Origin of the sequence: Neisseria basseii, from assembly GCF_962707005.1 — a bacterium.
Taxonomy (GTDB): domain Bacteria; phylum Pseudomonadota; class Gammaproteobacteria; order Burkholderiales; family Neisseriaceae; genus Neisseria; species Neisseria bergeri.
Genome location: NZ_CAUIXH010000009.1, coordinates 1 through 82448 on the forward strand (window position 1 = coordinate 1; position 82448 = coordinate 82448).

The 82448-nt window shown below is 53.8% G+C and carries 75 protein-coding genes, 1 other RNA gene and 4 pseudogenes; 46 read left to right on the top strand and 34 right to left on the bottom strand.

The window, feature by feature from the left end:
- Positions 1-293 precede the first annotated feature (293 nt).
- From Q9I99_RS06095 to rnpB, 3 genes are all read left to right on the top strand, one after another.
- Entirely contained in the window at positions 294-1187 is an 894-nt protein-coding gene (locus Q9I99_RS06095) for a patatin-like phospholipase family protein (RefSeq protein ID WP_013449648.1), read from the top strand.
- Positions 1188-1289: 102 nt separating this feature from the next.
- Positions 1290-2393, top strand: coding sequence for a peptide chain release factor 2 (gene prfB / locus Q9I99_RS06100; RefSeq protein ID WP_096108780.1), 1104 nt, complete (start codon positions 1290-1292; stop codon positions 2391-2393).
- Positions 2394-2471: 78 nt separating this feature from the next.
- An RNA gene (rnpB, locus tag Q9I99_RS06105) (RNase P RNA component class A) lies at positions 2472-2831 on the top strand.
- A 306-nt stretch (positions 2832-3137) separates the two neighbouring features.
- Here the strand turns inward: rnpB and Q9I99_RS06110 are convergent.
- From Q9I99_RS06110 to Q9I99_RS06120, 3 genes are all read right to left on the bottom strand, one after another.
- Positions 3138-4595 carry an MFS transporter gene (locus tag Q9I99_RS06110; protein WP_301667241.1) on the bottom strand — a complete coding sequence of 486 codons (1458 nt, stop codon included), beginning with the start codon at positions 4593-4595 and terminating at the stop codon, positions 3138-3140.
- 947 nt (positions 4596-5542) lie between these two features.
- Complete coding sequence (locus Q9I99_RS06115; RefSeq protein ID WP_301667240.1) at positions 5543-9712, bottom strand: translocation/assembly module TamB domain-containing protein; 4170 nt, start codon at positions 9710-9712, stop codon at positions 5543-5545.
- Between the two features lie 54 nt (positions 9713-9766).
- A complete protein-coding gene (locus Q9I99_RS06120) occupies positions 9767-11614 on the bottom strand; it encodes an autotransporter assembly complex protein TamA (RefSeq protein ID WP_301667239.1) in 1848 nt (615 codons plus the stop codon).
- A 411-nt stretch (positions 11615-12025) separates the two neighbouring features.
- Here Q9I99_RS06120 and sstT point away from each other — a divergent pair, with 411 nt between their 5' ends.
- The 3 genes from sstT (at position 12026) to Q9I99_RS06135 (ending at position 15069) form a co-directional block, all read left to right on the top strand.
- Positions 12026-13255 carry a serine/threonine transporter SstT gene (gene sstT / locus Q9I99_RS06125; RefSeq protein ID WP_301667238.1) on the top strand — a complete coding sequence of 410 codons (1230 nt, stop codon included), beginning with the start codon at positions 12026-12028 and terminating at the stop codon, positions 13253-13255.
- A gap of 150 nt (positions 13256-13405) precedes the next feature.
- The gene (locus tag Q9I99_RS06130; RefSeq protein WP_301667247.1) at positions 13406-14866 is read left to right on the top strand and encodes a transferrin-binding protein-like solute binding protein; all 1461 of its coding nucleotides are present in this window, start codon (positions 13406-13408) and stop codon (positions 14864-14866) included.
- Between the two features lie 5 nt (positions 14867-14871).
- Entirely contained in the window at positions 14872-15069 is a 198-nt protein-coding gene (locus Q9I99_RS06135; RefSeq protein WP_301667237.1) for a hypothetical protein, read from the top strand.
- 301 nt (positions 15070-15370) lie between these two features.
- Here the strand turns inward: Q9I99_RS06135 and Q9I99_RS06140 are convergent, their stop codons facing one another.
- From Q9I99_RS06140 to Q9I99_RS06155, 4 genes and pseudogenes are all read right to left on the bottom strand, one after another.
- Complete coding sequence (locus tag Q9I99_RS06140) at positions 15371-15586, bottom strand: hypothetical protein (protein ID WP_002233267.1); 216 nt, start codon at positions 15584-15586, stop codon at positions 15371-15373.
- Positions 15579-15794: pseudogene (locus tag Q9I99_RS06145) on the bottom strand (DUF4177 domain-containing protein). Before Q9I99_RS06145 ends, Q9I99_RS06140 begins: the two are co-directional and overlap by 8 nt.
- Positions 15795-15864: 70 nt before the next feature.
- A complete protein-coding gene (gene argG / locus Q9I99_RS06150) occupies positions 15865-17208 on the bottom strand; it encodes an argininosuccinate synthase (RefSeq protein ID WP_301667236.1) in 1344 nt (447 codons plus the stop codon).
- A 159-nt stretch (positions 17209-17367) separates the two neighbouring features.
- Positions 17368-17754 (bottom strand): hypothetical protein, encoded by a 387-nt coding sequence (locus Q9I99_RS06155; protein ID WP_301667235.1) that lies wholly within the window; start codon positions 17752-17754, stop codon positions 17368-17370.
- A gap of 89 nt (positions 17755-17843) precedes the next feature.
- Here Q9I99_RS06155 and Q9I99_RS06160 point away from each other — a divergent pair, with 89 nt between their 5' ends.
- From Q9I99_RS06160 to Q9I99_RS06260, 21 genes are all read left to right on the top strand, one after another.
- Positions 17844-18656 carry a competence/damage-inducible protein A gene (locus Q9I99_RS06160; protein WP_301667234.1) on the top strand — a complete coding sequence of 271 codons (813 nt, stop codon included), beginning with the start codon at positions 17844-17846 and terminating at the stop codon, positions 18654-18656.
- A 39-nt stretch (positions 18657-18695) separates the two neighbouring features.
- Entirely contained in the window at positions 18696-19682 is a 987-nt protein-coding gene (locus Q9I99_RS06165) for a S49 family peptidase (RefSeq protein WP_301667233.1), read from the top strand.
- 379 nt (positions 19683-20061) lie between these two features.
- Positions 20062-20418 (top strand): NADH-quinone oxidoreductase subunit A, encoded by a 357-nt coding sequence (locus tag Q9I99_RS06170; RefSeq protein ID WP_002215607.1) that lies wholly within the window; start codon positions 20062-20064, stop codon positions 20416-20418.
- Entirely contained in the window at positions 20409-20891 is a 483-nt protein-coding gene (locus tag Q9I99_RS06175) for a NuoB/complex I 20 kDa subunit family protein (protein ID WP_002215610.1), read from the top strand. Before Q9I99_RS06170 ends, Q9I99_RS06175 begins: the two co-directional genes overlap by 10 nt.
- A 12-nt stretch (positions 20892-20903) precedes the next feature.
- The gene (locus tag Q9I99_RS06180) at positions 20904-21497 is read left to right on the top strand and encodes an NADH-quinone oxidoreductase subunit C (RefSeq protein ID WP_301667232.1); all 594 of its coding nucleotides are present in this window, start codon (positions 20904-20906) and stop codon (positions 21495-21497) included.
- Positions 21487-22743 (top strand): NADH dehydrogenase (quinone) subunit D, encoded by a 1257-nt coding sequence (nuoD, locus tag Q9I99_RS06185; protein ID WP_070497252.1) that lies wholly within the window; start codon positions 21487-21489, stop codon positions 22741-22743. The genes Q9I99_RS06180 and nuoD overlap by 11 nt, the downstream gene beginning before the upstream one ends.
- Positions 22743-23216 (top strand): NADH-quinone oxidoreductase subunit NuoE, encoded by a 474-nt coding sequence (gene nuoE, locus Q9I99_RS06190; RefSeq protein ID WP_003750572.1) that lies wholly within the window; start codon positions 22743-22745, stop codon positions 23214-23216. Before nuoD ends, nuoE begins: the two co-directional genes overlap by 1 nt.
- A 97-nt stretch (positions 23217-23313) precedes the next feature.
- Positions 23314-23889, top strand: a complete 576-nt coding sequence (locus Q9I99_RS06195) for an excalibur calcium-binding domain-containing protein (RefSeq protein WP_301667231.1) — start codon at positions 23314-23316, stop codon at positions 23887-23889.
- Positions 23890-23950: 61 nt separating this feature from the next.
- A complete protein-coding gene (locus Q9I99_RS06200) occupies positions 23951-24073 on the top strand; it encodes a hypothetical protein (protein WP_003708125.1) in 123 nt (40 codons plus the stop codon).
- Positions 24049-25344, top strand: coding sequence for an NADH-quinone oxidoreductase subunit NuoF (gene nuoF / locus Q9I99_RS06205; RefSeq protein ID WP_014573730.1), 1296 nt, complete (start codon positions 24049-24051; stop codon positions 25342-25344). Before Q9I99_RS06200 ends, nuoF begins: the two co-directional genes overlap by 25 nt.
- Positions 25345-25402: 58 nt before the next feature.
- Complete coding sequence (gene nuoG / locus Q9I99_RS06210) at positions 25403-27664, top strand: NADH-quinone oxidoreductase subunit NuoG (RefSeq protein ID WP_301667230.1); 2262 nt, start codon at positions 25403-25405, stop codon at positions 27662-27664.
- 2 nt (positions 27665-27666) lie between these two features.
- The gene (nuoH, locus tag Q9I99_RS06215) at positions 27667-28743 is read left to right on the top strand and encodes an NADH-quinone oxidoreductase subunit NuoH (protein ID WP_002216340.1); all 1077 of its coding nucleotides are present in this window, start codon (positions 27667-27669) and stop codon (positions 28741-28743) included.
- A gap of 80 nt (positions 28744-28823) precedes the next feature.
- A complete protein-coding gene (gene nuoI / locus Q9I99_RS06220; protein WP_003747878.1) occupies positions 28824-29303 on the top strand; it encodes an NADH-quinone oxidoreductase subunit NuoI in 480 nt (159 codons plus the stop codon).
- Between the two features lie 11 nt (positions 29304-29314).
- Positions 29315-29986: an NADH-quinone oxidoreductase subunit J gene (locus Q9I99_RS06225; protein ID WP_003750564.1), complete on the top strand. Its 672-nt coding sequence runs from the start codon at positions 29315-29317 to the stop codon at positions 29984-29986.
- Positions 29983-30288: an NADH-quinone oxidoreductase subunit NuoK gene (gene nuoK / locus Q9I99_RS06230; RefSeq protein WP_002215628.1), complete on the top strand. Its 306-nt coding sequence runs from the start codon at positions 29983-29985 to the stop codon at positions 30286-30288. The genes Q9I99_RS06225 and nuoK overlap by 4 nt, the downstream gene beginning before the upstream one ends.
- 36 nt (positions 30289-30324) lie before the next feature.
- Positions 30325-30900 carry a protein adenylyltransferase Fic gene (fic, locus tag Q9I99_RS06235; RefSeq protein ID WP_002215631.1) on the top strand — a complete coding sequence of 192 codons (576 nt, stop codon included), beginning with the start codon at positions 30325-30327 and terminating at the stop codon, positions 30898-30900.
- 123 nt (positions 30901-31023) lie between these two features.
- Positions 31024-31365: a hypothetical protein gene (locus Q9I99_RS06240; RefSeq protein ID WP_002215633.1), complete on the top strand. Its 342-nt coding sequence runs from the start codon at positions 31024-31026 to the stop codon at positions 31363-31365.
- A 48-nt stretch (positions 31366-31413) separates the two neighbouring features.
- A complete protein-coding gene (nuoL, locus tag Q9I99_RS06245) occupies positions 31414-33438 on the top strand; it encodes an NADH-quinone oxidoreductase subunit L (RefSeq protein WP_301667225.1) in 2025 nt (674 codons plus the stop codon).
- A gap of 95 nt (positions 33439-33533) precedes the next feature.
- Positions 33534-35030, top strand: a complete 1497-nt coding sequence (locus Q9I99_RS06250; RefSeq protein ID WP_301667224.1) for an NADH-quinone oxidoreductase subunit M — start codon at positions 33534-33536, stop codon at positions 35028-35030.
- A gap of 9 nt (positions 35031-35039) precedes the next feature.
- Positions 35040-36482: an NADH-quinone oxidoreductase subunit NuoN gene (gene nuoN, locus Q9I99_RS06255; protein WP_301667223.1), complete on the top strand. Its 1443-nt coding sequence runs from the start codon at positions 35040-35042 to the stop codon at positions 36480-36482.
- Between the two features lie 115 nt (positions 36483-36597).
- Positions 36598-36897 (top strand): DUF2818 family protein, encoded by a 300-nt coding sequence (locus Q9I99_RS06260; protein ID WP_003676976.1) that lies wholly within the window; start codon positions 36598-36600, stop codon positions 36895-36897.
- Positions 36898-36949: 52 nt separating this feature from the next.
- Here the strand turns inward: Q9I99_RS06260 and Q9I99_RS06265 are convergent, their stop codons facing one another.
- The 10 genes from Q9I99_RS06265 to Q9I99_RS06310 form a co-directional block, all read right to left on the bottom strand.
- A complete protein-coding gene (locus Q9I99_RS06265) occupies positions 36950-37846 on the bottom strand; it encodes a polyprenyl synthetase family protein (RefSeq protein ID WP_301667222.1) in 897 nt (298 codons plus the stop codon).
- Positions 37830-38138: an exodeoxyribonuclease VII small subunit gene (locus Q9I99_RS06270; RefSeq protein ID WP_003676973.1), complete on the bottom strand. Its 309-nt coding sequence runs from the start codon at positions 38136-38138 to the stop codon at positions 37830-37832. The genes Q9I99_RS06265 and Q9I99_RS06270 overlap by 17 nt, the downstream gene beginning before the upstream one ends.
- Positions 38139-38165: 27 nt before the next feature.
- The gene (rsgA, locus tag Q9I99_RS06275) at positions 38166-39032 is read right to left on the bottom strand and encodes a ribosome small subunit-dependent GTPase A (RefSeq protein WP_373325192.1); all 867 of its coding nucleotides are present in this window, start codon (positions 39030-39032) and stop codon (positions 38166-38168) included.
- Between the two features lie 63 nt (positions 39033-39095).
- Positions 39096-40952 carry an ABC transporter ATP-binding protein gene (locus Q9I99_RS06280; protein WP_301667244.1) on the bottom strand — a complete coding sequence of 619 codons (1857 nt, stop codon included), beginning with the start codon at positions 40950-40952 and terminating at the stop codon, positions 39096-39098.
- Positions 40953-40977: 25 nt separating this feature from the next.
- Positions 40978-41115 carry a hypothetical protein gene (locus Q9I99_RS06285; RefSeq protein ID WP_101115934.1) on the bottom strand — a complete coding sequence of 46 codons (138 nt, stop codon included), beginning with the start codon at positions 41113-41115 and terminating at the stop codon, positions 40978-40980.
- Entirely contained in the window at positions 41115-41699 is a 585-nt protein-coding gene (ruvA, locus tag Q9I99_RS06290) for a Holliday junction branch migration protein RuvA (protein WP_301667221.1), read from the bottom strand. Before ruvA ends, Q9I99_RS06285 begins: the two co-directional genes overlap by 1 nt.
- An 81-nt stretch (positions 41700-41780) precedes the next feature.
- Positions 41781-42107 (bottom strand): PepSY domain-containing protein, encoded by a 327-nt coding sequence (locus Q9I99_RS06295; protein ID WP_301667220.1) that lies wholly within the window; start codon positions 42105-42107, stop codon positions 41781-41783.
- A 61-nt stretch (positions 42108-42168) separates the two neighbouring features.
- Positions 42169-42888: a septal ring lytic transglycosylase RlpA family protein gene (locus Q9I99_RS06300; protein WP_301667219.1), complete on the bottom strand. Its 720-nt coding sequence runs from the start codon at positions 42886-42888 to the stop codon at positions 42169-42171.
- A gap of 127 nt (positions 42889-43015) precedes the next feature.
- Entirely contained in the window at positions 43016-43480 is a 465-nt protein-coding gene (trmL, locus tag Q9I99_RS06305; RefSeq protein ID WP_301667218.1) for a tRNA (uridine(34)/cytosine(34)/5-carboxymethylaminomethyluridine(34)-2'-O)-methyltransferase TrmL, read from the bottom strand.
- A 64-nt stretch (positions 43481-43544) separates the two neighbouring features.
- Positions 43545-44270 carry a ComFC family protein gene (locus Q9I99_RS06310; protein WP_301667217.1) on the bottom strand — a complete coding sequence of 242 codons (726 nt, stop codon included), beginning with the start codon at positions 44268-44270 and terminating at the stop codon, positions 43545-43547.
- Here Q9I99_RS06310 and bioH point away from each other — a divergent pair.
- The 4 genes from bioH to Q9I99_RS06330 all read left to right on the top strand — a co-directional run bounded on the left by bioH (position 44269) and on the right by Q9I99_RS06330 (position 47886).
- The gene (gene bioH, locus Q9I99_RS06315; protein WP_301667216.1) at positions 44269-45012 is read left to right on the top strand and encodes a pimeloyl-ACP methyl ester esterase BioH; all 744 of its coding nucleotides are present in this window, start codon (positions 44269-44271) and stop codon (positions 45010-45012) included. The genes Q9I99_RS06310 and bioH overlap by 2 nt on opposite strands.
- A gap of 1 nt (position 45013) precedes the next feature.
- Positions 45014-45847 carry a class I SAM-dependent methyltransferase gene (locus Q9I99_RS06320; RefSeq protein ID WP_301667215.1) on the top strand — a complete coding sequence of 278 codons (834 nt, stop codon included), beginning with the start codon at positions 45014-45016 and terminating at the stop codon, positions 45845-45847.
- Positions 45844-46269 (top strand): hypothetical protein, encoded by a 426-nt coding sequence (locus Q9I99_RS06325; RefSeq protein WP_301667214.1) that lies wholly within the window; start codon positions 45844-45846, stop codon positions 46267-46269. The genes Q9I99_RS06320 and Q9I99_RS06325 overlap by 4 nt, the downstream gene beginning before the upstream one ends.
- Before the next feature lie 114 nt (positions 46270-46383).
- On the top strand, positions 46384-47886 hold the full coding sequence (locus Q9I99_RS06330) for a gliding motility protein (RefSeq protein WP_301667213.1): 1503 nt from the start codon (positions 46384-46386) through the stop codon (positions 47884-47886).
- Between the two features lie 36 nt (positions 47887-47922).
- Here Q9I99_RS06330 and recQ read toward each other — a convergent pair whose 3' ends face one another.
- From recQ to murJ, 4 genes are all read right to left on the bottom strand, one after another.
- Positions 47923-50223, bottom strand: coding sequence for a DNA helicase RecQ (recQ, locus tag Q9I99_RS06335; protein WP_301667212.1), 2301 nt, complete (start codon positions 50221-50223; stop codon positions 47923-47925).
- A gap of 64 nt (positions 50224-50287) precedes the next feature.
- The gene (gene trpC, locus Q9I99_RS06340; RefSeq protein ID WP_301667211.1) at positions 50288-51070 is read right to left on the bottom strand and encodes an indole-3-glycerol phosphate synthase TrpC; all 783 of its coding nucleotides are present in this window, start codon (positions 51068-51070) and stop codon (positions 50288-50290) included.
- A 50-nt stretch (positions 51071-51120) separates the two neighbouring features.
- On the bottom strand, positions 51121-52077 hold the full coding sequence (locus Q9I99_RS06345) for a YheT family hydrolase (RefSeq protein ID WP_301667210.1): 957 nt from the start codon (positions 52075-52077) through the stop codon (positions 51121-51123).
- Positions 52078-52207: 130 nt separating this feature from the next.
- Positions 52208-53746 (bottom strand): murein biosynthesis integral membrane protein MurJ, encoded by a 1539-nt coding sequence (gene murJ / locus Q9I99_RS06350; protein WP_301667243.1) that lies wholly within the window; start codon positions 53744-53746, stop codon positions 52208-52210.
- 203 nt (positions 53747-53949) lie between these two features.
- Between murJ and Q9I99_RS06355 the strand changes: the two genes are divergently transcribed.
- The gene (locus tag Q9I99_RS06355; protein ID WP_301667209.1) at positions 53950-54642 is read left to right on the top strand and encodes a thiol:disulfide interchange protein DsbA/DsbL; all 693 of its coding nucleotides are present in this window, start codon (positions 53950-53952) and stop codon (positions 54640-54642) included.
- A gap of 80 nt (positions 54643-54722) precedes the next feature.
- On the opposite strand, the gene amgK is transcribed toward Q9I99_RS06355, so the two are convergent.
- Entirely contained in the window at positions 54723-55727 is a 1005-nt protein-coding gene (gene amgK, locus Q9I99_RS06360; RefSeq protein WP_301667208.1) for an N-acetylmuramate/N-acetylglucosamine kinase AmgK, read from the bottom strand.
- 69 nt (positions 55728-55796) lie between these two features.
- On the opposite strand from amgK, the gene Q9I99_RS06365 reads away from it, so the two are divergent.
- From Q9I99_RS06365 to Q9I99_RS06375, 3 genes are all read left to right on the top strand, one after another.
- Positions 55797-58202 carry an LPS-assembly protein LptD gene (locus tag Q9I99_RS06365; protein WP_301667207.1) on the top strand — a complete coding sequence of 802 codons (2406 nt, stop codon included), beginning with the start codon at positions 55797-55799 and terminating at the stop codon, positions 58200-58202.
- A gap of 101 nt (positions 58203-58303) precedes the next feature.
- Complete coding sequence (locus tag Q9I99_RS06370; RefSeq protein WP_301667206.1) at positions 58304-59299, top strand: peptidylprolyl isomerase; 996 nt, start codon at positions 58304-58306, stop codon at positions 59297-59299.
- Positions 59300-60040: 741 nt separating this feature from the next.
- On the top strand, positions 60041-60253 hold the full coding sequence (locus Q9I99_RS06375; RefSeq protein ID WP_301667571.1) for a YadA C-terminal domain-containing protein: 213 nt from the start codon (positions 60041-60043) through the stop codon (positions 60251-60253).
- Between the two features lie 829 nt (positions 60254-61082).
- On the opposite strand, the gene Q9I99_RS06380 is transcribed toward Q9I99_RS06375, so the two are convergent.
- Positions 61083-62963 (bottom strand): ribonuclease catalytic domain-containing protein, encoded by a 1881-nt coding sequence (locus tag Q9I99_RS06380; RefSeq protein WP_301667572.1) that lies wholly within the window; start codon positions 62961-62963, stop codon positions 61083-61085.
- 307 nt (positions 62964-63270) lie between these two features.
- Here Q9I99_RS06380 and Q9I99_RS06385 point away from each other — a divergent pair, with 307 nt between their 5' ends.
- The 4 genes and pseudogenes from Q9I99_RS06385 to Q9I99_RS11560 form a co-directional block, all read left to right on the top strand.
- On the top strand, positions 63271-63903 hold the full coding sequence (locus tag Q9I99_RS06385) for an LOG family protein (RefSeq protein ID WP_301667573.1): 633 nt from the start codon (positions 63271-63273) through the stop codon (positions 63901-63903).
- Between the two features lie 71 nt (positions 63904-63974).
- On the top strand, positions 63975-65345 hold the full coding sequence (gene purB / locus Q9I99_RS06390) for an adenylosuccinate lyase (protein ID WP_301667574.1): 1371 nt from the start codon (positions 63975-63977) through the stop codon (positions 65343-65345).
- Between the two features lie 80 nt (positions 65346-65425).
- A pseudogene (locus Q9I99_RS06395) lies at positions 65426-67282 on the top strand (acyltransferase family protein); the annotation flags it as partial.
- 521 nt (positions 67283-67803) lie between these two features.
- Positions 67804-67926: pseudogene (locus tag Q9I99_RS11560) on the top strand (IS5/IS1182 family transposase); the annotation flags it as partial.
- A 42-nt stretch (positions 67927-67968) separates the two neighbouring features.
- On the opposite strand, the gene Q9I99_RS06400 reads toward Q9I99_RS11560, so the two are convergent.
- Both Q9I99_RS06400 and dinG read right to left on the bottom strand, forming a co-directional pair.
- Positions 67969-68583 (bottom strand): tellurite resistance TerB family protein, encoded by a 615-nt coding sequence (locus tag Q9I99_RS06400; RefSeq protein WP_301667575.1) that lies wholly within the window; start codon positions 68581-68583, stop codon positions 67969-67971.
- A gap of 35 nt (positions 68584-68618) precedes the next feature.
- Positions 68619-70769: an ATP-dependent DNA helicase DinG gene (gene dinG / locus Q9I99_RS06405; RefSeq protein ID WP_301667577.1), complete on the bottom strand. Its 2151-nt coding sequence runs from the start codon at positions 70767-70769 to the stop codon at positions 68619-68621.
- 122 nt (positions 70770-70891) lie between these two features.
- Here dinG and Q9I99_RS06410 point away from each other — a divergent pair, with 122 nt between their 5' ends.
- A complete protein-coding gene (locus Q9I99_RS06410) occupies positions 70892-71095 on the top strand; it encodes a hypothetical protein (protein WP_162818993.1) in 204 nt (67 codons plus the stop codon).
- 83 nt (positions 71096-71178) lie between these two features.
- Here Q9I99_RS06410 and Q9I99_RS06415 read toward each other — a convergent pair.
- From Q9I99_RS06415 to Q9I99_RS06435, 5 genes and pseudogenes are all read right to left on the bottom strand, one after another.
- A pseudogene (locus tag Q9I99_RS06415) lies at positions 71179-71349 on the bottom strand (IS5/IS1182 family transposase); the annotation flags it as partial.
- A 135-nt stretch (positions 71350-71484) separates the two neighbouring features.
- Complete coding sequence (locus Q9I99_RS06420) at positions 71485-72216, bottom strand: hypothetical protein (protein ID WP_301667579.1); 732 nt, start codon at positions 72214-72216, stop codon at positions 71485-71487.
- Between the two features lie 24 nt (positions 72217-72240).
- Entirely contained in the window at positions 72241-72636 is a 396-nt protein-coding gene (locus Q9I99_RS06425) for a hypothetical protein (protein WP_301667581.1), read from the bottom strand.
- A 13-nt stretch (positions 72637-72649) separates the two neighbouring features.
- On the bottom strand, positions 72650-73240 hold the full coding sequence (locus Q9I99_RS06430) for a hypothetical protein (protein ID WP_301667582.1): 591 nt from the start codon (positions 73238-73240) through the stop codon (positions 72650-72652).
- A gap of 14 nt (positions 73241-73254) precedes the next feature.
- Entirely contained in the window at positions 73255-74169 is a 915-nt protein-coding gene (locus Q9I99_RS06435; RefSeq protein ID WP_301667583.1) for a lysozyme inhibitor LprI family protein, read from the bottom strand.
- A gap of 121 nt (positions 74170-74290) precedes the next feature.
- Between Q9I99_RS06435 and Q9I99_RS06440 the strand changes: the two genes are divergently transcribed.
- The 3 genes from Q9I99_RS06440 (at position 74291) to Q9I99_RS06450 (ending at position 75505) form a co-directional block, all read left to right on the top strand.
- Entirely contained in the window at positions 74291-74695 is a 405-nt protein-coding gene (locus tag Q9I99_RS06440; RefSeq protein ID WP_196428296.1) for a helix-turn-helix domain-containing protein, read from the top strand.
- Between the two features lie 110 nt (positions 74696-74805).
- Positions 74806-75219, top strand: a complete 414-nt coding sequence (locus Q9I99_RS06445) for a DUF2750 domain-containing protein (protein ID WP_301667584.1) — start codon at positions 74806-74808, stop codon at positions 75217-75219.
- 73 nt (positions 75220-75292) lie between these two features.
- Positions 75293-75505, top strand: a complete 213-nt coding sequence (locus tag Q9I99_RS06450) for a hypothetical protein (protein ID WP_025458308.1) — start codon at positions 75293-75295, stop codon at positions 75503-75505.
- Positions 75506-75620: 115 nt separating this feature from the next.
- Here the strand turns inward: Q9I99_RS06450 and Q9I99_RS06455 are convergent, their stop codons facing one another.
- Positions 75621-76922 carry an FAD-binding domain-containing protein gene (locus Q9I99_RS06455; protein WP_301667585.1) on the bottom strand — a complete coding sequence of 434 codons (1302 nt, stop codon included), beginning with the start codon at positions 76920-76922 and terminating at the stop codon, positions 75621-75623.
- Positions 76912-77823: a LysR family transcriptional regulator gene (locus tag Q9I99_RS06460; RefSeq protein ID WP_301667586.1), complete on the bottom strand. Its 912-nt coding sequence runs from the start codon at positions 77821-77823 to the stop codon at positions 76912-76914. The genes Q9I99_RS06455 and Q9I99_RS06460 overlap by 11 nt, the downstream gene beginning before the upstream one ends.
- 107 nt (positions 77824-77930) lie before the next feature.
- Between Q9I99_RS06460 and Q9I99_RS06465 the strand changes: the two genes are divergently transcribed.
- Both Q9I99_RS06465 and Q9I99_RS06470 read left to right on the top strand, forming a co-directional pair.
- Positions 77931-78329 carry a DoxX family protein gene (locus tag Q9I99_RS06465; RefSeq protein ID WP_301667587.1) on the top strand — a complete coding sequence of 133 codons (399 nt, stop codon included), beginning with the start codon at positions 77931-77933 and terminating at the stop codon, positions 78327-78329.
- 50 nt (positions 78330-78379) lie between these two features.
- Positions 78380-78985: a nitroreductase family protein gene (locus tag Q9I99_RS06470; protein ID WP_301667589.1), complete on the top strand. Its 606-nt coding sequence runs from the start codon at positions 78380-78382 to the stop codon at positions 78983-78985.
- 54 nt (positions 78986-79039) lie between these two features.
- Here Q9I99_RS06470 and Q9I99_RS06475 read toward each other — a convergent pair whose 3' ends face one another.
- Together Q9I99_RS06475 and ffh are read right to left on the bottom strand one after the other, a co-directional pair.
- Entirely contained in the window at positions 79040-79495 is a 456-nt protein-coding gene (locus Q9I99_RS06475; protein WP_301667590.1) for a four-helix bundle copper-binding protein, read from the bottom strand.
- A gap of 257 nt (positions 79496-79752) precedes the next feature.
- Entirely contained in the window at positions 79753-81123 is a 1371-nt protein-coding gene (ffh, locus tag Q9I99_RS06480) for a signal recognition particle protein (RefSeq protein ID WP_301667591.1), read from the bottom strand.
- A 219-nt stretch (positions 81124-81342) separates the two neighbouring features.
- Between ffh and Q9I99_RS06485 the strand changes: the two genes are divergently transcribed.
- Entirely contained in the window at positions 81343-82149 is an 807-nt protein-coding gene (locus tag Q9I99_RS06485) for a cytochrome C assembly family protein (RefSeq protein ID WP_002221447.1), read from the top strand.
- Positions 82150-82448 lie beyond the last annotated feature (299 nt).

Consider the following 82448-nt stretch of genomic DNA (forward strand, 5'->3'; position numbering starts at 1 on the left):
TTGAACTCTGGCTGTCTAGTAATGTGGAAAATTATCCAGAAAGTGAAGGCATATTTCCTTTGCCATCTCAGTATTTATAGGGGCAACGGCCTATGTCGCTGGAAAATGAAACTATTGATGGTGGCTTCGATCATTCATATGACCCCAACAATTACAATTTCCGTAAAGGAAAAAAAGGAAATATTAATTTTGATGATAACTTAACAAAGCCCCTTTCGCTTGGTTGTCAAAGGTGGTTGTTAAGAAAAGCAATCCCCCTTTGACGGGATGCGATATATAAAGGAATGGAAAATATGGTAACGTTTTCAAAAATCAGACCACTTTTGGCAATCGCCGCCGCCGCGTTGCTTGCCGCCTGCGGTACGGCGGGAAACAATGCCGCCCGCAAGCCGGTGCAAACCGCCAAACCCGCCGCAGTGGTCGGTTTGGCACTCGGTGGCGGAGCATCTAAAGGATTTGCCCATATAGGAATTATTAAGGTTTTGAAAGAAAACGGTATTCCTGTAAAAGTAGTAACCGGCACATCGGCAGGTTCGATAGTCGGCAGCCTTTTTGCATCGGGTATGTCGCCCGACCGCCTTGAATTGGAAGCCGAGATTTTAGGTAAAACGGATTTAGTCGATTTAACCTTGTCCACCAGTGGTTTTATCAAAGGCGAAAAGCTGCAAAATTACATCAACCGAAAAGTCGGCGGCAGGCAGATTCAGCAGTTTCCCATCAAATTTGCCGCCGTTGCCACTGATTTTGAAACCGGCAAGGCCGTCGCTTTCAATCAGGGGAATGTCGGACAGGCGGTTCGTGCTTCCGCAGCAATTCCCAATGTGTTCCAGCCAGTCATCATCGACAGGCACAAATATGTTGACGGCGGTCTGTCGCAGCCCGTCCCTGTCAGTTCGGCCAGGCGGCAGGGGGCGAATTTCGTGATTGCTGTCGATATTTCCGCACGTCCGAGCAAAAATGTCGGTCAAGGTTTCTTCTCTTATCTCGATCAGACGCTGAACGTAATGAGCGTTTCCGCGTTGCAAAATGAGTTGGGGCAGGCGGATGTGGTTATCAAACCGCAGGTTTTGGATTTGGGTGCAGTCGGCGGTTTCGATCAGAAAAAACGCGCCATCCGGTTGGGCGAGGAGGCCGCACGTGCCGCATTGCCTGAAATCAAACGCAAACTGGCGGCATACCGTTATTGACGCTATGCCGTCTGAACGTGTTTCCGGAAGGCTTTATCCATAGAAAAAAATACCCGAATCCCGTACAATACGCCCCTAAAATTTTGAAAGAACAAAAGAATCATGGAAGCCGAAGTAATCAACCAGCTCAACAACACCCTGAACGATTTGGAAAAGCGCAGCGAAGACATCCGAGTTTATATGGATTATCAGGGTAAGAAAGACCGATTGGAAGAAGTTGTCGGCCTTTCTGAAGACCCTGAGCTGTGGAACGACCCGAAACGCGCCCAAGAAATCGGCAAAGAGCGCAAAATCCTCGAAGGCATCGTATTGACGCTCGACAACATCGCGTCGGGCATCGAAGACAACCGCATGCTGATTGAAATGACCGTCGAAGAAAACGACGAAGAAGGTTTTGCCGCCGTGCAGGAAGACGTGTCGGGACTGGAAAAACAGATGGCGGATTTGGAGTTCAAACGGATGTTCAACCAGCCCGCCGACCCGAACAACTGCTTTATCGACATCACTGCAGGCGCGGGCGGTACGGAAGCGGAAGACTGGGCGGGTATGCTGTTCCGTATGTACAGCCGCTACGCCGAGCGCAAAGGCTTCAAAATCGAAATCCTTGAGGAAGACGACGGCGAAATCGCAGGCATCAACCGCGCCACTATCCGAGTGGAAGGCGAATACGCTTATGGTTTGCTGCGTACCGAAACCGGCGTTCACCGCTTGGTGCGCTATTCGCCGTTTGACTCGAACAACAAACGCCATACCTCGTTTGCCTCCGTGTTCGTTTACCCTGAAATCGACGATTCCATCGAAATCGAAATCAACCCCGCCGATTTGCGCATCGACACCTACCGTGCATCGGGCGCGGGCGGTCAGCACATCAATAAAACCGACTCCGCCGTGCGCATTACCCACGAGCCGACAGGGATTGTGGTGCAATGTCAAAACGACCGTTCGCAACACGCCAACAAAGCTGCTGCGATGGAAATGTTGAAATCCAAACTGTACGAATTGGAAATGCGCAAACGCAACGAAGAGAAACAGGCGTTGGAAGAAGGCAAGTCCGATGTGGGTTGGGGCAGCCAAATCCGTTCGTACGTCTTGGACTCCTCACGCATTAAAGACTTGCGCACAGGCTACGAAGTCGGCAACACCAAAGCCGTATTGGACGGCGATTTGGACGGCTTTATCGAAGCCAGCCTGAAACAGGGTGTGTAGTTTAGGCTGTATGCCGTCTGAAGCCTGTGCCGCTTCAGACGGCATTTTTGCGTTTCGTGTTATAATCCGCGCCGCACACGGGACGGGCAGACAGTCGCCGCGTATCGCGTAAGGCATACGGGGAGGAAAGTCCGGGCTCCGCAGGGTAGAATGCCGGTTAACGGCCGGGCGCGGTAACGCGACGGAAAGTGGAACAGAAAGCAAAACCGCCGATGGCTGCTTTGGCAGCACAGGCAAGGGTGAAAAGGTGCGGTAAGGGCGCACCGCGCATTTGGTAACAATATGCGGCAGGCCAAACCCCATTCGGAGCAAGACCAAACAGAACGCAATGACGCTGCCCGCCGAGCGTTCGGGTAGGTTGCTTGAGCATACCGGCAACGGTATGCCTAGAGGAATGACTGTCCAAGACAGAACCCGGCTTACCGCCTGTCCGGTGTGCATCCGACACGCAAATGCCGTCTGAAACCTGAAATACGGTTCAGACGGCATTTTTATTTAGGCTGTGTTTTTATATTTCGTTGATGCAACACTCATTTAGTCGGACAAAATGCCTTTTACTCAATAGAACCGGTTTCCGCCCAAGCGGAAATAAGCGGTTTTTTCTTGCAAACAGACGGAATCAGACGGGTATTCAAATGACAATCGGCAGGCTGCCTTCCGGTTGGATGGAAACGGCTTAGTTTCATTATGCGGAAAAAATGCCGCCTGAAGGGTTCAGACGGCATCGGTGCGTCGGGGCGGGGCTTAGTCTGTGCCTTCGAGCATTTTGTTCAATTTGGGGACGAGCAGGAGCAGCAGGAAGCCTGTGGCTGCGCCGATGTAGAACAGCAGCCGGTAAAAGCCGATTTCGTCGCCCGCCTGATAGCCTTTTTCAAACAATACGCCGCCCAAAGTGAAGCCTAATGAAAAGGCAAGGAAATTAAGGGCGACCATTTGGGTTTTGAATAAAGGCGGTGCGATTTTGGTGGAAATGGACAGCGCAATCGGGGAAATCATCAGTTCGCCTATCGTGATGGCGAGGACAATCAGTGCGAAAACCGCAATAGGCATCGGCGTGCCGGAGGAAATAAAGGGGACGAATCCCAAAAACGACGCGCCGGTAACAAATACCGCCATAGCGAATTTCAGCGGGGTTTTGGGCTGTTTGCGCCCCATTTTTGTCCACATTGCCGCCATTATTCCGGAAAACAGGATGACCCACAGGCTTTGCATAGAGTCTTTCCAGGCGACGGGTACGGTAAACGAACCGATGGTGCGGTTGACGGTTTCGTCGAAATAGACGGTTGCTACGGTGTAAATCTGAAACCAGACGGCCCAAAACATACAGATGGTCAGGAAAAGCGGGATGTAGGCGATGATGTGCCGTTTGTTGTCGGAACTGACGCGGGGGTTGGTCAGCAGGCGGGCGAAATAGGCGATGACGGCAAGGATGACGGTAGATAAGAGGATGCCGGAGAAATTGTCGAGGTTGACAAGCCCGGTTTTGATGGCGGTTGCAAGTGCGGCGATGAGGGTGATGCCGACGGCGGCCGCAGTTTTGCCCTGTCCTTTTGAAAGCGGATGGGGGACGGTGGGGTGGGGCAGGTTTTTACGTCCCAAGGAATAACGCCACAAGCCGAATGCCATACCGACCGCCGCCGCGCCGAAACCATAATGGAAACCGATGTTTTCCTGCAGCAGGCCGGTCAGCAGCGGGCCTAAGAAGCCGCCGATATTGATGGCGATGTAGAAAATGGAAAATCCCGCATCGCGCAGCGGGCGCATTTCGTCTTGTTCGTATAATGCGCCCACCATAGAACTGGCCGTGGATTTCACGCCGCCGCTGCCCAATGCGATGAATATCAGCCCAATTAAAAGGCCGTACAGACCCGGTGCTGCGGCAAGGACGATGTGTCCGAGCATCACGACGATGCCCGAGAGGAAGAGGGTTTTTTCCGCACCCCATACGCGGTCGGCAAACCACGCGCCCAAAATGGTGGACAGGTACACGCTGCCGCTGTATGCGCCGACAATGCCGCCGGCGAGGGTTTTGTCTATGCCCAAGCCACCTTTGTCAGCGGTGTAATAGAGGTAAATCAGCAGGATGCCCTGCATTCCATAAAATGAAAAACGTTCCCACAATTCGATATGGAAGAGGGTGGAAAGCTGGAAGGGATGGCCGAAGAATGTTTTTTCTCCGGTGCGGGCGGGATGCCGGGACATAAAGGTTCTCCTAAAAGATTTTCTCTCAATGCCGTCTGAAACGGATGCGGACGGCGGCGGTGTTTTTTGTATGAAAATCGGTTTTTAACCGATATTTTCATTCTTTGTCAAACGATGCGCTGCCGTTTTTGCGGACGGATGTTTTATATTTGTTTTGATTCAACGGATTGTATTTTAGAGTACGTGTTCCGATACGGCGCGGGTAAAGCCTTTTCAGTCAAGCGGCTTATCCGATAGGGCGGTTTTTACTTAGATAGAAAATCACTTCCTTATATATCCGCCACGCCGAAGGGCGCATTATAGTGGATTAACAAAAACCAGTACGGCGTTGCCTCGCCTTAGCTCAAAGAGAATGATTCTCTAAGGTGCTGAAGCACCGAGTGAATCGGTTCCGTACTATCTGTACTGTCTGCGGCTTCGTCGCCGTGTCCTGATTTTTGTTAATCCGCTATAAAGACCGTCGGGCATCTGCAGCCGTCATTCCCGCGCAGGCGGGAATCTAGACCTTAGAACAACAGCAATATTCAAAGATTATCTGAAAGTCCGAGATTCTAGATTCCCGCTTTCGCGGGAATGACGAAAAGTGGCGGGAATGACGAAAGGTTGCGGGAATGACGGTTCGGGCATTCCTTAAATTACCCGTGTATCGCTGTAAATCTTAGAGATGGCGGAATATAGCGGATTAACAAAAACCGGTACAGCGTTGCCTCGCCTTAGCTCAAAGAGAACGATTCTCTAAGGTGCTGAAGCACCAAGTGAATCGGTTCCGTACTATTTGTACTGTCTGCGGCTTCGTCGCCTTGTCCTGATTTTTGTTAATTCACTATATCGATTCTGTTCCCTTGCAGGCGGACGGCGGCGGAAAAGCAGGTTTTCAAATGTCCGGTTTGGCGGCGCGCCTTTCAGACGGCACGGCGGCGGACAGTGCCGCGCCGTCTGAAAACCGTTTATTTCCCTTTGCCGTTTCCGGCGGAGTCTTTTTTGTCCGAACCGAAGAGGCGGTCGAAACGTATGGTGTATGTCAGCTCGCCGCCCGACGAAAGGCTGCCGATACGGGCAACCGCCTGTATGGCGCGGGTCAGCCGGTAAATCAGTTTGACGGACTGTTCCGCGCTGGAAATGCCGTATTCGTAGCCGATGTAGAGTTTGCCGGTCAGTTGTTTGCCGACGGTCAGCACCTGTTCGGCGGGGTTGAGTTCGCCGGTTTGCGCGTTGCGGCTGCGCTTGCTGGTAAAGCCCAAATCATCCACCAGCCCGATGCGGTCGTTGATTTGTCCGGCAAGCAGCGCGCCTGCGGCTGCGGACAGGGCGGCATTGTCGCCGCTGCTGCCGCTGCCGGCGCGGTTGAGGATGAGCCAAGAGAGCTTGTCTTTTTCACTCATCGGTTCGTTTGCCGTCAGTGTAATGCGCGGGCTGTTGAGGCTGCCCAATATTTCCACGCCCGCACCGACGGGGGAAAGGCGGCGTTCGGCGCGGATGTTGAGGTTGGGGTCGTTGAGCGGGCCGACAAAGGAGACCGTGCCTTTGGTAATGTCCAAATCCTGCCCGTATGCCTTGTAACGCCCTTTGATGACGCGGACCGTGCCCACGCCCCGCACGCTTCCGCCTGGTTGCGCGGTCAGGGTCAGTTTGCCGCCTATGGTAACGTCCGCGCCGTAGCCGGCGAAGCGGATGCTGTCATTGAGGTCTAAAGTCAGGTTCATATTGACGGGGAGCGGTGCCGCCGCCTCTTTCTTGACTTCGCCCAATACGACGACATCGTCGCCAACGGACGGCATTGAGGATTTTTGCGAACCGAACAGCCCCTGATCCGTTTTAATCATCCCAGTAACGGATATGCCTTTTTGCGGCGAATAGCGCAGGCGGGTGTTGCCGGAAACCGTCAGGCGGCGGTTAGGGCGGGACAGGATGCGGTATTTGTCGAACACCGCGCCGATATCGACATCGGGTCCGCTGTTTTCCATACCGACCGTGCCGGAGAGTTCCGCCGTTCCTTCGTGCCGGAATTTCAGGCTGTCGATTACCCATTTTCTGCCCGCGATATGCGAACGCAGCGAGCCGTTGTCCAAGATGATGCCTTGGGTTTGGTTGCGGTAATAGAGTTTGTCGCCGTTGATGCTGCCGCCCAAGTGCGGGTCGGCGATGCTGCCGCCGAGGGTTACGGCGGCATTCAGGCTGCCTTTGACAGTTTGTCCGACCGGTAGGAAGTTGCGGAATACTTCGGCATCGGCAACGGTCAGGTTGAGCCTGCCGCCCAAAGGCGCGGTATCGAAAGAGCGGCTTTGCCCGACGGTGATGTTGCCGTTGATTTTCCCGTAGTTGCTGCTACCGTTGACAGCGGCGTTGACGGACGGAGAGCCGACCCGTCCGCCGATATGCGCGTCGGTGTTCAGGCTGCCGGTGATATTTTGTACGGTAGCGGGCAGAAAGTGCTTCAATGCGCCCAAGTCGGGAAGGGAGGCGGTAATCCTGCCGCCGAGCGGTGCATTTGCCATATTGCCGCCGAAGGCGTTGCCGATGCCCAAATCGGCGTTAATCCGTCCGAAACGCGCGCCGCCGTCAAGCAGGATTCCGATGCGGTCGTTTTGAAAGCGCGTTTTCAGGGAAAATGCGTTCAAACCTAAAGCCTGCCCGCCGGGCAATACGGCATCGCCGCTTTGTCGGTTGATATTGAGGTAGCCGCGCGCGTTGCGCCCGTAGGCGACATCCCAGTCGCCGTTTAAAACCAGATTGTGTTCGACGGGCGGTTTGAAGAAATTGTGCAACTCGGCGATGTGCAGTCCGCGTGCGCCGCCTTTTGCCGATATGCCGGTTTTTTTATCCCAGGAAAAGTGTTGCAGGTTGAGGCTGCCGCCCATTGCCTGCCAATTTGCCGCACTTGCCGCCACGCGTTCCGCACCGGCTTCGAGCGTCATACGGTTTTGCAGCTTGAGGTTGAACGCGCCGCCGATGTCGAAAACACTAATACTGCCTTTCCATAGGGTAAGTGCCTTGTTGATACCGCCTGAAGCGTCCAAATCGAATTTGAACGGTTTGCCGTTCAGCGTCATGGCAGCGTGTGTGCGGATGCGGTGTTGCGCGCCCGTGCCGTCCAGCGTCAGGCCGGCGGTATCGACGATCACCGCCCCGCCCGACAGCGAAAGGCGGCTGCCTTTGATGTCGGCGCGTATCGGGCGGCTTGTGTCGGGCGAGCCTCTGAGGGTGAAATCGAGCGAACGGATGTCTGCCGCCTTGCCGATATGCAGGTTGCGCGCCGTGCCGGAAAGGTCAGTTTCAAAGGTTCGGATGCCGCCGTCCAAATCGCCGGAAAGATGGCCGTGTATGTTTAACAAGCCTTCCAGTCCGAAACCGAAGCGGGATAAATCGGGGGCGGTGATATTGAGGTTGAGCCGGTCGCCTTTTTTACCGAAGCTGCCGTCTGTTTTGATGATGTTCTGTCCCAGCCGCAAATCGACGGCGGCGCGCGGAAGGTGGCGGGACTCGTAAATAATGTCGGCATGACCGTTAAGCGGTACACCGTTGAGTATGCTGGGGGAAAAACGCATTTTGCCTGCAAAATGCTCTTTTGCCAGTTCGCCTGCAAGGTTTATTGAGCCGTTGATATTGCCTGACGGAAGTTGCGGATCGATGCGCGAAGGGTCGAATGCGCGGGAACGGATGTCCAGCTTGAGCAGGCGGTCTTTAAACAGTTCGAGATAGCCTTGCGCGGTCAGGCTGCCTTGCCCGGCGGCGATGTTGACGGTGTCGAACACCAGTTTCCGCTGTCCGTTTGCGGGGTCGCTTGCGATGGCGAGGCTGCCGTCCGTGCGCGTCGTGCCGGTGCCGAGTTGCCAGGAGATTTTGGGCGAGGCGGTCGTGCCGCCGATGCCGATGCTGCCGTCCAACCTGCCTTTGAACGCGGTTTGCAGTACGTCTTCCGCACCGACGGAGTTGATGCCTATATTTAAATCGAGGATGTCTTTTTCAGTATCGATTTTGCCCGACAGCCTGATGCCGCCCCGTCCGAGCAGGGCGGCGGACGTATCGCCGATATGCACCGTGCCGTCCTGCCTGATGACAAAGCCGCCTACAACCTGACGGACGGGGATGCCGTTGCGGTCGGCAAAGCCGACTTTGGTGTTTTCCAAATCGAGCGAGCCTTCCAGCGCGATGCCGTCTGAAAACGACGGGATGGCGGTCAGGTCGAAATTCAGCCCGGCATCGGGCAGGGAAGGCACGAAGGCGGCCGGGTTGATGTTGAACCCTTTAACCAGCACTTCTTCCAATGTTTTATCCAATGATTCGGCAAACGGGTGGATGACGGATTTTCCCGAGAGGCGGATATTGCCGCCGTCGATCGTCAGTTCGGCGCGTACATCTTTCAGGCTGCCTTGCAGCCGCGCCGTACTGTGTATGGTTTTGCCTTCGAGTCCGCCTTTGGTGTAAATGGCGGTATCGAGGGCAAACGGTTTTTTCAAGCCGACCGAGGCCGCCCCCGACGAACTGCTCCACGGCGTGTCGGCAGCCTTCAGGTCGAGGCGGTGTCCTTTGATGTCATAACGGTATGAAGCATCCAGCCGTTCGAGATAGACGGTTTGTTTGTCAAAGGCTTTGCCTGCGCTGATTTTGCCCGTCTCGAAGCGGTCGAGATAGACGGCGGCAGGCAGGTCTATGCTGTCGGGAAGGCTGAGTGGCGGGCGTTCTTCTTTAGGCGGAGTCGGTTTGGTAACGATGGCGATGTCGCCGGCGGAAATTTCGGTAATGTGCAGGCTGCGGCGCATCAGTTCGGACGGTTTCCACGCGAAGCGGAAGCGGCTGATTTTAAGGTCTGCCCCCTCGGTTTCTATTGACCAGTTGTCGCCGTCGAAGCCGTCGAGCAGCGTGCCTTTGAGGTTTTGGGAGGAAATGTTTACGCCGAACCAGGACGGGATTTGGTACAGCCCGAAACGCAAACCGGATTCCGTACCGGCGAGCCAGCCGAGGAAACATACTGCCAAAATCAGGACAGACAGCAGTGCCGCCGACAGCTTCAGCAGCGGGCGGCGTTTTTTTGCCGGCGGGGCAGGGCGGTGTTCAGACGGCATTTTGCGCGTGCCGTTTTCGGTCGGATCGGTATCTGTCGGTGCGGTATCGGTCATAATGTCTGTTTCAAAATAGTTTGCTGCAATGCCGTCTGAAGCGGCCGTATCGGTTTAGAAACGCGTTCCCAGGCTGATGTGCCAGCGGATTTTCTTGTCGCTGTGCCCGTAGGCGATGTCGAAGGAAAACGGCGCGAGCGGGCTGAACCAGCGTACGCCCAGTCCCGAACCGTGTTTCAGCTCCATACGTTTGAAATTGGCAGCGGCATCGCCCATATCGTGGAACACCGCGCCGGACAGGGTGCGCGTAAACGGCAGTTGGTATTCCAGGCTGCCCACCAGGAGGGCGCGTTCGGGCAGGACCGATCTGTTCGGGCCGGCAAGCCCGATGCTGTCGAGTTCGTAACCGCGCACGGAAGACGCGCCGCCGCTGCGGAACATCAGCCCTGAAGGAACGTCGGCATTGTCGCGGGCAATGGTGTAACCCGCTTGTCCGCGTATGATGAACGTGCCGAGTTTTTTGTTTTCGGGCGTGAAGAAATAACCTGCGCGGGCGGAAGCGCGGATCAGCGCGGTGGAGGACAGGAATGTGCCCAAAGTCGTCCCGATTTTGCCGTCGAGGTAATGGCCGTTTTCGGGGTGCAGCACGTTGTTGAGAAACTGGCGTTTCCAAGAGGCGGTCAGCATCGTGGCGTGGCTGTTGCCCAAATCGACATCCGAGCCGGGGATTTTCCGGCCTTCTGCGAGAAACTCCGCCCCCAGCCTGGCATCAATGCCCGCGCGGTCGCGCACATACCAGATGCCGCCGGAGAAGGCGCGTTTTTCGAGGTTTTGGGTGGTCGAACGGTTGTAGGAGACGTTGCTTGTCCAGTAGTTGCCCCGATAGTTGCGCGGCTGGCTGATGCCGGCGGCAAGCGTGGTTTCGTATTTGTCCATATCCCAGACGACCGAGCCGATATAGCCTTTGTTGAAGAGGTTGTAATAGTCGTAGGCGATTTTTCCGCCCAAACCGTATTCCGAATCGAGGCGGATGCCGGTTTCGAGTTTGTGGCGTTTGACTTCGGTTACGCTGACTTTGACGGGGACGCGGCCGTCTTGGAGGCGGTCGAAGTCGGCCTGTACGGACGCGCCGGAATAATGCCCGTTTTGTTCGAGCGCCTGTTGGAAGTCGAGCAGCAGGTCGAGGTCGTATGGCGTGCCCGGTCGGAAGCGCGCCAGGCCGGAGACGATTTGTTCGGGGTAACGCTGTGTGCCGGTAATTTCAAAGTCGCCGAAGGCGATGGGGCGGCCGCTGTCCACGACGACGTTCAAATCGGCGGTGGCGGTATCGGGGTTGACGGCCGCCCGGGTGTTGCCGAGCTTGGCAAGCGGGTAGACTTTGCGCGTTACCGCGCCGAGGACGGAAGTTTTGCTGTTTTCCCAACTGTCCTGATCGAAATCGCTGCCTACCGGCTGCTGCCAGTTTTCCATCGCGTTGCGGTAGTATTCGGCGAGGTTGCCGTCTGAAAGGATGTCGCCGAGGATGGCGACGCCGACGTTGGCGATTTTGGTGCGCGGGCCCGGTGTGATGTGCACCGTATAAGCCCCGTCTTTTTCCGTCAGGCTGACTTTGCTGCTGAAATAGCCTTTGCTGCGGAGCATCGTTTTAACGTTGTCCGGCGCTTCTTCGGCGAGGAAGCCCGTCTGTTCTTTGTCCAACACTTCTTCCTGCTGCTGCGTGATGAGCGGCAGGTGTTCTTCTATCATATCTTTAATTTCACTGTCTTGCGTGTCGATGCGGACGGGGAATTTGGGTTTTAATTTGACTGATTCGGTGTCGGGGCTTTTGTTTTTGAACAATGCGAAACCCGCCGCCTTGTTTTCGGAAAGGTCGGCGGCAGGCACGTATGCGTGCGGAAAGAAAAATAAAGCCGGCAGGAGCAGGGCGGTCGGTTTGATCATCATGGTACGGGTGTCGTGCATCGGTTTGGGCGGCTTTCGATTCTAACACTGTTCGGACGGGGTTTCGAACGGCCGTTTTCGTGTTGTTCGGACGGGGCGGGACGCTTCAGACGGCATACCGCCGCCGGTATTTCGGCGGTTGCGGCCCGCCGGGAATGTATCTGCTTGTTTTAAGGTATTTTGTTTCCAATCCGCATATGGAAAACAGGCTGCGTTTCGGGATAGTGCCGGAAAATAAACGGGATTAAATAAATTTATTTTTGTCCAACAAATCAAGCCGTCGCGCCGAATGATAAAACAACGCCTGTCCGGCACCGCATAGGGCAAATCAATACACCTCAAAACACGGCTGAAAAATAAAAAAAACACAGAGAATGAGTTTTCTTTTAAAATACAACATTTTTTAACATATCACAACATATAGGAAGAATTATGGCGTTCGGCAAATCCTTATTTCATGCGATCGGCCGCGTCAGCCTGGTCAGGCAGATTGCCGCCGGTTTGACGTTGGGCATCGTAATCGGTTCGGTTTCCCCGCAACTGGGCTTGGCGGCAGGCTTGTTCGGCAGCCTGTTTGTCGGCGCGCTTAAAGCGGTCGCGCCGGTTTTGGTATTTATTTTGGTGGCGGCCACAATCGCGCAGCACCAAAAAGGCAACAAGGCGCATATCAGGCCAATTATCGTCCTTTACCTCATCGGTACGTTTTCCGCAGCCCTGACTGCCGTCATCGCCGGTATGGTTTTCCCGACGCACATTGTTTTGGCGGGCGCGGGCGATGTGTCCGCCGCGCCGCCTTCCGGCATTGTGGAAGTGTTGAAATCGCTGCTGATGAACCTGGTCGCCAACCCGATTAACGCGATTGCCAATGCCAACTATATCGGCATTCTGGCTTGGGCTTTGGTTTTGGGCGCGGCGTTGCGGAATCACGGTTCGGACGTTACGCGGCAGGTCATCGCCGATTTGGCGGAAGCGGTTTCCACCGTCGTGAAATGGATTATCCGTTTTGCCCCTTTGGGCATTTTCGGGCTGGTGTCGTCCACAATCGCGGAGACGGGTTTCGGCGCGCTGGCGGGTTACGCGAAGCTGCTTGCAGTGCTGTTGGGCTGTATGGCGTTTATCGCGCTGGCGGTCAATCCCGCCATCGTGTGGTGGAAAATCCGCCGCAACCCTTATCCGCTGGTGTTCACCTGCCTGCGCGAAAGCGGCGTGTATGCCTTCTTTACCCGTTCTTCCGCCGCCAATATCCCCGTGAATATGGCTTTGGCGAAAAAACTGGGGCTGCACGAAGACACTTATTCGATTTCCATCCCGTTGGGGGCGACCGTCAATATGGGCGGCGCGGCGATTACGATTACCGTTTTGGCTATGGCGGCGGCGCACACCCAAGGCATACAGGTTGATTTTGCCACCGCGCTGCTGTTGAGCCTGGTGGCGACGGTCAGCGCGTGCGGCGCGTCCGGCGTGGCGGGCGGTTCGCTGCTGCTGATTCCGTTGGCGTGCAGCCTGTTCGGCATCAGCAACGATGTCGCCATGCAGGTGGTTGCCGTCGGCTTCATCATCGGCGTGATTCAGGATTCGGCAGAAACGGCGTTGAATTCTTCAACCGATGTTTTGTTTACTGCCGCCGCCGATTTGGGCCGACAGAGAAACCGGGCGGAATAAACCAAGCTATGCCGTCTGAAGCCCGTTTGGCGTTCAGACGGCATATTTTTACAATTTTATGGGCATATGGCGGAAACAATACCGGCTGCCTTGAATATGTTTCAACACACAGGGCGATACATAAAGCGTCGCCCTATGAAGGAGATGATGATGTTTAAACGCAGTGTGATTGCAATGGCTTGTATTTTTGCCCTTTCAGCCTGTGGGGGCGGCGGTGGCGGATCGCCCGATGTCAAGTCGGCGGACACGCCGTCAAAACCGGCCGCCCCCGTTGTTGCTGAAGATGCCGGGGAAGAGGTGCTGCCGAAAGAAAAGAAAGATGAGGAGGCAGCGAGCGGTGCGCCGCAAGCCGATACTCAGGACGCAACCGCCGGAGAAGGCAGCCAAGATATGGCGGCAGTTTCGGCAGAAAATACAGGCAATGGCGGTGCGGCAACAACGGACAACCCCAAAAATGAAGACGCGGGGGCGCAAAATGATATGCCGCAGAATGCCGCCGATACAGATAGTTTGACACCGAATCACACCACAGCACCGAATATGCCCGCCGGGGATATGGGAAACCAAGCACCGGATAACGGGGAATCGGTGCAACCGGAAAACAAACCGGATATGGCAAATGCGGCGGACGGAATGCAGGAGGACGATCCGTCGGTAGGGGAAAATGTCGGCAATACGGCAGATCAAGCTGAAAACAATCAAGTCGGCGGCTCTCAAAATCCTGCCTCTTCAACCAATCCTAACGCCACGAATGGCGGTGGCGATTTTGGAAGGACGAACGTGGGCAATTCTGTTGTGATTGACGGACCGTCACAAAATATAACGTTGACCCACTGTAAAGGCGATTCTTGTAATGGTGATAATTTATTGGATGAAGAAGCACCGTCAAAATCAGAATTTGAAAAATTAAGTGAATCTGAACGAATGGAGAAATACAAGAAAGATGGAAAAGATAAATTTGTCGGTTTGGTTGCTACAACAGTCAAAATGGAAGGAACTAACAAATATATCATCTTCTATACGGACAAACCCCCTACCCGTTCTGCACGGTCGAGGAGGTCGCTTCCTGCCGAGATGCCGCTGATTCCCGTCAATCAGGCCGATACGCTGATTGTCGATGGGGAAGCGGTCAGCCTGACGGGGCATTCCGGCAATATCTTCGCGCCCGAAGGGAATTACCGGTATCTGACTTACGGGGCGGAAAAATTGCCCGGAGGATCGTATGCCCTCCGTGTGCAAGGCGAACCGGCAAAAGGCGAAATGCTTGCGGGCGCGGCCGTGTACAACGGCGAAGTGCTGCATTTCCATATGGAAAACGGCCGTCCGTACCCGTCTAGGGGCAGGTTTGCCGCAAAAGTCGATTTCGGCAGCAAATCTGTGGACGGCATTATCGACAGCGGCGATGATTTGCATATGGGTACGCAAAAATTCAAAGCCGTCATCGATGGAAACGGCTTTAAGGGGACTTGGACGGAAAATGGCGGCGGGGATGTTTCCGGAAGGTTTTACGGCCCGGCCGGCGAGGAAGTGGCGGGAAAATACAGCTATCGCCCGACAGATGCGGAAAAGGGCGGATTCGGCGTGTTTGCCGGCAAAAAAGAGCAGGATTGATGCTGATGCCGTCTGAAGCGCAGGTATTCATTACGGCGGGACGACGCGTTCAAATCATCAAACAAGCCCCCGAAAAAGGCGGCATCCCAAAATCCGGCACTGGAATTGCCGCGTGTATCGGCGGCATTCCGCAGCCTGCCGGGGAAACCGTCGGCAGCAGCCGGAATGCCGGGTATTTCCGCTCGCCTTTTCCGATCTGTTGAAATATGAAAATAAAGCACAGGCCGTCTGAATGTTCAGACGGCCTGTTTTTTCAACGGCTGTGTTTCAACACTCCGCCGGTTCCAACCGGCAGCAGCAGGGCGATAATGCCTTGAACCCCCGCTCTTCGGGGCGGCAGGGTTCGGGCCGGTTTGGGGAAAGGCATCGCCTTTCTGAATCGGGGCGGTACAACGGGGTGTGCCTTATGTGCTGAAAGGGCTTACGGAAACGGTATGCCGTCTGAAACAGTGGCGTTCAGACGGCATTGTGATGTTTGGGGCGCGGGTCCGGTTCAAATCCGCATCAGTTGATAAACCCGTCGTCTTTCATTTTCTTTTCGGAAAAATACTGGCCGCATACCAGCAGGGCGGCGAGGATGATGACAAACAGCCCCGCCATAGTCAGTGTGATTTTGAAGAACAATTCCGCTTCGAGAAAAGAAAACCAGAGTTGCACAATCAGCAGCAGCACCCAGCCGGCAAACAGTCCGAGACAGGCATAAACGCCGAGCTTAAACACGGTCCCGCTCCAAAATGACGACGTAGGCTTCGCGTTTGAAAAACAGCAGCATACGGCGCAAATCTTTTTCCATCGTTACGACCCGTCAGCCTTCGGGGGTTTGTTTGTTGAGGAACGCGCTGAAATTGACGGGGTTGACCTTTGCCGCGCCGAAAAACAGGCTGGACAACAGGCTTTCCTGATAAATGACGACTTTGTATTCTTTCATAGGATTCCTTTAACTAAGGGATTGCCTTTTCAGACAATCCCTTAAATTGCAGCGATGAATGCGGCGAAACTTATTGCTTATTGCCCAACTGCGGCAATACCGAGCCTTCGCCCAGCGAGAGCAAACCGCTTTGCGAGTAAATACCCAGTTTGGCACGGGTGTCGGTAATGTCGAGGTTGCGCATCGTGAGCTGTCCGATGCGGTCGAGCGGGGTAAACGCCGCACCTTCGACTTTTTCCATGCTCAGGCGTTCCGGTTGGTAGGTCAGATTGGGCGATTCGGTATTCAGAATCGAGTAGTCGTTACCGCGCCGCAATTCGAGGGTAACTTCGCCGGTAACGGCTTTGGCGACCCAGCGTTGGGCGGTTTCGCGCAACATCAAGGCTTGGCTGTCGAACCAGCGGCCTTGGTAGAGCAGGCGGCCGAGGCGCAGGCCGTTGATGCGGTATTGTTCGATAGTGTCTTCGTTGTGGATGCCGGTTACCAAGCGTTCGTAGGCGATGTGGAACAACGCCATGCCCGGGGCTTCGTAGATGCCGCGCGATTTGGCTTCGATGATGCGGTTTTCGATTTGGTCGCTCATGCCCAAGCCGTGGCGGCCGCCGATGCGGTTGGCTTCGAGGAAGAGTTCGACGGGGTCGGCGTATTCTTTGCCGTTCAATGCAACGGGCACGCCTTCTTCAAAGCGCACGATGACTTCTTCGGGTTCGATTTCGACGTTTTCGTCCCAAAAGGCAACGCCCATAATGGGTTTGACGATTTTGATGCCCGAGTTCAAAAATTCCAAGTCTTTGGCTTCGTGGGTCGCGCCGAGCATATTGGAATCGGTGGAATAGGCTTTTTCAACCGACATTTTGTAGTTGAAGCCGTTGGCAATCAGAAATTCGCTCATTTCGTGGCGGCCGCCGAGTTCGTCGATAAATTGCTGATCGAGCCAGGGTTTGTAGATTTTCAGCGCGGGATTGGTGAGCAAACCGTAGCGGTAGAAACGCTCGATGTCGTTGCCTTTGTAGGTGCTGCCGTCGCCCCAAATATTCACATCGTCTTCTTTCATGGCGGAAACGAGCATGGTGCCGGTTACGGCGCGGCCCAAAGGCGTGGTGTTGAAGTAGGCGATGCCGCCGGTGGAAACGTGGAACGCGCCACATTGGATGGCGGCGATGCCTTCGTGTGCCAACTGCGCGCGGCAGTCGATTAAGCGGGCGTTTTCCGCACCATATTCCATTGCTTTTTTGGGAATGGCATTGTAGTCGTCTTCGTCGGGCTGGCCGAGGTTGGCAGTGTAGGCATAAGGCAGCGCGCCTTTGAGTTTCATCCACAACAGCGCGGCGGAGGTATCGAGGCCGCCGGAGAAGGCGATGCCGACTTTTTGACCGATGGGGAGGTGTTGCAGGATAGTATTGTTTTGACTCATGTGGAATCCTTCGGACTAAAAATAAAAGCAGAACGAGGCAAACCGCTCTGCACATGATTTGAACTTATTATCTTATAAATAGATGAGATAATCTAGTTTGATGCCGTCTGAAAAAGCATTCAGGTTTTCAGATGGCATTTGTCCGCAATTATTGAGACGCTATCCGTAGCTGAATACAATGAAGCATGCTGCCCAAACCGAAGCAGCTGCCAAAGGCCACAACAAGTAGCCTTTTTGCCCAGTCAAACGCCACATTTCATCTGCATTGGTTGCAACAAAAAACAACCACAAAAAACCAAGTAAAATATCCGTAAAGACTGCCAGTGAAAAAATCATACGGTTTGCAGGTAAGGAGCTGAATGCGCTCAGAACAACCCATTGTATAAAAAATGTGGAAAGCGTAGCATATTTGGCGCGAAAATTGACTGCACGTTTGTCTTGATGAATTTTACGGCGAATAATCAAATACTGAACAATCAGCACAAACGCACACACAAAAAGGCTGATAATGAACATGAAAAACGCCACAATGCCGATTGCAAACATGAGTCTCTCCTATCCGTTGCACCTAATAAGCAATATTGGAACAGTAATCATGGGAAATCATGAATAGCCTTTAGGCAGAAGGAAAGATTATGAAAGACCGACAGCATTTATTCAACCTCATCATCATCGGCGACGAAATCCTGCACGGCAGCCGCCAAGACAAGCATTTCGCCTTTTTCAAATCCCTGCTCGAATCCAAAGGGCTGAAGCTCAATCAGGTGCAATACCTGCCCGACGAACCCGATTTGCTGGTCAGGCAACTGCGCCGCAGCTTTTCAGACGGCATACCGACGTTTGTTACCGGCGGCATCGGCGCCACGCCCGACGACCACACGCGCCAAGCCGCAGCGGCTGCTTTGGATTTGCCCCTCGTCCGCCATCCTGAAGCCGCCAAGTTTATCGAAGGCGTAACCCTGAAACGCGGCGAGCCGCTTGATTCGCCGGAACACGCCCAACGCCTGAAAATGGCGGACTTTCCCGCAGGCGCGGAAATTATCCCCAACCCGTTCAACAACATCGCCGGATTTTCCATCCGCGAGCATTATTTCTTCCCCGGTTTCCCCGTGATGGCGCACCCGATGGCCGAATGGGTTTTGAATACTTATTACGCCGACCGCTTCAACCAAACCGAACGCGGCAGCCGCAGCGTGTATGTGTTCGAGCAGCCCGAATCGCGCATTACGCCGCTTATGGAGCATATCGAGCAAACTTATCCCGGTGTGCGTTCGTACAGCCTGCCCAGCGTCGGTTGGACGCATTCAGACGGCACGCAGGTCAAACCGCACATTGAGTTCGGCATCAAAGCCGAAGGAGAAGCCGTCAACCTTTTGGACGCGGCGTGGGCGGAAGTGTTGCACAGCTTGGACGGATTGGGAGCAGAGCTGAAAAATCGGGTAAACTGAAAACCGTTTGCCCAAATCGGACGATATTTAAGGAAAACCATGCAATACCGAATCAGAAGAGAAAACGAAGCACCCGAAGCAAAAAATGCGGGGGAAACCTTATGGGAGCGCGACATCATGCGCGAAGTGCTGCTGTCCGCCTATCGGGACAGGCGAAGGGAGCGGATGTGGAAAAACATCTGGCGCGCCGTCAGCACCCTGATTCTGGTTGCCCTGATTGCAGGCATTTTCCAAAAAGACGAAGCCGCATTGCAGTTGACGGGCAATACGCCGCATACCGCAGTCGTCAACCTGTACGGCGAAATCGGCAACGGTGTAGAAGACCAGGTCAAAAAACTCAAAGACGGTATGGAGGCCGCCTACAAAAACCCGCAGGCAAAAGCCATCGTCATCCGCGCCAACAGCCCCGGCGGTTCGCCCGTCGTGTCCAACACCGCTTTTGAAGAAATACGCCGTCTGAAGGCGCAGCACCCCGGCATCCCCGTTTATCTCGTGGCGGAGGATATGTGCGCGTCCGGCTGCTACTACATCGCGGCGGCGGCGGACAAAATCTATGCCGACCCGTCCAGCATCGTCGGCAGCATCGGCGTTATCGGCAGCAGTTTCGACGCGACCGGCCTGATGGAAAAAATCGGCGTAAAACGCAGGGTTAAAATTGCGGGCAGCAACAAAGGCATGGGCGATCCGTTTTCTCCCGAAACGCCCGAACAGTCGAAAATCTGGGAAGAAATGCTGACCGGCATACACGGCGAGTTCATCAAAGCCGTCAAAACCGGACGCGGCGGCCGCCTTAAATTCCGACAATATCCCGACGTGTTCAGCGGTCGGGTGTACACAGGCGCGGACGCGCAGAAAGTCGGGCTAGTGGACGGACTCGGCAATATTTACAGCGTGGCGCGAGACGTGGTCAAAGCCCCCGATGTGGTGGATTACACTCCGAAGGACGATTTCGGCAGAATCTTGGGCAGACGCTTCGGCGCAGAACTCAAAGCAAGCGTTTCGGAAGCCCTGCAATCCCTCCAATAACGCTTTCCGCCGGATATAGTGGTTTAAATTTAAACCACTATACCGATGCCGTCTGAAAGGTTTTCAGACGGCATTTTTTTGCATGGTAGGGTGATATTTGTGAAACGGTAATATGAAAACAGAACGCTTGTCGCGCGGTTTGTACCGTGCCGGTCTGTACGAAGGCAGCAATAAAGATAGAAACGTTTTGTTTTTATAGGATTGGCGCGAAACAGACGGTCCGGCGTTCTTGAAATCAAATAAGAATCGTTATCATAACATGATTGTATTTATTGGGTTTTTTTGGGCGTTTTGCCGATATTTACCTTTTAATGGTTTTTGAAATTCGCTAAAATACGAAATTATTGTAGAAATTTTGTTAACGGATTTGGGTGTAACCATGTTGTCCGCTTACTTTCCCGTCTTTGTCTTTATCCTCGTCGGCCTCGCGGCCGGCGTGCTGTTTATCCTGCTCGGCACGATTTTAGGCCCGAAACGCCACTACGCCGAAAAAGACGCGCCTTACGAATGCGGTTTCGAAGCCTTTGAAAACGCAAGGATGAAGTTCGACGTGCGCTATTACCTCGTCGCCATCCTCTTTATCCTGTTTGATTTGGAGGTTGCGTTCATGTTGCCGTGGGCGGTTGTGTTCAAAGATTTGGGCGCGTACGGCTTCTGGTCTATGCTGGTGTTTATCGTCGTTCTGACGGTAGGCTTTATTTACGAATGGAAAAAAGGTGCGCTGGAATGGGAATAGAAGGCGTTTTGAAAAAAGGTTTCATCACCACCAGCGCGGATACGGTGCTGAACTATATGCGTACCGGTTCGTTGTGGCCGGTTACTTTCGGCTTGGCCTGCTGCGCCGTGGAAATGATGCACGCGGGTATGGCGCGTTACGACCTTGACCGTTTCGGTATCATTTTCCGTCCGTCCCCCCGTCAGGCCGACCTGATGATTGTGGCAGGTACGCTGACCAATAAAATGGCGCCTGCCCTGCGCCGCGTATACGACCAGCTCGCCGAGCCGCGCTGGGTATTGTCTATGGGCTCGTGTGCCAACGGCGGCGGCTATTATCACTATTCTTATTCCGTTGTGCGCGGTGCCGACCGTGTCGTGCCGGTAGACGTTTATGTGCCGGGTTGTCCGCCGACTGCGGAAGCCCTGATTTACGGTCTGATTCAGCTCCAACAAAAAATCAAGCGCACTTCCACCATCGCGCGTGACGAGTAAGGGGAGGACGATATGGCAAGCATTCAAAACTTATACGAAACCGTCAGCCGCGTTTTAGGCGATCGGGCAGGCAAAGTCATTTCAGCTTTGGGAGAGATTACCGTCGAGTGTCTGCCCGAACACTATATTTCAGTCATGACCGCATTGCGCGACCATGAAGAGCTGCATTTCGAGCTTCTGGTCGATTTGTGCGGTGTCGATTACAGCACTTACAAAAACGAAGTATGGCAGGGCAAACGCTTTGCCGTCGTCAGCCAGCTGCTTTCCGTTAAAAACAATCAACGCATCCGCGTGCGCGTCTGGGTTTCAGACGACGATTTCCCTGTGGTCGAATCCGTAGTCGATATTTACAACAGCGCGGATTGGTACGAGCGCGAAGCCTTCGATATGTACGGCATCATGTTCAACAATCACCCGGACTTGCGCCGCATCCTGACCGATTACGGCTTTGTCGGACATCCGTTCCGCAAAGACTTCCCGATTTCCGGCTATGTGGAAATGCGTTACGACGAAGAACAAAAACGCGTGATTTACCAACCTGTTACCATTGAGCCGCGCGAAATCACGCCGCGTATCGTCCGTGAGGAGAACTACGGTGGCCAATAAATTAAGAAACTACACCATCAACTTCGGCCCGCAACACCCTGCGGCGCACGGCGTATTGCGTATGATTTTGGAGTTGGAGGGCGAAACCATCGTCCGTGCCGACCCGCATATCGGCCTTCTGCACCGAGGTACTGAAAAACTGGCTGAAACCAAAACCTATCTGCAAGCCCTGCCCTATATGGACCGCTTGGACTACGTTTCCATGATGGTCAATGAGCAGGCGTATTGTTTGGCAGTAGAAAAACTTGCCGGTATCGATGTGCCTATCCGCGCCCAATACATCCGCGTCATGTTTGCCGAAGTAACGCGCATCCTCAATCACTTGATGGGCATCGGTTCGCACGCCTTCGATATTGGCGCGATGACCGCCATCCTTTACGCCTTCCGCGACCGCGAAGAGCTGATGGACTTGTACGAAGCCGTTTCCGGCGCGCGTATGCACGCCGCCTACTTCCGCCCCGGCGGCGTTTACCGCGATCTGCCCGACTTCATGCCCAAATACGAGAGCAGCAAATTCCGCAACGCCAAAGTATTGAAGCAGCTCAACGAATCCCGCGAAGGCACCATGCTCGACTTCATCGACGCCTTTTGCGAACGCTTCCCCAAAAACATCGACACACTCGAAACCCTCCTGACCGACAACCGTATTTGGAAACAGCGTACCGTCGGCATCGGCGTCGTCTCCCCCGAACGCGCCATGCAAAAAGGCTTTACCGGCGTTATGTTGCGCGGTTCGGGCGTAGAATGGGACGTACGTAAGAAACAACCGTATGAAGTGTACGACCAAATGGATTTCGACATCCCTGTCGGTGTGAATGGCGACTGCTACGACCGTTACCTCTGCCGTATGGAAGAAATGCGTCAATCCGTGCGCATCATCAAACAATGCGTTGACTGGCTGCGCGTCAATCCGGGCCCGGTCATTACCACAAACCACAAATTTGCTCCGCCCAAACGTACCGAAATGAAAACAGGTATGGAAGACCTGATTCACCATTTCAAACTCTTTACCGAGGGTATGCACGTTCCTGAGGGCGAGACCTACACCGCTGTCGAACACCCGAAAGGCGAGTTCGGCGTTTACATCATTTCAGACGGCGCAAACAAACCCTACCGCCTGAAAATCCGCGCACCCGGCTTCGCCCACCTGCAAGGCATGGACGAAATGGCAAAAGGCCACATGCTCGCCGATGTCGTTGCCATCATCGGTACGCAGGACATCGTATTCGGGGAGGTTGACCGATAATGTTATCCGCAGAATCCTTAAAACAAATTGATATCGAGTTGGCAAAATATCCTGCCGACCAACGCCGTTCCGCCATTATGGGCGCATTGCGTATTGCCCAGACTGAAAAAGGCTGGCTCGCTCCCGAGACCATCGCTTTTGTCGCAGACTATATCGGCATCTCGCCTGCGCAAGCCTACGAAGTCGCTACTTTCTACAATATGTACGACCTCGAGCCTGTCGGCAAATACAAACTGACCGTCTGCACCAACCTGCCCTGCGCCCTGCGCGGCGGCATGGATACCGGCGAATATCTGAAGAAAAAACTCGGTATCGGCTACGGCGAAACCACGCCCGACGGCAAATTTACCCTTGTCGAAGGCGAATGCATGGGCGCGTGCGGCGATGCCCCCGTTATGCTGGTCAACAACCACAGCATGTGCAGCTTTATGACTGAAGAGGCGATTGAGAAGAAATTAGCAGAATTAGAATAGATTATCCGGATGCAGCCGGGTTTGTAATCAAATTGCAACGGTTATTCCAAAATTCTAAATTGTGATTTTAAAAAGTAACAATAAAAAGGAGTGGTTGATGAGGGGGGTAATTGTCAAGTGGGATGACGAAAAAGGTTATGGTTTTATACGGATAGATGGCGGTAACAAAGAAATTTTCTGCCATATTTCCGACTTTTCCCCAAGGAACCCGCGTCCTGAGATTAACGAGGCGGTCGGTTTTGAAGTGGTTTCAGACGGCAAGGGAAGATTTTCTGCAAAACAGATACGCTATCTGAATCGGGAGCGTGCAGTTTCTCCCGGATACCGCAAGAAACATCGAAAAGACAAGGAATCTCCCACTTCGATTGTTCGGGTTGTGCTGTTTTTGTTGGTCGGTTTGCTGCTTGTTTCGGTAATCGGCTATAAGGCGTATCAATATGCGTCAGAGAAGCTGACTCCGAAACAGGAAAATACGCCGGTTAAAACGCAAGTATTGCCCGAAATAAAACGGCAGCAGCCCGACAGCAGCCCATACCGTTGCGACGGCAGGCAATATTGCTCACAAATGACTTCGTGCGAAGAAGCCAAATGGTTTGTGAGGAACTGTTCCGATACCAAGATGGACGGCGATGGCGACGGCATTCCGTGTGAAGACAAATGCGGCGGATGGTAATTTTGATTGATGACGGGAAGAACAAACGCAGGTTTGGTTCAGATTAAACGAAGACAGGAAAATGCCGTCTGAAAACAGACAAACCGTTTCAGACGGCATCAGGAACATTGAGACGGCAGGCAGCCGCAACCGATACGAAAACAAACAGGCACACCAAAAATGGCTATTTACCAATCAGGCGTGATTTTTGACCAAGTGGATACCGCCAATCCCGATTGCTGGACATTGGACGAATACGTCAAACGTGGCGGTTATACCGCCCTGCGTAAAATCCTGTCCGAAAACATCTCGCAAACCGATGTGATTGACGAAGTCAAAACCTCCGGCTTGCGCGGGCGTGGCGGTGCGGGATTCCCGACCGGTTTGAAATGGAGCTTTATGCCCCGTTCCTTCCCGGGCGAAAAATATGTGGTTTGTAACACCGACGAAGGCGAGCCCGGTACATTTAAAGACCGCGACATCATCATGTTCAATCCTCATGCCCTGATTGAAGGCATGATTATTGCCGGTTACGCGATGGGTGCGAAAGCCGGCTACAACTATATCCACGGCGAAATTTTTGAAGGCTACCAACGTTTTGAAGCCGCTTTGGAGCAGGCGCGTGCCGCAGGCTTTTTGGGTAAAAATATTTTGGGTTCGGATTTTGAATTTGAACTCTTCGCCCACCACGGCTACGGCGCATATATTTGCGGCGAAGAAACCGCATTGCTCGAATCGTTGGAAGGCAAAAAAGGCCAGCCGCGCTTTAAGCCGCCATTCCCTGCTTCGTTCGGTCTGTACGGCAAACCGACTACCATCAACAATACTGAAACGTTCTCCTCCGTTCCATTCATTATCCGTGACGGCGGACAGGCATTTGCCGATAAAGGTATTCCGAATGCAGGCGGTACCAAATTATTCTGTATTTCTGGCCATGTCGAGCGTCCGGGCAACTATGAAGTGCCATTGGGTACGCCGTTTGCCGAAGTCTTGAAAATGGCGGGCGGTATGCGTGGCGGTAAAAAACTCAAAGCCGTTATTCCCGGCGGTTCGTCCGCGCCAGTTTTGCCTGCCGATATCATGATGCAGACCAATATGGACTATGACTCGATTTCCAAAGCCGGCTCCATGCTCGGTTCCGGCGCGATTATCGTGATGGACGAAGACGTATGCATGGTGAAAGCCCTCGAACGCTTAAGCTACTTCTACTACGACGAATCCTGCGGTCAATGTACGCCTTGTCGAGAAGGTACGGGCTGGCTCTACCGCATCGTCCACCGCATCGTAGAAGGCAAAGGCAAAATGGAAGATTTGGATTTGCTGGATTCCGTCGGCAACCAAATGGCAGGCCGCACCATCTGCGCCCTTGCCGATGCCGCCGTTTTCCCTGTTCGCAGCTTTACCAAGCATTTCCGTGATGAGTTTGTGCATTACATCGAACACGGCGGGCCGATGAAGCCGAATAAGTGGTGCTAAGTTTTCAGACGGCATCCAAAAGAATGATTTATCAAATACCCGTAACTAGGAACGAACCATGTTACAAATCGAAATCGACGGCAAACAGGTATCTGTGGAGCAGGGCGCGACGGTGATTGAAGCCGCGCACAAGCTCGGTACTTATATCCCGCATTTCTGTTACCACAAAAAACTTTCCATCGCCGCCAACTGCCGTATGTGTCTGGTGGACGTGGAAAAAGCCCCCAAACCTCTGCCAGCCTGTGCCACGCCGGTTACAGACGGCATGATTGTGCGTACGCATTCGGCAAAAGCCCGAGAGGCGCAAGAAGGCGTGATGGAGTTCCTGCTCATCAACCATCCGCTTGATTGTCCGACCTGCGACCAGGGCGGCGAATGCCAGTTGCAGGATTTGGCGATGGGCTACGGCAAAACCGCCAGCCGTTATACTGAAGAAAAACGTTCCGTCGTCGGCAAAGATATGGGGCCTTTGGTTTCCGCCGAGGAAATGAGCCGCTGCATCCACTGCACCCGCTGCGTGCGATTCACCGAAGAAATCGCCGGTCTGCAGGAAATTGCGATGGCGAATCGCGGCGAACACTCCGAGATCATGCCTTTTATCGGTAAAGCAGTGGAAACCGAATTGTCGGGCAACGTCATCGATTTGTGTCCTGTCGGCGCATTGACCAGCAAACCGTTCCGTTTCAACGCGCGTACTTGGGAGCTGAACCGCCGCAAATCCGTTTCCGCCCACGACGCTTTGGGCAGCAATTTGATTGTGCAAACCAAAGACCATACCGTCCGCCGCGTGCTGCCGTTGGAAAACGAAGCCATCAACGAATGCTGGCTGTCCGACCGCGACCGTTTCGCCTACGAAGGCCTGTATCACGAAAGCCGTCTGAAAAACCCGAAAATCAAACAGGGCGGCGAGTGGATGGACGTGGATTGGAAAACCGCGTTGGAATATGTCCGCAGCGCGCTTGAATGTATCGCCAAAGACGGCAACCAAAACCAAGTCGGCATTTGGGCGAACCCGATGAATACGGTTGAAGAGCTGTATCTGGCGAAAAAACTCGCCGACGGCTTGGGCGTTAAAAACTTTGCAACCCGTTTGCGCCAACAAGACAAACGTCTTTCAGACGGCCTTAAAGGTGCGCAATGGTTGGGACAAAGTATTGAATCTTTGGCTGACAACGATGCCGTATTGGTAGTCGGCGCGAATTTGCGCAAAGAACAGCCGCTCCTGACCGCCCGCCTGCGCCGCGCCGCCAAAGACCGTATGGCATTGAGCGTATTGGCCGGCAGCAAGGAAGAGTTGTTGATGCCGCTTCTCTCTCAAGAAGCCGCACATCCCGACGAGTGGGCAGGTCGTCTGAAAAACCTGTCTGCCAATGCGGAACACGCCGTTACCGCCAGCCTGAAAAATGCTGAAAAAGCAGCGGTGATTTTGGGTGCGGAAGTGCAAAACCATCCTGATTACGCCGCGATTTATGCCGCCGCGCAAGAGCTGGCAGACGCGACCGGCGCGGTGCTGGGCATTCTGCCGCAGGCTGCCAACAGCGTCGGTGCGGATGTCTTGGGCGTGAACTCGGGCGAGAGCGTTGCCGAAATGGCAAACGCGCCGAAACAGGCGGTCTTGTTGCTCAACGTCGAGCCTGAAATCGATACGGTTGACGGTGCAAAAGCCGTGGCCGCGTTGAAACAGGCGAAAAGCGTGATGGCGTTTACACCGTTTGTCAGCAAAACGCTGCTGGATGTGTGCGACGTATTGCTGCCGATTGCGCCGTTTACCGAAACATCGGGCAGCTTCATCAATATGGAAGGCCGTCTGCAATCCTTTCACGGCGTGGTACAAGGCTTCGGCGACTCGCGTCCGCTGTGGAAAGTGTTGCGCGTATTGGGCAACCTGTTTGACCTGCAAGGTTTTGAATACCACGATACCGCCGCGATTCTGAAAGACGCGCTGGACGCGGAAAGCCTGCCGTCCAAACTGGACAACCGCGTGTCTTCGACTCAAAAAGATTTTCAGACGGCATCAAGCCGCCTCGTGCGCGTGGGCGGAGTGGGCATCTATCACACCGATGCCATCGTGCGCCGTTCCGCGCCGCTGCAAGAAACCGGCCATGCCGCCGTGCCTGCCGCGCGCGTGAATCCGAACACTTTGGCGCGCTTAGGCCTGCAAGACGGGCAAACCGCCGTCGCCAAACAAAACGGGGCAGGCGTGTCCGTGGTGGTCAAAGCCGATGCCGGTTTGCCTGAAAACGTGGTGCATCTGCCGCTGCATACCGAAAATGCCGCGCTGGGTGCGTTGATGGACACTATTGAACTGGCGGGAGCTTAATCATGCAAGAATGGTTCCAAAACCTCTTTGCCGCAACGCTCGGTCTGGGCGATTTGGGTATCACCGTAGGTTTGGTGGTATCCGTCATCGTCAAAATCGTGATTATCCTGATTCCGCTGATTCTGACCGTTGCCTACCTGACATATTTCGAACGTAAAGTCATCGGCTTTATGCAGCTTCGCGTCGGCCCGAACGTAACCGGCCCGTGGGGCCTGATTCAGCCGTTTGCTGACGTGTTCAAACTCTTGTTTAAAGAAGTTACCCGTCCGAAGCTGTCAAACAAAGCCCTGTTCTATATCGGCCCGATTATGTCGCTTGCACCGTCTTTTGCAGCATGGGCAGTGATTCCGTTCAACGAAGAATGGGTGCTGACCAATATCAATATCGGCCTTTTGTACATCCTGATGATTACCTCGCTGTCGGTTTACGGCGTGATCATCGCGGGCTGGGCTTCCAACTCCAAATATTCGTTCTTGGGCGCAATGCGTGCTTCCGCACAAAGCATTTCCTACGAAATCGCCATGAGTGCCGCGCTGGTGTGCGTCGTGATGGTATCGGGCAGCATGAACTTCTCCGACATCGTTGCCGCGCAGGCAAAAGGCATCGCGGGCGGCTCCGTGTTCTCTTGGAACTGGCTGCCGCTCTTCCCCATCTTTATCGTCTATCTGATTTCCGCCGTTGCCGAAACCAACCGCGCGCCGTTTGACGTGGCAGAGGGTGAGTCTGAAATCGTTGCCGGTCACCACGTTGAATATTCCGGCTTCGCATTCGCGCTGTTCTTCCTTGCCGAATACATTTTCATGATACTGATTGCCGCGCTGACATCGCTGATGTTCCTCGGCGGCTGGTTGTCTCCGTTCCCGCAAAGCTGGGGCTTTATCGGTACGCCTTCCGCATTCTGGATGTTCGTGAAAATGGCGGCTGTGCTGTACTGGTATCTGTGGATACGCGCAACCTTCCCGCGCTACCGTTACGACCAAATCATGCGTTTGGGCTGGAAAGTGCTGATTCCGATCGGCTTCGCCTACATCGTGATTTTGGGCGTGTGGATGATTTCGCCGCTGAATTTGTGGAAATAAGTTTCAGACGGCATCTTGAGGCCGTCTGAACAGAGTGATTTTGAATACCTAACGAAATCCCTGTTGTGAGGGAACAGAATATGGCTAACTTAGTAAAAACTTTCCTGCTGGGCGAATTGGTGAAAGGCATGGGCGTAACGCTCAAAAACTTCTTCGCCCGCAAAGACACGATTTACTTCCCTGAAGAAAAAACGCCGCAATCCGTGCGTTTCCGCGGTCTGCACGCGCAGCGGCGGTATCCGAACGGCGAGGAACGCTGCATCGCGTGTAAATTGTGCGAGGCAGTTTGTCCGGCAATGGCGATTAACATCGAATCGGAAGAACGCGAAGACGGCACCCGCCGCACTAAGCGTTACGACATCGACCTGACCAAGTGCATCTTCTGCGGTTTCTGCGAAGAGGCCTGCCCGACCGATGCGATTGTGGAAACCCATATTTTTGAATACCACGGCGAGAAAAAAGGCGACTTGCACATGACCAAGCCGATTCTTTTGGCCATTGGCGACAAATACGAACCCGAAATCGCCAAACGCAAAGCCGCTGACGCGCCGTATCGTTAAGGAGCAGACGAATGACTTTTTCCGCGATTCTGTTCTATATCCTTGCCGCCATCGTTTTGTACGGTGCGGTTCGTACCGTCACCGCCAAAAACCCCGTGCATGCCGCTTTGCATCTGGTGCTGACCTTCTGCGTGAGCGCGATGCTTTGGATGCTGATGCAGGCTGAGTTTTTGGGCGTGACGCTGGTGGTGGTTTACGTCGGCGCCGTGATGGTGTTGTTCCTGTTCGTCGTGATGATGTTGAATATTGACATTGAAGAAATGCGTGCCGGTTTCTGGCGGCACGCGCCGGTTGCCGGTGTGGTCGGCACATTGTTGGCGGTTGCCCTGATTCTGATTTTGGTCAACCCGAAAACCGACCTGGCCGCATTTGGTCTGATGAAAGACATTCCGGCCGATTACAACAATATCCGCGATTTGGGCAGCCGTATTTATACCGACTACCTGTTGCCGTTTGAATTGGCGGCGGTATTGCTGCTGTTGGGTATGGTGGCGGCGATTGCGCTGGTTCACCGTAAAACCACCAATCCGAAACGCATGGATCCTGCCGACCAAGTTAAAGTACGTGCCGACCAGGGCCGTATGCGTCTGGTGAAAATGGAAGCGGTCAAACCGCAAGTCGAATCTGCCGAAGAAAGCGAAGTTTCAGACGGCCTCAAGCCGGAAGGGGAGGGCAAAGCATGATTACCTTGACGCATTATCTGGTATTGGGTGCGCTCCTGTTCGGTATCAGCGCAATGGGTATCTTCATGAACCGCAAAAACGTGCTGGTATTGCTGATGTCCATCGAGCTGATGCTCTTGGCGGTGAACTTCAACTTTATCGCCTTCTCGCAGCATCTGGGCGATACCGCCGGACAAATTTTCGTATTCTTCGTATTGACCGTTGCCGCTGCCGAATCTGCCATCGGTTTGGCGATTATGGTGCTGGTGTACCGCAACCGACAAACGATTAATGTTGCCGATTTGGACGAGTTGAAAGGGTAATAAAGGTAGGTTTGGTCGAGGCCCGACAAGGCGCCGATGCCGTCTGAAAACCCGATAGGAAAAACGATGAAATCCATAGACGAACAAAGCCTGCATAATGCCCGCCGCCTGTTTGAAAGCGGCGACATCGACCGTATCGAAGTCGGTACCACCGCGGGCCTGCAACAGATTCACCGTTACCTGTTCGGCGGCTTATATGATTTTGCGGGTCAAATCAGGGAAGACAACATTTCCAAAGGCGGTTTTCGTTTTGCCAACGCCATGTATTTAAAAGAGGCTTTGGTTAAAATCGAGCAGATGCCCGAGCGGACTTTTGAAGAAATCATCGCCAAATATGTTGAAATGAACATTGCCCATCCGTTTTTGGAGGGTAATGGCAGAAGTACCCGCATCTGGCTGGATTTGGTGCTGAAAAAAAACCTGAAAAAAGTCGTGAACTGGCAAAATGTAAGTAAAACCCTGTATTTGCAGGCGATGGAACGCAGCCCCGTCAACGATTTAGAACTGCGCTTTCTGTTAAAGGACAACCTGACTGACGATGTGGACAACCGTGAAATCATCTTTAAAGGTATCGAGCAGTCGTATTATTACGAAGGGTATGAAAAAGGCTGAGGGTCGTCTGAAAAGCGATTTCAGACTGTTTCAGACGACCTGATTCGGTAGGTGATCAGACGGGAGCGGATGAGAAAAGAAATTCTGGGTAAGAATAATCCGGTCTGAAATATTGGAAGAAGAATGATGGATAAAAATCAGTTAGAACAAGAATTTCATAAAGCCATGTTAAATATTTATCAGGAGGCTTTGAATTTGCCGCAACCTTACAAGGCGACACGATTTTTACAAATTGTAAATGAATTTGGTGGTAAAGAGGCGGCGGATAAATTATTGAGTACGGGGGAAAAGAAGACTCAGACCGGTTTTACAGAGCTGATTCTGAGTGGTGGCGGAGTCCACGCCTTGAAATACAGTATGGAATATCTGGTGTTACAAAAGCCGTGGTGTGATTTATTTACTGAAGAGCAATTAGCTGTGGCACGCAAACGATTGGAGCGTGTTGGATTTGTTTTTCCGAAGTAATTTTGTACGAAACAAACATAGATTTTTAAATCAATCGGATTCAATCAAATGAACGACATGACTTTATATCTCATCATTGCCCTTGTACCTTTGGCAGGCTCGCTGATTGCGGGTTTGTTCGGCAATAAAATCGGACGTGCCGGCGCGCATACGGTTACGATACTCGGTGTGGCGGTGTCCGCCGTGTTGTCGGCTTATGTGCTGTGGGGCTTTATCGACGGCAGCCGCGCCAAGTTTGACGAGAATGTCTATACCTGGCTGACAATGGGCGGTTTGGATTTTTCCGTCGGCTTCTTGGTCGATACGATGACGGCGATGATGATGGTCGTGGTAACGGGCGTGTCGTTGATGGTGCATATCTACACCATCGGTTATATGCACGATGAAAAAGTCGGCTACCAACGCTTCTTCAGCTATATTTCTTTGTTTACTTTCAGTATGTTGATGCTGATTATGAGCAACAACTTCATCCAGCTCTTCTTCGGCTGGGAAGCGGTGGGCTTGGTATCGTATCTCTTGATCGGTTTCTATTTCAAACGTCCGAGCGCGACATTTGCCAACCTGAAAGCCTTTTTGATCAACCGTGTCGGCGACTTCGGCTTTTTGCTCGGTATCGGCTTGGTGCTTGCCTATTTCGGCGGCAGCCTGCGCTATCAAGATGTATTCGCTTATCTGCCTAATGTTCAGACGGCCACCATTCAATTGTTCCCCGGTGTGGAATGGTCTTTGATTACTGTAACCTGTTTGCTCCTGTTTGTCGGTGCGATGGGTAAATCGGCACAATTCCCGCTGCACGTCTGGCTGCCTGATTCGATGGAAGGCCCGACCCCGATTTCCGCATTGATTCACGCCGCAACCATGGTTACGGCGGGTTTGTTTATGGTGTCGCGTATGTCGCCGATTTACGAAATGAGCAGCACCGCGCTGTCGGTCATTATGGTGATCGGCGCGATTACCGCCCTGTTTATGGGTTTCTTGGGCGTGATTCAAAACGATATCAAGCGCGTGGTTGCGTATTCCACCCTGTCGCAACTGGGCTATATGACCGTGGCTTTGGGCGCGTCCGCCTATTCCGTGGCGATGTTCCATGTCATGACCCACGCCTTCTTTAAAGCCTTGCTGTTCTTGGCGGCAGGCAGCGCGATTATCGGTATGCACCACGACCAAGATATGCGCCATATGGGCAACCTGAAAAAATATATGCCGGTTACTTGGCTGACTATGCTGATCGGTAACTTGTCGCTGATCGGTACGCCGTTCTTCTCCGGCTTCTATTCTAAAGATTCGATTATCGAAGCAGCGAAATACAGCACCCTGCCGGGCAGCGGCTTTGCTTATTTTGCCGTCCTTGCCAGTGTGTTTGTTACCGCGTTTTACGCGTTCCGCCAATACTTTATGGTGTTCCACGGCGAAGAGAAATGGCGCAGCCTGCCTGAGCATCATGACGATCATCATGGCGAAGAACATCACGGCTTGGGCAAAAACGACAATCCGCACGAAAGCCCGCTGGTTGTTACCCTGCCTTTGATTTTGCTTGCCATTCCGTCCGTCATCATCGGCTACGTTGCCATCGAGCCTATGCTTTACGGCGATTTCTTCAAAGACGTGATTTTCGTCAATGCCGACGCGCATCCGACCATGCACATCATGAAAGAAGAGTTCCACGGCGCATTGGCGATGGTGTCGCACAGCTTGACATCGCCTGTTTTGTATTTGGCGGCTGCCGGTGTTGCCGCCGCGTGGCTTTTGTACGTCAAATTGCCGCACCTGCCCGCCAAAATCGCGCAGGCGTTCCGTCCGGTTTACGTTTTGTTTGAAAACAAATACTACCTCGATGCCCTGTATTTCAACGTTTTCGCCAAAGGCACGCGCGCATTGGGTACCTTCTTCTGGAAAGTCGGCGATACCGCCATTATCGATAACGGCATCGTCAACGGCTCTGCCAAACTGGTTGGCGCGATTGCCGCGCAAGTGCGTAAAGCCCAAACTGGCTTTATCTACACCTACGCCGCCGCTATGGTATTCGGCGTATTGGTACTGCTCGGCATGACCTTTTGGGGATTGTTCCGATAAGAATAAGGTTTCAGACGGCCTTAAACCTTCAGGCCGTCTGAAACGAAGAAATATTCACATAAACACATTTTTATTTTAACCACAGGTTAACCACTATGTTTTCCAACTACCTACTCAGCTTGGCAATATGGATACCCATCGCCGCAGGTGTGCTGGTTTTGGCGACCGGTAAGGACAGCCGTGCGCCGCTGGCGCGTGTGCTTGCATTCATGGGTGCGCTTGCCGGTTTCTTGGTAACGCTGCCCCTGTTTACCGGTTTTGACCGTTTGAGCGGTGGCTATCAGTTTACCGAGTTCCACGAGTGGATTCCGCTTCTGAAAATCAACTACGCATTGGGCGTGGACGGTATTTCAGTGCTCTTTATCATCTTGAATGCGTTTATTACGCTGTTGGTGGTATTGGCCGGTTGGGAAGTCATTCAGAAACGTCCGGCGCAGTATATGGCGGCATTCCTGATGATGTCGGGTTTGATTAACGGCGCGTTTGCCGCGCAGGATGCGATTCTGTTTTATGTGTTCTTCGAGGGTATGCTGATTCCGCTGTACCTGATTATCGGTGTATGGGGTGGTCCGCGCCGCGTCTATGCGTCGGTCAAGCTCTTCCTCTATACGCTGATGGGTTCGCTTTTGATGCTGGTTGCCATGGTTTACCTGTACTATCAGACAGGTAGCTTCTCTATTGTCGATTTCCAAAACATCAAACAGATTCCGTTGGGCGTGCAACAGCTTTTGTTTGCGGCATTCTTCCTGTCATTTGCCGTAAAAGTGCCGATGTTCCCCGTACACACTTGGCTGCCTGATGCCCACGTTGAAGCGCCGACCGGTGGTTCAATGGTGTTGGCGGCAATTACGCTGAAACTGGGCGCATACGGATTTTTGCGCTTCATCCTGCCGATTGTGCCGGACGCGGCACGCTATTTTGCCCCCGTAATCATCGTATTGAGCCTGATTGCCGTGATTTACATCGGTATGGTGGCTCTGGTGCAGACCGATATGAAGAAACTGGTGGCGTATTCGTCCATCAGCCATATGGGTTTTGTAACGCTTGGGATGTTCTTGTTTATTGACGGGCAGTTGGACGACTGGGCATTGAAAGGTGCAATCATTCAAATGATTTCCCACGGTTTTGTGTCTGCCGCGATGTTTATGTGTATCGGCGTGATGTACGACCGCCTGCATACCCGCAATATTGCCGATTATGGCGGCGTGGTCAATGTGATGCCCAAGTTTGCGGCGTTTATGATGTTGTTCGGTATGGCCAATGCCGGTCTGCCTGCGACTTCCGGCTTCGTGGGCGAGTTTATGGTGATTATGGGCGCGGTTAAAGTGAATTTCTGGGTAGGCGCGTTGGCCGCCATGACCTTGATTTACGGTGCGTCTTATACCCTGTGGATGTACAAACGCGTTATTTTTGGTGCGATCCACAATCCGCACGTTGCCGAAATGAAAGACATCAATTGCCGCGAATTTGCGATTTTGGCGATTTTGGCGGTTGCTGTTTTGGGCATGGGTCTGTATCCGCAAGCGTTTATCGAAGTGGTGCATCAAGCGGCAAACGATTTGATTGCCCATGTGGCACAAAGCAAGATTTGAGGTGTGTAAATGAACTGGTCTGATTTGAATTTAATGCCTGCCATGCCCGAAATCGTGCTGCTTGCGCTATTGGGTGTCGTATTGCTGGCAGACTTGTGGATTTGCGATAAAAACCGTTATCTGACCCATCTGATGAGTTTGGGAACAGTCATCATTGTGGCCGTTACCCAATTGGCGGTATGGGAACAGGGCAGTGTCGATGCCTTTCACGGTATGTATATTGCAGACGGCATGTCCCGTTTGGCAAAACTGGTGCTGTATGCGCTGACGTTTGGTCTGTTTATTTACAGTAAACCGTACAACCAAGACCGCCAAATCTTTAAAGGCGAGTTTTACACCCTGTCGCTGTTTGCCCTGTTGGGCATGAGCGTCATGGTCAGCGCGGCACATTTCCTGACGGCGTATATCGGTTTGGAATTGTTGTCTTTGTCGCTGTACGCCATGATTGCCCTGCGCCGCGATTCCGGCCGCTCTGCCGAGGCTGCGCTGAAATACTTCGTATTGGGCGCGTTGGCCTCCGGTTTGCTGCTCTATGGTATTTCCATGGTTTACGGCGCCACCGGTTCCCTTGATTTTGCTTCCGTTTTGGCTTCTGCTTTCAATGAGCAGGCCAATGAGTGGTTGTTGAAATTGGGTATGGTGTTTATTGTGGTCGCCATTGCATTTAAATTGGGTGCGGTTCCATTCCATATGTGGGTACCCGATGTGTACGATGGCGCGCCAACCTCTGTTACCGCCTTTGTGGGTACGGCTCCGAAAATTGCCGCCGTTGTCTTTGCGTTCCGTATCCTTGTTACCGGTATGGGTACCATACATTCAGACTGGGCGCCGATGTTGGCCATTCTTGCCGTTGCATCTTTGGTAGTCGGTAACCTTGCCGCCATCATGCAAACCAATATCAAACGTATGCTTGCCTACTCCACCGTATCGCACATGGGCTTTATCTTGTTGGCGTTTATGGCAGGCGCAGTCGGCTTTACGGCAGGCCTGTATTACGCCATTACCTATGCTGTGATGGCGGCAGTCAGCTTCGGTGTTTTGATGGTATTGTCCACCAAAGACATTGAGTGTGAAAACATTAAAGACCTAGCGGGTCTTAACCAACGCCATGCATGGTTTGCCTTCCTGATGCTGCTGTCTATGTTCTCCATGGCGGGTATTCCACCGCTGATGGGTTTTTACGCCAAATTCGGCGTGATTATGGCACTCTTGAAACAAGGCCATGTTTGGTTGTCTGTATTTGCCGTCATCATGTCGCTGATTGGTGCGTTCTACTACCTGCGCGTGGTCAAAGTCATCTACTTCGATGCGCCTGACCATGACCAGCTGGTCGGCAGCAACTATGCCGCCAAATTTGTCTTGACGGTCAATGCCTTCCTGCTACTCCTGTGGGGTATCATGCCGCAAACCGTTATCGACTGGTGCGCCAAGGCACTGGAAAATACGCTGTAATATTCAGTATCATCACGGCAGCCGTATCAGAGGTTGCCGTTTTATTTAAGGTTGCCGCCGTATTTCAGACGGCATGGGAAACGGCTATGCCGTCTGAAAGCGGAGAAAGAAGATTATGACCGCATCTATGTACACACTCTTGCTGCTTGCCTTAATTTTTGCCAATGCTCCGTTTCTTACGGTCAGGCTGTTCGGTATTGTTCCGCTCAAGCGCAAACATTTCGGACATCACCTGATCGAGCTGGCGGCAGGTTTCGCACTGACCGCCATTCTTGCTTATATTCTTGAATCCCGTGCAGGATCGGTACACGATCAGGGTTGGGAGTTTTACGCCACAGTCGTCTGCCTGTACCTGATTTTTGCGTTTCCATGTTTTGTGTGGCGGTATTTCTGGCATACGCGCAACAGGGAATAGGGTAACAATAATGCCGTCTGAAGTCTTGTTCAGACGGCATATCCGAGTCTGCTCAGTATTTGCGCGCAATCGTAAATTCGGCAAGCTGTCTGAGCCGTAATGCCTTATTGCCGAAGGGTTCGAGCAGCGAGACTGCTTCGTCGGTCAGTTGGTACGCGTATGCCCGCGCACCGTCCAAGCCCATCAGTTTTACATAAGTCGGCTTGTCGTTGTCTGCGTCTTTGCCCGCCGTCTTGCCCAAAGTCACCGTGTCTGCCTCGCAGTCCAACACATCGTCGATGACTTGGAACGCCAGCCCCAGTTTTGCCGCATAATCATCCAATACCGCCAGACTGTTTTCAGACAGATTCGGGCAAGACATCGCCCCCAATAAAACCGCGGCACGAATCAACGCCCCTGTTTTCAGGCTGTGCATCTGTTCCAAATCGGTTTGGGCCATCTGCTTGCCGACATTAGCCAAATCGATAGCCTGACCGCCCGCCATGCCCCTGCTTCCGCCTGCTTTTGCCAAAACCGACAACATCGCCAGCTGCCGCGAAGCAGGCAGGCCGGACGGACGCGCCAATACATCGAAGGCTTGGGTCTGTAAAGCATCACCGGTCAGAAGGGCGGTTGCTTCTCCATACTTCACATGGCAGGTCGGTTTGCCCCGGCGCAGGCTGTCGTTGTCCATTGCCGGCATATCGTCGTGAACCAACGAATAGGCATGGATCATTTCGATTGCCGCCATTGCCTGTTCTACTGCTTCATGCACGGCTTCGCCTAATTCCGAAGCTGCCAGAACCAGCATCGGCCGCAGACGTTTGCCCCCGTCCAAAGCCGCATAACGCATGGCTTCGTGCAGTGTGTGCGGTATTTCCCCCTCAGACGGCAAAAACCGTTCAAGCAGCAGCTCTGTTTGCGCCTGCGCCCTCTGTTGCCACGTTTTCAAATCATTCGTCGGATTCAAGGTTTAACTCCTTTAGCCCGTCTGTGTCTAAAACCTGTAGCTTTTGTTCGACTTGGGCCAACTTGGTTTGGCAGTATCTGACCAGTTCGTTGCCTTCCTGATATGCCGCCAATGCATCCTCCAAAGGCATTTCCCCCTGCATGGACTGGGTCAGTGATTCAAGGCGCGACAGTGCTTCTTCAAACGATTTCGGGGTAATTTTCTTCATGGTGTCGGGAGTTTCTGTAAAAACGGAATTGTAGCATTTCTGAAAACCGGATGCCGTCTGAAACAGCAGGATTTCAGACGGCATGGTTTTTGTCCTGCAAACGGCAAGAGGTTATTGGAGCAGATCGTCGGTAATACGTTGCAGGAAGGTCAGCCGTTCGGTGCGAATTTTACCGGTTTGCGCGGCGGCTTTGACGGCGCAGCCGGGTTCGGCGCGGTGGGTGCAGTTGTGGAAGCGGCATTGCCCGACGAGATGGCTCAGGTCGGGGAAGTATTGCAGCAGGTCGGCGGCTTCGAGGTGGTGCAGGCCGAATTCTTGCAAACCCGGGGAGTCGATTAATTGGGTTTCTTCGTTTAAATCGTAAAGCTGGGCGTGGGTAGTGGTGTGTTTGCCGGAATCGAGCGCGGTGGAAATGTCGCCAGTGCGGGCGGTTTGGTTGCCCAAGAGGGCGTTGGTCAGGGTGGATTTACCCATGCCGCTTTGTCCGAGCAGAATGTTGCTATGCCCTTGCAGGACGGGGCGCAGGATGTCGGCGTTTTCCAGCGCGCGGGTTTCGATGACGAGATAACCGAGCGTTTCGTAGAATTTGAGTTTTTCACGCCAGAGGGCGGTTTCAGGCAGGTCGGCTTTGTTCAGGATGATGACGGCTTGGATGCCCGCGGCTTCGGCGGCCAGGAGGGCGCGTTGCAACAAGGCTTCGCTAGGCGAGGGAACGGCGGCGGTAACGATAAGGAGCTGGCTAACGTTGGCGGCGATAAGTTTGGTTTTCCAAGCGTCTTGGCGGTAGAGCAGGCTTTCGCGCGGCAGGTAGTCTTCGATGACGGCCTGTTCGGCGTTAATGTTTTGGATATGCACGCGGTCGCCGCAGGCGAAATCGACCCGCTTTTTGCGCGTGCTGGCTTCGTAGGTTTTGCCGTCTGGCGTACGCACGATGTAGCGGCGGCCGTAGCTGGTGATGATTTGGGCGGTATCGGTCATGGTTTTGATGGGTAGGGGAACGGGAATGCCGTCTGAAAACGGCGGTTTCCAGACAATAAGGTTTCAGTCATGCTGCCACTCGACATGCTCACTCAAGAAACCTCCGCTTTGGTGTGCCCAAAGTTTGGCGTACAGGCCTTGTTTTTCGAGCAACTCGGTGTGGCTGCCTTCTTCGATGATGCGGCCTTTGTCCAAGACGATGAGCCTGTCCATCGCGGCGATAGTGGAGAGGCGGTGGGCGATGGCGATGACGGTTTTGCCGTCCATCATTTTGTCAAGACTTTCTTGGATGGCGGCTTCGACTTCGGAGTCGAGCGCGCTGGTGGCTTCATCGAGCAGCAGAATCGGCGCATCTTTGAGCATGACGCGGGCGATGGCGATACGCTGGCGTTGGCCGCCGGAGAGTTTCACGCCGCGTTCGCCGACGTGCGCATCATAGCCGCGCCGCCCTTTGGCGTCGGAAAGGTTGGGGATGAAATCAGCGGCTTCGGCGCGTTCGGCGGCGGAAATCATTTCGGCATCAGTTGCATCGGGGCGGCCGTAAACGATGTTGTCGCGCACGGAACGGTGCAGCAGCGAGGTGTCTTGCGTGACCAAACCGATTTGGGCGCGCAGGCTTTCTTGGGTTACACTGTCCACGGTTTGTCCGTCGATCGAAATCGTGCCGCTTTGCGGTTCGTAGAAGCGCAGGAGCAGGTTGACGATGGTGGATTTGCCCGCGCCGCTGCGTCCGATCAAGCCGACTTTTTCGCCTGGGCGGATGGTCAGGTTGAAGCCATTGAGCAGCGGTTTACCTGCTTCGTAGCAAAAATCGACGTGTTCGAACTTGATTTCGCCTTGCGACACTTTCAACGGCAGGGCGTTCGGCTTGTCGAGGATGGTGTGCGGTTTGGACAGGGTTGCCATGCCGTCGCCGACGGTGCCGATGTTTTCAAACAATCGGGCGGATTCCCACATGATGTATTGCGACAAACCGTTGACGCGCAACGCCATCGCGGTGGCAGTAGCAACCGCGCCGACACCGACTTGCCCGTGATACCAAAGCCAGATGCCCAGAGCGGTCGTACCGGCGGTCAGCGAGCTGTTGACGATGAAGCTGCAGGTGTGCAGAAGCGTCGCCAAACGCATTTGGGCGTGTACCGTCACCATAAATTCTTCCATCGACTGCCTGGCGTAGGCCGCTTCGCGCGCGCCGTGGGAGAAGAGTTTGACGGTGGTGATGTTGGAATAGGCATCGGTAATGCGGCCGGTCATTAGCGAGCGCGCATCCGCCTGACGCGCGGCGGTTTTGCCGAGCTTGGGAATCAGGAAACGCATAATCAGGGCGAATCCAATCATCCAGCCGATAAAGGGCAGCAGCAGCCAGCCGTCGAACGAAATCAGAATCACGCCGGACGTGATGAAATACACCAGCACATACACGACCATGTCGGCAACCGTCATCACCACGTCGCGTAGTGCCAGTGCGGTCTGCATGACTTTGGCGGACACGCGTCCTGCAAATTCGTCCTGATAGAAGCCGAGGCTCTGTCCCAGCATCAGGCGATGGAAGTTCCAGCGCAGGCGCATGGGGAACACGCCTTGTAGGGTTTGCAGGCGCACGTTGGACGCGAGGAAGGTCCAGAGGGCGAAAAACACCATCATCGCCGCCATCGCCGCCAAAGCCCAGCCTTTTTCGGCAAACAGGGTCGCGGGCGTGTATTTGCCGAGCCAGTCCACGACTTTGCCCATAAATTGAAACAGCAGGGCTTCCATGATGCCGATGCCTGCGGTAAATGCCGCCAAAACGGCAATCCATTTGCGCAAACCCCTGATGTTGCTCCAGATAAACCGCCACAGTCCTTTTTCAGGCGTTTTCGGGGCGGCTTCGGGATAGGGGTCGATTCGGGATTCGAACCAAGAAAATATTTTGCTCAACATTGTTTTCGATTTCGGTAAAACAGTTTCAGACGGCATCAAACACAATGCCGTCTGAAAGGAAGGACAATAACGCCATTTTACGGGAAAAGCCGTCGGGAAGACAGCGCGGGGCGGAAACGCAGGGTTTCGGCAGGGCAAACGCCGCGCCGCCTTCAGACGGCATTATTTCAGCAGGTTTTTTAAGGCAAGGCGCACGCCTTCGCCCACATCCGTCCCCTTCGGAATGCCTTTGACCGCCGCTTTTGCCTCGCGTTCGCTGTAACCCAGCGCAAGCAGCGTGCTGACGATGTCTTCCGTTTCGTCGGCGGCGGGTGCGGCGGCAAACAGCCCGTCCGTTACCGTATGCGCGACCAGCTTGCCGCGCAGTTCCAAGACCATGCGTTCGGCGGTTTTTTTGCCGATTCCCGGGGCGGAGGAGAGGCGTTTCACGTCTTCTTCGGCCACCGCCCGCGCCAGCTCGTCTGCCGTCATCGCCGACAAAATGCCCAAAGCCGTTTTCGCGCCGATGCCACCGACTTTAATCAGTTGGCGGAAGGTCTTGCGTTCTTCCGCAGTGGCAAAACCGAAGAGCAGGTGTGCGTCTTCCCGAATGATAAGCTGGGTAAACAGTTGTACGCTTTCACCCACGGGCGGCAGGTTGTAGAAGGTCTGCATGGATACGTCGGCCTCATAGCCGACACCGTTGACATCGATGACGATTTGCGGAGGGTTTTTTTCAACCAGTTTGCCGGTCAGTCTGCTGATCATGTGTGCCGAATCCTGAAGTGTCGGGTGCAAAATGCCGTCTGAAACCGGTTCGGGCTTCAGACGGCACGGATTGTATCAAATTCAGTCGTCGCGGCGGGAGGAAATCACGCGACCGGTACGGGCATCGACAACGACTTTGTATTCCTGTCCGTTTTTGACGATTTCGACATCATAGTGCGGACGGCCGTCGTCGTGTTCGAGATCGATGTCGGTGATTTTGCCGCCGACACGCGCCCAAGCTGCTTTTTCGGCTTGGGCGCGGCTGATGATTTTGTCTTGTTTGTCGTGTTGGTGTGCGGCGTGTCCGTGGTCGTCATCGCCGTGTCCGTCGTGGTGGGCGAGTGCGGTGGCGGAAATGCCCAGCAGTGCGGTTGCGGCGGCGGTCAAGAGAAGGTGTTTGAAGTCCATATTCTGCCTTTGTAAATCGGGGGTTGGAAAATGGGGATATTAATAAGGTATCAAATAACCGTCAACCGGCGGTCAGTACCGCCCGAACCATACCGCGCGCCTGAGCTTCGGCCTCGGCGGCGCGTTCCTGCGAGGCAAACGGACCCATTTTGACGACGTATTCGTAACGGCGTTTTTCAACCGAGAGGTTCGTACCCGATGATGAAGCGGCGAAGTTTTGGGCGGCTTGGTTCAGATAGGCTTGTGCTTCGTGTTCCGTACCGAAGGATTTCAAGTCGATAAAGATGTCTTTGTTTTCGGCAACCGGTGCGGATTGGCCCGGGACGATTTGTTCGATTTTGACGTGCGCCGTCCCTTGGCTGACAAAGCCCAATTTTTGCGCGGCGGCTTTGGATACGTCGATGATGCGGTTGCCGTGGAAGGGGCCGCGGTCGTTGACGCGGACGATGACGCTTTTGCCGTTTTTGGTGTTGGTTACGCGCACATAGCTGGGGATGGGCAGGGTTTTGTGGGCGGCGGTAAAGGCGTTCATATCGTAGCGGTCCCCGCCGGAAGTTTTGCGCCCGTGAAACCTGCCGCCGTACCATGAGGCGTTGCCGGTTTGCGTGAATTCGGCAACTTGGTTTTTCGGCGTGTAGCGTTTTCCGGCGACTTTGTAGCTGCGGTTGGCGGAGGCGTGCAGTTTTTCTGCCTTGACCACTGCGTCGGCGGATGCCGTCTGAAAGGAATGTGTGCCGAATGCGGCGGTGAGGAGGAAAAGGGTTTTTCGGGTTAAAGTCAAAACGTGTTCCGTTCTTGAGTTGAAGACGAATGGGCATTATGCCCTACGGACGCATTCCGAACCGCCGCACAGTGCGGATGGCAGTTCGGAATGTGTCTGGATAGGTTTTCAGACGGTAAGGTTGTCGTCATACGCCGCCTGCGTAACCGTGTTGCCGCCACGCTTCAAAGAGAATCACGGCGACGGTGTTGGAAAGGTTCATACTCCGGCTGCCGGGCTGCATCGGCAGGCGGATTTTTTGCGCGGCGGGCAGGCTGTCGAGGATGTCGGCAGGCAGTCCGCGCGTTTCCGGCCCGAACAGTAAAACGTCGCCTTTTTGAAACGCGGTTTCATCGGGGCGCGCCGTGCCTTTGGTGGTCAGGGCGAAAATGCGCCTGCCTGCGAGTGCCTTGAGGCAGTCGTCGAAGTTTTCGTGCACCGTCAGGCTGGCGAACTCGTGGTAGTCGAGCCCGGCGCGTTTCATTTTGGCGGAATCCAATGGGAAGCCGAGCGGCTTGATCAGGTGCAAATCCGCGCCGGTATTGGCGCACAGGCGGATGATGTTGCCCGTGTTCGGGGGGATTTCCGGTTGGTATAAAACGATGGTAAACATAAATATCAATCACTTATAGGCGCGTAACCTTGCCACAAGGCGGATGGGGTGTCAAAAAATTTAGTTATTTTTTCATTGGCGTGCGTGCCAGCGTCCAGCAGCAGATTCGGTTCGCGCCCGATTTTTTCAGCGTCTTTGCCAGCTCGCCCAGCGTCGCGCCGGTGGTAAAGACATCGTCGATTAACAAAATATTACAGTTTTTCGGCGGCGGTGTGCAGATTTCAAAGGCGTTTTTGATGTTTCGCCGCCGTTCGCCGCCTTTGAGCGTGCTTTGCGGCGGGCGGTGGTGTCGGAATACGGTGTGCCGCGGTAGTGTGCGCCAACCGTAGCGTTGCGCCAACAACCCGACGATGCTCTCGCTTTGGTTGAACCCGCGTTGCAGCAGCCGCTCCTTGCTTAGCGGAACGGGCAGGACGAAATCGAAACATTCGTCTGAAAGCCGGTCGGGCGGATTCTGCATCATCAGGTCTGCCAGCGGCTGCACCATGCCCAAATCAGCCAAGTGCTTCAGCGCGCGTATCATATTGCTGACGGGCGGTTCGTAATGCAGCGATGCCCACATCCGGTCGAATGCGGGCGGTTTTTTCTGGCACGCGCCGCATACCGCGCCGCCTTGAACGTGTCTGAAACACAGGGGGCAGCTGTTTGCCGCGTCGGTGCGGTATGCCGCCAAATCCGCCGCGCAGCCGGCGCAGATGCCGTCTGAAACGTCTGATGAATCGTGGCATAATACGCAGTGTCTGACTGCGGTCGCGTCTGCGATGCGCCGCCAACAAGAGAGAAAATCCATGCCTGATGCCGTCAAAAAAGTTTACCTGATACACGGTTGGGGGGCGAACCGCCATGTGTTCGACGACCTGATGCCCCGTCTGCCTGCGGAATGGGCGGTGTGCGCGCCCGATTTGCCCGGACACGGCGACGCGCCCTTTGTGCAACCCTTCGATATTGAGGCAGCCGCCGACGCTGTTGCCGCACAAATCGATACGCCCGCCGACATTCTCGGCTGGTCGCTCGGCGGATTGGTTGCGCTGTATCTGGCGGCCCGCCATCCTGACAAAGTCCGTTCGCTCTGCCTGACGGCGAGTTTCGCTCGACTGACGGCTGACGAAGACTATCCCGAAGGGCTTGCCGCGCCTGCATTGGGCAAAATGGTCGGCGCGTTTCGAACGGATTATGCCAAACATATCAAACAGTTTCTACAACTCCAGCTTCTGCACACGCCTGATGCCGCCGAAATCATCGGCAGAATCCTGCCCGATTTGGCGCGCTGCGGCACACCCTCTGCCTTACAGGAAGCTTTGGACGCGGCGGAAAGGGCGGATGCGCGGCATTTGTTGGACAAGATAGATGTTCCGGTACTGCTGGTGTTCGGCGGCAAAGACGCGATTACGCCGCCGCGCATGGGTGAATATCTGCACCGCCGTTTGAAGGGCAGCAGGCTGGTTGTGATGGAAAAGGCGGCGCATGCGCCGTTTTTGAGCCACGCGGAAGCGTTTGCCGCGCTGTACCGCGACTTTGTCGAAGGGGTTTGACATGAATCCGAAGGACAAATGCTGGCAGGTTCACCGCCATCTTGCCGAACATGCCGACCAACGGCTGACACTCGTCCGCAATGCGCCCAAGCATATCCTGCTTGCCGGGGCGGATGCGGACATCAGCCGCAGCCTGCTGGTGAAACGCTATCCGCAGGCGGTATTTGAAGAGTACGATTCCCGTACGGATTTTTTGGCGGCGGCGGCTGCCGCCCGCAAAGGCGGTTTTTGGCAAAGGTTTACGGGTAAGGGCGTGGTGCAACACTGCCAATCCCCGACCGCGCCGCTGCCCGAAGCGTGTGCCGATATGTTGTGGTCGAATCTCGGACTGTTGGCGGCGGAACAAATCCTTCCTGTGCTGCACAACTGGGCGCGCGCGCTGAAGACGGACGGGCTGCTTTTTTTCACCTGCTTCGGGCGGGATACCTTGGCGGAACTGAAATGCCGTCTGAAAGAAAACGGTATTGAGAACCGCAGCGTGATGTTTCCCGATATGCACGACTTGGGCGATATGCTTGCTGAAAACGGCTTTTACGACCCCGTTACCGATACGGCGAAGCTGGTGTTGGATTACAAAAAGGCGGAAACGTTTTGGGCGGATATGGACACGCTGGGCATCTGGCGGGCGATGGCGTGGAACGATGAAAACGCCGCGCGTTCGTGTGTCGGGACAATATTTGAACGGGAAGGCGGTTTGAGTATTACGCTGGAAACAGTGTACGGACACGCCGTGAAAAAACTGATGCTGCCGCAAGGGGAGAACGTGGTGCAGTTTTTTCCGAAGAATGGCTTAACTAATCCATCAGTAAAAGAAGGGATAAGGATAAATAAATGAATGAGTTAAATGGAAGGACTTTATCAGTAAAGGGGCTTTTCTTCATATATGACGAAACGGATCTTGATATTGATGTCCAACGTCCCGATGAAATACAGTTTGATTTGGAAGGGATCCCTGTTTTATTTAAGTGTAATGGCAGCGAACCGAATCTGTCTTATGAAATCAACAAGGAAGCTGAAAACGTATCTTTAGGTAGTTATGGAGAGCTTAAAATATTCGATTTAACCGATTTTGATTTTTTTGGTTTCCTTAAAGATGAAGACCTATTGGAAATGAGAAAACTATATCTTGATGATGATGAAATCGGGTTTCGGCTAATTTTTTCCCAATCAGTGTTGAATATGATTAATTGGGGAGATGAATTTTTTTTGTTTAAAAACTTACCCGAATTTTTAATAAATGAAAATCTCCATGAATAAAAATTTAGGGGCTGTACTAGATAAGATGATGTGCAGATGCCGTCTGAAGCCGTCTGAAGCCGTTTCCAAGTTTCAGACGGCATCTGTCTGTGAAAACCGATAGAAATAAAGGAAATGCCGATGTATGCCGATGCCGGAGACGTATATTGCGTCTATAACATCAGACTGAAGCAGTACACTGCCTGCCAGGTTACCCGAGTTGAAGAACGCGGTGGCAAAAAAACACATGCGACCCTGCTGGCTTTGGACTGGCAGGGCAACAAACCGCTTGGGGCAGCGGAGTTGGCGGATTTGAAACCGCTTTACAAAGACTTTATGTATTGGGAACGCGGTCTGCACATGTATAAGGCAAGTGCCGTCGTGCCAACGGGATATGTACGGGTTGGGAATACCGCGCCGCTGTGCGGCGAAGACACGCAGCGGTATGCCTCTTTTTGGGGCGACGGCTACGACGTGTACCGTCAGTTGAGATGGCAGCAGATACCCGAAAAACAGAGAAAGGCATTCAAAAAAGCCGCCAAAAGCAAAAAGACCGTGATGTTTGCCGGACGGGAATACGGCATATCCAAACAGAATTTGAGCGATGTTTGGGACGATTTTGAAGACGCGATGGAACTGAAGGCGTTTCCCTGCCTGTCTTCGCTGTTTCTGACCAAATGGCATAAAAATCTATATGAATATCTGGAGGAATATCCGTTTATCACCCGATTGTGTCTGGAAAACCACGGTCAGACCGTGCTGGATTTCAGCAATACGCGCATAACCGACCTTTCTGTCGATATGACCGGCGTGGAATCGCTTTATCTGAACGAAGGCTTGGACAGCCTGAACCTAAAAGGCGAAATCAAGGAAAACTGCAAGGTCTGTACCGCCGAAAAGGGCGCGGGTCTGATTTTAGAAGTGGGCAAAAGCGTTCCCAAAGTGCGGGGTTTGGAAAACCTGACCGCCGTCAACGTTATGGGCATTGCCGATTTCGATATGCAAAACCTGTCGGAAACGTATCCCAAGCTCAAAACCATACGGCTGTGGGGCAAACCGGGCAATATCGCCAATTTTTCCGCCGTATCGGGATTTGAGGATTTGGAAGTGTTCACTACCGTAGATTTGTTCGGTTTCGGCGCGGACGACATCCCGCATCCCGACCGGCTGCCGAAGCTGCACAGGCTGTGGATGAGCAGCCTGCCCGAAGAGGCGGCGAAGGCAGTGAAGAAACTTTATAAGAAACGGAAGGAAGACGGGCTGGACCTGTGGATAGAAAAAGCCCGAAAACCCGAATGGCTGGCGCAAAATTTCGACAACCCCTTCCGCGATTGGGACGGCGCGGAGCATATCCCGAAAAGCCAAGCCAAAAAAGCGGCGGAGCTGTACCGGAAAACCCGTGCCGGCGTGGTCAAACTGCTCGGCAATCCGCCTGAAAACATAGGAGGGGGGCTGGCAGAGGCGGTCAAAGCCTATACCGGAGGTTTCAACAAAATGGACAAAAAACACTTTATCGACACGGTAGAACGGGAAGATATTGCCGAGGCGTTGGAAACGATATTGGACCTGATACCGGAGGGGTCTTGTGCTGACAAGGAAAAACTGTTTGAAATATTTGATAAAAACAGGAATTTTTAAATAGGGGCAATGCCGTCTGAAACTTGGTAACGGGCTTCAGACGGCATTTTGTCCCAACACCGCCAACACCGCCGCACCGTAACGTGCGGCTTTTTCTTCGCCTACGCCATATACGGCGGCAAGTTCCGCCAAACCTTCCGGCTGTTTGGCGGCAATGGCGCGCAGGGCGGCTTTGCTGAGAATGCGGTAGGATTCGGACTGTTCGTGTTTTGCCGTTTCGTTGCACCATTGAATCAGGGCGCGCATCAGGCGGCGTTTGCGTTTGGCGGTTTCATCGATGCCGTCTGAAAACGGACGGCAGACGGCGAGGATGTCCCGTCCGTATTTGGCGGCGCGTACGCTGCCCAAGCCGTGCACGCCTTCGAGGTCGGTTTCGGTTTCGGGCGTGGCGGCAAGCATATCGGCAAGGCTTTCGTCGGAGAGGACGGCATGCAGGGCGCAGTTTTCCGCCCTTGCCCGTTTATACCGCCAGGCTTCGAGTTTTTGGCGCAGTTGCTGTTCGCGTTCGGTTTGAGGACGGATGACCGCGTCGCGGCTGAAGCCGGCGGCGTTGCGGCAGACTTCGAGGATGCCGTGTCCGAAACGGTCGGTTTTGGCTTCGCCCAAGCCGTAGATGTCGCGCAGACCGTTGAGGTCTTGCGGCATTTTTTCGACAAGGTCGCGCAGGGTTTTGTCGCCGAAAATCATATAGGCGGGGATGCCTTCGGCTTCAGCCTGTTTCATACGCCAGACGCGCAATGCCTGCCACAGGCGTTCTTCGCGTTCGGTACGCAGCCAGTTGTCTTTGAGGGTGCGGACGGTGGGCTTGTCGCGCTTGAGCGGACGCAGCATCACTTCGGTTTCGCCTTTGAGGACTTTTTTGGCGGCTTCGGTCAGTTGCAATGCCTGATATCGGGTAATGTTGACGGTGAGGTAGCCGAGGCTGATGCACTGGCGGATGACGCTGCGCCATTCTTTGTCGGACAACTCCGTACCGATGCCGAATGTGGACAGTTGTTCGTGCCGGTTGCCGCGTATCCAATCGTCGCTTTTGCCGCGCAAAAGGTTGGTGATGTAACCGGCGGCAAAACGTTGTCCGGCGCGGTACACGCAGCTTAGGAGTTTTTGCACCAACACCGTGCCGTCAAACCGTACGGGCGGATGCAGGCAGTTGTCGCAATGGCCGCAGGGTTCGGATGCTTCGTCGAAATGTTTGAGCAGCAGCACGCGGCGGCAGGCGGCGGTTTCGCAGACGGCAAGCATGGCATCGAGTTTTTGCATTTCGATTTGCTTTTGCACTTCGCCGCTGTTGCCTTCGGCGATGCGTTCGCGCAGCAACACCCAATCGTTCAAACCGTAACACAGCCAGCTCGCGGCAGGCAGCCCGTCCCGGCCGGCGCGCCCCGATTCCTGATAGAAATGTTCGACACTCTGGGGCATATCGAGATGGGCGACAAAGCGCACGTCGGGTTTGTCTATGCCCATACCGAACGCCACGGTCGCCACCACGATAATATTGTCTTCACGCGTAAAGCGGCGTTGGTTTTCCTCGCGCACGTCCATACCCAAACCGGCGTGATACGGAATCGCGTTTAATCCGTTTTCACGCAAAAACCGCGCCACATCTTCAACCTTTTTGCGGCTTAGGCAATACACAATGCCGCTTTGCCCTGTCATTTCTTTGCGGATAAATTCAAGCAGTTGTTTTTTGCCGTTGTTTTTTTCGATAACCTGATAATAGATGTTCGGACGGTCGAAGCTGGAGACAAATTCGGGCGCGTCGTCCAAATGCAGATAGTGCTTGATGTCGGCGCGTGTGGCGGCATCGGCGGTGGCGGTCAGGGCGATGCGCGGCACTTGGGGATAGCGGTCGGCAAGGATGCCGAGCTGTCGGTATTCGGGGCGGAAATCGTGTCCCCATTGGCTGACGCAATGCGCTTCGTCAATGGCAAACAGGCTGACGGTTTGTTGGTCGAGAAAACGCAAAAAGCGGTCGGTAACCAAGCGTTCCGGCGCAACATAAAGCAGTTTCAGACGGCCTTGGGCAAGCTTGTCGGCAATCTCGCGCGCCCCGTCTGCCGATGTGCTGCTGTTGACTGCCGCCGCTTCAATCCCGGCCACATGCAGGCTGGCCACTTGGTCGTTCATCAGCGCAATCAGCGGTGATACGACAACCGCCACGCCTTCGCGCATCAGCGCCGGAATCTGGTAACACAAAGACTTGCCCCCGCCCGTCGGCATCAGCACCATCAAACTCTCGCCGCCGGCCAAAGCATTGACGATAGCCTCCTGCTTGCCGCGAAATTCGGGATAACCGAATACTTCGTGCAAAATCTGTTTGGCGGTCGGTCGGTGCATGATGGTTCCGTGCTCGGTAAGGATGTTGATCGGTCGGCGGCAATATGCCGTCTGAAATCGGGATTTAGAAGAGTTTGCCCACTTCTGCTTCAATATCGTCGGCACGCATAAACGTTTCGCCGATCAGGAAGGTGTGCACGCCGCGCGATTGCATAAATTCCACATCCGCCTTACCCGTAATGCCGCTTTCGGTTACGACGGTTTTGCCTTCCAGCGCGGGTAGCAGCGACAGGGTTTGGTCGAGGGAGACTTCAAAAGTCCTCAGGTTGCGGTTGTTTACGCCCCACAACGGCGTGGTCAGGTTGCGGCATTTTTCCAATTCGGTTTCATTGTGCAGCTCGAGCAGGACGGTCATGCTCAATTCGTGCGCCACCGCCTCAAAGCGTTCCAATTGTTCCTGTTCCAGTGCTGCGGCAATCAGCAAGACGGCATCCGCCCCCCATGCGCGCGCCTGATAAACCTGATATTCGTCGATGATGAAGTCTTTGCGCAGCACGGGCAGCGATACGGCTTCGCGCGCCTGTTTGAGGTATTCGGGCGAACCTTGGAAATAGGGTTCGTCGGTCAGTACGGACAAACACGCCGCTCCGGCGTTTTCATATGCGCGTGCAATCTCGGCCGGTCGGAAGTCCGGACGGATCAGGCCTTTGCTCGGGCTTGCCTTTTTGATTTCGGCAATGACGGCGGGCAGGTTTAGGCGGTGTTTGCCGCGTATCGAATCGATGAAGCTACGGACGGGCGCGGCTTCTGCGGCAAGTGCGCGGATGTGTTCGGCGTTGACGGCGGCTTTTTGAGCGGCAACTTCCTGTGCTTTGGTGGCAAGGATTTTATTGAGGATGTCGGTCATGTCGGGTTCCGTATTCGTCTGGGGAAAGGAGGAATATTAGCATCAAACCGTTAACGCCTGTTTGTGCGGAAGCTGTCGAAATAGGACAGGACGATCTGCGGCAGCCATTGCAGGTGCAGCCTGCCGCCGGTGCTGCTGACAAAGCCGGCGTGTCCGCCGTGTGCCGGCTGGAACAGGGTAACGGCTTCGGACACTTCGTCCGGTGTCGGCAGCGCTTCGGGCGGCAGGAAGGGGTCGTTGGCGGCGTTGAGCAGCAGCAGCGGTTTGGCAACGTGTTTGAGCAGCGGTTTGCAGGAAGTTTGGCGGTAGTAGTCGTGCCGGTCAGCAAAGCCGTGCAGCGGTGCGGTGAAGCGGTCGTCAAACTCACCCAGTGTTTTGCACCCTGCGGCAAATGCCGTCTGAAAACCTTGGAGCGACTTTGCTTTGGGTATCAGGGTGCGGAGGAAGTAGCGCGTGTAGAGCAGCCGCGTGATGCCGCTGTCGAAGCGTCTGCCTGCCGCCTCTGCATCGACGGGGGCGGAGATGACGGCGGCGGCTTGCGGCAGCGCGTTTTTGCCCTGTTCGCCCAAATATTTTGCCAGCGCGTTGCCGCCCAGCGATACGCCGACAGCGTATATTTCACGGTAACGCGCGGCAAGCGTGTCCAAAGCAAAGGCGATTTCGGCGGTATCGCCCAAGTGGTAGAACACCGGGGCGGTGTTGGCAATGCCGCCGCAGCTGCGGAAATGGACGACTGCGCCGTGCCAACCGCGGCTGCGTACCGCGAGCATCAGTTCGACCGCGTAATGGCTGCGGCTGCTTCCTTCCAAACCGTGAAACAGCACGACCAGTGGCGCATCGGGCGAAATGCCGTCTGAAAAGTCGTAGGCGGTTTTGGTTTTACCCGTGCTGTCGGGAAGCAGCTCGCGGCGGTATGCGGGCGCGGGGCGTTGCAGGAATTTGGCGGCAATCGTGTCGGCATTGCCGTTGCGGAGGAAAAACGGTGTGTCCGGCGGTGTCAGAATCATAAGGTATCGGTTTTTCTGTTTTCAGACGGCATTGATGATGCGGCAGTCCGTCCGTCCGGTGCGGACGCGGGGGATGCGCGCCCGAATATAGGCGCGGAAAAAGCGTTTTCCGGCAAAAGGCGGCGCACGGTCAGTTTTCCACGCGTTTGAAATGGCGCGGACGGAAGCCCAAAGCCGCCAGAGATGCGAAATACAGTCCGCCGCCGACGGCAATCAGGATGCAGAGCTGCCCCGCTTTCCGCATTCCGCCGGCGTGCGCCCATTCAAACGGCAGGTAAGCCTGCGCCGCCCACAGTCCGCCGCACATCACGGCGAGCGCGAGCAGCATTTTCGCCAAGAACGCCGCCCAACCCTTGCCGGGCCGGTAAATGCCGTGTCTGCGTAACAGGAAGAACAACAATCCGGCATTGATGCACGCGCCCAGACCGATGGCAAGCGAAAGTCCGACGTGTTTCAGTGGGCCGATAAAGGCAAGGTTCATCAACTGCGTGCAGATGAGCGTGAACACGGCGATTTTGACGGGCGTTTTGATGTTTTGCCGCGCATAGAAGCCGGGTGCCAACACTTTAATCATGATCAAACCGATTAAACCGAAAGAATAGGCAATCAGCGCGTGTTGCGTCATCTGCGCGTCAAACAGTGTGAATTCTCGGTACATAAACAGCGTTGCCACCAACGGGAACGACAACACCGCCAGACCGACCGCCGCCGGCAGCGTCAGCAGCATGCACAGGCGCAAACCCCAGTCGAGCAGGGCGGAAAACTGTTCCGTATCTTGGTTTGCCGAGTGTTTGGACAAAGTCGGCAGCAAAATCGTACCGAGTGCCGCCCCCAGCACGCCGCTAGGCAGCTCCATCATGCGGTCGGCGTAATACATCCATGAAACGCTGCCCGATTGCAGATAAGACGCGAAAATCGTGTTGATAACCAAAGAAATCTGCGCCACGCTCACGCCCAAAATCGCAGGAGCCATCTGTTTTATGACGCGGTTGACCGCCGCATCTTTGAAATTCAGTTTGGGCAGTTTCAAAAAACCCAGTTTCGCCAGCCAAGGGAGCTGAAAGCCGAGCTGCAAAATACCGCCGACAAAAACCGCCCACGCCAGCGCGGTAACGGGCGGATCGAAATACGGCACGAAAAACAGCGCGAATACGATAAACGACACGTTCAGGAACGTGGGCGTAAACGCAGGAATGCCGAACTTATGATAAGAATTGAGTATCGAACCGACAAATGAAGACAAAGAAATCAATAAGATATAAGGAAACGTAATCCGCAGCAGGCTGATGGAAAGTTGGAACTTGTCCGCGTCTTTGGCAAAACCGGGTGCGGAAACATAAATCACCCAAGGTGCGGCAAGTATGCCCAGCGCGGTAACGATGACCAGCACAAACGACAGCATCCCTGCAACGTGGCGGACAAAAGCCTCCGTCGCCTCTTTAGAACGCGTTTCCTTATATTCCGCCAAAATCGGCACAAACGCTTGGGCAAACGCCCCCTCCGCAAACACGCGGCGAAGCAGGTTGGGCAGTTTGAACGCGACAAAAAACGCATCCGTCGCCATACCCGCGCCGAATGAGCGCGCAATGACCGTATCGCGCACAAATCCCAAAACGCGCGACACCATCGTCAGGCTGCCGACTTTTGCCAAAGCTCCCAGCATATTCATCATTGTTCCTCAACAGTCGTACCCGTTTGGGGCAACGGCGCGTATTGTACGACAGAAACCGCTTCAGACGGCATCGGGTTTGATGCCGTCTGAAGCGGTTTCCCGAAACGAAAGCTTCCTTTTCCGGCGGCAAACTGTATCAACACGCGGAAATGCAATAAAATACCAATATCCGATTTATTTCCAACATCACGGAGAGCCGTATGAAATCCAGACACCTCGCCCTTGCCGCCCTGTTCGCCCTTGCCGCGTGCGACAGCAAGGTCCAAACCAGCGTCCCCGCCGACAGCGCGCCTGCCGTTTCGGCAGCCGCCGCCCCGGCAGGGCTGGTCGAAGGGCAAAACTACACCGTCCTTGCCAACCCGATTCCGCAACAGCAGGCAGGCAAAGTCGAAGTGCTCGAATTTTTCGGCTACTTCTGTCCGCACTGCGCCCACCTCGAACCGGTTTTGAGCAAACACGCCAAGTCTTTTAAAGACGATATGTACCTGCGTACCGAGCACGTCGTCTGGCAGAAAGAAATGCTGCCGCTGGCACGCCTCGCCGCCGCTGTCGATATGGCTGCCGCCGACAGCAAAGATGTGGCGAACAGCCATATTTTCGATGCGATGGTCAACCAAAAAATCAAGCTGCAAGAGCCGGAAGTCCTCAAAAAATGGCTGGGCGAACAAACCGCCTTTGACGGCAAAAAAGTCCTTGCCGCCTACGAATCCCCCGAAAGCCAGGCGCGCGCCGACAAAATGCAGGAGCTGACCGAAACCTTCCAAATCGACGGTACGCCCACGGTTATCGTCGGCGGCAAATATAAAGTCGAATTTGCCGACTGGGAGTCCGGTATGCACACCATCGACCTTTTGGCGGACAAAGTGCGCGAAGAACAAAAAGCCGCGCAGTAAGCCTATCTGAAAAATGCCGTCTGAACCCGATTTCAGGTTCAGACGGCATTTTTAGTTTCAAGCGTTCGGAGGGCTGTTTCTTAGAACGTAAAGCCCGTTTCCAGTTCTTCATCGCCGACCAAATCGACCAGCAGCGCGTAGAGCGGGGCGAGTTCGGCATAACGGCGCGATACGCGGCGCAGATAGTTTAAGAAACGCGGAATTTCGGGACGGTATTTGTCTTTGCCGTCGCGGTAGTACAGGCGCGCGAAGATGCCTGCAACCTTCAAGTGCCGCTGAACGCCCATCCATTCGAACCAGCGGTAAAACTCGTCAAACGCCTCGGGGACGGGCAGGCCGGCAGCCCGCGCCTTTTCCCAGTAGCGGATAACCAAATCCAAAACAAATTCTTCTTCCCATTCGATAAAGGCATCGCGCAACAGCGACACCAAATCGTAGGAAATCGGGCCGTAAAGCGCGTCTTGAAAGTCTAAAACACCCGGCCTGCCGCGCGTCAGCATCAGGTTGCGGACGATAAAGTCGCGGTGCACATAGACTTTGGGCTGCGCCAACAGGGGCAGCAGCAGCGTATCGACGGTCTGCTGCCAAAGTTGGCGTTGTTTGAATGTTAATTCGCGCCCCAATTCTTTTGCGACAAACCATTCCGGGAACAGGTTGATTTCACGCAGCATCGTTTCACGGTCATATTCGGGCAAAACCCCTTCACGGCTTGCCTTCTGCAATTCGACCAACTCGCCGATTGCCTCCAGCAGCAGGGCTTTGTGTGCCGCTTCGCACGGCTCCTGAAGCATCGCGGTTAAAAACGTCGTATTGCCCAAGTCGTTCAATACCACAAACCCCAAATCCGTGTCCGCGTGCAATACCTGCGGTACATTGACCATGTCAAACAGTTTCTGCACTTTCAAATAAGGTGCGACACTCATCTTGTCGGGCGGCGCATCCATGCAGACGACACTGCTGCCGTCTGAAAACGTTGCACGGAAATAGCGGCGGAAATCCGCATCCGCCGCCGCAAAAGTCAGATCGAAGTCCCGTTCGGGATAGACGGTCTGAAGCCAATTTTTCAGTTCGATTTGTCGTTGCATAACAGTACTAAAGCATTTCAGGTTACAATAAACGCTATTCTAACTGGCAAACCGACCTGAGGGGCAATTTTGGCTCGTTTATTTTCACTCAAACCACTGGTGCTGGCATTGGGCCTCTGCTTCGGCACGCATTGCGCCGCCGATACCGTTGCGGCGGAAGAGGCGGACGGGCGTGTCGCAGAAGGCGGCGCGCAGGGCGCGTCCGAATCCGCACAAACTTCCGATTTGACCCTCGGCTCGACCTGCCTGTTTTGCAGTAACGAAAGCGGCAGCCCCGAGAGAGCCGAAGCCGCCGTCAAAGGCAGCGGCGAAGCATCCGTCCCCGAAGACTATACGCGCATTGTTGCCGACAGGATGGAAGGACAGTCGCAGGTGCAGGTGCGTGCCGAAGGCAACGTCGTCGTCGAACGCAACCGGACGACCCTCAATGCCGATTGGGCGGATTACGACCAGTCGGGCGACACCGTTACCGTAGGTGATCGGTTCGCCCTCCAACAGGACGGTACGCTGATTCGGGGCGAAACCCTGACCTACAATCTCGAGCAGCAGACCGGCGAAGCGCACAACGTCCGCATGGAAACCGAACAAGGCGGACGGCGGCTGCAAAGTGTCAGCCGCACCGCCGAAATGTTGGGCGAAGGGCATTACAAACTGACGGAAACCCAATTCAACACCTGTTCCGCCGGCGATGCCGGCTGGTATGTCAAGGCAGCCTCTGTCGAAGCCGATCGGGAAAAAGGCATAGGCGTTGCCAAACACGCCGCCTTCGTGTTCGGCGGCGTTCCTATTTTCTACACCCCTTGGGCGGACTTCCCGCTTGACGGCAACCGCAAAAGCGGTCTGCTCGTTCCCTCCCTGTCCACCGGTTCAGACGGCATTTCCCTTTCCGTTCCCTATTATTTCAACCTTGCCCCCAACTTCGATGCCACCTTCGCCCCCGGCATTATCGGCGAACGCGGCGCGATGTTTGACGGACAAATCCGTTACCTGCGTCCCGATTACAGCGGACAGGCCGACCTGGCCTGGCTGCCGCACGACAAGAAAAGCGGCAGGAACAACCGCTATCAGGCAAAATGGCAGCACCGGCACGATATTTCTGACACACTTCAGGCGGGTGTCGATTTCAACCAAGTCTCCGATAGCGGCTACTACCGCGACTTTTACGGCAGCGAAGAAATCGCCGGCAACGTCAACCTCAACCGCCGCGTATGGCTGGATTATAGCGGCAGAGCGGCTGGCGGCAGTCTGAACGGCGGTCTGTCGGTGCAGAAATATCAGACGCTGGCCAACCAAAACGGTTACAAAGACAAACCGTATGCCCTGATGCCGCGCCTTTTCGCTGATTGGCATAAAAACGCAGGCAGGGCGCAAATCGGCGTATCCGCACAATTTACCCGCTTCAGCCACGACAGCCGCCAAGACGGCAGCCGCCTCGTCGTCTATCCCGACATCAAATGGGATTTCAGCAACAGCTGGGGCTACGTCCGTCCCAAACTCGGACTGCACGCCACCTATTACAGCCTCAACCGCTTCGGCAGCCAAGAAGCCCGACGCGTCAGCCGCACTCTGCCCGTCGTCAATATCGACAGCGGCATGACCTTCGAACGCAATACGCGGATGTTCGGCGGCGGAGTCCTGCAAACCCTCGAGCCGCGCCTGTTCTACAACTACATTCCTGCCAAACCCCAAAACGACCTGCCTAATTTCGATTCGTCGGAAAGCAGTTTCGGCTACGGGCAGCTCTTCCGCGAAAACCTCTATTACGGCAACGACCGCATCAACGCCGCCAACAGCCTTTCCGCCGCCGTGCAGAGCCGTATTTTGGACGGCGCGACGGGGGAGGAGCGTTTCCGCGCCGGCATTGGTCAGAAATTCTATTTCAAGGATGATGCGGTGATGCTTGACGGCAGCGTCGGCAAGAACCCGCGCAGCCGTTCCGACTGGGTGGCATTCGCCTCCGGCGGCATCGGCAGCCGCTTCATCCTCGACAGCAGCATCCACTACAACCAAAACGACAAACGCGCCGAGAACTACGCCGTCGGCGCAAGCTACCGTCCCGCACAGGGCAAAGTGCTGAACGCCCGTTACAAATACGGGCGCAACGAAAAAATCTACCTGAAGTCCGACGGTTCCTATTTTTACGACAAACTCAGCCAGCTCGACCTGTCCGCACAATGGCCGCTGACGCGCAACCTGTCTGCCGTCGTCCGCTACAACTACGGTTTTGAAGCCAAAAAACCGATAGAAATGCTGGCGGGTGCCGAATATCGGAGCAGTTGCGGCTGCTGGAGTGCCGGCATGTATGCGCAACGTTACGTTACCGGAGAGAACACCTACAAAAACGCCGTCTTCCTTACCCTGCAATTAAAAGACTTGAGCAATATCGGCAGGGTGCCCAAAGGCACGATGGACATTGCCGTACCCGGCTATATCCCGAATCTGGACCTTTCAGGCAGGCGCAAAACGCAGCCGTAAACAGACCGAATCCCCGTCCTGTTTCAACGAACCTGCCGTCCGACGAACAACCCCGATTCCGCCGAACCCAATTGCGGAATCCAACCGATAAGGAAATATCGATGAAGATAAAAACCCTGATGATAGCTGCCGCACTGCTGAGCGCGTCCTACAGCCAAGCGGTACCCCGTGCGGCAAAACCCGCACCTGCCGCCAAAGCCGCCAAGTCGGCGGAGACGGCACGCCAAGAAGCCGCCCAACAGGAAGGCGGCATACACTTTTCAGACGGCATCGCCGCCGTTGCCGACAACGAAGTCATCACACGCCGCAGGCTGGCACAGGCTGTTGCCGATGCCAAGGCAAACCTGCCCAAAGGCGTACAAATCAGCGATACGGCATTGACCGAACAAGTACTGATGCAGCTGGTCAACCAATCCCTGATCGTACAGGCGGGCAAACGCCGCAACATTCAGGCAAGTGAGGCAGAAATTGCCGCCGTCGCCGCACAAAATCCCGCTCTCAAAAACCTCAGCCCCGCCCAACGCCGCGAGCTTGCCGACAACATTATTGCCGAAAAAGTCCGCCAGCAGGCAGTGATGCAAAACAGCCGCGTGAGCGAAGCTGAAATTGATGCCTTCCTCGAGCAGGCGCAAAAACAAGGCATCACCCTGCCCGAAGGCGAGCCGATGCGCCAATACCGCGCCCAACACATCCTGATTAAGGCCGACAGCGAAAACGCCGCCGTTGGTGCAGAAAGCACCATCCGCAAAATCTACGGAGAGGCCCACAGCGGCACGGATTTCGCAGGTTTGGCACGCCGATATTCCCAAGACGCAAGCGCGGGCAACGGCGGCGATTTGGGCTGGTTTGCCGACGGCGTGATGGTTCCCGCCTTTGAAGAAGCCGTCCGCAGCCTCAAACCCGGCCAAGTCAGCGCGCCCGTACGCACCCAGTTCGGCTGGCACATCATCAAGCTGAACGAAGTACGCGAGGCCGGCACGCCGCAAGAACGCGTCCGCAACGCCGTGCGCCAATACATCTTCCAACAGAAGGCAGAACAGGCAACCGTCAACCTGTTGCGCGACCTGCATTCCGGCGCGTATGTCGACATCCGCTAAGGCGGTTTGAATCCCAAAGCCATACCGATCGGTAAAAATCCGGGCGGTATGGCTTTTGGATTTCGAGTTACTTTTACACCGTCATTCGTCATTCCTGCGAAAGCGGGAATCTAGGACGTAGAATCTAAAGAAACCGTTTTATCCGATAAGTTTCTGTGCCGAAGGGTCTGGATTCCCGCCTTCGCGGGAATGACGGCATATCGGTTTCCGTGCGGACAAACCTAGATTCCCATCTGCGCAGGAATGACGGGATTTTAGATTGCGGGTATTTATCAGGAATGACGATTTAAAAGTTGCCTGAAACCTAAAAGCAACTGAAACGCAAAAACCAAATCCGCGCCTGCCGGGGAATGATGAAACAAAGAAGGCAGAAGTAAGGAATCAGGATTTTTTCCTTGAATCTGCGAAAATTATTCAGTAATTGAATGTTATTGTTTTACAATGCAGGCTTACGGTTGGGAAGCATATTTTCCGCATAAGTTGGAAAATGGCGGATTAATCGTAATTTCACGCTTTGTATTATATTAAACATAGGAATTTTAATGATGAAAAAATTATTGGCACCATCAGTGCTTTCCCTGCTGGTAATCGCGGGGGGGGGGGGTAATTTCTAATTACTCGCTTGCAGCGACGAATTCTAATGAGACTACGGTTGTTGCAACAAATTCTAATGAGACTTCGGTTGTTGCAACAAATGACGGAAAAACGGCAGATGCTGAAAACAAAAAACTGAAACGCGGTTTGGCGGCACAAGCCGCGTTAAGCGGTTTATTCCAACCCTACTCTGTCGGCAAGGCAAACGTTACCGCCGCTGTAGGCGGCTATCAGTCGCAATCCGCATTTGCCGTCGGTGTCGGTTACCGTTACAACGAAAAATTTGCAACAAAAGCAGGATTTGCCTTTGCACCCAGCGGCGGTGCGGCTTATCACGCCGGTGTCAATTTCGAATGGTAAGTGTCTCTAAATATTTAGCGGTAAAACATACGCTTATTAAACGGTAAGCGTGCAGGCAATGCCGTCTGAAACCTGGAACAGGCTTCAGACGGCATTTTGACGCATGAAATCGGCAGATATGACGGAAATGGAAAATACCTATCTTGTCATTTCAAAATTTCAAAATCACGGCGTTATCCGAAATCACAATCATCTCTCCGCCGTTATTTCCGCGCAGGCGGGAGTCCGGTCATTCAAAATCACAGCGTTATCCGACACAACAACAATCTTTCCATCGTCATTCCCGCAAAAGCGGGAATCTAGAAACGAAAAGTAACAGGAATTTATCGGGAATGGCTGGAGTTTAAAGGTCTGGATTCCCGCTTTCGCGGGAATGACGATTCAGAAGTTACACGAAACTCAAAAAAAAAACGAAACCAAACGAACCGGATTCACGCTTTTACGAGAATGACGGGATTTTGGGTTGTGGTCATTTATCGGGAAAACAGAAACCCCTATGCCGTCATTCCCGCACAGGCGGGAATCTAGGACGTAGAATCTAAAGAAACCGTTTTATCCGATAAGTTTCTGTACCGAAGAATCTGGATTCCCACCTGCGTGGGAACGACGATTCAGAAGTTGCCCGAAACCAAAAAACTGAAACCGAACGAGCCGGATTTCCGCTTTCGCGGGAATGACGGGATTTTAGATTGCGGGTATTTATCGGGAATGGCGGTTTGGAAGTTCACTGAAACGCAAAAACAACGGAAACCCAAAAAACCGGATTCCCGACTGTGGGAATGATGAGATTTGGGTTTCTGTTTTTGCCGGAGTTTGCCGCATCACGGCTTCAGACGGCATTGCCTGCCGTTGTACCCGCGGGTGCGACTGCCTTGATGTAGTTGAGCGAGACAAACTGCTTCTCGGCATCCAATTCAGTGATTTTGAATAATGCCTGCGATTTAGGCAGCGCGTCAAACGGAATACCTGTCGCGCGCGTTACCAGCGGCAGCCCCTCGATGCGGACGAGGTCTTCTTTCAGAATCGTCGCGGTCAGTTCGCTGATGCCTTGCTGTTGCAGGTAAACCAGGCTCCAGTAGGCTTCCATTTGGCGTTGGAAGTCGGCGTAGGCTGTATAGGCGGCATCGAAGTCGCGCAGGGCGGCGAAAAGCTCGGCATCGCTGTTTTGATACAGCGGCTCGGCAGTGTCGTCGATCAGGCTGATCAGCTGCTTTTGGTTGATGTAGTCGGCGGCGCGGCGCAGCGGCGAGGTAAACCAGCCGTAATGCTGCACGCCCATGCCGATGTGCGGCTCGGATTTGGTGCTCATGCGCACTTTGCCTGCCGGTTGGACGCGGAAAAGGCCGGGCAGCTCGTTTTCGTCCAGCATTTGCGCCCAAGTGCTGTTGGCAAGAATCATCATCTCGCTGACCAGCGTATCGATGGGTGAACCGCGTTCGCGGCGGACGACGGATACGTTGCCTTTCTCATCCAATTCGATGCTGTAATCGTATTGCGGCGCATGGTCGGGTTCGTATTTGCCGCGCGCTTTTTGCAGGGCGATGGCGAATTGATAGAACCAAATCAGGTCTTGATGGTGGGCAAACATCATTTCGCCGGCTTCGTCCAAGCCGATTTCGGCGTTGAAATTCGGCTCGATGGTTTGAATGCGCAGGTTTTCGGCGATGTTGACCGCTTCGATTTTGCAGGTTGGTGCGCCGACGTTGAACTCGCTGTCCACATCGAAATAAATGCTGACGGCAGGGCGGTACGCGCCTGCATCAAGGCTGAACGCGGCAATCCAGTTTTCGGGCAGCATGGTGATTTTGCCGCCGGGGAAATAAACCGTGCTCAAGCGTTCCATGATGTTTTTTGCCATTTTGTCGCCCGGTTTAACGGCAAGCGACGGCGCGGCGATGTGGATGCCGACGCGTTTCATGCCGTTGCCCAAGTCGGTCAGGCTCAAGGCATCGTCCACTTCGGTGGTTGATTCGTCGTCGATGGAAAAGGCGGTAACGTCGGCCTTGGGCAGGTCGGGCATTTCAGGAAGCGGAAGATCGGGGAAACCTGTTCCTTTGGGGAAGTATTTGATTTCAAACCCGTCTTGCAGGTATTGGGGGATGGACGTAATACCGCCCGTTTTTTTCGCCAATTCGTAGGCAGAGGTTTTCAGCGCGTCGGCGGCTTTGGTAAAGGCTTTGTAGGTCAGCGACTGTTTGTCGGGCGCGTGTAAGATGGTTTTCAAATCCGCCGCGATTTCAGACGGCATCTCGCCGCGTTTCAAGGCTTCCGCCCAAGCGTCGATTTGCGCGTCTTGCTGTTTTTTGCGTTCGATGGCGGCAAGCGCTTGTTTCAAAGTTTCTTCGGGCGCGGCTTTGAACACGCCTTTGGCTTTTTTGTAGAAATACACCGGCGCGGCGTACAGCGCAATCAAAGTCGCCGCCAGCTCGGTTTTGGTCGGCGCATGACCGTAATATTCTTCGGCAATGGCTTCGGCGGTAAACTCCTCTTCGCCGCATACTTCCCACAATAAATTGGTGTCGATGTCCGCCGCCTGTGCCTGCGCGTTCTCCAAAAATGCCGCCATATCGCCGTCAAACTCGACAAAGACATTGTTTGCCTTCACTTTGGTGCGCTTGCCGTGTTGGGTATCGACTTGGTAGGTGGCATCGTTTTTTTGGACGACGGCGGCAACTTTGAACTGGCCGGACTCTTCGTAAAAAATATTCATTTTTCGGATTTTTCTGTGGAAACTCAAGCGGGCGATTTTAGCAGATTACCGAAAATGCCGTCTGAAAAAGGTTGGGGGAGGGTTGGCGCGTCTTTGCGGTGTTTGCGTTATAGTGGATTAACAAAAACCAGTACAGCGTTACCTCGCCTTAGCTCAAAGAGAACGATTCTCTAAGGTGCTGAAGCACCAAGTGAATCGGTTCCGTACTATTTGTACTGTCTGCGGCTTCGTCGCCTTGTCCTGATTTTTGTTAATCCACTATACGTTTTTGAGGGGGTACAATCGCCGTTTTTGAACGGAGGACGGAATGGAGAATGTAAACCGCGTGCCGGAACAGGCGCGTTACGAAGCGGAACGGCGGCAGGCGGAAGAGGCGTTGGCGGGCGTGTTTCCGGCAGTCAGTATTTTCGGCAGCGCGCGCACGCCGCAGAATCATGCGGATTATGTGTTCGCCTGCCGTCTGGCGAGGCGGCTGTCGGATTCGGGCATTGCCGTCATTTCGGGCGGCGGGCCGGGGATTATGGAGGCGGCAAACAAAGGCGCGTTTGCCGGAAAATCGGTTTCGGTGGGGCTGAACATCGTCCTGCCGCACGAGCAGAAGCCGAATCCGTATCAGGACATCGCCTTGCGGTTTTCCCGTTTTGCCGAACGCAAGGCGGTGTTTTTCCGCTATTCCCAAGCATATGTCGTGATGCCGGGCGGCTTCGGGACGCTGGACGAATTGTTTGAAATCCTGACCTTGGTGCAGACGGGCAAAGTGCCGCCGCATCCGGTTGTTTTGGTTGGAAAGGCGTTTTGGTCGGGCTTGGCGGAGTGGGTGAACGCGCAGCTTTTGGCGCGCGGTCTGATTTCCGAAGAGGCAGCCTCTTTGTTCTCCATATCGGACGACGAAGATGAAATCGTTGCGTATCTGTCGGAACACGGGCTTCAGACGGCATAGCGTCCTGAGAGTGATGTATAATTGCAAACAATTTGTCAATTTTTGATGTCTTTTCCGAACAGGATGCCGATATGATCAACCCCATCGCCTCGCTTTCCCCCCTAGACGGCCGTTATGCCCAATCCGTTGAAGCATTGCGCCCGATTTTTTCAGAGTACGGCCTGATGAAGGCGCGCGTCAAAGTCGAATTAAACTGGCTCAAAGCCCTCGCCGCCGAGCCGAAGATTGCCGAAGTGCCGCCCTTCAGTGCCGGAACGCTTGCCGAAATCGACACGGTGATTGAAAACTTCTCACTTGAAGATGCCGCCGCCGTCAAAGCCATCGAAGCCGCCACCAATCACGATGTCAAAGCCATCGAATATTGGCTGAAAAAACGTTTTGCCGAAGTGCCGGAAGTCGCCGCCGTGAGCGAGTTCATCCACTTTGCCTGCACCAGCGAAGACATCAACAACCTGTCCCACGCCCTGATGCTGCAAGAGGCGCGCGAAACCGTCATCCTGCCCAAACTTGCCGAAATCATCGGCAAACTCACCGCTATGGCGCACGATCTTGCCGCCGTCCCGATGATGAGCCGCACGCATGGCCAGCCCGCCACGCCGACCACTTTGGGCAAAGAAATCGCCAATGTCGTGTACCGTCTGCAACGTCAGTTCAAAATCCTGCAAGCGCAAGAATTCCTCGGTAAAATCAACGGCGCGGTCGGCAACTACAACGCCCATATGGTCGCTTATCCCGATGTAGATTGGGAAACCCACTGCCGCAACTTTGTCGAAATCAGCCTCGGCCTGACCTTCAACCCCTACACCATCCAAATCGAACCGCACGACTACATGGCTGAATTCTTCCAAGCTATCAGCCGTGTCAACACGATTCTGATCGACTTTAACCGCGACGTTTGGGGTTATATTTCATTGGGTTACTTCAAACAAAAAGTCAAAGCGGGCGAAGTCGGCTCTTCCACCATGCCGCACAAAGTCAACCCCATCGACTTTGAAAACTCCGAAGGCAACCTCGGTATGGCCAACGCCGTATTGGGCTTTTTGTCCGAAAAACTGCCGATTTCCCGCTGGCAGCGCGACCTGACCGACAGTACCGTCCTGCGCAATATGGGCGTGGGCGTGGGCTATGCCGTGTTGGGTTTCGCCGCCCACCTGCGCGGCCTGAACAAGCTCGAACCCAACCCTGCCGCCCTTGCCGCCGATTTGGATGCCACTTGGGAGCTGCTCGCCGAGCCGATTCAAACCGTGATGCGTCGTTACGGTGTCGCCAATCCTTACGAAAAACTGAAAGACCTGACGCGCGGCAAAGGCGGCATTACGCCCGAAGTGCTGAAAGTCTTCATCGGATCGTTGGAAATCCCTGCCGAAGCCAAAGCCAAATTGCTTGAGCTGACCCCCGCACTGTATGTGGGCAAGGCTGAAGCGTTGGCGAAACGGATTTGAGCGTTTATTGAAACCGATGCCGTCTGAACGCGCGTTCAGACGGCATTTTTAAGATAACGGGACATACGGGGGCAATATTTATGCAAGCTGTCCGATACAGGCCTGAAATTGACGGATTGCGGGCTGTCGCCGTTCTATCCGTCATTATTTTCCACCTGAATAACCGCTGGCTGCCCGGAGGGTTTCTGGGTGTGGACATTTTCTTTGTCATCTCGGGATTCCTCATTACCGGCATCATTCTTGCCGAAATACAGAACGGTTCTTTTTCTTTCCGGGATTTTTATACCCGCAGGATTAAGCGGATTTACCCTGCTTTTATTGCGGCCATGTCCCTGGCTTCGGTGATTGCCTCTCAAATCTTCCTTTACGAAGATTTCAACCAAATGCGGAAAACCGTGGAGCTTTCTGCGGTTTTCTTGTCCAATATTTATCTGGGGTTTCAGCAGGGATATTTCGATTTGAGTGCCGACGAGAATCCCGTACTGCATATCTGGTCTTTGGCAGTAGAGGAACAGTATTACCTCCTGTATCCCCTTTTGCTGGTATTTTGCTGCAAAAAAACCAAATCGCTACGGGCGTTGCGCCACATCAGCATCATCCTGTTCCTGATTTTGACTGCCTCATCGTTTTTGCCAAGCGGGTTTTATACCGATATTCTCAACCAACCCAATACTTATTACCTTTCGATACTGAGGTTTCCCGAGCTGTTGGCAGGTTCCCTGTTGGCGGTTTATGGGCAAACGGGAAACGGCAGACGGCAAACAGCAAACGGAAAACGGCAGTTGGTTTCGTTACTCTGCTTTGGCGCATTGCTTGCCTGCCTGTTCGTGATTGACAAACATAATCCGTTTATCCCGGGAATAACCCTGCTCCTTCCCTGCCTGCTGACGGCACTGCTTATCCGGAGTATGCAATACGGGACACTTCCGACCCGCATCCTGTCGGCAAGCCCCATCGTATTTGTCGGCAAAATCTCTTATTCCCTATACCTGTACCACTGGATTTTTATTGCCTTCGCCCATTACATTACAGGCGACAAACAGCTCGGACTGCCTGCCGTATCGGCGGTTGCCGCGTTGACGGTCGGATTTTCCCTGTTAAGCTATTATTTGATTGAACAGCCGCTTAGAAAACGGAAGATGACCTTCAAAAAGGCATTTTTCTGCCTCTATCTTGTCCCGTCCCTGATACTGGTCGGCTATAACCTGTACGCGAGGGGGATATTGAAACAGGAACACCTCCGCCCGCTGCCCGGCGCGCCCCTTGCTGCGGAAAATCATTACCCGGAAACCGTCCTGACCCTCGGCGATTCGCACGCCGGACACCTGCGGGGTTTTCTGGATTATGTCGGCAGCCGAGAAGGGTGGAAAGCCAAAATTCTGTCCCTTGATTCGGAGTGTTTGGTTTGGGTGGATACGAAATTGGCAGACAACCAGCTATGTCGAAAATACTGGGATGAAGTTGAAAAAGCCGAAGCCGTTTTCATTGCCCAATTCTATGATTTGAGGATGGGCGGCCAGCCCGTGCCGAGATTTGAAGCGCAATCCTTCCTGATACCCGGATTTCAAGCCCGATTCAGGGAAACCGTCAAGAGGATTGCCGCCGTCAAACCCGTCTATGTTTTTGCAAACAACACATCAATCAGCCGTTCGCCCTTGAGGGAGGAAAAATTGAAAAGATTTGCCGCAAACCAATACCTCCGCCCCATTCATGCTATGGGCGACATCGGCAAGAGCAATCAGGCGGTTTTTGATTTGATTAAAGATATTCCCAATGTGCATTGGGTGGACGCACAGAAATACCTGCCCAAAAACACGGTCGAAATACACGGACGCTATCTTTACGGCGACCAAGACCACCTGACCTATTTCGGTTCTTATTATATGGGGCGGGAATTTCACAAACATGAAAGCTTGCTCAAGCCTAGTCGTGCTGGCACTGCTCGTAGATTTTATTTTCGGGATAGATATCTTTGCCCGAACGGTACCAGCCTTTCTTGCGCACGCAGGCATCTTGCTCACTGTCTCCGCCGCCAATCGGGTCATAGCCGCAGGAAAACATATCGTCGAGCTTTCGCTGACCGTACACATTCATCTGCCGGATCATTTCAGCTTGTTGTTCTTCAGGAGCATCCGGTAGGGTGCCTATGGCAGGATACAGCTTTTCTTTATTACACAGCTCCCACCAGCCCGACGCATCGGGCGGCACACGAAAGCCGCTGCCGATGTTCAGGCAGCCTGAAAGCAGGACGCAGAGCATAAGGGACGGTATCAGTTTGTTCATTTGGGGTCTCCTGATTGGGGATGATTGGGATTGGTACGGTGGTTTTGCTGTTCGAGCAAATCATAAACGCTGACATACGGCAACGCATTGCAGTAGCTTGCCTTCTTGTCGGATATTGCCTTTGGCGGCCTATGCCGCCGTTTGCCATTCGGGGCGGCGGCGGCTTTTATAGTGGATTAACAAAAATCAGGACAAGGCGACGAAGCCGCAGACAGTACAAATAGTACGGCAAGGCGAGGCAACGCCGTACTGGTTTAAATTTAATCCACTATATTTTGCCGTTTTGAGACTGGGGTCGGAATAACCGTTTTTTGATGATTTTCCCTCCTCGGCTGTGTCATCAAATCCCTAGTTGCCTTTCCAAACTCTCCACCAGATTGTCATCCAGTTTCAAAGCTTGCGACAGGCGGGCGAGGAAGACGGTTTCTTTCCGCGACAAATCGGCACAGACCAACCTTGCCGCCAGATAGGCTTCCGCCGCCAGCGCCTCATCGTTGCCGACGGCGGCGGCGATGTCTTCGATGCTTGCGGGCAGGCGGTATTCGGCGGCGAGCCATTCGGCAGTTTCGGGGTCTGTGCCGCTTTCCTGTTCGATAGCCCGGCGTTCGGCTTCGTCTATCATGCCGTCTGAAGCGGCGGCGGCTATCATGGTGCGCAATACGGTGCGGCTGTATGTTTCTTCAGTTTCTCCGGCAGGTTGGAAATCGCTTTGTGTTACGGTTGCCCGCCCTTTGTTTTGCTGCCACATCTGATAGCCCCGGTAGGCGAGGTAGCCCAAAGCGGCGGTCGAACCGATTTTGGCGATGGTTTTGCGGTTTTTACCGTTCAGCAGCATGGAGGCGACACCGGCAACCAGCGCGCCTCCGCCGAATGAATTGAGCGGGCTGTCGGAGAATGTGTTGCCTTTTTTTTGAATCGTGCTTAAGACTTGGTTGAGCAGTCGGGTGAAGTTCATGATTTTTCCTTTCTGTTGCGGGAAGGGCGGTATGTTTACCCTATCCTTTTAAACGGCGGCAGACCGGCTAATAATTGTTGGCCGTACCGCTGTGTTTTGATGCGGTTGTCGAGGATGGTTACGCGGCCGTAGTCTTGTTCGGTGCGGATGAGGCGGCCGACGGCCTGGATGAGTTTGATGCCAGCTTCGGGGACGGTGATTTCGATGAAGGGGTTGCCGCCGCGTTGTTCTATCCAACGGTTTTGGGTTTTTTCGATGGGGTTGTCCGGCATCGCAAACGGCAGCTTGGCGATGATGACTTGCACGCAGGCGGTGCCGGGCAGGTCGAGTCCTTCGGCAAAGCTGTCGAGTCCGAAGATGATGCTGGCTTTGCCGTCTTCTATGGCCTGGTGGTGTTTTTGCAGGAGGACGGCTTTGGGTAATTCGCCTTGTACGAGCAAGAGCGGCAGGTAGTCTCCGGGCAGGCGCAGGGCGACATCCTGCATTTGTTTGCGCGAGGAAAACAGGACGAGTGTGCCGATGGCTTCGGTGGGAGAAATAAGCTTGGGCAGCCATTCGATGATGGCGGCGGTGTGGGCTTCGGGGTCTTTGGGGCTGGCGTATATGGGGGGGATGTAGAGTTCGCCCTGTTTTTCAAAGTCAAAGGGGCTTTTGAGGGCGAGGGTGGTGGTTTCGGGCAGCCATTGCAGCCCGGTTTGGCGCAGCATCAGGTTGAAGTTGCCCAAGGATTGCAGGGTGGCGGAGGTCAACACCGCGCCTGCCGCGCGCCGCCACAGGCTGTTGGCAAGGTGGGACGCGCTGCTGATGGGGCTGGCGTTGAAAATGTAGTCGTTTTTGTCGTCGGCGCGGCGGGTTATCCATTTTGCCAGCGGTTCTTCGCCCTCGAGGGGGACGGTGGAGAGCAAATCCCAAACCGCGCTGATTTGTTCGATACGGGCGATGAAGATGCCGAAATCGCCGGTCAGGCGGTCGATGAGCGCGCCGTCCTGTTCTTTTTCGCGGCGTGCGGCAGAAAGCGCATCGTTCAGCCCGATAACGTGTTTGAGCAGGCTGCGCGCAGCAACGGCGGTGTTGGAAACGGTGGTTTCGAGGCCTTCGGGGATTTTGCCGTCTTCCCACAGCCAAGTCGGTTCGCTGTTGGTTCGCCTGTCGTTTTCAGACGGCCCCAAGCTCAAAGACGGCTCTTCCGCCAAATGGAACTGCCATTCGTGCAGGCTGTCGAGCAAGGATGCGGCGGCTTCGTCGGCAAGGTTGGCAAGTTCGGCTTTATCGGTAAGCGCGGCAATTTTGCCGGTAAGCTGAGGCAGTTTTTCCAGCGTCCAAACGGCAATATTCCACGAATGTTCGGCGGCAAAACGGCTGAGGGCTTTTTTGGGCAGGTGGTGCGCTTCGTCTATGCAATAGAAACTGTTTTCGGGCGCGGGCAGAATCACGCCGCCGCCCATACTGATGTCGGCAAGCAGAAGGTCGTGGTTGGCAACGACGACATCGACGGTTTCCAAGACATCGCGTGCCAGGTAAAACGGGCATTCGGCGCGGTTGGGACAGGCGGCTTTGAGGCAGCCGTGGCGGTCGTTGGTCACTTTGAGCCAAATCGCGTCGTCGATTTTTTCCGGCCAAGTGTCGCGGTCGCCGTTGAACCGTCGGGCGGAAAATTCGTCGGCGATGTCGCGCAGCAGCTTCAATTCTTCGGGCTTGGGTTTGCTGTCCCACAACACTTCCGGCGCTTCAAAACCCGTCAGGTTTTGCTGGGCGTTGTTTTGCGTCAGTTGGTAGAGTTTGTAGGGGCAGAGATAGCGGCCGCGCCCTTTGGCAAGTGCGAAGGTCAGTTCCAAACCGCTTTTTTCGACCAGAAACGGCAGGTCGCGGTCTACCAACTGCTCCTGCAAGGCAACCGTCGCGCTGCTCACAATCAGCCGCTTGCCGCGTGTTTGCGCCATGATGCCGCCCGCAAGCAGGTAGGCAAGCGATTTGCCCACGCCGGTCGGGCCTTCGATTACGGCAATGCTCTCGCCTTCGCGCTTGGGCGGCTCGCTGCCTTCTTCGCGCGCCAACGTCCGCGAAAAAGCGTTGGCAACCGCCGCAATCATTTCCCGCTGCGAAGCACGCGGACGGAAACCGGGCAGGTTTTTGCCGATATTTTGGTAATGGTCGCGGATGGCGTTTTTTTCTAAATCGGTGAGCATAGCGTTTTGTACGGCGGTAGAAGTGGGGTTATTTTAACATTGCACGGAAGCGGTACAATATCGTTGTCGGAATGGTGGTGAGGTGAATTGTGCGGACGTGGTTGTTTTTTTGGTTGCGGCGTTTGAAATACCCGTTGTTGCTTTGGATTGCGGATATGCTGCTGTACCGGTTGTTGGGCGGCGCGGAAATCGAATGCGGCCGTTGCCCTGTACCGCCGATGACGGATTGGCAGCATTTTTTGCTGGCGATGGGAACGGTGTCGGCTTGGGTGGCGGTGATTTGGGCATATCTGATTATTGAAAGTGAAAAAAACGGAAGATATTGAGTAGTCCGTATAAAAATGCCGTCTGAAACGGAAGTTCAGACGGCATTTGTTTTAGGTTGCCGTACCGCTTAGGGAATACCGGCGACAGGATAAGCGGGACGGCTGCGATGGCCTCTAAGGTAACGGGTTCTTTGGCTATTCAGGTACTGCTTGATCGGCTGCCAATCAATCACCTGGTCCAACTTCAATAGTGGGAAGCGGTCGATGTGTTTGGCAATCATGGCTTGGGCGGTTTGCCGGAAGAAGGTGCTCATGAGAAATCCCCTAAATGTCTTGGTGGGAATTTAGGGAATTTCGGGGGGATTTTGCAAAGGTCTCATGCTGTCTGTTGGTTTTGGCAACCCAAACTATGCTTGCTGTGAAACCTGCCCCAACTATTAAATGCTGTTTTACTCCCTGCCGACCAGCAACTCCGCCAGTCTTTCGCCGAATTTCTGCAAAGATTCGTTACTGTTCAAACCGTGAGAACCGCTCGGGAACGGCAATACTGCCAGCAATGTGTCGTTTTGATTGCGCTTCCATTTTAATTTTTTTCCGACGATTTCTTCCTGACGAAAACCTGAAAGGCCGTCTGAAAACGCAACGTTAAACTCCTTATCGTAAGATGTGCCGAATCCGATAATCAGGCGCGGGCGGTATTGTTCCGCCCATTGGTTCATTTGGGCAAAGCGGTATTTGTTGCAGAAATTGACGTATTCCTGCTTGTCGGCAAAACCCGTAATCTCGGAAAACTCCTGCTGCCAAAGGCTGGCATCAGTGTTTTTAAACGCAATCGGATACAGGTTCATTTTGAAATAGCCCGAATCCGCTTTGTGTACAAACGGCTGCACTTCTTCGGCAAAGCGGCGGTAATTCTCTACCTGCCCGCCGTTTAAGGCGCACAACAGTTTGCAGACGCTGATGTTGTAAGGATAGGCAACGCATTCCTGCCAGTCTCCAAAACCGAACTCCGTGTCGCCCGTGTACGGCTCTGCCGCAATCTGCCGCAGGTTTTCAACGGTGTGCCCGCCGCCCCATTCGATGCCGCATACCCATACAGACGGTTTCTCAGGAGAACCGATGTCGCCGCCGTCGCAGCCGTGAAAGTCGCGCAGCCAGTCATAGTTTTGTTTGATATTCATTTAATTCCCCTAGTATCAAAATATCTATCCATTTCCACGAGTTTCATCATCTGTTATGTCATAAATCTCAAATTTTATTTTTCCACCTTCTTTCCAGAAATCTACATTCATAAAGCCTGTGGTTTTACGCTTTCCGCTCTGCACTTTCATCATATATAGGCAATAAAGATGGCCACCACGTTCAACTCCCCCTATTTCATCAATTTTACCTTTATACATTAGCCGACTCTTCCCAGTTTTTCCAAGCCAAAACGTAATATTCTTTTGGGAATCAATATATGTCCCACTATTAGGATCAGAGTTAATCAACGCAATTGCTTGATTACTGCAAAATTCCGTTGCCACTTTGTTATTTTTAACAACGGCACCTGCATTTAAACTCATACAACCCAATACAACCGAGAAAATAAATTTCTTCATTTCAAACTCCTTATTAGTATCCAATATACATCCAACGCTCCGTTTCAGGAATCAACGTTAAGCTAACAGTATGACTCAAAACATTTCCTTTACCACTTTCAAAATAAACAGTTGCATCAGTTACCATCGATATTCCTAAATAATTTCTAATTTGGATCTGAGCAACATGGTAACAATTCCGTTGAATATATTCCTCAGAATTGATTTTTCGAGAAAAAACCAGAGCCAAAATTGGAACGGTTGCCTGCTCTCCATAATCGTTATCAGCAGACCATTTGAAATCAATATGGGTTTCTTGCTTCAAATCCTGATAACTCGCATTACAGGCAAGAGAACCGATAAGCCGGCTCAATACGGGTTTGATACCCCTCCAATCCGAATAACTCACTTCTTCCGGCCGGGCTTTATCCAACAGTCGGTTTACATCGGCCTGTGTTTCTTCCCGAATAAAATAAGGAGAATTAAGCAGGGATACGGTTTGCTGGGTTGCCGTACCCTGTTGCAGCTTTTGATTCAAATCATCCAAATAAGCATTAACGTAAGGTTGCACAGATTCGCAAGCCGTCAGCGTCAATACCAGACAAGAAAGCAATAATTTCTTCATATGATACCCCTTGATCAGTTTGATAAAAATTGAGTACGCTCACCCGTCATCCGTGCATAACACTGATGAAAACGGACAGTCTGTTCATTTTTATCAGCCTCACTCAGCGACTCGACCTTACATTTGTTTTCGCGTTCTTTAAGCCACGCTCTTTGCAACGGTAAAATTTCCTGCCTTGCTTCCTTATCCAAACCATTCCAAACCAAATTCAGTTTGTCATCAGACAGCTTCGCCAACGACTTAGCCTGAGCAACACGTGCTTCGGCTTCCTTTTCCTGTGCCGCAGCCAACTCTGCCTGCCTTTGCGATTCCGCCTCCTGAGCCTCTCTTGCAGCCTGTTCTTCTTCCTGTTGTATTCTTTGGGCTTCGGCTTCTTCCTCCTGCGCCTGTTTCTTAGACATGGCCAAAGCAAGCAGTTGGGTTGGTGCTTGAATTACGTCGTCCTGATTTGCCTCAATTTCGGCAAAAATTACTTTCTTATTATCGCTGGGCTGCAAGTTGTACAACAACGTGCCTTCAAAACCGTTAGCCGACTGCTTGGATTTTTTAAACGCGTACGAATCCAAGAAATCCTCCAAACTGTTTGCATTGCCACGGATTTTCAACACAGTTTCGGCATCTTTCACAGTTTCTACTGATGGTGTGATGCGGAATGTAGCCTGACAAAAAACTTTCGTACTGTTTGAGTCTTCTTTGGAGGTGCGGATTTCTTCAAAGCTCATCGGTAAAGCAGCAATTGAAGCCCTAATATTGGCCAAATCAAACAACCCTTGATTTTTTAAAGATTTTTCAATTTCTTCCCCAACCAAACTGCGCAGAACCTGAATACCATTTTCATCTGAACAGGCAACTTTACCTCCGCCGATGTCGCACGCATTCAGTGCAAAAACAGAAGCTGCCGCAACGCTGATCAATTTTATTTTTCCCATTTGAAATTAAACCTTTTAACAAAATTTTTCGTATAGTGCAGAAAATTTGTATGATAAACTTCCGCCCATGCCGACAACACCAACCCGCAGTATCGGCAATACCAACCAATAAGGAGGCTGGATGGAAGTTCATGAAAAAATCCGTAAGATTCGCGAGTTGAAAAACTTCTCGCAGGAAAACATGGCCGAGCAGTTGCAGATGTCGGTCAACGGCTATGCGAAAATCGAGCGCGGGGAGGTGGGTTTGCAGATGGACAAGCTAGAAAAAATCGCCGATGTGTTGGGCATGGACGTGGTGGATCTGCTCACGGTTGAGAAAAATCTGGTGTTTCTGAATATGGAAAACAGCACCAACTCCGCCAACTATTATGCATCGCAGGAGCAGTATGTGATCGAAATCGAAAAGTTGAAGCAGCAAAACGGCTATTTGCAGGCTATATTGATGGAAAAAGAAAAACTGATTACTTGGCAAAAGCAGCAGCTTGACAGTCTGAACGAACTGATTAGAACAATCGGGCGCGGATAGGAAACCGGCGGTTTTGATGGGCGACGAAGTCGAACCCCGCCGCGCCTTCATCGAAAACAACGCCCTGATCGCGCAGAACATTGACGCGTAAAACCGTTTAAAGGAAAACCATGAGCTACCCGCAACAGGCCATAGACAACATGCTCAACCCGCCGGCCGACAAACGCTGCCTGCACGCACTGAAAAATATCGCCGAGGCGGAAACGCTGTATGTGTTGGCCGACGACGAAGGCGAATGCCATTTCTGGGTGGACGATGGTGGGGCAACTTTCCTGCCCGTGTGGCCGGAGCAGGAATTTGCCGAAATGGTGAAATCCGAGGGCGAATCGGTGTGGGAATTCGAGTTGGAAGAATTTTTGCAGGACAGCGTTCCGTGGCTGGCGGAAGAGGGATACGGCATCAGCGTTTTCCCCGTGGCCGCCCGTCCTGACAGCGTCGTGATGCTCGCCGTTGAATTTGCCGCCCGCATCAACACCATTCTGGCCGAAAGCTACGGCGAAGCGTTTGATTTGCCGTATCTGTAAGGCAAACAGCAAAAGGCCGTCTGAAAACCATATCCCAAGGTTTTCAGACGGCCTCAAACAGCGGAGACAGCCCGTGAACAAACGCAAAACGAAAAACCGCCAAGCCCGCGCCGCACGACCTGCCGTGTCGGTGCGGTGGGCGAAGCCTTTGGAAAAGCTGTCGGAAAAACTCTTTGCTATCGGCATGGTCACGGCGTTTGCCGCGCTGGTGTCGCTGACTTGTCCTTCGTCATCGATTTCTATTTTTTGCTGGCGATGGGAACGGTGTCAGCTTGGGTGGCGGTGATTTGGGCATATCTGATTATTGAAAGTGAAAAAAACGGAAGATATTGAGTAGTCCGTATAAAAATGCCGTCTGAAACGGAAGTTCAGACGGCATTTGTTTTGGGTTGCCGTACCGCTTAGGGAATACCGGCGACAGGATGGGCGGGATAGCCGTGGGTGTCGATGCTGCCGGCGGCGCGCCACGGGGTATGGATGACTGCCGCCGGCAGGTGGGCAAGCTCGGGGATGTGCCGTCTGACAAAGGTGCCGTCGGGGTCGGTCTTGTGTGCGGCGGCGGCAATGTCGGGGTAGGTGTGCCGTGAGGCGGCAAGCCGCCAGTTGCCTTGGTTGATTGCTGCATCGAAATCGGTCAGCTGCCGGGCAAACCATATCTCGCCTTCGCGGCGGGGGAGGTTTAAAACGTGGCAGAAAAAATCCGCGCTCAAGCGTCTCAGGGCGGGGTGGAGGCTGCCGGTTTTGTGCAAACAGCGCATCGCGGCATCGATAATCGGAATGCCGGTCTGGCCCTGCTGCCAGAGCGTCAGGCGCAGGGTGTGTTCCGGATTGCCGTCTGAAGGGTCGTCATCCGTGTGCTGCAAGGCAAGTTGAAGGAAAAAATCGCGGCGGATGATGTTGTCCGCCCACGCGTTCAGACGGCGTTCGAGGCTTTCCCGCGCGAGCAGGCGCGGCGAGATGCAGCCGGTACTCAAATACGCGCCCATCAGCGAAGTGTTTTTTCGCGAAGGGAAATCCTTTAAAACGGAGTAGGAAGCCGCCTGTTCGAGAAACCGCCGCCACTGCCGCCAGGCCGCCGTTTCGCCGCCGTTTTGCGGCAGGAAGATGCCGTCTGAAAGAGCGGCAGGCGGCGGGGCGGGCAGGTTTTCGGGTAAGGGTTGGCGGTATGCCGTGAATAGGTCCGGACCGGTGGGGGGGTGCTTGGAAAAGCGGCCGAGCCATACTTCGCGGTAGCGGTCGAAATCGGCATATGCCGTGCCGCCGTCGGGTATCAGGTCGGTTTTGCCGAAAACGGCGTGGTCGTTGACGAAGGTTAACGCGATGCCGTGTTTGTCCAATTCGTGCCAAAGGGCGTTGTCGGCGAGTTTGTCGGCAAAAGTATGGGATTCATCGGCGATGACGGCGCGGATATTGAGGCGGACGGCGAGCCGGACAAGCCCGGATGACGATGCCGCCGTGTAGAACGGAATGCCGCGCCCTGCAAGCCCTTGGGCGAGTTCGGCGGCGGATTGGCGGTAGAACGCGGCGCGGCGCGGGTTGTCTGTTTCGGCATGGTCAATCCAAATGCCGATAACGGGCAAACCTTCGGCAACGGCGGCGCATAAGGCGGCATTGTCGCGGATGCGGAGGTTTTGGCGGAACCAGACGAGCGTGCGCGCGGCGCGCGTGTCCGCATAAAGGGGGCGGGCGGTTTCAGACGGCATTTTGGCAGCCTTTCCTGCTGGAGATTTTTTCGTTCAGAAAATCGATGAAGCTGCGGACTTTCGCGCTTAAGAATGCCCTGTCCGCATAAACGGCGTTCAGGCGGTCGGTCGGGACGGCGTATCCGGGCAGCAGCCTTACCAGCGTGCCGCAGCGCAAATCGTGTTCCGCCGCCCAAAGCGGCTGATAACCGATGCACGCGCCTGCCTTAATCATTTCGCGCATCATCAGCGTGTTGTCGGTACGGATGACGGGGGTCAGCTCAAGCCGGTATTTTTTGCCGTCCGATTTGCGGGTGAGGTCGAGTTTCTGCTGGTTGGTGTAGGTCGGTAGGACGGCGGGCAGCCCCGCCACTTCTTCCGGCGTTTCCGGTACGCCGTTGCGCCTCAGGAAATCGGGCGAGGCGAGCAGGGCAAATTCGATTTCCGCCAGCGGGCGCGCAATCAGCGACGGGGACAGGGTTTGGGAAACGCGCAACGCCAAATCCACGCCTTCGGCAATCAAATCGACGTGGCGGTTGTCCAAAATCAGTTCTAATGTTACTTCGGGATAACGTTCGCGGTATTCCGCCAGCCAGTTGCATATCAGGCTGCCGGCAAACCACAGCGGCATCGTCACGCGCAGCAGCCCCTGCGGTTTTTCCGTCCCCCCGGCGGCTTTTTGCGCGGCATCGTCGAGCGTGTCGAGCGCGTAACTGCATTGCCGGTAGTATTCTTCCCCCGCTTCGGTCAGGCTGAGGTTGCGGCTGTTGCGGTGCAGGAGTTTGGCTTGGACGGTGTTTTCCAAGTGGCTGACGTGTTTGCTTGCCATTGCGGTGGAGATGCCGAGCGCGTCGGCGGCGCGGGTGAAGCCGCCGCTTTGGACGACTTGGCGGAAAACTTTGAGGCTGAACAGGGTGTCCATATTTTCTTGTGTGGAAAAGTTGTATCAATAAAAGCAGTATATATTTGAAACGGGGAAACATCTATACTCTGCCGCCTGAAATGAAGACAAATATCGAAGGAGCTTTTATGTCCGATTGCTGCAAACGTATCCAACCTGTTCTGCTTTCTGTTTTGCGTATCGTAACCGCCTACCTGTTTTTGTTGCACGGTACGTCGAAATTCTTCGCCTTCCCCGTTGAAATGGGCAGCGGTTCGCCCGGCGGGCTGATGCTGCTTGCCGGTATTTTGGAAATTGTCGGCGGCATTTTGCTGGTGTTGGGCCTGTTTGCGCGCCCTGCCGCGTTTGTTTTGTCCGGCCAGATGGCGGTTGCCTATTTTATGGCGCACGCTTCTGGAAATGCTTTGTTTCCGATTGCCAACGGCGGAGAGTCCGCAGTGCTGTTCTGCTTCGTATTCCTCTATATCGCGGCGGCGGGCGGCGGCGCGTGGTCGCTGGACGGGTTGTTTTTCAAGCGTAAAGCCTGAACCGGACCGTCTAAAGTGTATTTTGTCGAATGTTTTTGAAAGGAAAAGAAATGAGCCGCCAATCCCTGCAACAGGCTGCCGAAAGCCGCCGTTCCGTTTATTCGTTAAATAAAAATCTGCCCGTCGGCAAAGATGAAATCGTCCAAATCGTCGAACACGCCGTTTTGCACACGCCTTCTTCGTTCAATTCCCAATCTGCCCGCGTGGTCGTGCTGTTTGGCGAAGAGCATGATAAGGTGTGGCAATTTGTCGAAGACGCGCTGCGTGCCGCCGTGCCTGCCGACAGGTTTGAACCGACCGCGCAAAAATTGAAGCTGTTTAAGGCGGGTGCGGCAACCATTTTGTTTTATGAAGATCAAAATGTCGTCAAAGGTTTGCAGGAGCAGTTCCCTGCTTATGCCGCCAACTTTCCCGTTTGGGCGGACCAGGCGAACGCTATGGTACAGTATGCCGTCTGGACGACACTTGCCGCGGTCAGCGCAGGTGCAAACCTGCAACATTACAACCCCTTGCCCGATGCGGCGATTGCCAAAGCGTGGAATATCCCCGAAAACTGGCTGTTGCGCGCGCAAATGGTTATCGGCGGTATTGAAGGGGCGGCAGGTGAAAAGACCTTTGAACCCGTTGCAGAACGTTTGAAAGTGTTCGGCGCATAATTTCGCGGTCAAAAAAATGCCGTCTGAAAAGGATTCAGACGGCATTTTTCAGTATCAGGCGGCGAGTTTTTCGCATTCTTTGATACAGTCGAGGCAGGACTCGTAACATGCTTTGCATTCCGCATGGTGGGCGGCGTGTTCTTTACAGGCTTTGGCACATTGTTTGCACGCTTCGAGGCACACTTTTGCCGCGTCGCGTGTCAGAGGGGCATTTTGTGCGGCAAGGTCGTGCACCGCGCCGCATAAGGCAAGCATTTGGCGCACGGCAACCGCACAGTCGGACATAGACGTGTCGCCCTGAGTGAGCAGGGACAGGCAGTGTGTCAGGCAAACCTGTCCGGCATCCAGACAGTGTGCGGCAGTTTGGCGGACGGCGGTATAGGCGGATGCGGCGGCAGGCTGCATATCGTGGTGATGATGGTGGTCGGCGTGTCCGTGCGCACGCGCGAAAGAGGCGGCGGAAGCCAGAGAGACGGCAGCAGCGCTGCCCAAAAATTGACGACGGTTCATAATGTTTCCTTTATGGTTTAAGAAAGTGGGGCAGGCACAAGGCACTCCCCCGCATACTGCCCCGACCGTGGGGCTTTTTTGAACAACCGGCTGATTTTGCCGGTGCGGGATTGTCGCACGGGCAGGCAGTTCGGCTATTCGGAAAGTTAAGAAAAGGCGCGCCGCCCTGTTTTAAAATGATGCAAGATGGCGCGCGGATATGGTAGCAGACAAAATGCCGTCTGAAAATCGGTTCAGACGGCACCCGTTTTCAGACCTTACAAACCCGGGAACATTCCTTTCATCCCCCTCATCCCCTTCGCCATACGCATCAGGTTGCCCAAGCCTTTCCCGCTGAACATCTTCATCATCTGCTGCATTTGTTCAAACTGTTTGAGCAATTTGTTCACTTCCTGCACGGTCGTGCCCGCGCCCACCGCAATACGGCGTTTGCGGCTGGCTTTGAGTAGGGCGGGGTTGGCGCGTTCTTTTGGGGTCATCGAGTTGATGATGGCTTCGACTTTGCCCATCGCTTTTTCAGCCGTACCTTCGGGGATTTGTTTCGATATTTGACCCAGTTCGCCCGGCATTTTCGACATCAGGTTTTCCAAGCCGCCCATATTGCGCATTTGCTGGATTTGTTCTTTAAAATCATTGAGGTCGAAGCCTTTGCCTTTTTGCAGCTTTTTCGCCATTTTGGCGGCGGCTTCTTCATCAATACCTTTTTGAACGTCTTCAATCAGGGTCAATACGTCGCCCATACCGAGGATACGGCTGGCGATACGGTCGGGGTGGAAAGGTTCGAGGCCGTTGATTTTTTCGCCGACACCGATAAATTTAATCGGTTTGCCGGTTACGTGGCGCACGGACAAAGCTGCGCCGCCACGCGAGTCGCCGTCCATCTTGGTCAATACGACACCGGTCAGCGGCAGGGCTTCATTAAATGCCTGAGCAGTGTTCACAGCATCCTGACCTAACATGGCATCGATGACGAACAAAGTTTCCACCGGGTTAACCGCAGCATGAAGCGCTTTGATTTCGTTCATCATCTCCTCATCGATTGCCAAACGACCGGCGGTATCGACCATCAAGACATCGTAAAAATGTTTTTTGGCGTAATCGGCGGCGGCAGTTGCAATCTCAATCGGTTTTTGGTTGGCATCGGACGGGAAAAAGTCTACGCCGACCTGTTCGGCCAACAGACGCAGTTGTTCAATCGCGGCAGGGCGGTAAACGTCGGCAGATACGACCAAAACCTTTTTCTTCTGATCGTTTTTCAGCAGGCGGGCGAGTTTGCCGACTGTCGTCGTCTTGCCCGCGCCCTGCAAACCTGCCATCAACACGACGGCGGGCGGCGCAACCGACAAATCCAGCGTTTTGTTTTCCCTGCCCATCAGTTCGGTCAGGGCTTTGTTGACCACGCCGATAAATGCCTGATCCGGCGTCAGGCTGCCCGCCACTTCCTGACCGAGGGCCTTTTCTTTGACGTTGTTGACGAACTCTTTGACGACAGGCAGGGCAACATCCGCCTCAAGCAGGGCGAGTCGGACTTCGCGCAAGGCTTCTTTAATGTTGTCTTCGGTCAGTTTGGCTTGCCCGCGGATGTTTTTGAGGACATTGCTGAAGCGGCTGGTTAAATTGTCTAACATACTGGTCCTTGGTCTGAATAAGAATAGCTTGCCCCATCAGGGGCATTCTTTGTTAAAATAAAATCAAAATAATTTGATGCGGCTTGTGTGCCGGACAGCATATCGGCAAATCCGTCAAGGCTTGCCCGAAACGGGGATTTTACAATTCCAACGTTAAAAGTTCCAATATTTCATAAGCGGCCGCATACGGCGCAACAGTATAGATAGAGAAAGTCCACCATGCCGACAGTTTTCATCTTTTTGACGGCGGTTTACGCAGGATTGGGTGCATTTGCATGGCACTGCCAACAGCAGGGGCGCGGCCGGGATTACCCGTGGAAGACGGAATTGCCGGTTTTGGGCGCGGCATTGACCGTCCACGGCGCGGCACTGCTTATGCCGGTCATTCAAGACAAAATCATCATTATGGGCTTCGGGTATTCCGGCAGCCTGATTGTTTGGATGATGCTGTTTATTTATTTTGCCGGCAGCTTCTTTTATCCGCTGCGCGGAGTGCAGTTGCTGCTGTATCCTTGCGCCGCACTGATGCTGCTGTCAGGTTTGGTTTTTCCTGGAAAATTCTCGGGATATGAAATTACCGACCTTCCCTTTATGCTGCATATCGGAACTTCGCTGCTCGCATACGGGCTGTTCGGCATAGCAACATTATTGTCCGTTTTGACCCTGCTGCTGAATCGGAGCCTGCACCGCAGGAGCTTCTCCAAGCTCGCAGGATTCCTGCCGTCGCTGCTCAGTTTGGAAAAACTCATGTTCCAAGCCATGTGGGCAGGTTTCATCCTGCTGACCTATTCCGTCGTCAGCGGAACATTCTTCGCCGAAGCCGTATTCGGCAAACCCATGACCTTTACCCATAAAACCGTATTCGGCATATTGTCATGGCTGATTTACGGCGGACTGCTGCTCAAGCACAGCATGACCGCATGGCGCGGCAAAAAAGCCGCCGTGTGGACCATCATCGGATTTGTCAGCCTTATGATTGCCTATATGGGCAGCAAGTTCGTATTGGAAATCATTCTGAAAAGATAAGAAGAGCCAACAGATGCCGTCTGAAGCCCCAAGTTTCAGACGGCATATTCACAAAGGCGCACCAGCCAGAGGAGGGGGAGGAAGGGATTATTGGAGACGGCGCAGCGTTTGGCGGAAATAAAAAACCTTATCAGACAGCGAGATGGAGAAAATAATTAAAAAAAGGCAAGATGAAGTATTGACCGTATACGTCTTCAAGCGTATAGTTCGCGTCTTCGCTGCTGACGAAGCGTCGGTAACGAAGCAGTTCAAACGCTCTTTAACAAAACAGATTACCGATAAGTGTGAGTGCCTTGAGC

Bases quoted from the DNA above. Each gene is read 5' to 3' on its own strand.
- Q9I99_RS06470 (WP_301667589.1), top strand. From the start codon at position 78,380: ATGAGCCGCCAATCCCTGCAACAGGCTGCCGAAAGCCGCCGTTCCGTT.
- Q9I99_RS06440 (WP_196428296.1), top strand. From the start codon at position 74,291: ATGGAAGTTCATGAAAAAATCCGTAAGATTCGCGAGTTGAAAAACTTC.
- Q9I99_RS06445 (WP_301667584.1), top strand. From the start codon at position 74,806: ATGAGCTACCCGCAACAGGCCATAGACAACATGCTCAACCCGCCGGCC.
- Q9I99_RS06420 (WP_301667579.1), bottom strand. From the start codon at position 72,216: ATGAATATCAAACAAAACTATGACTGGCTGCGCGACTTTCACGGCTGC.
- fic (WP_002215631.1), top strand. From the start codon at position 30,325: ATGCCGTCTGAAAACCCGATAGGAAAAACGATGAAATCCATAGACGAA.
- Q9I99_RS06325 (WP_301667214.1), top strand. From the start codon at position 45,844: ATGAATGAGTTAAATGGAAGGACTTTATCAGTAAAGGGGCTTTTCTTC.
- dinG (WP_301667577.1), bottom strand. From the start codon at position 70,769: ATGCTCACCGATTTAGAAAAAAACGCCATCCGCGACCATTACCAAAAT.
- Q9I99_RS06135 (WP_301667237.1), top strand. From the start codon at position 14,872: ATGCCGTCTGAAGCGCAGGTATTCATTACGGCGGGACGACGCGTTCAA.
- Q9I99_RS06165 (WP_301667233.1), top strand. From the start codon at position 18,696: ATGCAATACCGAATCAGAAGAGAAAACGAAGCACCCGAAGCAAAAAAT.
- nuoG (WP_301667230.1), top strand. From the start codon at position 25,403: ATGTTACAAATCGAAATCGACGGCAAACAGGTATCTGTGGAGCAGGGC.
- purB (WP_301667574.1), top strand. From the start codon at position 63,975: ATGATCAACCCCATCGCCTCGCTTTCCCCCCTAGACGGCCGTTATGCC.
- nuoN (WP_301667223.1), top strand. From the start codon at position 35,040: ATGAACTGGTCTGATTTGAATTTAATGCCTGCCATGCCCGAAATCGTG.
- Q9I99_RS06345 (WP_301667210.1), bottom strand. From the start codon at position 52,077: ATGATTCTGACACCGCCGGACACACCGTTTTTCCTCCGCAACGGCAAT.
- Q9I99_RS06175 (WP_002215610.1), top strand. From the start codon at position 20,409: ATGGGAATAGAAGGCGTTTTGAAAAAAGGTTTCATCACCACCAGCGCG.
- Q9I99_RS06170 (WP_002215607.1), top strand. From the start codon at position 20,062: ATGTTGTCCGCTTACTTTCCCGTCTTTGTCTTTATCCTCGTCGGCCTC.
- nuoL (WP_301667225.1), top strand. From the start codon at position 31,414: ATGAACGACATGACTTTATATCTCATCATTGCCCTTGTACCTTTGGCA.
- ruvA (WP_301667221.1), bottom strand. From the start codon at position 41,699: ATGATCAGCAGACTGACCGGCAAACTGGTTGAAAAAAACCCTCCGCAA.
- Q9I99_RS06260 (WP_003676976.1), top strand. From the start codon at position 36,598: ATGACCGCATCTATGTACACACTCTTGCTGCTTGCCTTAATTTTTGCC.
- nuoK (WP_002215628.1), top strand. From the start codon at position 29,983: ATGATTACCTTGACGCATTATCTGGTATTGGGTGCGCTCCTGTTCGGT.
- Q9I99_RS06195 (WP_301667231.1), top strand. From the start codon at position 23,314: ATGAGGGGGGTAATTGTCAAGTGGGATGACGAAAAAGGTTATGGTTTT.
- Q9I99_RS06425 (WP_301667581.1), bottom strand. From the start codon at position 72,636: ATGAAGAAATTTATTTTCTCGGTTGTATTGGGTTGTATGAGTTTAAAT.
- Q9I99_RS06310 (WP_301667217.1), bottom strand. From the start codon at position 44,270: ATGGATTTTCTCTCTTGTTGGCGGCGCATCGCAGACGCGACCGCAGTC.
- nuoI (WP_003747878.1), top strand. From the start codon at position 28,824: ATGGCTAACTTAGTAAAAACTTTCCTGCTGGGCGAATTGGTGAAAGGC.
- Q9I99_RS06280 (WP_301667244.1), bottom strand. From the start codon at position 40,952: ATGTTGAGCAAAATATTTTCTTGGTTCGAATCCCGAATCGACCCCTAT.
- Q9I99_RS06200 (WP_003708125.1), top strand. From the start codon at position 23,951: ATGCCGTCTGAAAACAGACAAACCGTTTCAGACGGCATCAGGAACATT.
- Q9I99_RS06295 (WP_301667220.1), bottom strand. From the start codon at position 42,107: ATGGACTTCAAACACCTTCTCTTGACCGCCGCCGCAACCGCACTGCTG.
- Q9I99_RS06460 (WP_301667586.1), bottom strand. From the start codon at position 77,823: ATGGACACCCTGTTCAGCCTCAAAGTTTTCCGCCAAGTCGTCCAAAGC.
- Q9I99_RS06110 (WP_301667241.1), bottom strand. From the start codon at position 4,595: ATGTCCCGGCATCCCGCCCGCACCGGAGAAAAAACATTCTTCGGCCAT.
- nuoF (WP_014573730.1), top strand. From the start codon at position 24,049: ATGGCTATTTACCAATCAGGCGTGATTTTTGACCAAGTGGATACCGCC.
- Q9I99_RS06400 (WP_301667575.1), bottom strand. From the start codon at position 68,583: ATGAACTTCACCCGACTGCTCAACCAAGTCTTAAGCACGATTCAAAAA.
- Q9I99_RS06120 (WP_301667239.1), bottom strand. From the start codon at position 11,614: ATGCACGACACCCGTACCATGATGATCAAACCGACCGCCCTGCTCCTG.
- Q9I99_RS06160 (WP_301667234.1), top strand. From the start codon at position 17,844: ATGAAAGACCGACAGCATTTATTCAACCTCATCATCATCGGCGACGAA.
- Q9I99_RS06130 (WP_301667247.1), top strand. From the start codon at position 13,406: ATGTTTAAACGCAGTGTGATTGCAATGGCTTGTATTTTTGCCCTTTCA.
- Q9I99_RS06380 (WP_301667572.1), bottom strand. From the start codon at position 62,963: ATGAATATTTTTTACGAAGAGTCCGGCCAGTTCAAAGTTGCCGCCGTC.
- argG (WP_301667236.1), bottom strand. From the start codon at position 17,208: ATGAGTCAAAACAATACTATCCTGCAACACCTCCCCATCGGTCAAAAA.
- Q9I99_RS06330 (WP_301667213.1), top strand. From the start codon at position 46,384: ATGCCGATGTATGCCGATGCCGGAGACGTATATTGCGTCTATAACATC.
- amgK (WP_301667208.1), bottom strand. From the start codon at position 55,727: ATGCAACGACAAATCGAACTGAAAAATTGGCTTCAGACCGTCTATCCC.
- bioH (WP_301667216.1), top strand. From the start codon at position 44,269: ATGCCTGATGCCGTCAAAAAAGTTTACCTGATACACGGTTGGGGGGCG.
- trmL (WP_301667218.1), bottom strand. From the start codon at position 43,480: ATGTTTACCATCGTTTTATACCAACCGGAAATCCCCCCGAACACGGGC.
- sstT (WP_301667238.1), top strand. From the start codon at position 12,026: ATGGCGTTCGGCAAATCCTTATTTCATGCGATCGGCCGCGTCAGCCTG.
- Q9I99_RS06285 (WP_101115934.1), bottom strand. From the start codon at position 41,115: ATGCCGTCTGAAGGCGGCGCGGCGTTTGCCCTGCCGAAACCCTGCGTT.
- Q9I99_RS06475 (WP_301667590.1), bottom strand. From the start codon at position 79,495: ATGAACCGTCGTCAATTTTTGGGCAGCGCTGCTGCCGTCTCTCTGGCT.
- rsgA (WP_373325192.1), bottom strand. From the start codon at position 39,032: ATGACCGATACCGCCCAAATCATCACCAGCTACGGCCGCCGCTACATC.
- Q9I99_RS06485 (WP_002221447.1), top strand. From the start codon at position 81,343: ATGCCGACAGTTTTCATCTTTTTGACGGCGGTTTACGCAGGATTGGGT.
- recQ (WP_301667212.1), bottom strand. From the start codon at position 50,223: ATGCACCGACCGACCGCCAAACAGATTTTGCACGAAGTATTCGGTTAT.
- Q9I99_RS06180 (WP_301667232.1), top strand. From the start codon at position 20,904: ATGGCAAGCATTCAAAACTTATACGAAACCGTCAGCCGCGTTTTAGGC.
- Q9I99_RS06430 (WP_301667582.1), bottom strand. From the start codon at position 73,240: ATGAAGAAATTATTGCTTTCTTGTCTGGTATTGACGCTGACGGCTTGC.
- nuoE (WP_003750572.1), top strand. From the start codon at position 22,743: ATGTTATCCGCAGAATCCTTAAAACAAATTGATATCGAGTTGGCAAAA.
- Q9I99_RS06270 (WP_003676973.1), bottom strand. From the start codon at position 38,138: ATGCCGTCTGAAATCCTGCTGTTTCAGACGGCATCCGGTTTTCAGAAA.
- Q9I99_RS06370 (WP_301667206.1), top strand. From the start codon at position 58,304: ATGAAGATAAAAACCCTGATGATAGCTGCCGCACTGCTGAGCGCGTCC.
- Q9I99_RS06355 (WP_301667209.1), top strand. From the start codon at position 53,950: ATGAAATCCAGACACCTCGCCCTTGCCGCCCTGTTCGCCCTTGCCGCG.
- Q9I99_RS06225 (WP_003750564.1), top strand. From the start codon at position 29,315: ATGACTTTTTCCGCGATTCTGTTCTATATCCTTGCCGCCATCGTTTTG.
- Q9I99_RS06465 (WP_301667587.1), top strand. From the start codon at position 77,931: ATGTCCGATTGCTGCAAACGTATCCAACCTGTTCTGCTTTCTGTTTTG.
- nuoH (WP_002216340.1), top strand. From the start codon at position 27,667: ATGCAAGAATGGTTCCAAAACCTCTTTGCCGCAACGCTCGGTCTGGGC.
- Q9I99_RS06115 (WP_301667240.1), bottom strand. From the start codon at position 9,712: ATGACCGATACCGCACCGACAGATACCGATCCGACCGAAAACGGCACG.
- Q9I99_RS06320 (WP_301667215.1), top strand. From the start codon at position 45,014: ATGAATCCGAAGGACAAATGCTGGCAGGTTCACCGCCATCTTGCCGAA.
- Q9I99_RS06240 (WP_002215633.1), top strand. From the start codon at position 31,024: ATGATGGATAAAAATCAGTTAGAACAAGAATTTCATAAAGCCATGTTA.
- Q9I99_RS06155 (WP_301667235.1), bottom strand. From the start codon at position 17,754: ATGTTTGCAATCGGCATTGTGGCGTTTTTCATGTTCATTATCAGCCTT.
- trpC (WP_301667211.1), bottom strand. From the start codon at position 51,070: ATGACCGACATCCTCAATAAAATCCTTGCCACCAAAGCACAGGAAGTT.
- prfB (WP_096108780.1), top strand. From the start codon at position 1,290: ATGGAAGCCGAAGTAATCAACCAGCTCAACAACACCCTGAACGATTTG.
- murJ (WP_301667243.1), bottom strand. From the start codon at position 53,746: ATGAATATGCTGGGAGCTTTGGCAAAAGTCGGCAGCCTGACGATGGTG.
- Q9I99_RS06095 (WP_013449648.1), top strand. From the start codon at position 294: ATGGTAACGTTTTCAAAAATCAGACCACTTTTGGCAATCGCCGCCGCC.
- Q9I99_RS06455 (WP_301667585.1), bottom strand. From the start codon at position 76,922: ATGCCGTCTGAAACCGCCCGCCCCCTTTATGCGGACACGCGCGCCGCG.
- ffh (WP_301667591.1), bottom strand. From the start codon at position 81,123: ATGTTAGACAATTTAACCAGCCGCTTCAGCAATGTCCTCAAAAACATC.
- Q9I99_RS06385 (WP_301667573.1), top strand. From the start codon at position 63,271: ATGGAGAATGTAAACCGCGTGCCGGAACAGGCGCGTTACGAAGCGGAA.
- Q9I99_RS06435 (WP_301667583.1), bottom strand. From the start codon at position 74,169: ATGGGAAAAATAAAATTGATCAGCGTTGCGGCAGCTTCTGTTTTTGCA.
- Q9I99_RS06250 (WP_301667224.1), top strand. From the start codon at position 33,534: ATGTTTTCCAACTACCTACTCAGCTTGGCAATATGGATACCCATCGCC.